Source organism: Mycobacterium sp. AT1 (assembly GCF_002043095.1).
In the GTDB taxonomy this organism is placed as follows: Bacteria; Actinomycetota; Actinomycetes; order Mycobacteriales; family Mycobacteriaceae; genus Mycobacterium.
In genome coordinates this window covers 1-115,343 of the sequence record NZ_MVOC01000016.1, presented here as the reverse complement: position 1 = coordinate 115,343, position 115,343 = coordinate 1, and the positions used below count along the sequence as shown (strand labels likewise).

Here is a 115,343-nt window from a genome sequence, read left to right as displayed (position 1 = left end):
GGGCGAGGTGCTCTCGGTCGCGTTCGCCGGCGAGGGCCAGCACCAGGACACCGGGGCCAAGATGCTGCACCTGGCGCCCAACACGTCGAGCAACATCGTCTCCAAGTCCGTCGCCCGCGGCGGTGGCCGGGCGTCCTACCGCGGCCTCGTCCAGATCAACAAGGGCGCACACGGTTCCAGGTCCAGCGTGAAGTGTGATGCGCTGCTGGTGGATTCGATCAGTCGCAGCGACACCTACCCCTACGTCGACATCCGCGAGGACGACGTGACGATGGGGCACGAGGCCACGGTCTCCAAGGTCAGCGCCGATCAGCTCTTCTACCTGATGAGCCGCGGCATGACCGAGGACGAGGCCATGGCCATGGTGGTGCGCGGCTTCGTCGAGCCCATCGCCAAGGAGCTTCCGATGGAATACGCGTTGGAGCTCAACCGGCTCATCGAGCTCCAGATGGAAGGGGCCGTCGGATGACCTCGAACTTGACCGAAGCTGCCGAGGGCATCAAGAACGGCGGGTCGACACTGGCCGCCGCCAACAAGGGCGAGCAGTTCAGCTCGTTCGACGTCGACGCCTTCGAGGTGCCCGGCGGCCGTGACGAGCTGTGGCGGTTCACGCCGCTCAAGCGACTGCGCGGCCTGCATGACGGATCGGCCCCCGCGACCGGACACGCGGTCGTCGAGGTCGGCGAGCGCGCCGGCGTGACGGTCGAGACCGTCACGCGTGACGACGACCGCCTCGGGCAGGGCGGGGTCCCCGCCGACCGCGTTGCGGCACAGGCATTCTCGTCGTTCGAGACGGCCACCATCGTGACCGTCGCACGCGAGGCCGAGGTGGCCGAGCCCGTCGAGATCACCGTCACCGGACCCGGCGAGGGCGTCACCGCCTACGGCCACCTGCAGATCCGCGTCGAAGAGTTGGCCAGGGCCACGTTCGTCGTCGACCTGCGCGGCAGCGGAACGTACGCCGACAACGTCGAGATCGTCGTCGGCGACGCCGCGGGCGTCAACGTCATCTGGATCGCCGACTGGGCCGACGACATGGTGCACGTCAGCGCGCACCATGCCCGTCTCGGCAAGGACTCGACGTTGACCCACGTCGCCGTCACCCTGGGAGGCGACGTCGTGCGGACCTCGGCCACGGTGCGCTACGCAGGACCCGGCGGAGACGCCCAGCTGCTCGGCACCTACTTCGCCGACGACGGCCAGCACTTCGAGTCGCGGCTGCTCGTCGACCACGCCCAGCCCAACTGCAAGTCCGACGTGCTCTACAAGGGTGCGCTGCAAGGCGATCCGGACTCCGACCGGCCCGACGCCCACACCGTCTGGATCGGCGACGTGCTGATCCGCGCGGAGGCCACCGGCACGGACACCTACGAGGCGAACCGCAACCTGGTGCTCACCGACGGCGCGCGCGCCGACTCGGTGCCCAACCTGGAGATCGAGACCGGCGAGATCGTCGGCGCCGGACATGCCAGTGCCACCGGACGTTTCGACGACGAGCAGTTGTTCTACCTACGTGCCCGCGGCATCCCGGAAGACCAGGCCCGCCGCCTGGTCGTGCGCGGCTTCTTCGGCGAGATCATCGCCAAGATCGCCGTGCCCGCGGTCCGCGAGCGACTCACCGAAGCCATTGAACGAGAACTAGCCATCACGGAAGCAAGAGACAGCTGATATGACCACACTTGAAGTCAAGGACCTGCACGCCTCCGTCGTCTCCGCCGAAGGCGGCGCCGACGTGGAAATCCTCAAGGGCGTCAACCTCACCGTGAAGTCGGGGGAGACCCATGCGGTGATGGGCCCCAACGGTTCTGGCAAGTCGACGCTGTCCTACGCGATCGCCGGCCACCCCAAGTACACCGTCACCTCCGGGTCGATCACCCTCGACGGGCAAGACGTCCTCGAGATGAGCGTCGACGAGCGCGCCAGGGCCGGGCTGTTCCTTGCCATGCAGTACCCGATCGAGGTACCCGGCGTCTCCATGTCGAACTTCCTGCGCACCGCGGCGACCGCCGTGCGCGGCGAAGCGCCCAAGCTGCGGCACTGGGTCAAGGAAGTCAAGACGGCCATGACCGATCTCGACATCGACCCGGCGTTCAGCGAGCGCAGCGTCAACGAAGGCTTCTCCGGCGGCGAGAAGAAGCGCCACGAGATTCTGCAGCTTGGTCTGCTCAAGCCAAAGATCGCGATCCTCGACGAGACCGACTCGGGTCTCGACGTCGACGCGCTGCGCGTGGTCAGCGAAGGCGTCAACCGGTACGCCGAGGCGGAGAACGCAGGCGTGCTGCTCATCACCCACTACACCCGCATCCTTCGCTACATCCAGCCGCAGTTCGTGCACGTCTTCTTCGACGGTCGGATCATCGAGTCCGGCGGCCCCGAGCTGGCCGACGAGCTCGAAGCCAACGGCTACGAGCGCTTCACCCAGGCGGTCGAGGCCTGAGATGACGGCTGCGTCGACGACGCTTGACCTGCTGCGCATTCGGGAGGACTTCCCGATCCTGAGTCGGGTGATGCGAGGCGGTAAGCAGCTGGCGTACCTGGATTCCGGGGCGACGTCGCAGAAGCCGCTCCAGGTTCTCGATGCGGAGCGGCAGTTCCTGACCACCTCCAACGGCGCAGTGCACCGCGGTGCGCACCAGCTGATGGAGGAGTCCACCGACGCCTACGAGCAGGGCCGCGAGGACATCGCGGCGTTCGTCGGCGCCGACTCCGATGAGCTCGTCTTCACCAAGAACGCCACCGAGGCGCTCAACCTCGTCTCCTACGCATTGGGCGACGACCGCTTCGGGCATTCCGTCGGGCCCGGTGACGTCATCGTCACCACCGAACTGGAACATCACGCCAACCTCATTCCGTGGCAGGAACTGGCCCGCCGTACCGGGGCAACCCTGCGGTGGTACGGGGTCACCGCAGACGGCAAGATCGACCTCGACTCGCTGCAACTCGACGAGCGCGTGAAGGTCGTCGCCTTCAGCCATCATTCGAACGTCACCGGTGCCATCGCGCCGGTCGGTGAGCTGGTGTCGCGGGCGAAGGCCGTCGGAGCGTTGACGGTCCTGGACGCCTGCCAGTCGGTGCCGCACGAGCCGGTCGACCTTCACGGCCTCGACGTCGACTACGCCGCCTTCTCCGGGCACAAGATGCTGGGGCCGACGGGAATCGGCGTGCTGTACGGCCGCCGTGAACTGCTCGCGGCCATGCCGCCCTTCCTCACCGGCGGCTCGATGATCGAGACCGTGACGATGGCGGAGACCACCTACGCGCCTGCGCCGCAGCGGTTCGAGGCGGGCACTCCGATGACCTCACAGGTCGTCGGATTGGCCGCCGCCGCACGCTATCTGAGTGCGATCGGGATGGACGTGGTTGCCGTTCACGAACGCGAACTGGTCGCCGTCGCCATCCAGGGGCTCTCGGACATTCCAGGTGTCCGCATCATCGGGCCGACGCGGATGGCTCATCGCGGATCGCCGGTGAGCTTCGTCGTCGACGGGGTCCACGCCCACGACGTCGGACAGGTTCTCGACGACGAGGGCGTCGCCGTCCGCGTCGGGCACCACTGCGCGTGGCCGCTGCACAAGCACTTCGGCATCGCAGCCACTGCCCGGGCGTCGTTCGCGGTGTACAACACGCTCGACGAAGTGGACCGGCTGGTCGCCGGCGTCCAGCGGGCCGTCGAGTTCTTCGGGCGGGAGTAGAGCGTCCGTGCGAATGGAACAGATGTACCAGGAAGTGATCCTGGACCACTACAAGCACCCGCACCATCGCGGGCTGCGCGAGCCCTTTGCGGCCGAAGTGCATCACGTCAACCCGACCTGTGGTGACGAGGTGACGCTGCGCGTGACGCTGTCCGAGGACGGCGACACCGTCACCGACATCTCCTACGACGGGCAGGGCTGTTCGATCAGTCAGGCTGCGACGTCGGTGCTGACCGACCAGGTGATCGGCCAAAGCGTCGGTGCCGCGATGAAGACCGTTGCCGCGTTCACCGAGATGATCTCCTCACGGGGCAACGTCGACGGGGACGAGGACGTCATCGGCGACGGCATCGCCTTCGCAGGTGTGGCTAAGTACCCGGCGCGGGTGAAGTGCGCGCTGCTGGGCTGGATGGCCTTCAAGGCTGCTCTGGCGGAGGCCAGGCCGTTGGACGACGATGACGCGTTGGCGCAAGCCAGCAACGATGTGGAGGAACACAGATGAGTGACACCGCTTCCGACGAAGTGCTCGCCGACCTCGAAGAAGCCATGCGTGACGTCGTCGACCCCGAATTGGGCATCAACGTCGTCGACCTCGGTCTGGTCTACGGACTGAACATCGAAGAGGGCGACGCCGGCTCGAAGGTCGCCATGATCGACATGACGCTGACGTCGGCCGCGTGCCCGTTGACCGACGTCATCGAGGACCAGTCGCGCAGTGCGTTGGTCGGCTCGGGACTCGTCAACGAGATCAAGATCAACTGGGTGTGGAATCCGCCGTGGGGCCCCGACAAGATCACCGACGACGGGCGCGAGCAGCTCAGGGCGCTCGGCTTCACGGTCTGACGCCGTGCGAGAGGACCGGTACGTCACCACGCGTCGCCAACTCCGCGGCATTGCCGAGAGCTTCATCGCCGGACCTCAGTACCGGTCGGCCGAGACCGTTCGGCTGGCAGTCAGGCCCGATGGCTTCACCGGTGTGTCGATACCCGTCGCCGTACACGGCACCGAACTCGTCTGGGGTGACGCGGGTGCGCCGCTGACCGGGACGGTTGGCGCGCTCGCCGCCGCGACCGGTCTGGACGTCGGGCCTCCCGACGGCGTCTACGAGATCGTCGAGCCGCTGACCGCGGACACCGTCCTCGACGTGGACGCCGACGCCGCCGAACTGGTCCACCGCAGTCTCTACGCCGGCGGGTTCGCCCTGAAGAGCGCTTTGCCGGAACAACATCCGGTGTTGTGGCCCGAGCACTTCGACGTCGCCGTCACCCAGGACGAGGTGAACTACGGCGTCTCGCCCGGTGACGACTTCCACCCGCTGCCGTATGCCTACGTCGGCCCGTGGACCTCGCGCATCGGGGACTTCTGGAACGCGCCGTTCGGGGCCTTCCAGTCACTGGACCCGTCGCACGACGTCGACCAGCTCGCCGCCGACGTCACGGACTTCTTCGAACGTGGCCGCTCCGAACTGTGATCCTCGTCCACGCGGAATCGCCACGCGACGGACGACGTTGCACCCCGTCATGAGCCTCGAAGGCGTGACAGAACTGTTCCAACCGCTGACCGTGCGGTCGATGACGATCCCCAATCGGTTCGCCATGGCCCCCATGACGCGGCAGGCGTCCCCGGGCGGGGTGCCTGGACCCGACGTCGCGGCCTACTACGGCCGCCGGGCTGCGGGCGGCGTCGGGCTGATCATCACCGAGGGCGTCCGACTGCCGGACCCCACTGCGGGCTTTCCCGAGTCGGTGCCGACGCTGGCCGGTGACGACGCCCTCGTGGGCTGGCGCAGAGTCACCGACACCGTCCACGGCCATGGAGCGGTGATCGCCGCGCAGCTGTGGCACCAGGGCGCCGAACGCGGTACGTCCGACGGCGTCGAGCCCGTGAGTCCCTCCGGGGTGGACGGGACGGGGCAGCCGAAGGGCCGCGCGCTGACACTCGACGAACTTCCCGGCGTCGCGGCGCAGTTCGCGCTGGCGGCCCGCAACGCCCAAGAGGCCGGTTTCGACGCCGTCGAGATCCACGGCGCGCACGGCTACCTGCTCGACGCGTTCCTGTGGGAGAAGACGAACCTTCGGACCGACGAGTACGGCGGCTCGCTGGCGGCCAGAACGCGGTTCCCCGCCGAGGTGGTGGCCGCGGTCCGGGCCGCCGTCGGACCGGACTTCCCGATCGTCTACCGGTTCTCGCAGTGGAAGGCCGCCGACTACGACGCGACCGTCGCCGCCGATCCCACCGAGCTGCAGGAACTGCTGGCGCCGTTGCTCGACGCCGGAGTCGACGTGTTCCATCCGTCCACCCGACGCCACTACGCGCCCGCCTTCCCCGACGCGGATCCGGTTCTGAGCCTGGCCGGCTGGACCAAGAAGGTGACCGGAGCGCCGGTGATAGCCGTCGGCTCGGTCGGCCTTGACACGGCGTTCCGCGACGAAGGGCCGCGCACCGAGATCGCGCCGGCGCCAGCGGACCAGGTCGTCGCCCAGTTCGAGGCGGGGGAGTTCGACGTCGTCGCGATAGGTCGCGCCCTGCTGGCCGATCCGGCGTGGGTGAACAGGCTGCGCGACGACACCTTGGACGGGTTCAATGGGTATCAACCGGAGTCCGCGCTGAGCACGTTGCATTGACGCCGTTCCGTCCACCGCGTGGTGGAACAAGCAGCTAGAACCCGACGTTAGGAGAAACGTGAGCACGCAAGACATCACCACAGAGCAATTCAACGGGACCATCACCGACAACGAGATCGTGCTCGTCGACTTCTGGGCGGAGTGGTGCGGGCCGTGTCGGGCCTTCGCCCCGACGTACGCCGCGTCGTCCGACAAGCACCCCGACGTCGTACACGCCAAGGTCGACACCGAGGCGGAGCAGGGATTGGCCGCCGCCGCGGAGATCCAGGCGATTCCGACGTTGATGGCGTTCAAGAAGGGCCACATGGTCTTTCGGCATTCCGGGATGCTGCCTGCCAAGGACCTCGAAGAGGTCATCGGGCAGATCAAGGCGCTCGACGTCGACGCCGCCCTCGCCGAGCAGGCCAAGACCGACGAGGCATAGCGGTCGCACGCGATAGCGTGCACCCGTGACCGAACGCGACGACACCCTGGTTCTCGTCGACCGACCACGCCCGCAGGTGGCGCTGGTGACGTTGAACCGGCCCGAACGCATGAACTCGATGGCGTTCGACGTCATGGTCCCGTTGAAGGCTGCCCTCGACGAGCTGACCACCGACAACGAGGTCAGGGCCGTGGTGCTGACCGGTGCCGGCCGCGGGTTCTCCTCGGGCGCCGACCATAAGTCAGCGGGATCGGTGCCCCACGTCGACGGTCTGACCCGCCCCACGTTCGCGTTGCGCTCGATGGAAGTGCTCGACGACGTGATCCTCGCCATACGGAAGCTGCACCAGCCGGTCATCGCGGCCGTCAACGGTGCCGCCATCGGCGGCGGGCTGTGCCTGGCCCTGGCGTGTGACATCAGGGTCGCAGGGCACGGCGCCTACTTCCGGGCGGCGGGCATCAACAACGGGCTCACCGCGAGCGAGCTGGGGCTTTCGTACTTGCTGCCCAAGGCAATTGGGACGTCGCGGGCGTTCGAGGCCATGCTCACCGGGCGTGACATCGACTCCGCGGAGGCCGACCGAATCGGCCTGGTCTCGCGCTCGGTCCCCGACGACGAGCTCCTCGAGACGTGCTTCGACATGGCCGAGCGCATCGCGGCGTTCTCGCGGCCGGGAATCGAGTTGACCAAGCGCACGCTCTGGAGTGGACTGGAAGCCGGTAGCCTAGAGGGTCACATGCAGGCCGAAGGTTTGGGTCAACTGTACGTGCGCCTGCTCACCGCCAATTTCGAGGAAGCGGTCGCTGCGCGCGCCCAGAAGCGGCCAGCCGTATTTACCGACGACAAGTAGAACAATGAGGAGTACAGCGTGATCACCGCAACGGACCTCGAGGTCCGCGCTGGCGCGCGTACGCTGCTGGCCATCGAGGGCTCCGCGCTGCGCATCCAGCCGGGGGACCGGATCGGCCTCGTCGGCCGCAACGGCGCAGGCAAGACCACCACCATGCGCATCCTCGCCGGCGAAGGCGAGCCCTACGCGGGCAGCATCGAGCGAACCGGTGAGATCGGTTACCTGCCACAGGATCCCAGAGAGGGAGACCTGGACATGTTGGCCCGCGACCGGGTCCTCTCGGCTCGCGGCCTCGACACGCTGCTGTCCGATCTGGAGAAGCAGCAGGCGATCATGGCCGAGGTCGCCGACGACGCCGCCATGGACAAGGCGGTACGCAAGTACGGCGAGCTCGAGGAGCGGTTCGCCGCCCTCGGCGGATACGCCGCGGAGAGCGAAGCGGGCCGCATCTGCGCAAGCCTCGGTTTGCCCGAGCGCATTCTCACCCAGCCGCTGCGGACGCTGTCCGGCGGCCAGCGTCGCCGCGTCGAGCTGTCGCGCATCCTGTTCGCCGCTTCCGACACCGGCTCCGGGTCGGACACGACGCTGCTCCTCGACGAGCCCACCAACCACCTCGACGCCGACTCGATCGGCTGGTTGCGTTCGTTCCTGCAGAACCACACCGGCGGCCTCGTCGTGATCAGCCACGACGTCGACCTGCTGGCCGACGTCGTCAACCGCGTCTGGTTCCTCGATGCCGTCCGCGGCGAAGCCGACGTCTACAACATGGGCTGGCAGAAGTACCTCGACGCCAGGTCCACCGACGAGCAGCGCCGCCGCCGGGAACGCGCCAACGCCGAGAAGAAGGCCTCCGCACTGCGCACCCAGGCCGCGAAGATGGGCGCCAAGGCGACCAAGGCCGTTGCCGCGCAGAACATGCTGCGCCGGGCCGAGCGCATGATCGCCGAGCTCGACGACGAGCGGGTCGCCGACAAGGTGGCCAAGATCAGATTTCCCACCCCCGCCGTCTGCGGGCGCACCCCGTTGGTTGGCAAGGGTCTCACCAAGACCTACGGGTCACTGGAGATCTTCACCGGCGTAGACCTGGCGATCGACAAGGGGTCGCGCGTCGTCGTCCTCGGGCTCAACGGCGCAGGCAAGACGACGCTGCTGCGGATCCTGGCGGGAACCGAGGCGGCCGACGCGGGTGCCATCGAGCCGGGCCATGGCTTGAAGCTGGGGTACTTCGCGCAGGAACACGACACGATCGACGGTCTCGCCTCGGTGTGGGACAACATCCGCCATGCCGCGCCGGACACCGGCGACCAGGAGCTGCGCAGCCTGTTGGGTGCGTTCATGTTCAACGGGCCTCAGCTCGAACAGCAGGCGGGCACGCTGTCCGGAGGTGAGAAGACCCGACTGGCTCTGGCGGGTCTGGTGGCCTCGACCGCCAACGTGCTGTTGCTCGACGAGCCCACCAACAACCTCGATCCCGCCTCTCGCGAGCAGGTACTCGACGCGTTGCGCAGTTATCAGGGCGCCGTGGTGCTGGTTACCCACGATCCGGGGGCCGCCGAGGCACTCGATCCGCAGCGCGTGGTGTTGCTCCCCGACGGCACCGAGGACTACTGGTCCGACGACTACCGCGACCTGATCGAACTTGCCTGACGCTGCACCTGATTGAGATCTGCCTCCCTGGGTATCTGTCTGTCACAGCGAGATGGGGAGATGCAGATGAGAGAAGTGGACAGGTCCAGGGACGAGTTGCTCGACGAGCTGCGTAGCGCCTATGAGAAGGGTGCGAGCATCCGCACCTTGGTGGCCACTACGGGGAAGTCGTACGGGTCGATTCACAGCATGTTGCGCGAGTCCGGGACCACCATGCGTAGTCGAGGCGGACCGAACCACACACGCCGACAGCACTAGTCACTGCTGGCGCACGGAGGCCTCGACGAGGTCCAACACGGCGCCGAGCTTCTCTGGATCGTCGCCGGTGGCAAGCCTGGCGACGAGTCCGTCGAGGACGAGGTCCAGGTAGGTGTGCAGGACCTCGCTTGGCACGTCACCGCGCAGGCGGCCGGCCTGCTTCTGCTGACGCAGGCGTTCGGTGGTGGCGGCGGTGAGCTCCGCCGACCGTTCCGCCCACCCCTGGTGAAACGCGGGATCGTTCCGGAGTTTCCGTGCGATCTCGAGCCGGGTTGCCAGCCAGTCGAACTGTTCGGGCGCGGCCAGCAAGTCGCGCATCACCTGAATGAGCCCCTCGCGGGAGGCGACCTCGGCCATGCGTTCGGCGTCTTCTCGGGCCAGCTCGAAGAACAGCGTGTCCTTGTCGCGGAAGTGATGAAAGATTGCGCCGCGCGACAGCCCGATGGTCTGCTCGAGCCGCCGCACGGTCGCACTCTCGTATCCGTATTGTGCAAAACACCTGCGGGCGCCGTCGAGGATTTGGCGACGGCGCGCCGCAAGGTGGTCTTCGGTCACCCGTGGCAACGGACGGCCCTCTTCTCTTTGGGTATCCCGAAGACCGAAACCGCTAGGCCTTGAGCATGTTTCGCAGGACGAACTGCAGGATGCCGCCGTTGCGGTAGTAGTCCGCTTCACCGGGGGTGTCGATGCGGACCACGGCGTCGAACTCCACCTTCGAGCCGTCCTGCTTGGTCGCGGTGACGTGCATGGTCTTCGGTGTCTTGCCCTCGTTGAGGTCGGTGACGCCCGAGATGTCGAACACCTCGGTGCCGTCGAGCTTCAACGACGCCGCGGACTCCCCGGCGGGGAACTGCAGCGGCACGACGCCCATGCCGATCAGGTTGGAGCGGTGAATGCGCTCGAACGATTCGGTGATGACGGCCCGCACGCCCAGCAGGCTGGTGCCCTTGGCCGCCCAGTCACGCGACGATCCCGATCCGTACTCCTTGCCGCCAAGCACGACCAGGGGAGTGCCCTGGGCCGCGTAGTTCTGCGCCGCGTCGTAGATGAACGCCTGCGGTGCGTCATCCTTGGTGAAGTCGCGGGTGTAGCCGCCGGAGACGTCGTCGAGGAGCTGGTTCTTCAGGCGGATGTTCGCGAACGTGCCGCGAATCATCACCTCGTGGTTGCCGCGCCGTGAACCGTAGGAGTTGTAGTCCTTCTTGTCGACGCCGTGCTCGTCGAGGTACTGCGCGGCCGGTGTGCCTGCCTTGATGTTGCCTGCCGGCGAGATGTGGTCGGTGGTGACCGAATCGCCAAGCAGGGCAAGGACTCTGGCGCCGGTGATGTCGGTGACCGGCTCCGGATCGGCGGGCATGCCGTCGAAGTACGGGGGCTTGCGAACGTACGTCGAGTTCGGATCCCAGTCGAAGGTCTTGCCCTCGGGGGTGGGCAGGTTGCGCCAGCGCTCGTCGCCCTTGAAGACGTCGGCGTAGCTGTCGGTGAACATCTTTCGGTCGATCGAGCTGGCGATGACGTCGGAGATCTCCTGCGACGACGGCCAGATGTCCTTGAGGAACACGTCGTTGCCGTCGTTGTCCTTGCCGAGCGGCTCGGTCTCGAAGTCGAAGTCCATGGTGCCAGCCAGCGCGTAGGCGATGACCAGCGGCGGGGACGCCAGGTAGTTCATCTTGACGTCGGGGGAGATGCGGCCCTCGAAGTTCCGGTTACCGGAGAGCACCGCGGTCACCGACAGGTCGTTGTCGTTGATGGCCTTGGAGATGGCGTCCGGGAGCGGTCCGGTGTTGCCGATGCACGTGGTGCAGCCGTAGCCGACCAGGAAGAAGCCCAGCTTCTCCAGGTAGGGCCACACACCCGCGCGGTCGTAGTAGTCGCTCACCACCTGAGAACCGGGTGCCATGGAGGTCTTCACCCACGGCTTGCTGGTCAGGCCCTTCTCGACGGCGTTGCGGGCCAGCAGTGCCGCACCGAGCATCACCGACGGGTTGGAGGTGTTGGTGCACGACGTGATCGCCGCGACGACGACGGCGCCGTGGTCGAGCACGAACTCGCCGTCGTCGGACTTCACCGTAACGGGCTTGGACGGCCGGCCCTCCGAGCCGTTGGCGGCCGAGTGTCGGACGTCGACCGCGTCGTCGTCGGCGAAGGACAGCGACACCGAATCGCTGGCCGGGAAGGACTCGTCGACTGCCTCGTCCAGCTTGGTGCACTCCGCCGGGTGGTTCTCCTCGACGTAGTTGTGGATGTCCTTGCGGAACGCGATCTTGGACTCCGACAGCAGGATTCGGTCCTGGGGGCGCTTTGGGCCGGCAATCGACGGCACCACGTCGCCGAGGTCGAGCTCCAGGTACTCGGAGAACACCGGCTCCTTGGCCGGGTCGTGCCACATGCCCTGCGCCTTGGCGTAGGCCTCGACGAGCGCGAGCTGCTCGTCGGTGCGGCCGGTCAGGCGCAGGTAGTCGACGGTGACCTCGTCGATGGGGAAGATGGCGGCGGTGGAGCCGAACTCTGGGCTCATGTTGCCGAGGGTGGCGCGGTTGGCCAGCGGAACCTCGGCGACGCCCGCGCCGTAGAACTCGACGAACTTGCCGACGACGCCGTGCTTGCGCAGCATGTCGGTGACGGTGAGCACCACGTCGGTGGCGGTCACGCCGGGCTTGATCTCGCCGGTCAGCTTGAAGCCGACGACGCGGGGGATCAGCATCGACACGGGCTGACCGAGCATCGCGGCCTCGGCCTCGATGCCGCCGACGCCCCAGCCGAGCACCCCGAGTCCGTTGACCATCGTGGTGTGGCTGTCGGTGCCCACACAGGTGTCGGGATAGGCCACCCCGTCGCGCACCATCACGGTGCGGGCGAGGTACTCGATGTTGACCTGGTGGACGATGCCGGTGCCGGGGGGAACCACGCTGAAGTCGTCGAAGGCGCCCTGGCCCCAGCGCAAGAACTGGTACCGCTCACCGTTGCGGGAGTATTCGATTTCGACGTTGCGCTCGAATGCGTCGCGCTTGCCGAAGACGTCGACGATGACGGAGTGGTCGATGACCATCTCGGCGGGTGCCAGCGGGTTGACCTTGTTCGGGTCGCCGCCGAGGTTGCCGACTGCCTCACGCATGGTGGCGAGGTCGACGATGCAGGGCACACCGGTGAAGTCCTGCATGATGACCCGCGCCGGGGTGAACTGAATCTCGACGCTCGGGTCGGCCGTCGGGTCCCACTTGGAGATGGCCTCGATGTGGTCCTTGGTGATGTTCGCGCCGTCTTCGGTGCGCAGCAGGTTCTCCGCGAGCACCTTCAGGCTGTAGGGAAGTTTCTCGGTTCCCGGCACCGCGTCAAGGCGGTAAATCTCGTAGGCTTCGTCCCCGACTTTCAACGTGTCGTGGGCTCCGAACGAATTAACGCTGGTCACATCAACTCCCGCTTCGATCTTCGCCGCGACGGGCTGTGTCGCGGCGGTAACGCGTCTAACAGTACGCTTGTCCTGTAAGGATTCTCAAGGCGGGTACCAGTCTTGTCCCCATCCGGCCGTGGTGCCAGCCGATCACCCGGTGTTGGCGGTACCGTCTGGCACGTGACGACTCCGCAGGTGCCGCTGTTCATCCCCTCGCAGGTGTGCGCGACCGTCGGCAAGGATCCCGGCGCGACCCCGCCAGACGTGTGCATGGGGCTCGTTCAGGAGGACCTGCGCGACGACGGGGTGAGCGCTCCCGACGTGCCCGGCAACGCCGGCCTGCCCCAGGTGGTGGCCGACGCCAAGGCCAAGGGCATCGATCTCAAGATCGTCGTGCTCGACCAGAACCCGGCAATCGACACCCCGCTGCGCGACATCGCCACCGAGGTTGGCCGGGATTACCCCGGTTCCACGGTCCTGGTTCTGAGCCCGTCGTTCGCCGGTACGTACAGCCCGACGTTCGACCGCTCGACGCTGGAAGCCGGTCAGGACATCGCAAAGGTGAGTGGTACGCCGGTATTGGCGTCACAGAATTTCGTGACCGAATTGACGACGCCCCATTTCCCGTGGACGCCCTTTACGGTCGTGCTCGTTCTCGGCGTTGCGGTCGCCGCCGTGGCTACACGATTGCTGCAGGTCCGGGCCAGAAAAGCGGGCACCGAGAAATCGCCCGCCGAGGCCGCTCGGTAAGTCGTCCGTCGGCCATTCTTTTATCGAACATCACCATTCGATAACAACGTTTCAATTACAAACATGTAATTTCTTCCTGGCGTTTCCTTGGCGCATCTCGTGACGTACGGTGCAGAAGGCACCTGCTGTTGCAGCTGTGATCCATGTGACTCCTGCGACGTAAGAGCCCGATGGATGTGCCCTCACATTCGCGTTGAGCCCTAGGAGACCGGAGTCCAATGAGACGCAGCTTTCGCGCCTCCGTTGCGGGGTCGCTTACATGCGGTGTACTCGTCGCGTCGGCGTTCACCAACGGCGTCGGCTTCGGCATCGGAACTGCCGTCGCAGAGCCCGTCACCCCCCAGGGGATCGCCGGCTTGGTGGCCGCCGTCGCCAACGCCGACCAAAAACTCCAAGACCTCGGCGCCAACATCCAGGCCGAGCAGGAGGGTGTCAACAAGGCCATCGTCGCCGTCCAGACCGCGCGGGACGGCGCCGTCGCCGCCCAGGGCGAGGTCGACGCCAGCCAGGCCGCGCTCAAGGATGCCACCGCGGCCATCACGTCCGCACAGGACCGCTTCGACACCTTCGCCGCGTCGGCATACGTCAACGGGCCGTCGGCCTCGTACGTCACCGCCAAGGACCCCGCGGACGTCCTCGCCACCGCGGCCACCGGCGAGACCCTCAACGTCAGCACCCAGCAGGCCATCGCAGACCTCCAACGCGCCCGCACCGAGCAGGTCAACAAGGACTCCGCGGCCCGCCTCGCCAAGCAGAAGGCCGACCAGGCCGTCGTCGACGCGCAGTCCAGTCAGGACGCGGCCGTCGCCTCCCTGACGCAGGCGCAGCAGACGTTCAAGGATCAGCAGGCGCAACTCGACCAGCTCACAGCCGAGCGGTCTGCGGCCCAGGCGAAGCTCGCCGCGGCCCGCCCGGCCGCGGCGCCGGTGGTCACCGTGGCCGCCAAGACCGTGCCGGGAGCGGCGCCTGCCGCCGCGGCCAACCCGTCCACCGACTGGGACCGCGACCCCGCCGCCGCGGCGCCGGGCAACTCGAAGTGGGACGTCGCATGGGATCCCACGTTGCCCGCGATCCCCAGTGCATTCGTCAGCGGCGACCCGATCGCGATCCTCAACAGCGTGCTCGGAATGGCCACCACCTCCGCGCAGGCCACCCAGCAGATGGGACGCGGGTTCCTGCAGAAGCTCGGAATCCTGCCAACGCCATCGGGTTTCACCAACGGTGCGATCCCACGCGTCTACGGCAGGCAGGCCTCGGAGTACGTCATCAAGCGGGCGGGCTCGCAGATGGGCGTGCCGTACTCGTGGGGCGGCGGAAACGCCGTCGGACCCAGCCGGGGCATCGACTCGGGCGCGGGCACCACGGGCTTCGACTGCTCCGGTCTGATCCTGTACGCATTCGCCGGCGTCGGCATCAAGCTGCCGCACTACTCGGGCGCCCAGTACGACATGGGCCGCAAGATCCCGACGTCTCAGGCCCGCCGCGGCGACGTCATCTTCTACGGCCCCGGCGGCAGCCAGCACGTCGCCCTCTTCCTCGGCAACGGCCAGATGCTCGAGGCGCCGTACACCGGGTCCACCGTGAAGGTGTCGCCCGTCCGGACCAGCGGCATGACGCCCTACGTCATCCGCTACATCGAATACTGATGGTGGTTGTCTTGCCCTTGTCGTTTCTTCGTCGTGTCCTGATGCTGGTGGCGATCCTCGCCGCGGCCGTCGCCTTCGGAACCGTCGCCCCTGCCGGTGCCGACCCAGGTGATCCTGGTTGGGATCCGACCCTGCCGCAGCGGCCCAGCTCCGGCGCTCCCGGTGACCCCGTCGCGATCGCCAACGCGTCGTTCCAGGCGAGCGCCATCGCGCTGCAGACCACCAAGAGCCTCGGTCAGCAGTTCCTCTCGAGCATTGGACTCGGCGGCGCTCCCACCGCCGCCACCGGTGGTCGGGTCCGCGGACCCGAGGCAATCGAATACGTGATCCGACGTGCCGGCTCCCAAATGGGCGTGCCGTACTCGTGGGGTGGCGGCGCACTCAACGGACCCAGTGAAGGCGTCGACTACGACACGGGCAAGGTCGGCTTCGACTGTTCCGGGCTGACCAGATACGCGTTCGCCGGTGTCGGCGTGCCGATTCCGAAGTACTCCGGCGACCAGTACAACTCCGGCCGTCCGATCGCGCCGTCCCAGGCCAAGCGCGGCGACCTCATCTTCTACGGCCCCGGCGGCAGCCAGCACGTCGCAATCTTCCTCGGCGGCGGGCGCATGCTCGAAGCCTCGGGAAGTGCCGAAAAGGTCACCGTGAGCCCGGTGCGCACCGCAGGGATGTCGCCGCACCTGGTGCGGTTCATCGAGTCCTGATCGAGACCGCCCCGCGGCAGGGCACGTCGACGGAATCCGAACTGCCTGGAATAGTTGACTCCAGAGCGTCCGCCGAGTGGTTTGGCGCCACTTGACCAAGCAAGACCAGCGGTCTACATCGAACGCCGGACCAGAACACGTGGGAGGAACTGAATGACGTCACCGAGTGGGCCGCCGCAGGGCGCCGGAGGTTTCCCCGGGCAGGCCCCGACGCAGGGCTTCCCGCCTGGCGGTGCCCAGCAGGCACCGGCCACCAACGGCGGCCTGCAGAGCGAGGTGCACACCCTGGAACGGGCGATCTTCGAGGTCAAGCGAATCATCGTCGGTCAGGATCAACTCGTCGAGCGCATGCTCGTCGGACTCCTCGCCAAGGGACACGTCCTCCTCGAAGGCGTTCCCGGAGTCGCAAAGACCCTCGCGGTGGAGACCTTCGCCAAGGTCGTCGGCGGCACGTTCGCCCGCATTCAGTTCACGCCCGACCTGGTGCCCACCGACATCGTCGGTACCCGCATCTACCGGATGGGCAAGGAAGAGTTCGACATCGAACTCGGCCCCGCCATGGTCAACTTCCTGCTCGCCGACGAGATCAACCGCGCACCTGCCAAGGTGCAGTCGGCACTGCTGGAGATCATGGCCGAGCGCAAGATCTCCCTCGGCGGCAAGACCTTCGCACTGCCAAGCCCGTTCCTCGTCATGGCCACGCAGAATCCCATCGAGCAGGAAGGCGTCTACTCCCTTCCCGAAGCGCAGCGCGACCGCTTCCTGTTCAAGCTGAACGTCGACTACCCGTCGCCAGAAGAAGAGCGCGAGATCATCTACCGCATGGGCGTCACCCCGCCGACGCCCAAGCAGATCCTCAACACCGGAGACCTGCTGCGTCTGCAGGGCGTCGCGGCGTCGGTCTTCGTCCACCACGCCCTCGTCGACTACGTGGTCCGCATCGTGACCGCCACGCGCGAGCCCGAGAAGTTCGGCATGCCCGACGCCAAGGCGTGGATCGCCTACGGTGCGTCGCCGCGCGCCTCGCTCGGCATCATCGCCGCGTCGCGGGCACTTGCCTTGGTTCGCGGCCGCGACTACGTCATCCCGCAGGACGTCGTGGAGGTCATCCCGGACGTGCTGCGGCACCGCCTCGTCTTGACCTACGACGCGCTCGCCGACGAGGTCTCCGCCGAGACGGTCATCAACCGCATCATGCAGACCGTTGCGCTGCCTCAGGTGAACGCCATTCCGCAGCAAGGACATTCGGTCGCGCCGGCCATGCCCACCCCGGCAGCGGCCGGCGGTCGGTGACCCAACCGTCAGGCCGCGTGGATCTGCCGTCGCTGCAGCGCGGGCAAATTCGGGATCCCGAGCTCTCGGCCGCCCTACGCAAGCTCGAGCTGACGGTCCGCCGAAAGCTCGACGGCGTGCTGCACGGCGACCATCAGGGCCTGGTACCAGGTCCCGGCTCAGAGCCGGGGGATTCCCGCGTCTACCAACCCGGTGACGACGTGCGCCGGATGGACTGGTCGGTGACGGCCCGCACCACGACGCCGCACGTGCGGCAGATGATCGCCGACCGGGAGCTGGAGACCTGGCTCGTCGTCGACGTGTCGGCGAGCCTGGACTTCGGCACCGCCGGTTGCGAGAAGCGCGATCTGGCGGTGGCCGCCGCGGCGGCCATCGCGTTCCTCAACAGTGGTGGCGGCAACCGCCTCGGCGCCGTGATCACCAACGGTCAGACCACCAAGCGGGTGCCCGCACTCAGCGGCCGGATCCACGAGCACGAACTGCTGCGTGCGATCGCCACCATGCCGCAGGCGCCGCTCGGCGTTCGCGGCGACCTCTCGGCCGCGATCGACGCGTTGCGGCGGCCCGAGCGGCGACGCGGCATGGCGGTCATCATCAGTGACTTCCTCGGCCCGATCAACTGGATGCGACCGCTGCGGGCCATCGCTGGGCGCCACGAGGTTCTCGGCGTCGAGGTCATCGATCCACGCGACGTGGAGCTGCCCGACGTCGGCGACGTCATCCTGCAGGACACCGAATCCGGCGTCACGCGGGAGTTCACCATCGACGCCCAACTGCGTGCCGACTTCGCCAAGGCCTCGGCGGAACACCGCGCGGACGTGGCCAGGACGCTGCGGCGTTGTGACGCGCCGCTGCTCACCCTTCGCACCGATCGGGACTGGATCGCCGACGTGGTGAGGTTCGTGGCGAACCGGCGCCGCGGCGCCGCCGCAGGCCGATGAGCGCCTATGACTGAAATGACAACTAGCACATGACATTACCGTTCTTCGGCCCGATGAGCCTTTCGGGATTCAAGAGCCTGTGGTTCTTCCTGTTCCTCCTGGTCGTACTCGGCCTGGTGGCGCTGTACGTCGTCGTCCAATCCGCACGGCAGAAGCGGATGCTGCGCTTCGCCAACATGGAGCTGTTGGAGAGCGTCGCGCCCAAGCGCCCCGCCCGCTGGCGGCACCTTTCTGCGGTGCTGATGGTGCTGTCGTTGGTGCTGTTCACCGTCGCGATGGCCGGGCCCACCAACGACGTTCGGATTCCCCGCAACCGGGCCGTGGTGATGCTGGTGATCGACGTGTCGCAGTCGATGCGCGCCACGGACGTCGCACCAAGTCGGTTGGCTGCCGCGCAGGAGGCAGCCAAGCAGTTCGCCGACCAGCTGACGCCGGGCATCAACCTCGGGCTGATCGCCTACGCGGGCACCGCGACGGTGCTGGTGTCGCCGACGACCAATCGGGACCCCACCAAGGCGGCCATCGACAAGCTGCAGCTCGCCGATCGCACCGCGACCGGTGAGGGCATCTTCACCGCGCTGCAGGCGATCGCCACCGTCGGCGCCGTCATCGGCGGCGGTGACGAGCCGCCGCCGGCGCGCATCGTGTTGATGTCCGACGGCAAGGAGACGGTGCCGTCGAATCCGGACAATCCCAAGGGCGCGTACACCGCGGCCCGCACCGCCGACGACCAGGGCGTGCCGATTTCCACGGTGTCCTTCGGTACGAAGTACGGCTACGTCGAGATCCAGGACCAACGCCAGCCCGTGCCAGTCGACGACGAGATGTTGCGCAAGATCGCCGATCTGTCTGGCGGAAACGCCTATACGGCGTCGAGCCTGGAACAGCTCAAGGCGGTGTTCACCTCACTGCAGGACCAGATCGGCTACGAGACCGTCAAGGGCGACGCGAGCGTTGGCTGGCTGCGGCTCGGTTCGCTGGTGCTCGCGCTGGCTGCGTTGGCCGCGTTGCTGATCAACCGTCGTCTGCCGGGGTGAGGTCCTCGGCCGATTTCGGCCATCGCCAGGTGAGGCGATAGGTTGACGTACATGCCTGAGTTCGTTTCCCGCTCCGTCCTGGTCACCGGCGGTAACCGAGGCATCGGTCTCGCGATCGCCCAGAGGCTGGCCGCCGACGGACACAAGGTCGCCGTGACGCACCGCGGATCCGGTGCCCCCGAGGGGTTGTTCGGCGTCGAGTGCGACGTGACCGACAACGCCGCCGTCGACCGCGCCTTCACCGAGGTCGAGGAGCACCAGGGGCCCGTCGAGGTACTGGTGTCAAATGCCGGCATCTCGAAGGACGCCTTCCTGATGCGGATGACCGAGGAACGCTTCCAGGAAGTCATCAACGCGAATCTCACCGGGGCCTTCCGGGTGACTCAGCGGGCATCGCGCAGCATGCAGCGCAAGCGTTTTGGCCGCATCATCTACATCGGCTCGGTGTCGGGCATGTGGGGGATCGGCAACCAGGCCAACTACGCGGCAGCCAAGGCTGGCCTGATTGGCATGGCTCGCTCGATTTCCCGCGAGCTGGCCAAGGCCGGCGTCACCGCCAACGTGGTGGCCCCCGGCTACATCGACACCGAGATGACGCGTGCGCTCGACGAGCGCATCCAGGCCGGTGCACTGGACTTCATCCCCGCCAAGCGCGTCGGCACCGCCGAGGACGTCGCAGGCGCGGTCAGCTTCCTGGCCTCCGAGGACGCCCGTTACATCGCAGGCGCCGTCATCCCGGTCGACGGCGGCATGGGCATGGGCCACTAATTTTCGTCGACGTCGTTGAACAGTAAGGACTTTCACATGGCAGGGTTTCTCGAAGGCAAGCGCATCCTCGTCACGGGGATCATCACCGACTCGTCGATCGCGTTCCACATCGCAAAGGTCGCGCAGGAAGCCGGTGCCGAGCTGGTGCTGACGGGCTTCGACAGGATGAAGCTGATCCAGCGCATCGCCGACCGGTTGCCCAACCCGGCACCGCTTCTGGAGCTGGACGTGCAGAACTCCGAGCACCTCGCAAGCTTGGGGGAGCGTGTCACCGAGGTCATCGGCGAGGGCAACAAGCTCGACGGTGTCGTGCACTCGATCGGCTTCATGCCTCAGACCGGAATGGGCGTCAACCCCTTCTTCGACGCGCCCTACGAGGACGTCGCCAAGGGCATTCACATCTCCGCCTACTCCTATGCCGCACTTGCCAAGGCGTTGCTGCCGATCATGAACCCGGGCGGCGGCATCGTCGGCATGGACTTCGATCCGACCCGCGCGATGCCGGCGTACAACTGGATGACGGTCGCCAAGAGCGCGCTGGAGTCAGTCAACCGCTTCGTGGCGCGCGAGGCCGGCCAATACGGCGTCCGCTCCAATCTCGTTGCGGCCGGGCCGATTCGGACCCTGGCGATGAGCGCCATCGTGGGCGGCGCGCTCGGCGAGTCGGCCGGTGACCAGATCAAGCTGCTCGAAGAGGGCTGGGATCAGCGTGCGCCGCTTGGCTGGAACATGAAGGATCCGACGCCGGTCGCAAAGACGGTGTGCGCGTTGATGTCCGATTGGCTGCCCGCCACCACCGGCACGATCGTCTACGCCGACGGCGGCGCCAGCACCCAGTTGCTCTGATGAACTTCGACGCCCTGCTGCTGTTGTCCTTCGGTGGTCCCGAAGGGCCCGAGCAGGTACGTCCGTTCCTGGAGAACGTCACCCGGGGCCGCAACATCCCGCCAGCCCGCTTGGACGCGGTCGCCGAGCACTATCTGCACTTCGGTGGCGTCTCACCGATCAACGGCATCAACCGGGCGCTGATCGAACAGATCGAGCGGGAGTTGGCCGACCGCGACCAAAGGATGCCGGTGTACTTCGGCAACCGCAACTGGAACCCGTTCGTCGAGGACACCGTCGCCGCGATGCGCGACGACGGCATACGTCGAGCCGCGGTGTTCACCACCTCGGCGTGGGGCGGGTACTCGGGGTGCACCCAGTACCAAGAGGACATCTTCCGGGCCAGGGCCGCGGTCGGGTCCGACGCACCCGAGCTGGTCAAGCTCCGGCAGTACTTCGACCATCCGTTGCTGATCGACATGTTCGCCGACGGGATCGCCGACGCCGTCGCCACCCTGCCCGAGGAGCTCCGCGCCGACGCGCGCCTGGTCTTCACCGCGCACTCGATTCCGTTGCGCGCCGCGTCGCGGTGCGGCCAGGACCTCTACGCCAGGCAGGTCGCGCATTCCGCCAGCCTGGTCGCCGCCGCCGCGGGATACGCCGACTACGACCAGGTGTGGCAGTCGCGATCCGGTCCGCCGCAGGTGCCGTGGCTGGAGCCCGACATCGGCGATCAGCTCACCGCGTTGGAAGAGGCAGGCACCCGCGCGGTCGTCGTTTGTCCCATCGGATTCGTCGCCGACCACATCGAGGTGGTCTGGGATCTCGACAACGAGCTCAAGGAGCAGGCGGACGCGGCGGGGATCGCCTTGGCCAGGGCCACCACGCCGAATGCGCAGCCGCGCTACGCCCGGCTCGTCCTCGACCTCGTCGACGAAGTGCTCACCGGCCGCGAACCGGCCAGGGTCGGCGGAGGAAGCGTGCCCGGATACGGGGCCAGCGTCAACGGGTCGCTGTGTACGCCCGTCTGCTCTAGCGACGCCAGGCCGACTGCAGAATCGCGCTGACCGCGGCCATCCGCGCCGACCGCACCACGCCGACCAGGGGACGAAGCGCGTCGTTGGCGATCTGCATCTCCGACGACGACTGAAGTCCGATCGGCATCAGTCCTGAGCTGACGGTGATGATGGCGTCGACGTGAGCGGCGTTCTCCAGCACGCGAAGCGCCCGCTCCGGGGCGTGGTCGGGTGCGCGATGCAGCCGGGCCGACTCGAGCACCTGCTCGACGAGCCCGCGCGGGTCGGCGACGTCGGCGGAGGTCATCCCGGCCCGCAGCGTCACCAGTGCGTCGGCGGCCGACCGCACGGCGGAACGCAGTTCGTATTCTTCGTGACCGAGGTCGAGGTGTTCGCGTAGCGGCACCTCCGGCATCGAGTACACCGTCCAGGCCAGTGCGATCGGTTCGGGGTAGTGGTCGGTGGACTCGTCGTCGGTGTGGTCGAAGTCGGGATCGTCCTCGTCGTAGGCGAACTCGGGCACCAGACCGACCGCGGTGGCCGTCCCGTGGGACACGATGAGCGCCTCGCCCGCCGAGATGGCGTCGACGGTGAACTGGGTGCCGGCCGGGAGTCCACGGACGTCGCCGGGGACCGGCAGTGCGACGGCCATCGCGGGTTCACCGGTGGGCGGGCCGGCAGCCGTGCGCAGCGTTTGCAGCAGGGAGACGGCGCCGGCATCGGTGAGGTCGGGCCATGGCAACCCGGTGCGATCGGCCGCGGCCGAATCGTACGCGGTCGCGGAATGCCTTGGCGCCCATAGTGACAACGCGTCCAAGACGTCGTCGGGCGCGGCGACGCCGGCAAGCCAGGCGTTGGCCCACACCGCGAGAGAAACACTGGGGCACCACATGATCCAGGGAGTGTAGTCGTCGACGGCTTCGCGAGTGAGATTGCCAGTAGGCTGTGAACATGGGCGCGTTGATCTGGCTGGTCGCGGCGCTGGCGCTCGCCGGTGCGGAGGCGCTGACCGGTGATCTGTTCTTGCTGATGCTCAGTGGCGGAGCGTTGTCGGCCGCGGGCGCCAGCGCGGTGTTCGGCGGGCCGGTCTGGGTCGACGGCGTGGTGTTCGCGGCCGTGTCGATCTTGCTCTTGGTCGCGGTCCGGCCGGCGTTGCGACGTCGGTTCGCCGCCGGAACCGGGCTCCCCGAGCCGATGAAGGCGCTCGAAGGCAAGGGTGCGCTGGTGCTCGACAGGGTCGGGCGCCACGAGGGCCAGGTGAAGCTCGACGGGCAGGTCTGGACGGCTCGGCCGCTCAACGACGACGAAGTGTACGAACCGGGTGACCACGTGACGGTGGTGCGCATCGACGGTGCGACCGCAGTCGTCTTCAGGGGCATCTGAACCTAGGGAGGAACGGCAAATGGATGGTGCTTTCTTCGGGCTGATCGTGGCTGCGGTGCTGGTGATCTTCGCGATCATCGTCGTGGCGAAGTCGGTGAAGGTGATCCCGCAGGCCGAGGCCGCCGTGATCGAACGCCTTGGCCGCTACAGCAAGACCGTCTCCGGTCAGCTGACGTTGTTGCTGCCCTTCGTCGACAAGATCCGCGCCAGGGTCGACCTCCGGGAGCGGGTGGTGTCGTTCCCGCCGCAGCCCGTGATCACCGAGGACAACCTGACGGTCAACATCGACACCGTCGTCTACTTTCAGGTCACCGAGCCCCGGGCCGCCGTCTACGCAATCAGCAACTACATCGTCGGCGTCGAGCAGTTGACGACCACCACACTGCGCAACGTCGTCGGCGGCATGACCCTCGAGCAGGCCCTGACCTCACGCGACCAGATCAACGGCCAGCTCCGCGGAGTGCTCGACGAGGCCACCGGCCGCTGGGGTCTGCGCGTGGCCCGTGTCGAGCTCCGCAGCATCGACCCGCCGCCGTCGATCCAGGACTCGATGGAGAAGCAGATGCGCGCCGACCGCGAGAAGCGCGCGATGATCCTGACCGCCGAGGGCAACCGGGAAGCGTCGATCAAGCAGGCGGAGGGGCAAAAGCAGGCGCAGATCCTCTCCGCGGAGGGCGCCAAGCAGGCCGCGATCCTCGCGGCAGAGGCCGACCGGCAGTCCCGGATGCTGCGCGCTCAGGGTGAGCGCGCGGCGTCGTATCTCAAGGCCCAGGGTGAGGCGAAGGCGATCGAGAAGACCTTCGCCGCGATCAAGGCCGGGCGGCCAACCCCGGAGATGTTGGCCTACCAGTACCTGCAGACCCTGCCGGAGATGGCCAAGGGCGAGGCCAACAAGGTGTGGCTGGTTCCCAGCGACTTCGGTTCGGCGCTCGAGGGCTTCACCAAGATGCTGGGCGCCCCTGGCGCGGACGGCGTCTTCCGCTACACGCCGTCTCCGGTGGAGGAGAACCTGCCCAAGCCGGAGGACGACTCCGACGAGGTGGCCGGCTGGTTCGACACGAAGACCGATCCGGAGATCGCCCAGGCCGTCGCGCAGGCGGTGGCCGAGGCACGAACCCCCGTGGCCGGGGCACTCCCGCAGTACGCACCGCTGTCGCAGCAGGCCCAACCGCCGGCCAACGACTACTCGCAACCGCCTGCGTCACGTCACGGGAACCGGGACCTCGAGTGACCGCGCTGACGTCGCCGAAGACCTACGCGGTGCTCGCAGCGATGCAAGCCGGCGACGCCGTGGCATGCGCCCTGATGGTTCCACCGATCAAGAAGGCCTTCGACGACGTCGGGCTCGCCGAGGAACTGCGGCCGGTGATTCCCGTGGTCAAGGCCGCGTCGGCCGTCGGGCTGCTGTCGGTGTACCGGTTTCCGCGGCTGGCTCGGCTGACCACGTTCATGTTGACCGTGTACTTCGTGCTGGCGGTGGCGTTCCACGTGAAGGCGAAGGACTGGAGTCCCGGGCTGGTCGCGGCGACGACGTTCCTCGGTTTGTTTGGCGCGATGACCGTCAGGGGGCCGCAGTCCCAGCGCTAGCCATTGGGTCGGCCTGCCGGTTCTGGCGACGGTGGCTACGGATCTCGTAGACCAACCCGGCCACGCCGAGGCTGGCGGTGGCAAGCGAGATGAGGAAGAGCAGCGGGCTGACGTTGCCCGTGAGCGCGTCGCCAAGGATCACGATCGCCGCCGTACCTGGCAGCAGGCCGACGAAGGACGCGATCGCGAATGGCACGGGCCGGACGGCAGACGCGCCGGCCGCGTAGTTCAGTACCGAGAACGGCACCGCGGGGATCATGCGCATCGACAGCACGGTCGGCCACCCGCGCTGCCGCAGCCGCGCGTCGACCATCTCCACCCGCGGATGCGACACCAACCGGTTGAGCTGGAGTCCGGCGGCTCGGACGAGGAACAGTGCGATGACGGCGCTGATCGTGGATGCCACGACGGCCAGTGACACGCCGAGCAGCGGGCCGAACAGCAAGCCCGCCGACAGCGTGAAGGCGGTGCGCGGGAACGGGAAGATCGTGACGACCACGTGGGCGAGGAAGAACACCAGCGGGAACCAGGGACCGGCGGAGGTGGCCCAGTCACGCATCTGTACCGCGGTGGGCAACGGCACCAGATAGGCCACTGCGACGAGAATCACAACGGTCGCCACGGTGGCCACCAACTTGCGGCGGGGAACCTGGGCCGCGGTCGACGCGATTGCGCCCCGCACCGCGCCCAACGTGCTGACTATCCCCTTCACGTCTACCGAGACTACGGGTCGGCGGACAGTCTCACGAGTCGGCGCGGCCGAGCTACCCGTCAGTAGCCTCGAGGCTGCCGGTTCGCGGCGTGACAGTGATCATTTAGCCTGTTGGACAGTTGTCAAGTCACACGCTGCATCAAGGTCGATGACAGGGGAGTCAACAGTGTCCGAACAGGTGTCCAGTTCGATCAGCATGGCTGAGTCGGGCCGTGACCAATGGCGCGCTGCCGTCGCGGGAGTTCTTGCCAAGAGCAGCCGGAAGGATCCCGCCGACCTGGGCGCCGAACCGGAACGACTCCTGGATTCGCCGACGTACGAGGGCTTCCCCATCCGCCCGCTCTACACCGTCCTCGACGAGCACCCCGAGCCGTCGTTGCCAGGTCGGTGGCCGTACGTGCGCGGCGGCGACGCGCTGCGCGACGTCAAGTCGGGATGGAAGGTCGCCGAGTCGTTCCCGCTGGCCGGGCAGAAGGCGGTCTCGGATGGCAACGACGCGGTGCTCAGCGCACTCACCGACGGGGTGAGCGCGCTGGTGCTGCGGGTCGGGAGTGCGTCAGGCGGTGTCCCGGTGACCGAGCTCGACCGAATGCTCGAGGGGGTGTTCCTCGAACTGGTTCCGGTGATCCTGGAATCCGGCGCGGACTACGCCGCCGCCGCCGACGCTGTTCTGGCACTGGTGTCCAACTTCGACGACGACAAGCGCCGGAGCCTGTCGGTCGACCTCGGCGGCGATCCGTTGACCTCGGCACTCGGGGACCGCAGCGCCCCGACCGTCGACGAGCTCGTCACGACGGCCGCAAAGCTGACCGGCTTCGCCGGCGGGGTGCGGGCCGTGACCGTCGACGGGGCGGCCCTGCACGATCTCGGCGCCAGCGCCTCTTGGGAGCTCGCCGGCGCCGTCGCGGCAGGGGTCGCGTACCTGCGATTGCTGTGCGACGGCGGCATCGCGGCACCGGATGCGCTCGCGCAAATCTCGTTTCGCTACGGCGCCGACGACGACCAGTTCATGACGATCGCCAAGATGCGGGCGGCCCGCCAACTCTGGGCGAGGGTCGCCGAGGTCGTCGGCCATCCCGAGGCGGGCGCGGCGACGATCCACGCGGTCACCTCGCGGGCCATGATGGCGCAGCGCGACCCCTGGGTGAACATGCTGCGCACCACGCTCGGCGCCTTCGGCGCTGGGGTGGGCGGCGCGGACACCGTCCAGGTGTACGAGTTCGACAGCTCGATCCCGGACGGATTGCCGGGCGTGGCAAGGACTTTCGCGCGCCGGATGGCGCGCAACACCCAACTCCTGCTGTTGGAGGAGTCGCATCTCGGGCGCGTACTCGACCCGGCGGGCGGCTCCTGGTTCGTCGAGGACCTGACGCGCCGGCTCACCGAGGAAGCCTGGCGACACTTCCAGGACGTCGAGGCCAGAGGCGGATTCGTCGAGGCCCGCGACCACGTCGCCGCCCAGATCGCCGAGGTGCGCGCCACGCGGAGTGACGACGTCGCGCACCGGCGCACCGCGCTCACCGGGGTCAACGAATACCCCAATCTCACCGAAGCGCCACTCGCACCATCGGATTCGACCTCGTCGGTGGCCCGGTACGCGGCCGGTTTCGAAGCCCTTCGCGACCGCTCGGACGCCTACCTGGCCGCCAGTGGGGCCAGGCCGAAGGCCCTGCTGCTGCCGGTCGGACCACTCGCCGAACACAACGTCCGCACCTCGTTCGCCGCCAACCTGCTGGCATCCGGGGGAGTCGAAACCGTCAACCCCGGGACCGTCAGCGCGGCCGGTGTCGGCCAGGCCGTGACCGACGCCGGAAACCCGGCCGCCGTCGTGATCTGCGGAACCGACGCACGCTATGCGGACGAGGCCTCCGAGGTGGTGCGCGCCGCGCGCGAGGCGGGCGTCTCCCACGTCTACCTGGCCGGGCCCGCCAAGGCCGTCTCGGAGGCGGCCGACAAACCCGACGAGTACCTCACCGCCAAGATCGACGCGATCAACGCGCTGTCGACGCTGCTCACCCGATTGGGGGCCTGACATGACGGCTTTGGAGCCAAGGATCGTCAACTTCGCCGACGTCCCGCTGTACGGCGACGACGCGCCGGCCACCGCGACGCCGACGGACGTCGACGAGCTGGTGGCCGCCGCGGCCACCGCGCACGGCTACACCGCCGACCAACTCGACTGGCCGACGCCGGAGGGCGTCGACGTCAAGCCGGTCTACGTCGCCGCCGATCGGGACGCGGTCGTCGAGGCCGGGTATCCACTCGAAAGCTTCCCCGGCGCACCGCCATTCGTACGTGGCCCGTACCCGACGATGTACGTCAACCAGCCCTGGACCATCCGGCAGTACGCCGGATTCTCCACTGCCGCAGAGTCGAACGCGTTCTACCGCCGTAACCTCGCCGCCGGTCAGAAGGGTCTGTCGGTGGCATTCGACCTGGCGACCCACCGCGGCTACGACTCCGATCATCCCCGGGTGGCAGGCGACGTCGGCATGGCCGGAGTGGCCATCGACTCCATCCTCGACATGCGGCAGCTCTTCGACGGCATCGACCTGTCGACCGTCTCGGTGTCGATGACGATGAACGGCGCCGTGCTGCCGATTCTGGCGCTGTACGTGGCGGCCGCCGAGGAGCAGGGCGTGCCGCCGGAGAAGTTGGCGGGGACCATTCAGAACGACATCCTCAAGGAGTTCATGGTCCGTAACACCTACATCTATCCGCCCAAGGCGTCGATGCGGATCATCTCCGACATCTTCGGATACACCAGCGTCAAGATGCCGAAGTACAACTCGATCTCGATCTCGGGCTATCACATTCAGGAGGCCGGAGCGACGGCCGACCTCGAGCTGGCCTACACCCTCGCCGACGGCGTCGAGTACATCAAGGCGGGGTTGGACGCCGGTCTCGACATCGACAAGTTCGCGCCGCGGCTGTCCTTCTTCTGGGGCATCGGGATGAACTTCTTCATGGAGGTGGCGAAGCTCCGCGCCGGTCGGCTGCTGTGGAGTGAACTCGTCGCCCAGTTCGACCCCAAGAACGACAAGTCGCTGTCATTGCGAACCCATTCGCAGACCTCCGGGTGGTCGCTGACGGCTCAGGACCCGTTCAACAACGTCGCCCGCACCTGCATCGAGGCGATGGCCGCCACCCAGGGACACACCCAGTCGCTGCACACCAACGCTCTCGACGAGGCGCTGGCGCTGCCCACCGACTTCTCGGCGCGAATCGCCCGCAACACGCAGCTGCTGCTGCAACAGGAGTCCGGCACGACAAGGCCGATCGACCCGTGGGGCGGCTCGTACTACGTGGAGTGGCTGACCCATCAGCTGGCCGAGAAGGCCCGTGCCCACATCGCCGAGGTCGCCGAGCACGGGGGCATGGCCCAGGCGATCGGCGAGGGAATCCCGAAGCTTCGCATCGAGGAGGCGGCCGCACGCACGCAGGCCCGCATCGACTCCGGGGCCCAGACGGTCATCGGCATCAACAAGTACCAGGTGGACTCCGATCAGGAGGTCGAGGTCCTCAAGGTCGAGAACAGCCGGGTGCGCGCCGAGCAGATCGCCAAACTGGAACAGCTGCGCAGCGAGCGTGACGAAGCGGCCACCCAGGCCGCATTGGCCGAGTTGACCCGCGCCGCAGAGGCTTCCGGTACCACCGACGGTCTCGCTGACAACCTGATGGCGTTGGCGATCGCGGCCGCGCGGGCCATGGCCACCGTCGGGGAGATCTCCGACGCGTTGGAGAAGGTCTACGGTCGTCATCAGGCAGAGATTCGCACCATCGCCGGTGTCTACCGTGACGAGGTGGGGAAGGGCCAGAACGTGCGAAACGTGGCAGCGGCAACGGAATTGGTCGAGAAGTTCGCCGAGGCCGACGGCCGTCGACCGCGCATTCTGGTCGCCAAGATGGGGCAGGACGGGCACGACCGCGGCCAGAAGGTGATCGCGACGGCGTTCGCCGACATCGGCTTCGACGTCGACGTCGGCTCGTTGTTCTCCACTCCCGACGAGGTCGCCCGTCAGGCGGTCGACAACGACGTGCACGTCGTGGGGGTGTCCTCGCTGGCAGCAGGCCATCTCACGTTGGTTCCGGCGCTGCGCGACGCGCTTGCCGCAGCAGGTAGGCCCGACATCATGGTCGTGGTCGGCGGGGTTATTCCACCCGGCGACTTCGACGAGCTGTACGCCGCAGGCGCCACCGCCATCTTCCCGCCGGGCACCGTCATCGCCGACGCCGCGATCGGACTGTTGGAGAAGCTGGCCGAGCGACTGGGATACGACCTCCCCTAAATGGACCCGTCGGAGCTAGCTTCAGCCATTCGCGGCGGGGATCGATCCGCGCTGCCGCGGGCGATCACGCTCGTCGAGTCGACAAGGGTCGACCACCGCGAGAACGCCCAACGGCTGCTGATGGAACTGATGCCCGACGCCGGGAAGGCCGTGCACGTCGGCATCACGGGCGTACCGGGGGTGGGGAAGTCGACCATCATCGAGGCGCTCGGCATGTCGTTGATCGAGCAGGGCCACCGGGTGGCGGTCCTGGCCGTCGACCCGTCGTCGACGAGGACCGGCGGGTCGATCCTCGGCGACAAGACGCGGATGGCCCGGCTCGCCGTCCATCCCGACGCCTACATCCGGCCGTCGCCGACCTCGGGGACCCTCGGCGGCGTCGCGAAGGCCACCAGGGAGACGATCGTGCTGCTGGAGGCGGCCGGGTACGACGTCGTCTTGGTCGAGACGGTAGGCGTCGGCCAGTCGGAGGTGACGGTCGCCAACATGGTCGACACCTTCGTCTTTCTGACGCTGGCGCGCACCGGCGACCAGCTACAGGGCATCAAGAAGGGCGTGCTGGAACTCGCCGACGTGGTCGTGGTCAACAAGGCCGACGGCCGACACGCCACCGAGGCCAAGGCCGCAGCCAGGGAGCTCAGCGGAGCCATCCGACTGCTGTATCCGCGCGAGACTCTGTGGCGACCACCGGTGCTCACGGCAAGCGCGCTCGAGGGCACCGGCCTGGCTGAGCTCTGGGCGACCGTGCTCGAGCACCGCCGGGTACTGACCGAGGCGGGGGAGTTCGACGCCCGCCGAAGTCGCCAGCAGGTCGAGTGGATGTGGTCGATGGTCCGCGACGCGGTGCTGGACAAGGTGTCCTCCAATGCGGGGGTCAAGGCCATCCGCGCCGACGTCGAGCAACGGGTCCGAGACGGCCTCCTGACCCCGGCATTGGCTGCCCAGGAGATCCTGAAGCTCGTCTACTGACCGCAGGTGGAGCAAGACTGCGCGAATCGGCAACGGATCGGTAAACCTGCCGCGGAGTTTGCCGAGTTACCGGTAATTTCGTTCATTGTGATTCAGGCCATAGGCGGCCAGCGCAGCGCGGCGCTTCCGCACAACGTCCTTGGTGAGGCGGACCCCAGTTTTGCCTGCGCAGTACGAGCCTTCGCTCAGCTGTTCCCGGGCAAACGGTTCGGCGGTGGTGCGCTGTGCGTCTATCTCGACGGCCAACCCGTCGTCGACGTGTGGACCGGATGGGCCGACCGGCGGGGCACCAGGCCGTGGACCGCCGACACCGGGGCGATGGTGTTCTCGGCGACGAAGGGCATGGCCTCTACGGTCATCCACCGGCTCGCCGACCGCGGTCTCGTCGACTACGACGCCCCCGTCGCGGACTACTGGACCGCCTTCGGTGCCAAGGGCAAGGGCGGGGTCACGGTGCGCGAGTTGATGCGGCATCGGGCCGGGTTGTCGCAGCTCAACGGGGCTAGCGGGGTTGACCTGATGGATCACCTGCTGATGGAGGAGCGGATGGCCGCGGCGCCCATGGGGTGGCTGAAGGGCAAGCCGTCGTATCACGCGTTGACCTATGGCTGGTTGTTGTCGGGTTTGGCCCGCGCGGTCACCGGCCGCGGGATGCGGGAGCTGTTCCGGTCGGAGCTCGCCGGGCCGCTGGACGTCGACGGCATTCATCTCGGCAGGCCGCCGGCCGATGCGCCGACCCAACCAGCTCGAATCATCGGACCGCAGAGCACGTTTCAGAATCCGGTCGTCAACCTGCTGATGCCACGCCTCGCCGCGCTGCCGTTCTCCGGAGGGCTGGGGTCGATGTACTTCCCTGGGATGAAGTCGACTGTGCAGGGCGACATGTCGTTGCTCGACGCAGAGTTGCCAGCAGCAAACGGCGTGGCGACCGCCAGGGCGCTGGCACGGATGTACGGGGCCATCGCGCACGGTGGCCAAATCGACGGTGCCCGGTTCCTTTCGGCCGAGCTGGTGGCCAAGCTCAGCGGCCCGCCGAGCTTGCATCTCGACGGCGGGCTCATCATGCCGCTGTCGTTTCACCTCGGGTATCACGGCCTTCCGCTGGGTGGCATCCTGCCTGGATTCGGCCACGTCGGCTTGGGTGGGTCGCTGGGCTGGGCCGACCCGCGCAGCGGCCTGGCCTTTGGTTTCGTGCACAATCGGCTGCTGACCCCGCTGGTCGTGAGCGACCAGGCGGGGTTCGTGGCCACCGCCGCTTTGATACGTCGAGGTGTTTTCCTGGCTCGCAAGGACGGGTTCAACGCCGTCGCGAAGCTTGGCGCTTCATTCTCCGGGCTCTCCACGGCGGTGTAACTCCGTCGGGGCGTGTATTTGTTCACTAATTTTCGCCCAGCCCGCGAGTGGGCCCAACGCGCTGACAATGCCCGTTGTCTGGCCGATCACGTTGTAGGACAGCCCATTTCGCTAGAACGGGCTCTCGCAGCGCTGGAAAACGACCCGTTTTCGAGGTATACGTTCGGTAATGTTGCCAAAGTGACAGTAGGTGCCCTTGTCGTTATCGGAGTAGATGTTGCCAGTGTTTCGTCGATACGTCGGCTGATGCCTCCCGATACGTCGCACGGGCCGTCCGCAATGGTGTTCCAACCCTGCGTCGACGCGTCAGATAATCATGCATACGCTGCGTCGACGCCAAGATCAAAGGCGGTCTCCCGGCGCTGGGAATACTCGCGGCGCAATTTTGACAACATGCATGGTCGAATATGGCGCACGATCTTGAAGTGTTTGCCAGAAATTCACTCAGCGAAACGGTGCTACCCGTCTTGGGGCATCGCTGAAAACGAACGTTGGCGTCAATATTCGACGTTTCCGCAGCGTATGCGCCTAAACGAGGTTGTTGGGACGAATAGGTAGCTGTCGGTGTAGTGTCCCGACCGAAGAATGTTGAAGTGGAAAGGGAGGTAACGGATTTGCCGAATTTTTCGTACTAATGGTTCGTACTTAAAGTTCGGTTTGCTGGTCCGGAACTCCTTACCAATACTCAACTCCAGGCGCATGGAAAGGACACACAGCTGATTCATAGCGCCGGAGGACCGACGTCTTCGTGCAGCACAACCGGGTCGGGAGCCTTGGTTCGTTCGTTTGAGAGGGTGAAGTAAGTGGCAGAGACACCGGTCTCCCCAATCGCCGTGATCGGCATGGGGTGCCGACTTCCCGGCGGCATCGACTCGCCAGCGGGTCTGTGGGCCGCGTTGTTGCGCGGCGTCAACGCGGTGACGACGGTTCCGCTGGATCGCTGGGACGCCGAGGAGTACTTCGACCCGGAGCCCGGTGTGCCAGGACGGTCCGTCTCCAAGTGGGGCGCGTTCATCGACGACGTCGCCGGATTCGACGCCGACTTCTTCAACATCAGCGAGCGCGAAGCGATCGCGATCGACCCCCAGCAGCGCCTCCTCCTCGAGACCGCCTGGGAAGCCGTGGAACACGCAGGCATCGACCCCGCGACCATCGCGAGCTCGCTGACCGGCGTCTTCATGGGGATGACCCACCAGGACTATCAGCTGCTCGCCGCCGACGCCAACGCCGTCGAAGGTCCGTACGGATTCACCGGAAGCAACTTCAGCTTGGCCTCGGGGCGCATCGCCTATCACCTCGGCGTGCACGGTCCCGCGTTCACGGTCGACTCCGCCTGCTCGTCGAGCTTGCTCGCCGTGCACATGGCGTGCCGCAGCCTGGACGACCGCGAGAGCGACATGGCCCTGGCCGGCGGCGTTTCCATCATGCTGGAACCCCGCAAGATGTCCTCCGGCTCGGCGCAGGGCATGTTGTCCGCGACCGGCACCTGCCACGCCTTCGACGTGCACGCCGACGGCTTCGTCTCCGGCGAGGCGACCGCGGTGCTCATGCTCAAGCGCCTCGACGACGCGCTCGCCGACGGTGACAACGTGTTGGCGGTCATCCGCGGGACCGCGGCCAACCAGGACGGTCACACCGTCAACATCGCCACCCCGTCGCGGGCCGCACAGACCAAGGTCTACGAGGCAGCCCTGGCGGCCGGTCACGTCGATCCCGCCACCATCGGCATGGTCGAGGCTCACGGCACCGGAACGCCAGTCGGCGACCCGATCGAATTCGCCAGCCTGGCGGCCGTCTACGGCAAGTCCGGGCCGGTTGCGCTCGGATCGGTGAAGACCAACTTCGGGCACGGCCAGTCCGCGTCGGGCGCGGTCGGGCTGATGAAGGCGATTCTGTCGCTGCAGCACGGCGTGGTGCCGAAGAACCTGCACTTCACCGCGATGCCGGACGAGATCGCCAGCATCGAGTCCAATCTCTTCATTCCGACCGAGGAAACCCCGTGGCCGGTCGAGGGCGACCACCCGCGGCGCGCCGCCGTGTCGTCCTACGGTCTGTCCGGAACGAACGTGCACGCCGTCCTCGAGCAGGCACCCGCCGCCCAGACCACCCGCACCGTCGACTCGACGACGACACCCGAGCTGGCCGGACCCAAGCTGTTCCCGCTGTCCGCCACGACGCCCGAGGAGCTGCGGCGCACGGCAGGCAGGCTCGCCGACTGGATCGAGAGCCAGACCGACGAGGATTCCGAGACGGACCTGTCCGACCTCGCGTACACGCTCGCTCGTCGACGCGCTCATCGACCCGTCCGCACCGTCGTCCTCGCGAACGACCAGGCCGAGCTCGTCGCCGAGCTCCGCCGCGTCGCCGACGGTGACGACCCGTACGAAGCCGCGGTCGGCAAGGGCGATCGCGGCCCGGTCTGGGTGTTCTCCGGGCAGGGGTCGCAGTGGGCCGGGATGGGTGCGGGCCTGCTCGCGTCCGAACCCGTGTTCGCCAAGACCGTCGCGGAGATCGAACCGCTCATCGCGGGGGAGTCGGGTTTCTCCGTCACCGAAGCCATGACCTCGGCCGACGTCGTGACCGGCATCGACAAGGTGCAGCCGACGGTGTTCGCCGTCCAGGTCGCGCTGGCCGCCACGATGAAGGCGCACGGCGTCATGCCGGGCGCGGTGATCGGCCACTCCATGGGTGAGGTCGCCGCCGCCGTCGTCTCCGAAGCGCTCTCGCTGGAGGACGGCGTCAAGGTCATCTGCCGTCGATCCCAACTCATGGCCACCATCGCGGGTTCCGGCGCAATGGCGTCGGTGGAACTGCCCGCCCAGCAGGTGCTCTCCGAGCTCGCCGCCCGCGGCGTCAACGACGTCGTCCTCTCGGTCGTCGCCTCGCCGCAGTCCGCGGTCGTCGGCGGCGCCAAGGAATCGGTTCGCAAGCTGGCCGCCGAATGGGAAGCGCGCGGCATCATGGCCCGCGAGGTCGCCGTCGACGTCGCGTCGCACTCCCCGCAGGTCGACCCCGTTCTCGACGACCTGACCGAGGCGTTGCAGGACATCACGCCGAACGAGCCGACGGTGCCGTACTACTCGTCGACGCTGTACGACCCCCGCGACCCCGCCGACTTCGACGCGTACTACTGGGCGGACAACCTGCGGCACGCGGTCCGCTTCGCCGCCGCCGTACAGGCCGCCCTCGAAGACGGTTACCGCGTGTTCGGCGAACTCTCGCCGCACCCGCTGCTCACCTACGCGGTGGACCAGAACGCACGCAGCCTCGACGTCCGCCTCGCCGCCCTTGCCAGCATCCGCCGCGAGCAGGAGCTGCCCCATGGCCTCCGCGGGTTCGTGGCCGCCCTGCACGGTGCAGGCGCCGCGGTCGACTTCGCCGCCCTGTGGCCGGTCGGCGCGCTCGTCGACGCGCCGCTTCCGACGTTCAACCACCCACGTCTGATGCTCACCAGGGACGGACAGGAACAGGGCACGTCGACCCTCGCCGTCCATCCGCTGCTCGGCGCGCACGTCCGGCTGCCAGAAGAGCCGGAGCGCCACGTGTGGCAGTCCGACGTGGGCACCGACGCGCAGCCGTGGCTGGCCGACCATCAGGTGCACGGCGTCGCGGCGCTGCCGGGCACCGCCTACTGCGAGATGGCGATCGCCGCGGCCCGCACCGTCCTCGGTGAGGCATCGGAGGCCCGCGACCTCGTGTTCGAGGACTTGCTGCTGCTCGAGGGGCACACGCCGATCTCGGCCGTGGCGTCACTCACCTCGGACGGCGTCACCGACTTCCAGGTGACGACCCGGCTCGAGGGTCAGGAGGTCCGACGGGCCTCCGCGGTGCTCCAGACGGTCGACGAGGCACCCGAAAAGGCCGCTTACGACGTGGCCGCGCTGCTCGCCGAGCACCCCGTGGACCTGACCGGTGCCGAGATGCGCGACTGGTACGACGCCAGGGGCATCCAGTACGGACCTGCGTTCAGCGGTCTGACGGCGGCTCACACGACCCAGGGTCCCGGCGGTTCGGTGCTTGCCGAGGTCGCGCTGCCCGGCTCCATCCGGTCACAGCAGGGCGCGTACGGGATCCATCCCGCACTGCTGGACGTCTGCTTCCAGGCCGTCGGCGCTCACCCCGATCTCCACACCGACCACACCGGCACGCTGATGCTGCCGTTGGGCGTGCGGCGACTGCGGGCCCACGCGTCGACGCGCAACGCCCATTACTGCTACGTGCAGTTGGTGAACGCCAGTGCCGGGTCGGTCGAGGTCGACGTGGAGGTTCTCGACGAGCACGGCGCCGTCCTGCTGACCGTGGGAGGCCTTCGCCTCGGCACGGGTGTCTCGGAGCAGGGGCTGCGCGACAAGCGGCTCAACGAGCGGCTGTTGACCATCGACTGGCGGCGCCAGGAAGCGCCGGCCACCGACGTGGTCGGACACGGGCACTGGCTGCTGATCAGCACCTCGGACGAGTCCGACATGCTCGCGCACCAGCTGGCCGACGTGCTGAAGGCTGGCGAAGCCGACGTGACCGCGATGACGTGGAGTGCCGACGGCGATCACGCCGCCAACGCCGAGCTACTGCGCCGGACCCTCGTCGCCCGCCCCAGTGCGGGCGTCGTGGTGGTGCAGGATCCGCGCTCGGCCGACGCCGACCTGGTCGCCGACGGAGCCGACCACGTACGTCACCTCGTGCGCATCGCCAAGGTGCTTCCGGACGTCGCAGGTGAGCCGCCGCGGCTGTTCGTCGTCACCAGGGGTGCGCAGACCGTGCTCCCCGGCGACCTCCCGAACCTCGCCCAGGGTGGCTTGCGTGGCCTCGTCAGGGTCATCGGGATGGAGCATCCACGGATGCGGCCCACCCAGATCGACGTCGACGACACCACCGACGTCAGGCTGGTCGGTGCCGAGCTTCTCTCGCTGTCCGACGAGGACGAGACGGCGTGGCGCGACGGCCACTACTACACGGCCCGGCTCAACGTGACGCCGCTGCAGCCCGAAGAGCGCCACAGCACCGTGGTGCACCCCGACCGCGACGGAATGCGACTGCAGATCCGCACGCCGGGAGACCTGCAGTCGGCCGAACTGGTCAGCTACGAACGGACGGCACCGGGACCCGGCCAGATCGAAGTGGCTGTCTCGGCGTCGAACCTGAACTTCGCCGACGTCCTGGTCGCCTACGGTCGCTACCCGTCCTTCGAGGGACGCATGCCCCAACTGGGTGCGGACTTCGCCGGCGTGGTCACCGCCGTCGGTGCCGGGGTGACCGACCACGAGATCGGTGACCGCGTCGCGGGCATCTCGGCCACCGGTGCGTGGTGCACGTTCGTCACCTGCGATGCGAACCTCGCGGTGCGCATCCCCGGCGAACTGCCGGACGCCACGGCCGCCGCCGTTCCGAGCGCTCATGCCACCGCGTGGTACTCGCTGCACAACCTGGCCAGGATCAGCTCCGGCGACAAGGTGCTGATCCACTCCGCCACCGGTGGAGTTGGTCAGGCCGCGGTGGCGATCGCCCAGGCCGCCGGTGCGGAGATCTACGCGACTGCCGGCAGCCCGGAGCGTCGAAAGATGCTCAACGACATGGGTGTTGCGCACGTCTACGACTCGCGCAGCACCAAGTTCGCCGACGAGATCCGCCGCGACACCGACGGCTACGGAGTCGATGTCGTCCTGAACTCGTTGCCGGGTGCCGCGCAGCGGGCTGGCCTCGAGCTGCTGACCTTCGGTGGCCGCTTCGTCGAGATCGGCAAGCGAGACATCTACGGCGACACCAAGATGGGGCTGTTCCCGTTCCGCAGGAACCTGTCCTTCTACGCCGTCGACCTCGCGCTGCTGACCCTCGTCGCGCCGGACACGCTGCGCGGCCTCCTCGAGGTCGTCTACCAGCAGATCGCCGACGGGACGCTGCCACCGCCGCAGACCACGCATTACCCACTGGCAAACGGCGCCAACGCAATTCGTGCGATGGGCGCTGCCGAACACACCGGCAAGCTGGTGCTCGACGTTCCGCGCACCGGTCAGTTCGCCGCCGTGGTTCCCGCCGAGCGGGCGCCGGCGTTCCGTGCCGACGGCGCGTACGTCGTCACCGGTGGACTTGGTGGTCTCGGACTGTTCCTGGCCGAGAAGATGGCGGCGTCCGGTTGCGGGCGCATCATCCTCAACGGCCGGTCGGCGCCGAAGCCGGAGACGCTGCGCGTCATCGAGCGGCTCCGTCAGTCGGGAACCGAGGTCGAGGTCGAACTCGGTGACGTGTCCGATGCGACGACGGCCGCCCGCATGGTCGCCGCGGCGACTGCCACCGGGATTCCGTTGCGCGGTGTGCTCCATGCGGCGGCGGTCATCGAGGACGCCACGCTCGGGAACATCACCGACGAACTGATCGACCGGGACTGGGCGCCGAAGGCGTTGGGCGCGTGGCGCCTTCACGAAGCCACCGCAACCTCTCCGCTGGACTGGTTCTGCTGCTTCTCGTCGGCTGCCGCCATGGTTGGCTCGCCGGGGCAGGGTGCCTACGCGGCCGCGAACAGCTGGCTCGACTCCTTCGCGCGGTGGCGCCGCGCCCAGGACCTGCCTGCCCAGGTGGTGGCGTGGGGTGCGTGGGCCCAGATCGGTGCCGGCCAGGCCATGGCCGACAACGACGGCATGGCCATCGCCCCAGAAGACGGTGCGTACGCCTTCGACACGCTGATGCGTCACACCCGGGTGTACAGCGGGTACGCCCCGGTCGCGGGTGCCGCCTGGCTGACCGCGTTCGCGCAGACCAGCCCGTTCGCCGAGGCGTTCGCCTCGATGGGACAGGATCGTTCGGGGTCGAGCGAATTCCTCGAGGAGCTACGCCTGTTGCCGCGCGAGGAGTGGGCTGCCCGCGTGCGACGCTTGATTTCCGAGGAGATGAGCCTCATCCTTAGACGTTCGGTCGACGCTGACCGACCGTTGTCGGAGTACGGTCTCGACTCCCTCGGCACGCTGGAGTTGCGGACCCGGTTGGAGTCCGAGACCGGCGTGCGGATCGGCTCGACCGACGTCACCACGGTGCGCGGGCTTGCCGAACGGCTCAGCGAATTGATCGCGATCGACCTCGACGTCGACTCCGCCGTGCCTGCGGTGTCACCATGACCATCGAATCAGCGCCGACGACGTCGCTCACCGAAGTTTCAGGACCAGGGGAGAGATAGATGGTTGCGATCAAGGCGATCCACGACTGGATCGGGGCATCCGGTGACGTGGTGTCGTGGCACCCCTCGCCCGCGAGTCGGGCCAAGGTGCTCAAGGCGCCGGTGAGTGCCGTGCCGCCGAGTTATCAGCAGGCTCAGCACATCCGGGGCTATCTGGATCACATCTCCAAGGGCACCGACATGGCGCGGCTCAACATTCCCGCGTGGGACATGCAGGGCCAGTGTGACCTTCGGGCGATGTCGCACGTCATCAACGCCTACCTGCGCCGCCACGACACGTACCACAGCTGGTTCGAGGTCGCCGACGGTGGCGACATCGTGCGGCACACCGTCGACAACCCGCGCGACGTCAACTTCGTGCCGACCAAGTACGGCGAGATGACGGCGACCGAGTGGCGCGAGCACGTGCTCGCCACACCCAATCCGCTTCAGTGGGACTGCTTCTCGTTCGGCATCATCCAGCGCGCCGATCACTTCACCTTCTACATCAGCATCGACCACGTGCACACCGACGCGATGTTCATGGGCTTGGTGCTGGTGGAAATTCACATGATGTATGCCGCCCTGGTCAGCGGTGCCGGCCCGATTCCCCTGCCAACGGCGGGCAGCTACGACGAGTACTGCGTCCGGCAGAAGCAGCTGTTGTCCAACCTCACGCTGGAGTCACCCGAGGTACGGGAGTGGATCCGCTTCGCCGAGTGCAACGACGGCACGCTTCCGCACTTCCCATTCCCGCTCGGCGATCCGCCGTGGTCCAAGACCGGGGATCTGCTGACGGTGCGGTTGCTGGACAAGCAGCAGTCGGAACGGTTCGAGGCGGCCTGCATCGCGGCGGGCGCCCGTTTCATCGGAGGCGTATTCGCCTGCGCCGCAATGGCGCAGGAAGCGCTCACGGGCTCTACGGACTATCACGTGATCACGCCGATCACGACGCGGTCGACTCCCGAGGAATTCCAGACCACGGGTTGGTTCACGGGCGTGGTTCCCGTCTCGGTGACCGTCGACCCGAAGAACTTCGGAGACACTGCACGGGCGGCGCAACGCTCGTTCGACAGTCGGATGCCGTTGGGGCCCATCCCGTTCGACCGCGTGCTCGAACTGGCCGACGGAGAACTGGGATTGCGCCCGCCGGTTCCCGGCGTGCCGATGGTCTCGTTCCTCGACGCCGGCCTTCCGCCGCTGTCGGCGAGCATCATCGCCGAATGGGAGCGGATGAACGGCAGGGTCTTCAGCGACGCGCGCTCCGCCTATCAGATCGGGTTGTGGGTCAACCGTGGCGAGCGGGAGACCTCGGTCACCGTGGCGTTCCCCGACAATCCGATTGCCCGGGAATCCATCGAGCGCTACCTGGCGGCCATGACCGCGGTTTACCTCGGCGTTGCCGACGGAGCCGTGGTGGCGCCTGCCCGCGCCCACGTGCGGCACGGGGAGGCAGTGCGCCGCAACAGCGTTCGCGACCGCGAGCCACTGTTGCCGATGGCCAAGGGCTGACCCACGGTGTCGCCGGAGATTGAAGCGGAGACTCGGCCACCCGCCGAGTCCCTGCTCGACTACGTCGACCAGGCGTTGTTCCTCGGCCTGCGCGCCACGGGACAGTCCGCGGCCATGCAGATGGTGTGGGTCTACGACGACGCACCGGACTGGGACGAGCTGCGACGGTTCCACCAGGACTTCGGATTTGGCTTGGCGGGCAGGCTGATCGAGCCGTCGGTGCTGCCGTTCGGCCGGCACCGATGGGTATCCGCACTTGGTCCCGCCGCCCCCCTCGACGTGGCGACGACACCTCGACCGCGTGCCGAGCTCAGCGACTGGATCGACGAGCGGGCTCAACTGCCCATCGACCCGGAGCACGGCCCCGCGTGGCACATGGCCGTGCAGCCGCTCGACGACGGGGCGACGGCGGTCACCCTCGTCGGATCCCACTGCATCGGCGACGGTGGGGCGGCCTTCTTGTCGGTGTTCGAGGCGGTGATGGGAGCTCGGCGCGATCTGGGCTACCCGCTGCCAAAGTCCCGAACCCGGCGCGAGGCCCTTGCCGCCGACGCCCGTCAGACGCTGCGTGACCTGCCGGAGGTGGGTCGAACACTCGTCGCGGCCGGGAAGTTCCTCAAGGCGAAGCGGCTCGGCGCGTCGGCGTCGGCCGCGCCGAGCCCGAAGAAGCCAGTCGTCGCCCGTCCCGACGAGGTGGTGATCGTGCCGGCCATCTCGGCGTTCGTCGACTTGGCGCAGTGGGACGCGCGCGCCGAAGCGCTTGGCGGAAACGGGCATTCGCTGCAGGCAGGTCTTGCGGCGCGGCTGGCCGTGCACCAGGGCCGAGCGCTCGCCGCCGACGGAACGGTGGGGCTGATCGTCCCGATCAACGACCGCACGTTGGAGGACACCAGGGCCAACGCGGTCAAGCTGGCCTACGTCCGCGTCGACCCGACCCACGTCGCGAAGGACCTGACCGACACCCGCACGGCGGTGCGGGAGGCGCTCAAGGTGATGCGGGAGAAGCCGGACGAGGCACTGGCCCTTCTGCCGCTGAACCCGTTCGTCCCCAAGGTGGCCGTCCGGCACACCGCAGACCTGGCCTTCGGCTTCACCGATCAACCGGTGTCGAGCTCCAACATCGGCGATCTTCCCGTCCAGGTCGCCAGCCCCGGCGGCGCGCCTGCCCAACAGGTGATGCTGCGGGGCATCGACCAGCACATCACCCGCGGGGTGCTCGAAGAGCGCAGCGGCTTGTTGACGGTGGTGTCCGGACGGTTGGACGGCAAGGTGACGATCACCGTCGTCGGCTACCAGCCGGGCGTCGAGAACACCAAGCAGGCGCTGCGAGACCGATTGTCGGCCGTCCTCGAGGAGTTCGAACTCACCGCGGTGATCGTGTGACCGACCGGTTGGCCTACATCGACCAGGCGACGTTCCTGTCGATGCAGGCGAACGACAACCGTTCACAGTTGGTCCAGTACGTCTGGGTGTACACCCATCCCGTCGACGAGGAACGGTTGCGGCGCTTTCATCGCAACGTCGGGTTCGGGTTTGCCGGACGGTTGATCGAGCCGTCGATCCTGCCCTTCGGCAGGCATCGCTGGGTCACCGCGACCGGACCCGCCGCCCCCCTCGACGTCGACGACGCGAGGCCGCCGGGGGAGCTGGGAACCTGGCTCGACGAACGGTCCCAGCGGCGCGTCGACCCGGTCCGCGGGCCGGGGTGGCATCTCGGGGTGCTCCCGATGACCGACGGCACGACGGCGGTCACGCTGGTGGCGTCACACTGCCTGATGGATCACGGCGCGGCGGTGAGCACGATGACCGACGCGATCGACGACACCCCTCGCGACTTCGGCTACGGCGAGCCGCGAGCGCGGACCCGGCGAGCGGCGCTGGCCTCCGATCTTCGGCAGGTGGCACGCGATCTCCCCGAACTCGGCCGCACCGTCGTCACCGCGGCGAAGTACGCCTACCGCAGCCGCAAGGAGATCTCCGCGTCCCGGCCACCGGCGGCGCTGGGTGGTCCCGACGGGCCGCTGGTGCTGCCCGCGGTGTCGGCCGTCGTGGACCTGGGGGATTGGGACGCCCGTGCCAGTGACTTGGGCGGCACGGCGTATTCGCTTCTCGCCGGTTTCGCCGCCGTGCTCGGCGAGCGGATGGGCCGGGCCAGACCGGCCGACGGCGCCCTCACCCTGATGATCGCGTTGAGCGATCGGGACGGGCGCGACGACCGGCGCGGCAACGCCATGCAGATAGCCTCGGCGACGGTCGACCCCAACTCGGCGACCACGAACCTGACGGCAGCCAGAGCGGCCGTGCGAGAAGCACTCGCGGCGCTGCGCGACGGGCACGACGACAAGCACGCGCTCCTTCCGATCACGCCGTTCGTGCCGATTCGCGCCGTCCGGCGCACCGCCGACGTCATCTTCGGCGACCTCCCGGTGTCCTGCTCGAACCTCGGGGACGTGCCAGCTGCGCTGTCCCGCGTCGACGGCACCGAGGCCGAGTACATGCTGTTCCGGCCAGTCGACCAGGGCGTGACACGTGCCGCCCTCGAGCGCGCAGGAGGTCAGCTCGTGGTGGCTGCCGGACGGATTGCCGGCCACGTCTCGGTCACCGTCGTCGGTTACGAAGTGGGAGCCGAGAACACCCGAGATTGGCTTGCCGACAAGACGGTTCGCACACTGAGCGACTTCGGGCTCAAGGGCACCCTCATCTAGGGCGGCCCGCGTCAGCCGCCGCCTCCAGCAGGTCGGCCGCCCTTGCCGCCGCATGTGTCGGCGACGTCATCCGCGTCGCCGCCTCGCGGGCACGCTCTTGGTATTCGGGCGTCAGAGCCGTCCGCAGCGACTTGGTCAGGGAGCGGGCGTCGGTGCTCGAGAAGCGCCGGGCCACACCCACTTTCAGGCGGTTCACCTTGCCCGCCCAGACCGGCTGATCGGCCGACACCCAGAGCACGACGGTCGGCACACCCGAACGCACGCTGGCTGCCACAGTGCCCGCGCCGCCATGGTGAACGACGGCCCGGCAGGCCGGGAACACCTTCGAGTGGTTGACCGCGCCGACGAGTCGTACGTGGGCGTCGACCTGGGTGCCTGCCACGTCCCACACACCCGTGCTGATCACTGCCCGCTCGCCGAGTTCGGCGCACACGGCGGCGATCATCTCGATGGCGGCGCCGGGATCCTCGACCGGCATGCTGCCGAAGCCGAAGTAGATCGGTGGCGTGCCGTCGGCCATCCAGGCGAGCAGTTCCTCGTCGCCAGGGGTTGGTAGTTCGAGAGACAGCGATCCCACCAACGGACGGACCCCGTGCCACTCCTCGGCCAGGCCGGGGAAGAACACCTCGTCGTAGGCCTGGATCTCCAGGGCACCGCCCTCGACGATGCGTCGAATTGCACGCACCCTCGCCCGCGGTAGACCCAGCGCGTCGCGCTGGGCGTTCTCGGCCTGGCTCAGCACCTTCCAGTGCGCCCACTCGACGGTCGACCAACCGGTGTGCAACACCGGCCGGGGTAGCGGAACGGGCAGCACCTGGGCGTTCTCGCGGCACGGGAAGTAATGCAGCGCGGCCAGGGGGAGGTGTGCCGCCTCCGCGACGTTGGCCGCGACTTCCTGGTAGGTCGTGCCGGTCAGGATCAAATCAGCGCCGTCTGCGAGCGTCGACAGCGTGGTGCTCATCTCGGCCCAGCCCTCGGTGACGTAGTCGCGGCTGCGTCGCAGCACCGTCATCGGGTTCTGCAGTTTCCACCAGTCCTTGAAGATGTCCGCCTCGAGCTGCTTTTGCGAATCGACGCCGTAGGTGGCGGCCGGTCCCAGTCCGACACCGTCGACGAACCGGACCAGGTTCGGAGGCACTGCCAGCCGTACGCGATGGCCGCGGCGGGTTAGCTCGAGGGCCAGGGCCGCACACGGTTCCACGTCGCCGCGCGTGCCGTGCACGGCGATCGCAAACGTCTTCGGCGTTGCGACCTCAGACATGAGTCGAATTCATCCAAAGGTACGAATTTCCGCTGCTTCCAAGGGCTGCTTTGTATTCAGGCACGAGCACACATGATTACAGCACGTCGGCCACTCCTGCGTTGCTGCCAGTCGCGCTCGGTAGCAACCTAACCGACGTCGGGTGGTTGCTGGTCGGTGTAACCTCACATGGTGTTCAGCCGCGCCGATATCCGTGGCGCCTCTGTTCATGGGGCGTTCGAATCGTTAGGTCGATTCGTCGTTCGGCGACCCGTGATGATCCTTGGTTCGTGGCTCGTCCTCCTTGCGGCGTTGTTCATTCTGATCGATCCGCTGTTCACGGTGGCGCAGAAGAAGCCACCGGATCTGCTGCCGAAGGATTCGCCGATCCTGGCGTCCACGGAGCTCATGAAGAGCGCCTTCAAGCAGGCTGACGGCGGAAACGTCGCCGTCGTCGTGCTGTCGAGCGACCACGAGCTCGGCAAGCCGGAAGAGGACGTCTACCGGCGGGTGGTCAGCCGGCTCAAGGAAGACACGGAGAACGTGAAGTCCACTCAGGACTTCGTGACGATCCCCGAGCTTCGCGAAGCGATGACCAGCAAGGACAAGCAGGCCTGGACCCTGCCGGTCAGCATTGCCGGCAACATGGGAACGGCCAAGGGGCAAGCGGCCTACGGCAAAGCGCTCAAGGCGGTGAACGAGGCCGCGGAGGGCTCGAATCTCAAGGTGAACGTCGTAGGTGCGTCGGCGACGTTTGCCGACCTCAACGAGATCGGCCTCAAAGACCAGACCATCATCGAGATATCCACCGTGGTCACGATCTTCACCATCTTGGTGATCGTGTATCGCAACCTGGTCGCGATGCTCATGCCGTTGATCACCATCGGCGTGTCGATGGGTGTCGCGCAGCAGGTGGTGGCCGGCCTCGGCGAAGTGGGTTTGCCGCTTGGTCCGCAGACCATCGTCTTGATGACCGGCATGATGATGGGCGCCGGCGTCGACTATGCGGTGTTCCTGTTCAGCCGATATCAGGAGTGCATTCGAGCTGGAATGGGCTCCGACGAAGCCGTGGTGGCCTCGATCGCCACGATCGGCGAAGTCGTCGCGGGCTCCGCGGCAACCGTCGCGCTGACCTTCATGGGACTGTCCTTTGCCACCCTTGGCGTGTTCCTGACCGTTGGCCCGTCGCTGTCGGTGACGATCTTGATTGCGGTGCTCGGCGCGCTGACGATCCTTCCTTCGCTCATGGTGCTGGCGGGACGGCGCGGCTGGATAAAGCCCCGGAAGGACATCACCGGGCGCTTCTGGCGGCGTACGGCGGTTCACATCGTCCGCAAGCCAAGGATCCACCTGGTGGCCAGCCTGGTGGTGCTGCTCGCCCTCGCGGCCTGCACGTCGCTGGTCAAGTACAACTACGACGACCGCAGGAACCTGCCGGACGACGCCCCGAGCAACCTCGGGTACGACGCGTTGACCAAGCACTTCCCGGTCAGCGCCACCATGCAGCAGTTCATCATGGTGCACGACCCGGACGTCGACCTTCGCTCGCCGAAGTCGCTGGCCGATCTCGAGCAGATGGCGCAGCGCATCAGCCAGGTGCCCGGCATCGACCTGGTGCGGGGCATCACCAGACCCACTGGCGAGATGCTCAACGAGGCCAAGTCGACCTACCAGGCAGGCGAGGTCGGCAGCAAACTCGCCGACGCGTCGGGGCTCATCGCGACCAACGACCAGAACCTCAATCTGCTGGCCGGCGGCGCGCATCAGCTGGCCGACGTGAACAACCAGATCCGTCTCCAGATACTCGGCTCGATGGGGTCGATTCGCGAGGTGTTCCAAGGGCTGCTCGAGATCAAGAAGGCCATGGGTGACGACGTCACCTTCGACGACCTTGAAAAGAAGGCCGCCATCCTCGCCAACATGAACACCGTCGGTGACTCCCTCGGTCAGAGCCTGGACACGGTCACCAACGCCTACGACTCGTCACGGTCGATGCTCGTCGTGCTGAACAGCAGCATGGCGTGCAACATCGACCCGGCCTGCGTGTCGTCGCGCGCGGAACTGCAGCGCAGGGTGGACGGCTACAACGCCGGCGACATCGCCTATCTGAAGGCACTCAGCGCCGGATTGAAGGAAACCAAGGGCACCGACCGGCTCGACGACACCATCCGCAAGGTCGGCACCAACCTGGAGCGCGCCTTCAACGGCCTGCAGCAGCTTGGCATCGAGGACGAGAGCGATCTGGACCGCAAGCTCGGCGAACTTCGCCAGGGCGCGAACAAGCTCGCCGACTCCAGCAAACAGCTTGCGGACGGCGTCCAGCTGCTGGTCGACCAAACCAGGAAGATCGGCGGCGGCCTCGACCAGGCGTCGGGCTTCCTGCTGGCGATGAAACGCGATGCGTCGGATCCTGCGATGTCGGGCTTCTACATTCCGCCGCAGATCTTGACTCAGGCCGAGTTCAAGAAGGCCGCCCAGCTATTCGTCTCCCAGGACGGTCACACCGTCAGATACCTGGTGCAGACGGCGCTCAATCCGTTTGGCGTCGAGGCCATGGACCAGGTCGACGACATCCTCACCGCAGCCAACAGCGCGCGTCCCAACACGAGCCTCGAAAACGCCAAGATCGACATGGTCGGCTTCTCGGCACTCAACAACGACATCCGCAACCACTACAACTCCGACCTGAACTACATCGTCATCATGACGCTGGTCGTCGTGTTCCTGATCCTGGCACTCATCCTGCGGGCGATCGTGGCACCCCTGTACCTGGTGGCGTCGGTGGTGCTGTCGTTCCTCTCCGCCATGGGCATCGGCGTGGTGTTCTTCCAGTTCATCCTGGGTCAGGACATCTACTGGAGCGTCTCCGGAATGGCGTTCCTGGTGTTGGTCGCGGTCGGGGCCGATTACAACTTGCTGCTCATTTCCCGCATCCGCGACGAGGCCAAACTCGGAGTGCCCTCAGCGGTGATCAGGACAGTCGGGGCCACGGGCGGCGTCATCACCTCGGCGGGGTTGATCTTCGCCGCGTCGATGCTCGCGCTCACGGTGAGCAGCCTCGCCACGGTCGTCCAGTTGGGCTTCGTGATCGGCGTCGGCCTTCTGCTGGACACGTTCATCGTGCGCACGATCACCGTGCCCGCCATGGCCGTGTTGGTCGGCGACAAGAACTGGTGGCCATCCAAGACTCCGCGTCAACTGCTCGAAGCGATACGGCGCAGCGCCGCCCAGCAGTCTGCCGCCGCCGCCGCGGACCAGCAATGGCTCGACGAGCACGGTGACGACGACACCGGCCCTGTCACGGTGGCCCGCAACAGCGACGACGACGATGACGATGACCTAGCCGACGAGACCGACCAATACTCCGTCGCCGTTCATGCTGCGGGCGCGGTCACCCACGCCTGGGACCGTCGAGACTGAGTTCGTTCGCGGGTTCAACGGATCGTGGTCGCGCCCAGACAGTTAGCCCGCTCGGCTGCCGCGGCCCTCTCCGCCCGTGCGGCCAAACAGCGTGTTCGCAATCGTCTCGGTGGCGGCCTGCCACGAACCGTGGTCAACGGCCCAAGCGCGGATGGCGACTCGGTCGACGAGCGACGACTCGTCGCGCGCTCTGCACAGCGCGCGTGCCAAACCGTCCACGCTGGTGTCGGCGGGAAAGAGCCGGTGCCCACCGGCAAGGTCGGCGAGGTGGTTCACCGAAGGCCCCATGATCGGGCAGCCCATGCTCAAGCTGAGCAGGGCGCTGCCCGAGGTGAAGAATGCCCGGTGGGCAATGGTCGTGACGTCGGCGGCCGCGAAGTACGTCGGTACCCGCGAGTCCGGAATCTTGCGCGCGTGGAGCACGATGCGCGGATCAGCTGCGGCCATCTCGAGGGTTCGCTGCACTCCACCGGCCGGAGCCCCCGCGATCACCAGGCGGTCATCGTCTCTGGCACACCGGCGGAACGCTTCGATGAGCGTGTCGATGCCCTTGTAGGGTCGAATGAGGCCGAAGGCCAGTGCAACGAAGCCGTCCGCCGGAAGGCCGAGCTCCTCGCGTGCCACCCGTTGGGAAGGGGGCGGCGGGTAGGCATCCACGTAGTTGGGGTGGTGCACGACGGTGCTCGGACCGTAATACCCGAATTCCCTGGCCAATTCTGCCCGCGCGCCTTCGAAGTGGACGAAGACGTGGTCGACCACGTCGAGGAGATTGCTGCGAGCGAGGTGTCCTAGGTCGGGGTGTGGATCGTCGTGTGGCAGCAGATTGTGGGCTGTCCACGCGATCCGCACATCCCTACGCTTGAGGGCTCGCAATTGGGCGTCGACAGATCTGGCGCCGAGCTGGTATCTCCAGCGCGCAGCGTACGTATGCGTCTCACCGGGCCAGTGCACGTGCAACCAATCGCCAGCGCGTAGCCGCATCGCCGCGGTGAGCAACAGCCAAGCCGAACCGGAGCGCAAACCGTCCCGATTCAGACCTTCGACCAAGTTGGGGAGATACGGGTTGTCGTACCACCGCGGCCACGCCACAACCCGCATGTCACGAGTCGTCATGACGACGACACGTTGACCATCCGCGCAATCATGTTTTCTCCCAACCAATGTCGAGTCTAGCGAGACTCGAATGTTCGTCCAGGCTAACAAGCGGTCGCGGTGCTGACCTAGCGACGAGGGGACCTCTCAGGCAACCTCAAGGTGGCCATTCACCGCCATGGCCACCCCGTCCGCGGAAGGTTGCTGGCGCTGAAGCCTTCGGCGATCGCGTCGCCCCGGCCGAGCAAAGCCAACGCCGAATATCGACCGCGCACGATGCCCTCTAAGATCGTTCAGTGGACCGTCGTGGACATGACGTTTCTCGAAGGCCAACCGAACCGGCAGAGGCGCGTCGACTGGCCAGTCGACGACCGCTGGACGGCCGCGTACCAGCGGGTGGCGATGTGGCGAAACACGCACGGCATGAAACGATCGTCGAAGACCACCTGACCGCAACATACCTCTACACGTGGAGTGCAGTGAGATGAAGCTGAGCGTTATCGGAACGGGTTATCTCGGGGCGGTTCATGCGGTCTGCATGGCTCATCTGGGCCACGAAGTCGTCGCATACGACACCGACGCGTCCAAGATCGCGCTGCTCTCAGCCGGCTCCTCACCCTTCTACGAGCCCGGGTTCGACGAATTGCTGGGCGCCGTGCTCGCCACGGGACGGTTGCGGTTCACCCAGTCCGCTGATGAAGCGGTCTCGGGCGCGTCGGTTCACTTCGTCTGTGTCGGCACGCCACAATTGGCGGGTTCGGACGCCGCCGACGTCCGATACGTGGACAGCGCGTTCAAGGCGGTCGTCGCCAGCGCAGATTGCGACGGCTTGATCGTGGGGAAGTCCACCGTCCCCGTCGGCACGGCCCAGCGGCTGGCCGCGGAGTTGGCGGAGGCTTCGCCACCGCATGCTCTCGAAATCGCGTGGAACCCAGAGTTTCTGCGCGAGGGAAAGGCCATCGAAGACACGCTACGTCCGGATCGTCTGGTGTTCGGTGTGACGTCGGAGCACGCCGAGAAGACGCTGCGCCAGGTCTACGGCTCCCTGATAGATGCCGGGACGCCACACCTGACGTCGGACCTGGCGACGTCGGAGTTGGTGAAGGTGGCCGCAAATGCGTTCTTGGCGACCAAGATTTCGTTCATCAACGCGATGGCCGAAGTGTGCGACGTCGTCGACGCCGACGTGGTTCTGCTCAGTCGGGCACTGGGATACGACGACCGCATCGGCTCGCGATTCTTGAACGCAGGCTTGGGTTTCGGCGGTGGATGCTTGCCCAAGGACATCAGAGCCTTCAGTGCACGCGCTGGCGAGCTGGGAGCCTCCGACGCGTTGCGCTTCCTGCACGAGGTCGACAAGATCAACGTGAGGCAGCGGGAAAAGGCCGTCGCGGCCGCGCGTTCGATCGTCGGCGGGGACTTCCTGGGCAAGAGCATCGCCGTCTTGGGTGCAGCGTTCAAGCCAAACAGCGACGACGTCCGCGACTCACCCGCCTTGAACGTAGCTGCCGCAATGCATTTGATGGGTGCCGACGTGCGCGTACACGACCCCAAGGCGATCGCCAACGCGAGAAGGCGATTTCCGACGCTGAGCTACTTCGACACCGCGGAGGACGCGTGCCGAAATGCAGACCTCACCGTGTTGGCCACCGAGTGGGACGAGTACTGCAGTATCGAACCCGCGTCGTTCCGTTCGGTCGTGAGGGTGCCACGGCTACTCGACACCCGAAACGTCCTCGACCGCCGGTATTGGTCTGATGCCGGCTGGCAGCTCTTCGGCCTCGGCCGAGGCGGACCGACCGCTTAGGCTCAGTCGCTACGAAGGAGATTGCTTGTGGGAGACCAGTCCATCGAGGTCATCATCCCGGTTCGCGACATGGCAGATCACTTGCCGAGGCTGCTCCAACCCCTTCTGGATCAACTCGCCGACGGCGACCGCGTGACCGTGGTCAACGATGCGTCCACCGACGAGACTGAAGCGGTGGCACGTTCGCTGGGCGCCCACGTGGTCACGGTGACCGAGAGCCGGGGGCCCTACTTCGCCCGTCAGCTCGCTGCGAGTAACTCCACCGCCGACGTCCTGTTGTTCGTCGACGGTCGTTGCCGGCCCTTGCCAGGTCTGCTCGACGCCCACCGTCAGCTGCAGCGACAACCCGGTGTCGCGTTGTCCTGCACCAACGTTCGGACACTTCCCGGGCCCACCGTTGCCGCCCGCTTGGCGGCCCGCATGCAGCCTTTCATGCTTCCTCGCGGAGGCGGGGCGATGAAGGCGACCATCGGCATGGTGCCGCCCCAGCCTGACTACTATCCCACCGCCAATCTCGGCATCGACCGGATCGCGTTCGCCAAGGTGGGAGGCTTCAGGGCCATGCGTGGGGGTGGTGACACCGACATCTGCTGGCGCATCCAGAATCAATCGCTTGGCACGATAGCCGCCGACACCAGGGTCCTGATGGAGTGGGAGCCGAGAACGACGGTCGGGGATCTGATCAGCCAGTGGAAGCGCTACGGGCACAGCAACGCATACATGCGATGGGTACACCGCAACGGCGCTGCGGATCACGTCGAGGACGCGGGGCGACGCTACTCGCCAGCCGAGGCGTGGCAGACGCTTCGTACCGAATTGCGCCGTCCGCCAGGGGAACTCGCTGCGACCGCTTTGGTCGGCATCGCCTTTCAGTACGGCTACTTCTCTGCGACCCTGAAGCGATCGAAGTTCGAGATGCCAGTCAGCTTCGACGTCGTTCCCGACGTTGGTTCGACGACCTGACCCCGGTTGGGGGTCAGCCGTCGACCTTTCCGCCTTCGACGGCACCCCGGTAGCTGCGCACGGCTAGGGGAACCACCAGTGCTCCGATCACCGCGGCCCACACCAGAGTGAGAAGGATCGACAGCCCCGCGGAGCCGCCCGAGGACAGGGCTCGCATCGCCGCCGCGGCCGGCGCAAGCGGTTGGTAGTCGGCGATTGGCCGCAGCAGCGCGGGAATCTTGTCGGACGGGGCGAGGGTCGCGAACGCCAAGCCCGTGCACACCGTATTGGTCCACATCAAGATGATTCGGCCCTGCGGGCGCAACGCCAGCGTGATCACGATCGTCGCGAACACGACGACGACGACCACGGGCATCAGCAGGTAGACGAGAAACCCCAACCAGCCGCCGGTGAAGCGGAATCCCATCGCGTACCCGATTGCCACGACGATCGCAGATGCGACGAAGGTGCGCACTGCCTCCGCGAGGAGCGCGCCGGTCAACGGAGCGGTTCGTCGAACCGGCATCATCCACATCCGGGTCAGCAGACCACTGTCCCGGTCGTACGGGACGGCGAGGCCAGCACCGATGGCACCCGACATCGCGCCGGCCAACGTGCACACCGGGATCAGCAGGTCCAGTCCGCTGTTGCCGGTGAGCCGCGTCATCGACTTGCCGACCAGGAGGCCGTAGATGACGAGAAGTCCCGTGGGAAACAGCAGGGCCTGCAGTGGGACGATCGGATACCGGCGCCATTGGACGAAGAGTCGGCCGGCGAAGATCCAACTCTCGGCAAGCAGAGAACGCGAGCTCGCCGAAACCGTAGTCACGATCTCCGCCCCTGAATTCGCACGGCGAGGATGCCGAAGACCACGAGCATTCCGATGCACCACGCCAAGCTGGTGACGACGTTGCCGGTCTCGATCTGGCCCACGGTGAACCCCCGGAGGGTCTCGATGATCTGGGACACCGGTTGATACGTGACAAAGGGGTGCAGCCACTCGGGGAACGCGTCGACCGGTGCGAGTCCGGTCGACAACATCACCAGCAGCACCTGCGGAACGAGCAGCAGTTGGCTGGCCACCTCGGTCCGTCCGGCCTTGTTGCCGGTCGCGTCTGCGCCGAGCGACAAGGCAAGGGTCAACGTGAGCGCCATCAGCACGAACGCCGAGGCGTAGCCGAATCCGCTCGTGATGCGGAACCCGAACAAGTAGGCGGCGAAGAACGACGCCGTCAACGCGAGTCCACCACGGATGAGGCAGTAGGCCATTCGGGCCATCAGCGGCGTGTAGGGCGAGATCGGCAACGTGCGCATTCGAGAGCTGATTCCGCTGATCTTGTCCCAGGCCGCGCGATCGGTAGTGGTCAGAGCACCGAACAGCATCGCTTGGACGACCATCGCCGGCAGTACGTATTGGGGGTAGCTCATTCGACCCGTCGCGATGACGTCACGTAGCAGAAACGTCAGGCCGACCAGGCCGAGAATCGGTACTACTACGGCGAATACGAGGTCGAGCCGCCCGCGTCGCAGGGTGCGGGCGGTAAGGAGGGCAAAGGCGGTCATCAGGACTGAACCGGGTTGGTCAGGTGCAGGAACACTTCGTCGAGAGACGGGCGGCGCAGCGAGATGTCGAGAAGCTCGACGTCGAGTTCGTCCATCCTGCGGAACACCTCGGACAACGTCGCCACACCGCGAGGCGCGGGCACCGAAACCGAACTGGTGTCGGCGTCGACCTCGACCTCTTCGAAGTCGGCCAGCGCCAAGGTGATACGCGGCAGATCCTCGGGGTTGAGCACCGTCATCTGGCAGTAGCTGCTGCCCGTCTGTCTCTTGAGTTCGTCGGACGTTCCGCTCGCCACGATCTGTCCATGGTTGAGGATGACGATGGAGTCGCTGAGAATGTCTGCTTCTTCGAGATACTGGGTCGTCAACAGCACGGTGATGTCTTGGGCCGCCATCGATGCAACCAGGTTCCAGACGTCGCGCCGGCTTCGGGGATCGAGCCCCGTCGTCGGCTCGTCGAGGAAGAGCACCTTCGGGGGCACCACCAGGGACACGGCGATGTCGATTCGCCGGCGCATACCGCCGGAATAGCCGCTCACCTGCCGATCCGCGGCGTGAGCCATGTCGAACTGCTGGATGAGTTCCTCGGCGCGGGACCGCGCCTCGCTCCGACGCAACCCGCGCAGTCTGCCGAAGAAGACCAGGTTCTCTCGGCCGGTGAGGCGCAGGTCGAGTGCCGCGTCCTGCCCGGTCACACCGATGTTCTGTCGCACCCGGACGGGGTCGGTGGCCACGTCGTAGCCGGCGACCAAAGCCGTTCCGGAGGAGGGTTTCAACAGCGTGGAGAGAATGTTGACGGTCGTGGTCTTGCCTGCGCCGTTGTGTCCGAGCAACGCACACACTGCTCCGGTGGGAACGGAGAAGCTCACGTCGGTCAGGGCGGGAACACCCTTGCCGAATGTCTTTGCGAGGTTGACGACTTCGATCACGGGTTCACGCCATGAAGAGATTCGACCGACTTCGAGCCATTGCCAGGAGTCATTGCGTGCGTCCGTTCACTCGATTCTTGCGGGTCGTCGGTACGGGGCAGTTCAACGATTGCGGTACGCCCTTCCTAGCGCCAGCCCACGTGCCGGCGCGTAGGGGAAGTCAACCCGAAGGCGTGAGTCGTCACGAGTCCAGTCGGACGAAACGGCCCTGGCGGTACAGGTCGACGCACGCCTGCCTGCGGATCTTGCCGCTCGTGGTGATGGGGATGGCTCCGCGCGAGACGAAGACGAGGTCGGCGGCGCTGATCCCGTGTGCCTGCGAGATCGCCGACGTCACATCGCTCTTGACGGCCGCGAGCCGCTCCTGGGTTTCCTCGGGAGTCGCGCGTTCCTTCATCTCGACGATCGCCACCAGCTTCTCGGTGGCCTCGTCTTCCACCGAGATGGCGGCGACACGGCCGTTGGAGACCGCGGTGACGGTCGCCTCGATGTCGTCTGGGTAGTGGTTGCGTCCGCGGACGATCAGCAGATCCTTGATGCGACCGACGATGAAGAGCTCGTCTTCGTCGACGAACCCCAAATCGCCTGTCCGCAGCCATGTTTCGGTCGGGATGTCATCGGTCGGGTTCTCGATCACGCCGCGGAAGGTGCTCTCGGTCTCGTCGGCCTTGTTCCAGTACCCGGCACACACGTTGTCGCCGTGCACCCAGATCTCGCCGACGGTGCCCGCAGGCGCCTCGTGTCGGGTCTCCGGGTCGACGATCCGAACGAGAGGAGACTCGGGCGTGCCGTAGCTGATCAGAGACGTTCCGGTGGTCGTCCGCTTGGCCGTGCCCGCGGTGAGCTTCTCGGTGTCGAACGTGACGATGGCGGGCGGTTGACCCGGCTCGCGGGTCGCGACGAACAGGGTTGCCTCGGCGAGTCCGAAGGAGGGCCGGATGACCTTGCCGGGGAAGTTGAACTTGGCCAGTCGAGACGTGAAGCGCTTGACCGAAACGGGTTGAACGCGTTCGGCGCCGCAGATGATCGCCAGGACGTTGCCCAGGTCGAGCCCGGCCAGGTCTTCGTCGGTGGTGCGGGCGGCGGCGAGGTCGAGTGCGAAGTTGGGCGTCGCCGTCAGCGCGTGAGTCCTGATGGCCAGCTGTTGCACCCACCGTGCGGGGCGCTGCAGGAACGCGATCGGGCTCATGATGACGGAATGCCAGCCGCCGAGGATGGGAGCGCAGATGCCGAGGATGAGGCCCATGTCGTGATAGAAGGGCAGCCAGGAGACCACGGTGGTGTCCTGCGGGCCGACCTTGCCGTACTCGCTGAGCAGGGCGCCGACCTGCTGCTCGAAGTTCGACAGCAAGTTGCGCTGCGAGACCATCACGCCGGCAGGCGTCCTCGTCGACCCGGAGGTGTACTGAAGGTAGGCCGTCTCCGGCGGCGTCTCACGTCGTGACGTCGACCGGCGCCGGACGCTCAGGTCCAGCCGGTCGACCTCGAGAACCACCGGTGCTGCGTCGCCATTTTGCGACGTGGCGTACGGAGCAACCGCCGCGGCGGTGCTCGCCGTGGTGAGGATCACCGTCGGCCGGGCGTCTGCCATGACCGCCGCGACGCGGTCGTCGTGGGCGCCCACCGCGGGGGTGGACAGCGGTACCGCGATGACGTTCGCTTCGAACGACGCCAAGAATCCGAGGATGTAGGACATGTTCTGCGGTGCCAGGATGACGACCCGGTCACCGATCTGCGCGTGCTCGCGGATCTCCGCGGCCAGCGCGACGACTTGCTGCTGAAGCTGAGCCCACGTCAGCGTCTCCTCGACGCCTTCCCACTCCACGTCGTAGTCGATGTAGGTGAACGCGGGATCATTCGGCTGCAGGCTCGCCCGCTCGCGGAGAATCGCGGGAATCGACGAGTCCAGCATGGGCGGCCCTTTCTGCAGCGCAAACGATGCGTGTGGGTCGAGCTTAGGGAACGCGACCACGCAATGCGCAATGTAGCGAGTGTGACTATGGCACAGCCGGTTAGGTGCCTCGACCGCGCTGAAGAAACTGACGCTTCGGCAAACATTGTCGCAAACCAATTGGTGTTCACCAAAATTGAATACCTTTTGCCCGAAACGGCGTCTGCGGGGCATTCCGCGACGCCGTGAGCTCGTGCTCGGTCGAACGCCCGCCGATGGGAATTCCGCTACTGACGGGTTGGCCGGCGTCGACGCAATCACCCAGCTACCGTCCGAGGCGGACGTTCATGCCCGGCACGGCCTTTGCCGTCGCATCGTTGCCGCCTCGCCGCGGTCGAGCGTCATCGCGACGATCGCACTGTCCGGCCAGACGCCGTCCAACGTTGCGCGGCGCAGCCTTTCGCGCAGCGGCAGGGCGTGGTCGACGTTCTTCACGCCGCGGTTCGACGAGGGCGTGTTCCACCGGCTCGAGGAGATTCGCGCAGTGCCAGATCGAACCGGTTAGCGGCTCGCCCCGCTGAACCACTTGGCCTTGACGCGCCATGAATGCGCGGACGTCAGCGCGAACCCCGCACCGCACATGCAGGCGAAGAACCACACCAGGTTGCCGTTCTCGATCGGCTGCAGCGAGGGCACGAAAACCGTGACGATGCGGACGGCGCAGGCCACGATGCCGCAGAGCGAGGCGGCCAGGTACACGTTCGCGACCGTGCGCGACCGCGGATCCTTGCGCAGGATCAGCAGCGCCCGCGATCCGTATCCCAACAAATAGATCAGCGTGCCGCAGAGCAAGACCCAGTAGGCGCCGAGCCAGAAGTCAGTGTGGAGTTCGAAGAAGTCCGGCGCGTAGATCTTCGCGCCGTTGCCGAGGGAGAACGCGGCCAACAGCAGCGGAATGCACAGGGTCGCGGGACGCTCGACGTACTGCTTGAAGGTGACCTGCATGGCGTGGTCGTCCTGCAGCCTGCCCAGCGCGTTGTACACGATCGCCGACGCGGCCACGACGTACATGTCGTGGCCGATGTAGTCCTCGAGATTCCACAGGCCGGTCAGCGAGTGCAGCCAATGGCCCACCGTCTCCGACGCCAGCGGCGACATCAGTAACACCGTGGCGCCCTGAAGCGCGATGTTGAGAGTCGCCGCAACCTCCCAGCGACACGACCACGTGACCCGGCGAATCCACAAACTCCACGCCACACACAGCAGTGTGATGGTGATGAGGACTGCCAATCCCATGAAGTGTCGCTTTCAAACTCAAGTTGCCGGTGGCAAATGCTACGTCTTATAACGGGGGAGCGTCGGGTCGCGGCGCGAGGTCGCGAAGCTTGGGCCGACGGACCGTTCGCCTTTCGGTCGTCGATTCGGCGATCGTGGCCACCGAGAGTGGGGCCGACTCGACGTAATTCCAGACTTCTTCACGAGTCATCAGCCCGAAACGAACCTGCAGGTCGGGATAGCTGAGGTTGAAGCGATCCGCCACCAAACGCATCTCTTCGGCGTTGGGATAATCGGCTTCCTTGATCCGCCGGTAATAGGTGCTGCTCGACGTACCGAGCGCGTCGTAAATTGCCCTCGCGTCGACGTCTCCGTCAAGCAAGTAGTCAAGCAGGGTCTTTAGCTGCCGGCCGTTCTCATCAGTCCGTGGCACGGCCATAGCGTAACCGGTGTCACCCTTATTGGGCAGGGCCCGCCGCAAACCGGATAACGGTCTCGTTATTGACATGGCCGTCACAGTTCTGGCAGATGTGTCCCATTTCTGGGACATCCGTGTAACGTTTCTCACATGACGCGCGCAAACCTGCAGCTGACCGATTACGACACCGAGGGCCGCCCTCGCGTCGAAGACCTGGAGCTGGTCTCCGCGCCGCTGTCGGCAGTGTTGACCATGGAGCTGGACGGGGCCGCCGGTGTCCTGGAACTGACCACGGACGAGATCCTCCTCGCCGCGCTCGGGCGCGCGATCGAACGGACCATCGGCACCGGTGTCGTCAGCGTCGACGTGCCCTGCTACGGCACCAGCGTGCGACCCGTCGAACTGTCGTGTACGTCGTCCGCGCAATTGGACGCCGACGAGATGCTTGCCGGCGTGCACCACGAGCTCGACGCGGTAGCCGTACACCGGATCGTGCACGGCGTGCCGGACGACCCAAGGGCCGAAGCCGTCTCCGCCGTGTTGTTCGCCACGGGGGAGGACGCCGCCGAGCGGACGCACCTCGGCCACGTCCTCGAGCTTCGCGCCTACCGCCGTGGTGACGTCATCGCCTTGGACTGGTGGTTCGACGCCCGTAGCTTCGAGGCGTACACCGTCGCCGAGCTGGCCGACCAGTTCCCGCTTGCGATGATCGAGCTGACCTCGGAAGCCACGCCGCCGGTTCACGCCAACCACGAACTGGCGCTCGCCCACTAGCGGTCACTAGGATCTGCGCAGAGGCGTTGATCCGGCCATCACCGGGGAGCCTTCGGAAGAACGGCGTCCGGATCCCGGGAGCTCAGTAGAACCGAACGGGTGGGCCCGTCATCGCCCACATTCGAGCGGCGCACCTCGTGTGCGCAAGCGGGGTGGTACCGCGGTGTTCGCGCACGAGCGCGACGTCGTCCCCGTGCCTTGTCGAACATGGGCACAGGAGACGAACACGGTGACGGCCTATCCGAGACCGGCGAGCGGATCGCCGAGCTTCCCCGACCTCGAGCTCGAAGTGCTCGACTACTGGGACGCCGACGGGACCTTCCGCGCCAGCATCGACCGTCGTGACGGCGCACGGGAATACGTCTTCTACGACGGTCCTCCCTTTGCGAACGGACTGCCGCACTACGGCCACCTGCTGACGGGATACGTCAAGGACATCGTCCCCCGCTATCAGACGATGCGCGGCTACAAGGTCGAGCGCCGATTCGGCTGGGACACCCACGGCCTGCCAGCGGAACTCGAGGCTCAGCGTCAGCTCGGCATCACCGAGAAGGCGCAGATCGAGGAACTCGGGATCGCCGCCTTCAACGACGCCTGCCGCGCGTCGGTGATGAAGTACTCGGGGGAGTGGCGGGCATACGTGACCCGGCAGGCCCGCTGGGTCGACTTCGACAACGACTACAAGACGCTGGATCTCGGCTACATGGAGTCGGTTCTCTGGGCCTTCAAGCAGCTGTGGGACAAGGGGTTGGCCTACGAGGGCAACCGGGTCCTGCCGTACTGCTGGAACGACGAGACGCCCCTGTCCAGCCACGAGCTGCGGATGGACGACGACGTCTACCAGAACCGGCAGGATCCCGCGTTGACGGTGGGGTTCCGAGTGACCGACGGTCCACTGGCCGGGGCGCATCTCCTGGTGTGGACGACGACGCCGTGGACGTTGCCGTCCAACCAGGCCGTCGCCGTCAACCCCGACGTCACCTACGTCCAGGTGGAAGGCGTCGACGACAGGCGCTACGTCCTCGCCGAGGGGCGGGTGGCGTCCTACGCGCGCGAGTTGGGCGAGGAACCCACCGTCGTGAGTTCGCACTCCGGTCGGGACTTGCTCGGCGTGGGCTACCTTCCGCCGTTTCCGTATTTCATGGACTCTCCCAACGCCTTTCGCGTGCTGCCCGGCGCCTTCGTCACCGTCGACGACGGCACCGGCATCGTGCACATGGCCCCGGCATACGGCGAGGACGACAAGGCCACCGCGGACGCGGCGGACATCGTCGCCGTCACACCGGTGGACTCCAAGGGCCGGTTCGACGCAACGGTGCCCGACTACGCCGGCCAGCACGTCTTCGACGCCAATCCGCAGATCATCCGCGACCTCAAGAACGGAACGGGCGCTGCGGTCGTCAACGGAGCGGTCCTCCTGCGACACGAAACCTACGACCACTCCTACCCGCACTGCTGGCGGTGCCGAAACCCGCTGATCTACCGGGCGGTGTCGTCGTGGTTCATCAAGGTCACCGACTTCCGTGACCGGATGGTCGAGTTGAACCAGCAGATCACCTGGTACCCAGAGCACGTCAAGGACGGTCAGTTCGGCAAGTGGCTGTCCAACGCCCGCGACTGGTCGGTCTCGCGGAACCGCTACTGGGGCAGTCCAATTCCGGTATGGAAGTCCGACGATCCGGCCTATCCGAGGATCGACGTCTACGGCAGCCTCGACGAGTTGGAACGCGACTTCGGGGTGCGTCCGACCGATCTGCACCGGCCCTACGTCGACGAGTTGACCCGACCCAACCCCGACGACCCGACCGGCGCGTCCACCATGCGCCGCATCGAGGACGTGTTCGACGTCTGGTTCGACTCGGGCTCGATGCCGTATGCCCAGGTGCACTACCCGTTCGAGAACCAGAAGTGGTTCGACGGCGTCAGCGGTGGCGCGGATGCTCACAATCCCGCCGACTTCATCGTCGAGTACATCGGTCAGACCCGGGGTTGGTTCTACCTGCTGCACGTGCTGTCGACCGCGCTCTTCGACCGGCCGGCCTTCCTGAACTGCGTCTCCCACGGCATCGTGCTTGGCAGCGACGGTCAGAAGATGAGCAAGTCGCTGCGCAACTACCCCGACGTCACCGAGGTGTTCGACAGGGATGGCTCGGATGCGATGCGATGGTTCCTGATGGCCTCGCCGATCCTTCGGGGTGGCAATCTGGTCGTCACCGAGCAGGGTATCCGTGAGGGCGTCCGGCAGGTGTTGCTGCCGCTGTGGAATGCCTACTCGTTCCTGGCGCTCTACGCCCCGAAGAAGGGCACGTGGCGGACGGACTCGACCAACGTGCTGGACCGGTACATCCTGGCCAAGCTCGCCGTGTTGCGTGAAGACCTCACCGCGTCGCTGGACGTGTGCGACATCTCGGTGGCGTGCGAGCAGCTACGGCAGTTCACCGAGGCGCTCACCAATTGGTATGTGCGACGGTCACGTTCGCGATTCTGGGACGAGGACGCCGACGCGATCGACACCCTGCACACGGTCATCGAGGTGACTGCCCGGCTTGCCGCACCGCTGCTGCCGTTGATCACCGAGGTGATCTGGCGTGGCGTGACCGACGGTCGATCGGTGCATCTGACCGATTGGCCGGAAGCCGACGAGGTTCCGGCCGATCCTGCGCTGGTGGCCGCCATGGACCAGGTGCGCGACGTGTGTTCGGTCGCGTCGTCGGTGCGCAAGGCCAAGAAGCTTCGCGTTCGGTTGCCGTTGCCGAAACTGACTGTGGCCGTGCAGGATCCGGATTCGCTGCGCCCCTTCGCCGACCTCATCGCCGACGAGCTCAACGTGAAGGCCGTCGAGCTGACCGACGACATCGACGCCTACGGTCGCTTCGAGGTGGCGGTCAACGCCAAGGTCGCCGGACCACGGTTGGGCAAGGACGTACAGGCGGCCATCAAGGCCGTCAAGGCGGGCGAGGGCGTCGTCAACCCGGACGGCACCCTCACCGCCGGTCCGGCCACGCTGCAACCCGCCGAGTACACCTCCAAACTGGTGGCCGCGGAGCCGGAGTGGACCGCCGCGCTGCCCGATGGCGCGGGGCTGGTGGTCGTCGACGGCACCCTCACGCCCGAGCTGGAGGCGGAGGGTTGGGCCAAGGACCGCGTCCGTGAACTCCAGGATCTGCGCAAGTCCTCGGGACTGGACGTGTCCGACCGGATCACGGTGACGATGTCGGTGCCACCGGAGCGGCATGACTGGGCGACGACTCACGCGGACCTGATCGCGGGTGAGATTCTGGCCACGACCTTCACGTTCGGCGAGCCGTCCGACGGAACGGAGATCGGCGACGGGGTCAGGGTCGCGATCGCCAAGGCGTGAGGCTCAGCCCTCGGGTACGTCCCGTGCCACGCGGGCGACCTCGTCGCCGAACGCCACCGTGTCGCCCTGGCGCAACTGACGACCCCGCCGGATCTCGACGGCGTCGTTGACGCGCACCAGACCGTCGGCGATCACCCCCTTGGCGTCGGCACCGCTGTCGATCATTCCCGCGTACTTGAGGAATTGGCCGAGGCGGATGGAGTCCGATGAGATCGGTACGTCCCTAGCAGGCTGCGCCATACCGGTCAGGCTATTCGACGGTGCCGACGAGCCCCATGTCGGTCAACGCCTGCGCGAACGCCTCGCGCAACGCCGCCCGCGTGTTGGTGCCCCCGGCGACCCAGCTGCCGACGGTGACGGATACGTGGCGATCGGTGCGACCGGATCCCACGAACAGCAGGCCGCCCATGCGGTCGAGAACCGTCGTGGTGATCTTCGGTTCCAGCATCCGGAGCGTCAGGTAGTCGGCCTCGGTCCCGTCGGGACGGCTGGTCTCAGGCGGCAGCACGCCAAGGTTTGAGCACCCGATGGGGTTGCCAACCTGCTGCACCAAGCCCTCGAGACGGCGGACGAGGAAGGCGGGGGTCAGCGGCACCAACGCCAGCGGCCCGAGAAGTTCGTTGGGCGTGTCGGCGAGAGCCGTGAGAGCCGTCTTGAGGTCGCTGCGGACCTGACCCAGGTCGGTGGTGACCGTGCTGGGGTCGACGGTCACCGTGGTCGCGGTGAGGGCGTTCGCCCTGGTGTCGCCCGGAGTGCGTTCGCTGACCGGCAGCGACACCCGCACCATCCCGTCGGCGTCGACGCGTCCAAGGATCTGGCCGAGCCGTGCGCTCAGGCCCACGAAGAGTGAATTGCTGCTGCCGCCAAGCTCTTGCGCGCGCCGATCCCACTGCTCGACGTCGAAGAAGACCACCGAGTTGGGCACCACGACCTCACCGGAATCCGCACCGGCGCCCCGAACCGCGCGCGGCTTGCCTCCCGACTTGACCGACGTCGAGAGCCCTTCGCTCTCCTTCCTGGCCACCCGCGCGGCCGCGACGACGGCCTTCGCCATCTCAGGCACGTCCCGCAACGCTCGCCTGCCGTCCTCGCGCACCGCCTGCCGACGCGTTCGGTACCCCGGCGGTGGGTAGCCGAGATCGCGGCGGACGCCACCCACGGCGTCGACCGTGGCGTCGATGATGGCCTTCGCGTCGCCCACCGAGTGCGACACGATCAGCGTGACTGCGGTGCCCCCGCCGGTCAGGGGTTGGACCCCGAGATGCCACGACGGCCCGTGCTGGGGGTCAACGGGTAGGCGCAGCCGTTCGTCGGCCCACTCCCACACCTCGGCTCTTGGGCGGTCCTCGGCGGCGATTTCGATGGTGGCCGGACCGGGCGCCGCGACCCATCTGTCCCGACCGAACGGCAGCGCGGATCGCTCGATGCGTCTACCCAGCAAGCCGAATCCGAGGTTCGCGTGGAATTTGCGCAGCCCGTCCAGGTCGACCGCCCGGTCGTAGATCCAGGTGAACTGGATCAAGGGGCCGCGGCCGAGCGCCCTCAACGCGAGGAAGGAACCCTGGTCGATGTAGGCGAGCGTATTGTCCACTGCCACATGCTAAGCGCCGGTCAGCGCTGCTCGGACAGCCAGGCGTCGGTGACGGCTACGACGTCGACGATCCCGTTGGCAAGTTGGCCGGCGACGAACGTGGCGATCGTGCCACCGATCAGTGGCACGTTGACCTTCACCGTGGCGGTTCCGGTGAGGTGGGTGCCCGGTCCGTCGGGTGTCAGCTCCACCGCGCCGCGTCCGGACAACGGTGTCCGCGGGGCGTCGACGGTGATGTCGCCGCGGACCGTGCCACCGTCGACCGGATACCACTGTTCGCGCTGCACGATCTCGAGGGAGGCCAGGCGCAATCGCCGAATGGGATCAGGGAGCTGGTCGCCGCCGAAGCGCATCGTCATGGCGACACGGGTACGCCCAGAGGCGTCGGTGCTCAAGGAGTCCAGCGTCGGGGATCCGCCCTCGAACGCACCGAGGCGGGCAGCCCAGTACTCCGGGTCCTCAAACGCACACTTGATGCGCTGTAGCGGGTGCGGAGACTCCGCGGTCAGTGGCAACGAACGCTGCACGCTGAAATTCCGAGCTCAGCGTTGCGCGCGGGGCGGCAACCGATCAGATGAACGGGATGCCCGGCGTCAGATCCGGCATCTTGAGCTTTGGTGCCGACGGGAGTTTGGGGCTGGGCAGAGAAATGTTGGGGAGCTTCGGCTGCAAGTTCAGGCTGAAGTCGGGGACGAGGCCCAGCCCAACGCTCGGGAGCACCACGTCGGGCAGGTTCACCGTGCCCAGCGACGGGATTCCGCCAGACAGCCCGCCCAAGCTGCCGCCACCGCCGCCGCCGAGCGAGGGTGGGGCCGGCAACGCCGCCAGCTGCTTGCTGATACCGGCAACCAAGTCGACGCACTGGTGGTTCTCTTCGTCGACGATGGTGCCGTCAGGGCAATTCAGACCCTTGGCCGGTGCGGGGCACGCCTCGTCGCCGGCGGCGCATTCGTCAGCATTGCTGATCGCAGGAACGACCACGGTCCCGTAGAGCAGGGGGCCCATGGCGAGAGCCGAGCCGGACGCGAGGGTCACGAGAACCCGCTTCAATCGGACGGTCATGTAATTCCTTGACTGAAATAGACGCAATGAACGAATTCGGATTGAGTGTAGACAATTGTTTGGCCGCTGCCCACTGCTGAGCGAATTCCGGCAAACGGAATGATTGCGCAAAACTCTCGTGGGCTGGTCAGGTGCGAGCCTCGACTCGTCGTACGTCGGGGTCGCGCCCTAGCATCGCCTTCATGGAGGGGCGTTGGGTCCTGCACTTCGACATGGATGCGTTCTTCGCCTCGGTCGAGCAGTTGACGCGACCGACCCTGCGTGGCCGCCCCGTCCTGGTCGGCGGGCTCGGCGGCAGGGGCGTCGTCGCGGGGGCCAGCTACGAGTCCCGCGTCTTCGGTGCCAAGTCCGCGATGCCGATGCATCAGGCCCGCCGAATGGTCGGGCCGGCGGCAGTGGTGTTACCACCGCGCGGCGTGGTCTACGGGGTGGCCAGCGGCAAGGTCCTCGACACCGTCCGCGCCATGGTCCCGATCCTCGAACAGTTGTCGTTCGACGAGGCGTTCGGCGAGCCGACCGAGCTGGTGGGCGCCGACGCCGCCGACGTCCACCGATTCTGCGAGGAACTGCGGGCCCGCGTGCGCGCCGAGACGGGTCTGGTCGCCTCCGTCGGCGCCGGCTCCGGCAAGCAGCTCGCAAAGATCGCGTCCGGGCTGGCCAAGCCCGACGGCATCCGCGTCGTCCGGCGCGACGAGGAACGCGTCCTGCTTGCGGGGCTTCCGGTCCGCCGGTTGTGGGGGATCGGGCCCGTTGCCGAGGAACGGCTGCACCGCCTCGGCATCGACACCGTCGGCGCCTTGGCGGCACTGAGCGCCTCCGAGGTGGCCGACGTCCTCGGTGGCACCGTCGGACCTGCCCTGCACCTGCTGGCGAGGGGCGTCGACGACCGACCGGTGGCAGAACGCTTGGGAGCCAAGCAAATCAGTGCGGAGTCGACCTTCGCGGTTGATCTGAACACGTTGGCGCAACTGCGTGAGGCGACGGGCCCGATCGGCGAGCACGCCCACGAACGCCTGGTGCGCGACGGTCGGGGTGCGCGCACCGTCACCGTCAAGCTCAAGAAGTCCGACATGAGCACGCTGACGCGCTCCGCGACCCTGCCGTACGCCACCGCCGATTCGGCGACGTTGATCGGCACCGCGCGCAGGCTGCTGCTCGACCCGGTGGAGATCGGTCCCGTGCGGCTACTCGGGGTGGGGTTCTCGGGGCTGTCCGACGTCCTGCAGGAATCGTTGTTCCCCGACCTCGACCAGACCCTCGAGGCGTCTGACAGTCACCTCGCCGGACCGGTCCCCGTCGCTCCCGACGAGCCCGTGACGGCGTGGCGCATCGGCGACGACGTCACGCACTCCACGTATGGACACGGCTGGGTGCAGGGCGCCGGGCATGGCGTGATGACGGTGCGCTTCGAGACCCGCGCCACCGGGCCTGGACAGGCCCACACGCTGCCCCACGGCAGCCCCGACGTCACGCGGGCCAACCCGGTGGACAGCCTCGACTGGCCGGAGTACGTCGCCGCGATGGTCCAGTCCGACTGACCTGGACGCCGCTACCGCACGCTCGCCGGTCGAACGTCTGGCACGTCACCCCACCTGGCGAAGACGTCGCCGACCGGTTCGCGTGCGGCCAGCGCGGCCATCAGGAGCACGCGGGACTGGGGCGGCGGCAGCGTCGACGCGACGACGGCGCCCGCCTCGACCAGCAACCGGCCCGGTCCGTACCCGACGGTCACGCGCGCTCCTGGAACCCTGGTGGAGATGACGACCGCGACGCCAGCCGCGCAGGCCCGCCGCACCCCGTCGATCACCGCGGCGCCGGCGTTTCCCGACCCGAGCGATTCGAGCACGACGCCCTTGGCGCCTGCGGCCACACACGCGTCGACTGCCACCGCGTCGCCGCCCGCGTAGGTGGCGACGACGTCGACTCGAGGCGCCCGGCTTGCTGACAACTCGCCGATCGACGCCCGTCGCCTGGCGCGCGGGGCCACGTCGACTCCGACGAAGCCGGCACCGGTCTTGGTGAGCCCCAACGGTTGCCAGATCGTCCCGGCCAGCGTCACGACGACGCCGATGCCCCTGGCGTGCGCGTTGCCGGCCAGTGTCACGGCGTCGTGCAGGTTGGCCGGCCCGTCGGCGTCCACGGCGTCGGCACTTCGCATGGCGCCGGTCAGCACCACGGGCATGTCGCCGTCGTAGGTCAGCTCCAGCCAGAGTGCGGTTTCCTCCATCGTGTCGGTGCCGTGGGTGATCACCACGCCGTCGGCACCGCCCTGGGCCGCAGAGGCCACCGCCGCGCTCATCCGATCCCAGTCGGACGGCATCAGCTGGGAGCTGTCCAACGCCATCAGGTCGACGACCTCGACGTCGACGTCGGTCCGCAGTCCCGCCGTCAGGTCGTCACCGGTCTGGGTGGGGCGCGCAACGCCGTCGGCGCCGGTGCTGGTGGCGATGGTGCCGCCGGTGGTGATCACGACGACCCGGCTCATCCGGTGACGACCCACGGGCCCGCTTGGTTCATGCGGCGATTGTTCCCCATGGAACCTTTGGGATGATGGGCGCGTGACTGACGAATCAACGGGATCGACGGAGTCCGCGACCGCGGGCGACGAAACCGACCCACCGCCGCAGCGGCGTCGACTGCGCCTGCTGCTCTCGGTCGCGGCGGTCGTGTTGCTCGTCGACGTGGTGACGAAGGTGTTGGCGGTGAAATTGCTGACGCCGCAGCAGCCGGTGTCCATCATCGGCGACACGGTCACCTGGACGCTGGTGCGCAACTCCGGCGCCGCGTTCTCGATGGGAACCAGCTACACCTGGGTGCTGACGCTGGTGGCGATCGGTGTGGTCATCGGCATCATCTGGATGGGCCGCCGGCTGGTGTCGCCGTGGTGGGCGCTGGGCCTCGGGATGATTCTCGGCGGTGCGCTCGGGAACCTGGTCGACCGGTTCTTCCGGTCTCCTGGCCCGCTGCGCGGTCACGTCGTGGACTTCCTGTCGATCGGATGGTGGCCGGTGTTCAACGTCGCGGACCCCGCGGTGGTGGGTGGCGCGATCCTCTTGGTGGCGCTGTCGTTGTTCGGCTTCGACTTCGACACCGAGGGGAGGCGCCAGCCCGAGGCGCCTGAGAAGACCACCGCCGGTCAGGCTGCCGAAGCCGATACCGAGCGGGACTGATGACGACCCGGTCCATGCCGGTACCGGAGGGTCTGGCGGGGATGCGAGTCGACGCCGGACTGGCGCGGCTTCTTGGCCTGTCGAGAACGGCGGCGGCGACGCTGGCCGAAGACGGCGGCGTCGACCTCGACGGAGCCTCGGTCGGCAAGTCCGACCGCCTCGTCGCGGGCGCCTGGCTCGAGGTGCGTCTCCCGGAACCCGCTGCGCCACTGGACAATCCGCCGGTCGACATCGAGGGCATGGACATTCTCTACGCCGACGACGACATCGTCGCGGTCGACAAACCGGCTGGGGTTGCCGCGCACGCGTCGGTCGGGTGGACGGGCCCTACGGTGTTGGGCGGGCTGGCCGCGGCGGGCTTCCGGATCACGACCTCGGGTGTTCCGGAGCGCAAGGGCATCGTGCAGCGTCTCGACGTCGGGACCTCGGGGGTGATGGTGGTGGCGATCTCCGAGCACGCGTACACGGTGTTGAAGCGCGCGTTCAAGGAGCGGACCGTCGAGAAGCGATACAGCGCACTGGTCCAAGGGCATCCCGATCCGTCCAGCGGAACCATCGACGCTCCCATCGGCAGGCATCGGAGCAACGACTGGAAGTTCGCGGTCAGCGAGGGCGGCAGGAACAGCGTCACCCACTACGACACGGTGGAGGCGTTCGCGGCCGCAAGTCTGCTCGACGTGCACTTGGAGACCGGCCGCACTCACCAGATCCGGGTCCACTTCTCGGCGCTGCACCATCCGTGCTGCGGCGACATGACCTACGGCGCCGACCCGACCCTGGCGAAGCGACTCGGCTTGGAACGCCAGTGGTTGCACGCCAGGCAGCTGGCGTTCGCCCATCCCGCCGACGGCCGCCGCGTCGAGATCACCAGCCCGTATCCGGCCGACCTGCAACACGCCCTCGACGTACTGCGGCACCACGACTCGTGACCGATCCGCCGGCCGATGAATCGCGCCGGCGCAGCGGCTTGATCGCGGGCGTCGGCGCCTACACCTGGTGGGGACTGTGCCCTGGCTTCTTTCCGTTGCTGCTGCCTGCCGGTTCACTCGAGGTGCTGGCACACCGGATCGTGTGGAGCGCGGTGTGCCTGTGCGTGGTCCTCGCGGTGGCCCGCCGGTTCGGTGACCTGCGCCGCCTCAGCGGTCGCACCTGGCTGCTGCTGCTGGTGGCGTCGGCGTTGATCTCGGTCAACTGGGGGATCTACATCTGGGCCGCGACGAACGGCCACGTCGTCGACGCCGCCCTCGGGTACTTCGTGGCCCCCCTTGTCACGGTGGCACTGGGCGTGCTGGTGTTTCGCGAGCGCGTCGGGCGGTGGCAACTCGTCGCCCTCGGACTGGCCGTCGTCGCGGTGGTGGTGTTGACCACGGAGGTGGGGGAGCCGCCGTACGTCGCGGTTGGGCTTGCCACCTCGTTCGGGCTGTACGGCCTGGTGAAGAAGGTGGTGGTGGCCGACCCGCGGGTCAGCGTCGCCGTCGAGACCTTGCTCGCGTTGCCGTTGGCGGGCGGTTACCTCGTCGCGTTGCAATTCATGGGCCAGGGCCACTTCGTCGGGTACGGAGCGGGCCACGCCGTGCTGTTGCTGCTGGCCGGTCCGGTGACCGCGGTGCCGCTGCTGCTCTTCGCGGCCGGAGCGCAACGCCTGCCGATGGTGACGATGGGGCTGTTGTTCTATTTGAATCCGGCGCTGCAGATGGCGTGGGGTGTCCTCGTCGCCCACGAACCGATGCCGGTGGGTCGGTGGATCGGGTTCGGGTTGATTTGGATCGCGCTCGCGGTGCTGACCGCGGGATCACTGCGCCGAAAGAAGCCGACGATTACGACGGCGGGGTTGCCTGGCGAACCCTCTTGATCCAGACGCTCAGCGTCAGCGTGCCGCCCACGCCGCGAAAAGTTTGCCAAATGTGGACAGTTGACCAGGTGGCAGCAATGCAATACGGTTTGCCCACATGGCGCAGGGTGACGATCGGCCGGTCGTAGCCACCCGTCGGCGCGGACGCCCCGTCAACTCGGACTCGGTGGAGACCCGCAACAGAATTCTTCGGGCGGCCAGGCAGGTCGTCAACGAGCGCGGATACCAGGCGGCCACATTCCAGGCCATTGCGGTGGCCGCCGGACTGAGCCGTCCGACGCTGCACTACTACTTCGCCTCCCGCGAGGAGATCTACCAGAGCCTGGTGGTCGAGGCCGGAGCGGTCGTCGCCGAGCTGATCGACACCGCGCAGCGGCCAGCCACCCTGGCCGCCCAGTTCGCGGCCCTCGTCGAGGCCGTCCGCCAGGCCGACAGCCGCGACCGTTCTCAGGTCGCGTTCATCGTCAGCGCCCGCTTGGAGTGCACCAGGAATCCGGAACTGCGCGCCTATGCGAGCACCTGGCTACACGACTGCCTGGTGACGCTGGTCACTGCCGCCCGGGCCCGCGGGGAACTGTCCGAGGGCACTGAGGTCGCGCCGGTGGCCGACATGCTGCAGGCGCTGGTGTTGGGTGTCGTCTTCTACGCGGGTTTCGTCGACGACGCCGAGAACATGTCCCTCATCACGGCTCAACTGGACCGGATGGTGTCGCGCGGACTGTGCCCCAAGGGCCAAAATTGGCCGACTCGCGGCGACACGATGGCCGACACGCCGAGCGCCGTCGGAGGGCAGCAATAGACTGGCCGCCCTATGAGCAAGTCGTTCGTGCACCTGCACAATCACACCGAATATTCGATGCTCGACGGTGCCGCGAAGGTCAAGCCCATGTTCGCCGAGGCGAAGCGGCTCGAGATGCCCGCGATGGGCATGACCGACCACGGAAACATGTTCGGCGCCAGCGAGTTCTACAACGCGGCAACGGATGCCGGCATCAAGCCGATCATCGGGGTCGAGGCCTACATCGCCCCGGCGTCGCGATTCGACACCAAGCGCGTGCTGTGGGGTGATCCCAGCCAAAAGTCCGACGACGTCTCCGGTAGTGGCGCGTACACGCACATGACCATGGTTGCGGAGAACGCCACTGGCCTGCGCAACCTGTTCAAGCTGTCATCGCTGGCCTCGTTCGAGGGCCAGCTCGGCAAGTGGTCGCGGATGGATGCCGAGATCATCGCCGAACACGCCGAGGGAATCATCGCCACCACGGGCTGCCCGTCGGGTGAGGTGCAGACCCGGTTGCGGCTGGGCCACGTCGACGAAGCCGTCGCCGCCGCGGCGAAGTGGCGCGAGATATTCGGCCCCGAGAACTTCTTCCTCGAGCTGATGGACCACGGCCTCGACATCGAGCGTCGGGTCCGCGAGGGTCTGCTCGAGGTGGGGCGCAAGCTCAACATTCCGCCGCTGGCCACCAACGACTGCCACTACGTCACCCAAGACGCCTCCCGCAACCATGAAGCGCTGCTGTGCATACAGACCGGCAAGACGCTGTCGGATCCGACGCGCTTCAAGTTCGACGGTGACGGCTACTACCTCAAGTCCGCCGCGGAGATGCGCGCCCTGTGGGACGACCAGGTTCCCGGGGCGTGCGACTCGACGCTGCTGATCGCCGAGCGGGTCATGCCCTACGACGACGTCTGGGCGCCCAAGGACCGGATGCCGATCTTCCCGGTCCCCGAGGGACACGACCAGGCGTCGTGGTTGACGCACGAGGTCACCGCCGGACTGGTGCGCCGATTCAAGGGCGCGCCCGTCCCGCAGGAGTACACCGACCGGGCCATGTTCGAGATCAAGGTCATCTGCGACAAGGGCTTCCCGTCGTACTTCCTGATCGTCGCCGACCTGATCAACTACGCGAAGTCCGTCGACATCCGGGTCGGCCCCGGTCGCGGTTCGGCGGCCGGATCGCTGGTCGCCTACGCCATGGGCATCACCAACATCGACCCGATCCCGCACGGCCTGCTGTTCGAGCGGTTCCTCAACCCCGAGCGTCCGTCGGCACCCGACATCGACATCGACTTCGACGACCGCCGCCGCGGCGAGATGCTGCGCTATGCGGCCAACAGGTGGGGCAGCGACCGGGTGGCCCAGGTCATCACGTTCGGCACCATCAAGACCAAGGCGGCGCTGAAGGATTCGGCGCGTGTCAACTACGGCCAGCCGGGCTTCGCCATCGCCGACCGGATCACCAAGGCCCTGCCGCCGCCGATCATGGCAAAGGACATCCCGCTCTCGGGCATCACCGACCCGGCCCACGAGCGGTACAAGGAAGCCGCCGAGGTTCGGGCTCTGCTCGACACCGATCCGGACGTGCGGGCGATCTACGAGACGGCCCGTGGCCTCGAGGGCCTGGTCCGCAACGCAGGCGTCCACGCGTGCGCGGTGATCATGAGCTCCGAGCCGCTGATCGACGCGATCCCGCTGTGGCGGCGGCCGCAGGACGGCGCGGTGATCAGCGGCTGGGACTACCCGTCGTGCGAGGCCATCGGCCTGCTGAAGATGGACTTCCTCGGCCTGCGCAACTTGACGATCATCGGTGACTGCATCGACAACATCAAGGCCAACCGCGGGATGGACCTCGATCTCGAAGCACTCGAACTCGACGATCCGAAGGCCTATGAGCTGTTGGGTCGCGGTGACACGCTTGGCGTCTTCCAGCTCGACGGTGGCCCGATGCGAGACCTGTTGCGCCGCATGCAGCCCACCGAGTTCAACGACATCGTCGCGGTGCTCGCGCTGTACCGCCCCGGTCCGATGGGCATGAACGCCCACAACGACTACGCCGACCGCAAGAACGGCCGTCAGGCGATCAAGCCGATCCACCCGGAGCTGGAGGAACCCCTCAAGGAAATCCTCTCCGAGACCTACGGTCTGATCGTCTACCAAGAGCAGATCATGTTCATCGCCCAGAAGGTCGCCGGCTACTCGATGGGCAAGGCCGACGCGCTGCGCAAGGCCATGGGCAAGAAGAAGCTCGAGGTGCTCGAGGCGGAGTACAAGGGCTTCCGCGAGGGCATGACGGCCAACGGTTTCTCCGAGGCCGCGGTGAAGGCGTTGTGGGACACCATCCTTCCGTTCGCCGGGTACGCGTTCAACAAGTCGCACGCCGCAGGCTACGGCCTGGTGTCGTACTGGACGGCGTACCTCAAGGCCAACTTCGAAGCCGAGTACATGGCCGGCCTGTTGACCTCGGTCGGTGACGACAAGGACAAGGCCGCGGTCTACCTGGCCGACTGCCGCAGGCTTGGCATCACCGTGCTGCCACCGGACGTCAACGAGTCGGTGGTCAACTTCGCGTCGGTGGGAACCGACATTCGGTTCGGCCTCGGCGCGGTCCGCAACGTCGGCGCGAACGTCGTGGCGTCCCTGATCAACACGCGCAACGAGAAGGGCAAGTACACCGACTTCTCCGATTACCTGAACAAGATCGACGTCACCGCCTGCAACAAGAAGGTGACGGAATCGCTGGTCAAGGCGGGTGCCTTCGACTCGCTCGGACATCCCCGCAAGGGTCTGTTCCTGATCCACACCGACGCCGTCGACTCGGTGCTCGGCACCAAGAAGGCCGAGGCGATGGGCCAGTTCGACTTGTTTGGTGGCGGCGACGCCGCGGACTCCGGGGCCTCGGTGTTCGCCATCAAGGTGCCCGATGAGGAGTGGGAGGACAAGCACAAGCTGGCGCTCGAGCGAGAGATGCTCGGGTTGTACGTGTCCGGCCACCCCCTCAACGGCGTCGCCCATCTTCTGTCGGCGCAGGTCGACACGCACATCCCGGCGATCCTCAACGGTGACGTCGCCAACGATTCGCAGGTCCGCGTCGGCGGCATCCTGGCGTCGGTGAACCGTCGGGTCAACAAGAACGGGATGCCTTGGGCGTCAGCGCAGTTGGAGGACCTCACCGGCGGCATCGAGGTGATGTTCTTCCCGCACACGTATTCGACGTTCGGGGCCGACATCGCCGACGACACCGTGGTGATCGTCAGCGGCAAGGTGAACTCCCGTGACGACCGGCTGTCGCTGATCGCCAACGACCTGGTGGTCCCGGACTTCACCAGCGCTCAGGCCGACCGCCCGGTGGCGGTCAGCCTGCCGACCCGGCAGTGCACGGTCGAGAAGGTGGGCGCCCTCAAGCAGGTGTTGGCCAATCACCCCGGCACGTCGCAGGTGCGGTTGCGGTTGATCAGCGGCGACCGCATCACCACGCTCGAACTGGATCAGGCACTGCGGGTGACACCGTCGTCGGCGTTGATGGGTGACCTCAAGGCACTGTTGGGACCGGGCTGCCTCGGCGGCTAACCCAACACGTTCACGGCGCGGGCGATGACGAGTGCGATGGTCGTCGTCGACACCAGTGCCTGCACGGTCATCAAGGCCTTGGCCCAGCGCGCCAGGGGCATCGTGTCGGTGGGGGAGAACGCCACCACGTTGGTGAAGCTGACGTAGAGGTAGTCGACGAACGTGGGGCGCCAATCCGGTTTCGCCTTGCTCGGATCCGTCATCTGGGGGAACAGGAAGTCGGGATACGGCTTCTCGCCGGAACGCCGCGCGAACGGACCGCCACGGTCCAGTTCCCAAAACCAGATGCCGAACGCGATGACGTTGGTGACGAAGATCGCCGCGCCCCCGCCGAGCAGGACGGCCGCGTTGTTGCTGACCTCGCGGCTGAGGATCCGCTTGGCCAGGACGACGGCCGACGCCGTGTTGTCGACGGTGATCGCGCCGGTCAGGATCAGGCTGGCCCATCGGCCGATCGTGGTGGGCCGCGAGATGCGCACCGGGTTGACGACCAGCATCACCAACAGCAGAAGCAGTTCCATCCCGATCAGCGGCCAGCGGGGCAACACGGTGTACTGCAACGGAATCGCGTGTTGGATCACGATCACCGACAGGATCGCGATCAGCACCGGCCAGCGGTTCTCGGGGTCGCCGGGACGAAGCCACGACGGGACGCGGTGCTCGGCGCCGGAGGCGAGACGTTCGGCTCGGCTGACGAAGGCCGCGACTTCCTTGGGCGGCTCGTAGGCATCTTGCTCGTCGGGACCCATCAGGACAGTGTCTCCGTCACCATGGAGGAATGACCGACGACACGACCAACACGTCTCGACACGTCAGCCAGTGGGTCGACGCGGGTTCCGACGAGGTCTACGCCTACGCCGCCGACCCCGACAACCTCCCGCGCTGGGCGGCGGGCCTGGCCGATCCGAAGCTGGCGGGCGTCGAGGTGCAGTTCGCCGAGCGCAACGAGTTCGGGGTGCTGGATCACGTGGTGACGTTGCCGTCCGGGGAGCGCTTCTTCAACCCGATGCGGGTGATCCCGGCGGGGATCGGCGAGCGGGGATGCGAGGTGGTGTTCTCGTTGCGTCGGCTGGCGGGTGTCACCGACGCGGAGTTCGACGCCGACGCGACCGCGGTGGCGGCCGACCTGGCGACGCTACGTGCACTGGTCGAGCGAGCGGGCTAGGCGTCCGACGAGCGGAAGAGGGCTTGGCCGACCCAGATGGCAACCGCGGCGGCGGCGCCGCTCAGGACGGCGGGAGCGGCGCTCGCCGTCAGCACGCCGACCGCGAGGAACACCAGGGCACCGACCGCGAGGGCCAGCACTTTGTACGCAGGCCACGGCACACCGGCAATGCGAACTTCCGTAGGCGTGGTCATTCCTCCACGATAGCTCGTAACTTAGATTTCGGGTAGCCGAAACCTTGATTCGGGCGTGTCGGTGTTCAAACCCGTTTTCGCTGCCCGGCGGGCTAGTGGCACCATTGATCGGTGTCCGCCGAACTGAGTCAGACTTCTCGCCGTCCCGCGCCGCTCGGCGCCTCGGACATCGACGAGGCCGCTGACCGAATTTCGGCGCTCATCAGTCTCACCCCGCTGCAATTCAGCGACCGGCTGTCCGCGATCACGGGCCTGCAGGTGTACCTCAAGCGCGAGGATCTGCAGGCAGTCCGCAGCTACAAGCTGCGCGGTGCCTTCAACTTGCTGATGCAGTTGACCCCCGCCGAGCTTGCGGCCGGCGTGGTCTGCGCGTCCGCAGGCAACCACGCCCAAGGCTTCGCGCTCGCCTGCCGGTCGATGGGCGTCCACGGTCGGGTGTACGTGCCCGCCAAGACGCCGAAGCAGAAGCGCGACCGCATCCGGTATCACGGCGGCGAGTTCATCGAGCTGATCGTCGGCGGCGCCACGTTCGACATCGCCCTCGCCGCGGCGCTCGCCGACGTCGAGCGGACTGGGGCCACCATCGTTCCTCCGTATGACGACCTCCGCACCATGGCGGGCCAGGGCACGATCGCCGTCGAAATCCTTCAACAGCTCGAGGCGGAACCCGACCTCGTCATCGTTCCGGTCGGTGGCGGCGGGTGCATCGGCGGAATCACCACCTATCTCGCCGAGCGCACCGCCAAGACCTCGGTGCTCGGAGTGGAGCCGGCGGGCGCCGCGGCGATGGTCGCGGCCCTGGCCACCGGTGAGCCCGTGACCCTGGAGCACGTCGACCAGTTCGTCGACGGCGCCGCGGTCGCCCGCGCCGGTGCGCTGCCTTACGCAGTGCTCTCCGCCGCAGGCGACATGGTGTCGATCACCGCCGTCGACGAGGGTGCCGTCTGTACCGCGATGCTCGACCTGTACCAAAACGAGGGCATCATCGCCGAGCCCGCGGGCGCCCTGTCGGTGGCGGCGCTGATGGAGGCCTGCACCGAGGGCACCGTCGAACCGGGTTCGACGGTGGTGTGCCTGATCTCCGGCGGCAACAACGACGTGTCCCGGTACAACGAGGTGCTCGAGCGATCCCTGGTGCACCTCGGGCTCAAGCACTACTTCCTGGTGGACTTCCCGCAGGAGCCCGGCGCGCTGCGCCGCTTCCTCGACGAAGTGCTCGGCCCCGGCGACGACGTGACGCTGTTCGAATACGTCAAGCGCAACAACCGCGAGACCGGTGCAGCCCTCGTCGGCGTCGAACTCAGTTCGGCGGCGGACTTCGACGGTCTGATGGAGCGGATGCGCCGGTCCGACATGCACGTCGAGGCGCTGGAACCCGGGTCGCCGGCGTACCGCTACCTGACCTGACGGGCCGGCTGCACCGCGACGAGGCGTTCGTCGTTGGCCATGAAGACGGGCTCGATGGGCACGCCGAACTCGGCCGCGGCGCGGGTCAGCAGTGTCGACCACTGCTTGTCGTCGGCCGTTGGGCCGCCGCGTCCGGGGCGGGTCAGCAAGAAGGCGACCGCGAGCTGATCCTCGGCCACGATGCCGTGCAGTGCCGTCATCAGGTCCCGCACCAGCCCGGGGCTTGCCCTCTTGGCGACCGGAACTTCGCTGAGCGCCTTGATGATTCGCCGGTCTGGCCCGACGAAGACGAAGCGTAGGAGCCGTTCGCCGAAGCCCAGCGGCTCCACGAGGGCTCGCCAGCGCTGCCGAAGGTCTGCTGGCGAGCCGATGGGATCGGTGGCCGTCTCGACGGGCGGGGTCGGGAGGAACTCGTAAATCGTCATTCCCGCATGGTCGACGATTCCCGGCGACGGTGACGAAGTCATCCACAGCCGCCGACGCTGTGGACTACTGCTTGACGGTCCGCAGGATCGTGAACGACTGTCCCGGCAGCTCGGTCCCGTCTCCGACGGTCGGGTCGGCCGAGGTCAACACGACCTCACCGGCGACGGGCACGGTGGCCGTCTCCTCGCCCAGATTGCACACGAGGGTGAGCGCGCCTCGGTGCAGCGCGATCCACCGCTGCTCTTCGTCGTAGTCGACGCTCATGTGGTCCAGCCATGGGTCGGCGAGGTCGGGCTCGTCGTGGCGCAGGGCGATCAGTGCCCGGTACAGCTCGAGGAGTCGCGCGTGGTCACCGGAGTCGAGCTCGTCCCACTTCAGCTTGGACCGTGAGAACGTCTCGGTGTCCTGCGGATCGGGGATCTCGTCGGCATCCCACCCGTGCGCGGCGAACTCCGCCTTGCGGCCCTCCGCGGTGGCCCGCGCCAACTCCGGCTCGGGGTGCGAGGTGAAGAACTGGAACGGGCTCGACGACGCCCACTCCTCGCCCATGAACAGCATCGCGGTGTAGGGCGAGGCCAGGACGAGGGCGGCCTTGACGGCGAGCTGTCCGAACGTCAGGTTCTGCGACGGCCGGTCACCGACCGCGCGGTTGCCCACCTGGTCGTGGTCGGAGGTGTAGGCCAGCAGCCGGGTGGCGGGGATGGTCGCGGTGTCCAGCGGGCGGCCGTGGCGCCGGTGCCGGAACGACGAGTACGTGCCTGCGTGGAAGTAGCCGTGCTTCAGGGTGTTCGCCAGCGACTCCAGGGAGCCGAAGTCGGAGTAGTACCCCTGCCGCTCGCCCGAGACCGCGGTGTGGATGGCGTGGTGGATGTCGTCGTCCCACTGCGCCGTCATGCCGTACCCGCCGCGGTCGCGCGGGGTGATGAGCCGTGGGTCGTTGAGGTCGCTCTCGGCGATCAACGACAGCGGGCGCCCCAATTGCTCGGCGAGGGAATCGGTTTCGGTCGACAATTCCTCGAGAATGTGAATCGCAGTGTGGTCGGCCAACGCGTGCACCGCGTCGAGCCGCAGACCGTCGGCGTGGAAGTCCCTCATCCAGCGCAGGGCGCAGTCGAGAATGTAGCGGCGCACCTCGTCCGCGCCGGCCTCGCAGACGTTGACGCCCTGACCCCAGCCGGTGTTCGCTTCGGTCAGGTAGGGCCCGTACTTGGGGAGGTAGTTGCCGGACGGCCCAAGGTGGTTGAAGACCGCGTCGACCAGGATGCCGAGACCGCGGGCGTGGCAGGCGTCGACGAGTCGCACCAAACCGTCTGGGCCACCGTAACTTTCCTGGACGCTATACCACAGCACGCCGTCGTAACCCCAGCCGCGCGTGCCGCTGAAGGAATTCACGGGCATGAGCTCGACGAAGTCCACGCCGAGGTCGACGAGGTAGTCCAGCTTCTCGATGGTCGAGTCGAAGGTGCCGTCGGGGGTGAACGTGCCGACGTGCAGTTCGTAGATGACGGCACCCTCGACGGACTTGCCCGACCAACCGGAGTCGGTCCACGCCACCGTCGTCGGGTTCCACAGCTGGGACCGCTCGTGCACGCCGTCGGGCTGCCGTGGGGATCTCGGGTCCGGCAAGACGGTCTCGTCGTCGTCGAGGACGAAGCCGTACCTGGCGTCGACGTGCGCGTCGACCGTCGCGCGCCACCACCCGTCCTCGGAGCGCGTCATCGGGTGCAGGGTGCCGTCGACGTCGAGGCGGACCAGTTCGGGCAATGGTGCCCAAACCGCGAATTCGTGATCAGGCACGGGTGCGCTCCAACAGTGTCGCGGGGAGGTCGGTGAACAGTTCGGTCGCGCTGGCTCGACCGCTGAAGGAGCGGCCGGTGAGGCGGTCGACCCAGTGACCGTCGGGTAGCGGCAACGACGTGTCGCCCCAACCGGTTTCGGCCAGGCCGACGGTCCACCGCTGGACGGCGACGAGCACGTCGTCACCGCGGAGGAAGGAGATCAGGTGCTGCGCGGCCGCACCCTCGGCGAGCACCGGCTGGTAGCCCCCGGACAGGTAGGACACCGGGCGGTCGGCGCGCGAATGCAGGGCGGCGGTGACGATGCGGAGCTTCTGGTCACTCGCCTCGACCAACGCCTGGCGGCGTGCCGCGTAGTCCACCGCGCGCCGGTTGTCTGGGTCGACGAGGCTGTCGTCCCACAGCTCGGTGCCCTGATACACGTCGGGGATGCCGGGCACGGTCAGCGACAGCAGCTTCTGGACTTGCGAGTCGCTTTGGGCGTGGGCGTCCAATCGCGCGACCAGACTGGCCATCTCGACGCCAACGGGGCCGTCGACCACCTGGTCCAGCCAGGTGTGCACGGCGGTCTCGAACGCTTCGTTCGGCTCGTTCCAGGTGGTGTGCAGCGCCGCCTCCCTGATCGCCTTCTCCGCATAGGCATGCAGTCGGGATCTCAGGTCGTCGGTCACCGGGCCGTCCACCGGCCACGTGCCGAACGCGATCTGCAGCAGGAAGCGTCCGGTGTCGGAGTCCGGCGGGGGAGCGGCGAGCACCCACTTGGCGACCAGTTCGGTCCACAGTGAATCCACTTGCGACAGCACGCCGATGCGGGCGCGGACGTCCTCGCTGCGCTTGGTGTCGTGGGTCGACAGCGTCACCATCGCCGACGGCCAATACAGGGCCCGCAGTGCGGTCGCGTGGTGGAATTCCGCCGCGCTGACGCCGAACCGCTCGGGTTCGCCGCCGACTTCGTTGAGGGAGATCAGCCGGGCGTCACGATAGAAGAGGCAGTCCTCGACCGACTTCGCGGTGACGGCACCGCACAGCTGCTGAATCCTGGTGGCCGGCTCCAGGTGCTCGAGCGCCGCGGCGACCAGCATCAGCGGTTCGCCCAAAGTCGGTTCGGCGGCGGCGGTTTCGGCAAGGGCGGTCGGCATGACCGCCGTCAGCCCGCGGTAGTCGGACCGGTAGACGCCGACGTGGGAGAGCAACGCGGCGACTGCCTCGGGAATCCGGGGGTGGTCGGCGCCGACCGCGGCGACGATCGCGCGGTGCACCCGCGCCAGTTCGCTGGCCAGGGTGCCGGTGGCGGTGTCGACCTTGAGCCCGCGGATCACCGGCTCCAAGGGTTCGGCGTCGGGGGCGCCGGACGGGTCGACGAGCAGTCCGCCGATCTCGCGCAGCGCGTCGTAGCCGGTGGTACCCGCTACCGGCAGCGTCGGCTCGAGCGCTTCGTCGGGGGCCAGGATCTTCTCTATGACGATCCAGGCATCGGGGCCGGTGAGTTCCCGCAGCCATTCGAGATAGCCTGCGGGGTCGGACAACCCGTCGGGATGGTCGATGCGCAGACCGTCGACTAGGCCTTCGGTGAACCACCGCTTGACCTCGACGTGGGTGGCGTCGAAGACCGCCTTGTCTTCCTGCCGCAGCGCGGCCAGGGAGGTGATGGAGAAGAACCGCCGGTAGCCGCAGACGTTGTGCTTCCAGCCGATCAGCTTGTAGTGCTGGCGCTCGTACACCTCGGCCGGCGCGCCATCGCCGGTGCCAGGGGCGACGGGCCAGGTCCGGTCGCCGAGCCGCAGTACGTCGCCGTCCACGGCGAGGCCGTCGAGGTCGCCGTCGTCGCCCAGCACCGGAAGGACGATCTTGCCTGCCGGGTCCAACGTCCAGTCGACGTCGAAGTACGAGGCGTACGCGGAGTCACGGCCGTTGGTGAGCATGTCCCACCACCAGGCGTTTTGGGTGGGGTCGTCGACGCCGACGTGGTTGGGCACGATGTCCACGACGAGGCCCATCCCGCGGGCGTGCACCGCCTCCGACAGCTTCGCCAGTCCCTCGGCGCCGCCAAGTTCCTCGGAGACCGTCGTGGGGTCGGTGACGTCGTAGCCATGGGTGGATCCCACGCTGGGGGTCAGGATCGGTGACAGGTAGAGGTGTGAAACCCCAAGGTCCTGAAGGTAATCCAGCTGCTGGAGGGCGTCGGCGAAGGTGAACGCCTCGCCGCTGGCGGCTCCGCGCATCTGCAGGCGGTAGGTGGAGAGAAGGGTCATGGTGGTCACGCCGTCTTTCGTAGCGCGATGATGGACCTGGCCGCGACGGTGAAGGTTTCGCCGGCCTTCACCACGAGGTCGCTGCTCCCGGTCGGTGTCGCCGAATCCACTTCCGCGGTCCACTCGGCGGCGTAGTCGCCTTCTGCGGCGACGAATTCCACGGGATCTTCGTGCGCGTTGAAGCACAGCAGGAAGGAGTCGTCGACCACCCGCTCTCCGCGGGCGTTGGGCGCGGGTATCGCGTCGCCGTTGAGGAAGACCGCCACGCACTGGAAGCCGGAGTTCCAGTCCTGCGGCGTCATGGGTACGCCGCCCGCGGTCAACCAGGCAATGTCGCGGATCTCTTCGTCACCGCTGCGAATCAGCTTGCCGTCGAAGAACCGTCGGCGCCGAAACACAGGGTGGTTCTTGCGCAGGGTGGTCACGGTGCGCGCGAAGGTCATCAGGTCGGCGTTGGTCTCGCACAACGACCAGTCCATCCAGGCGATCTCGGAGTCCTGGCAGTACACGTTGTTGTTGCCGCGCTGCGTGCGCCCGATCTCGTCGCCGTGACTGATCATCGGAGTGCCCTGGCTGACCATCAGCGTGGCGAGGACGTTGCGCATCTGCTTGCCGCGCAATTCCAGAATCGCCGGGTCGTCGGTGGGGCCTTCGACGCCGCAGTTCCACGACCGGTTGTGGCTCTCGCCGTCGCGGTTGTCCTCGCCGTTGGCTTCGTTGTGCTTCTCGTCGTACGACACCAGGTCCGCCAGCGTGAAGCCGTCGTGAGCGGTGACGAAGTTGATGCTCGCGCTCGGGCGCCGGCCGGTGGCCTCGTAGAGGTCCGACGAGCCGGTGAGTCGCGAGGCGAATTCGTTGAGGGTTGCGGGTTCTCCCCGCCAATAGTCACGCACAGTGTCGCGGTATTGCCCGTTCCACTCCGTCCACAAACCAGGGAAGTTCCCGACCTGGTATCCGCCCTCGCCGATGTCCCACGGTTCGGCGATGAGCTTGACCTGACTGATGACCGGATCCTGCTGCACCAGGTCGAAGAACGCCGAAAGGCGGTCGACGTCGTAGAACTCCCTGGCCAGGGTGGATGCCAGGTCGAACCGGAAGCCGTCGACGTGCATGTCGATCACCCAGTACCGCAGCGAGTCCATGATGAGTTGCAGCGAGTGGGGGTGGCGGACGTTGAGGCTGTTGCCCGTGCCGGTGAAGTCCTTGTAGTGCTTGAGGTCACCGTCGAGCAGCCGGTAGTAGCCGGCGTTGTCGATGCCCCGGAAGTTGATCGTCGGTCCCAGGTGGTTGCCCTCGGCGGTGTGGTTGTAGACCACGTCGAGGATCACCTCGATGCCCGCCGCGTGGAAGGACCGCACCATGTTCTTGAATTCGGCGACGGCTCCGCCGGCGGTCTGGTTGGACGCGTACTGGTGGTGCGGCGCGAAGAATCCAAAGGTGTTGTAGCCCCAGTAGTTTCGCAGGCCGAGCTCGATCAACCGGTGGTCGTGCATGAACTGGTGTACCGGCATCAGTTCGATTGCCGTCACGTTTAGCGACTTGAGGTGTTCGATGATCACGGGGTGGCTCAGCCCCGCGTAGGTGCCGCGCTGATCCTCCGGGATTCCCGGGTGGGTCTGGGTCATCCCCTTCACGTGCGCCTCGTAGATCACCGTTTCGTGGTACGGGGTGCCGGGTGAGCGATCCGACCCCCAGTTGAAGAACGGGTTGATGACGACGCTGGTCATGGTGTGGCCCAGCGAGTCGACCCGCGGCGGGGTCCCGCCGATGGCGAGGTCGTCGGCTTCCAGGTCGTAGGAGAACAACGCCTGGGTGAAGTCGAAGTCGCCGTGGAAGGACTTGCCGTACGGGTCGAGGAGCAGCTTCGAGGAGTCGCAGCGTTGCCCGGCAGCGGGATCCCACGGACCGTGCACGCGGAAGCCGTACCGCTGGCCGGGGGTGACGGCGGGCAGGTAGGCGTGCCATACGTAGCCGTCGACCTCGTCGAGGTTGATTCGCTCCTCGCTACCGTCCTTGCCGATCAGGCACAGCTCGACCTTCTCGGCGACTTCGGAGAACAGCGAGAAGTTGGTGCCCGCACCGTCATAGGTTGCGCCGAGGGGGTACGCGGCACCCGGCCACACTGCGGAGACCACCGGTCACCACCAGCCGGTGGCGATGGCGATCTGACGTCCCAGTTCTGCGGTCATGGTGCGCATGTACGTGGCGGAGATGTGATGAGAATCGTGGTATATCAACACGTTTCCCTCCACCGCTCGGCAGTAGTCCTGGCGACACACCGCATTGCTCATGTCGAGCGGCTTGAGCATAGGGAACCGCGCGAGGTAGTCGAGAGTGGGGTTGTGGTCGGACAGTACCTCGGAGCGTTTGATGCCGCAGGAGATGGCGTCGCCGCCGTCGGCCAGACAGTCGGCGGGGAAGAACGGCTTGCCGTCCTTGACCAGCCACGGGGTGTCTCGCATCGCCAGGATGGGAATGCGGGCGTCGGAGAGTTCCTGCCAGATGCCGAGGTAGAAGCTCGGCATGACGTCGCCGTCCTTGATGTTCCACGGCCGGGTCGACGTGGTGAAGACGTAGTCGGGGTGGTCGGAGATCAGCTTTGGCATCACCTTCTCGTTCCACTCGCGACAGTTCGGGTAGGCCCGGTTGTCACCCATCACGAGTGGGTTCTCCTCGGTGGTCAACGGGCAGCCCATCTTGAGGTAGGTCACGACCTTGAAGTGATGCATGCGGCCCAGCAGGTCCAACGCGGTGATCCAGTGCTCGGCGTGTGACCCGCCCGCGACGGCGATGGTCCTCGTCGCGGATTGGTCGCCGTAAGTGCAGTTGATGACGTCGATGTTGGCGAAGTCACTGATGCAGCCCTGCGTGGTGGAGATCGGCAGGTCGTCCTTGGCTTCGAGGACGGTGGGCCGCATCGGCAACTTCGGCACCCTGGCGTTGTTGATCAGCGCCCGCGCACCCGGGTAGTCCCGCGACGAGAGTCCCGACAACTCCTTGCCGTTGGCGCGCTGGATGGTCATGTGCTCGCGCCAGGTGAACGACGTGGCGGTCAACGCGACGCCGAGCAGCGTGACGATCGAACCGAGCACGATCGTGGGGCGCCTCAGCCTGGTGCGCAGCGGAATGACGGTGACCTGCTTCGGTTGGGTGGCGGTGGCCGCCCCCCGCAGTCGCAGAGGCTCTTCGACGTACTTCGTCGTCAGCCAGGCCAGCACGCCCGAGACCAGCAGGACGATCGCGCCGTCGAGGAAGTCGGCGCGGGTGTCGCCCGAATAGGCCAGCCAGAAGATCAGCAGCGGCCAGTGCCACAGGTACAGGGAGTAGGCCATCGAGCCGAGCGAGACCAACGGCTTGGTCGCGAGCAGCCGGCTGACGGCGGGCAACCGACCGCCGACCGATGAGAGGTGCGGGTCGGCCATCCGGTTGGCGCCGCTGAGGATGAACAGGATGGTCGCGCCGACGGGCACCAGCGCCCACGGCCCAGGGAACTCCTTGACGCCGTCGATCAGCGCGCCGCACGACAGGATTGCCGCCAGCGCGACGACGGCGATCGTCGAGCGCAGCCACATCGGCCACTTCACGTACGGCACCAGCGCCCCGACCAGTGCGCCCAGCAGCAGTTCCCAACCTCTGGCGAAGCTGTCGTAGTACGCCCTGGACTGATCGGCGTCGTGCGCGATGACCGCGTAGACGAACGACGCGATCGTCAGCGCGGCGAGTACGACGATGAGCGCAGTCCTGGTGTGGGAGCGCAGGACTCGGCGGAAGGCGACGGCGAAGCCGAACACCAGCGCAAGGAACGCGATGTAGAACTGGCCCTGGACCGACATCGACCAGATGTGCTGAAGCGGGCTGACGGCCTCGCCCGCGCGCAGGTAGTTCGACGCCGTGTTGGCCAGCTCCCAGTTCTGGTAGTAGCCGAGGCTGGCGAGGCTTTGATCGGCGAAGGTCTCCCAGCGCGTCTCCGGCTGGATGAGGATCGTCAGCACGGCCGAGGCGGCGAGGACCACCACCAGTGCGGGCAGCAGGCGACGGATCAGCCGTTTGACCTCGGGGACGGGCGACAGCGACGAGCCGGGGGTCAGCGCGGTGCGCAGCAGGCGACCGCCGAAGAAGAACCCGGACAGCGCCAGGAACACGTCGACGCCGCCCGAGACCCTGCCGAACCAGATGTGGAAGACCGCGACGAGCGCGATCGCGACGCCCCGCAGCCCGTCGAGGTCGTGCCGGTAGAAGCCGGACGCCCTGCTGCCCATGACGGCGCGCTGGGCTGAGCCGGATTCGGTGTCAGGCGCCGCCCGGGCTGGAGAGAGGGTCAACATGGTCGTCGGACAATCTACCCAACGCGCGGCGATACGGCCGTTTTGTCAGGACCGCTCGTCCTGGGGGATGGTGGTTCCATGCCGCCGCTGACGCCTGCCGAGATCAGTGCGGTCGACGCCGCGCACGTGTGGCATCCGTACAGCAGGATCGCGGCCGACGCGACCCCGCCCGTGGTGGCCGTCGCGGCCAAGGGCACGTCGATCACCGTCGTCGACGACGGACGGCGCGTCGACCTGATCGACGCGATGAGCTCGTGGTGGACGGCGATCCACGGACACGGTCATCCCGTGCTCGACGAGGCGATCACCCGCCAGCTGGCGACGATGAACCACGTGATGTTCGGCGGTTTGACCCACGAACCCGCGGCCCGCCTCGCCCAGTTGCTGGTCGAGATCACCCCCGAGGGTCTGGACACCGTGTTCTTCAGTGATTCCGGGTCGGTGGCCGTCGAGGTGGCGGCCAAGATGGCCCTGCAGTTCCAGCGCAGCCGAGGCAAGCCGGGCAAGCATCGGCTGATGACGTGGCGTGGCGGATATCACGGCGACACGTTCACGCCGATGAGCGTGTGCGATCCCGACGGCGGCATGCACTCCATCTGGTCCGACGTGTTGGTGTCGCAGATCTTCGCGCCGCAGGTGCCAGGAGAGTACGACCCTGCCTACGGCGCAGCGTTCGAGGAGTTGCTCGCCGCCCGTGCCGACGAGGTGGCGGCGGTCATCGTCGAACCGGTGGTGCAGGGCGCGGGTGGGATGCGGTTTCACGATCCTCGCCATCTGAGTGATCTGCGGGCCGCCTGCACCCGGCACGACGTGCTGCTGATCTTCGACGAGATCGCGACCGGTTTCGGTCGGACTGGCGAATTGTTCGCCGCCGATCATGCGGGCGTCCTACCGGACGTGATGTGCGTCGGGAAGGCGTTGACCGGGGGATACCTGACGCTGGCTGCGACGCTGTGCACCGGTGAGGTCGCCGCGACGATCAGCAACGGCGAGCCGGGCGCGTTGATGCACGGACCGACGTTCATGGCGAACGCCCTGGCGTGTGCGGTGTCGGTGGCGTCGGTGGAGCTGCTTCTCGGCCAGGACTGGCGAGCCCGAGTCGGCGAGATCGAGGCAGGGCTGCAGTCCGGGCTGGCCCCCGCGCGGGAGCTCGCCGGGGTGGCCGACGTGCGGGTGCTCGGCGCGATCGGTGTGGTCGAGATGCGGCAGCCGGTCGACATGGCGGTGGCCACCGCGGCTGCCATGGCGCACGGCGTGTGGCTGCGCCCGTTCCGCAATCTGGTGTACGCGATGCCGCCGTACGTGTGCACGCCCGACGAGGTGGCGACGATCTGCTCGGCGATGGTTGGTGTGGCGCGTGCGCTAACCTGAACGGCGTTCAGGTGGCTGTGTCGGTTCGGAAGGGTCCAGGCGTGACGCGTGCAATGATCTCCCCGCTGGCCTGGCTCGACGACGTCGAGCAGCAGCGCCGCGCGGCCGGTCTGCGCCGGTCGCTGCGCGTGCGGCAGGCCGAGGACGCCGGTCTCGACTTGGCCTCCAACGACTACCTCGGGTTGTCGCACCATCCTCGCGTCGTCGCCGGTGGCGTCCGAGCGCTGCAGACCTGGGGCGCGGGCTCGACGGGCTCGCGCTTGGTGACCGGCAACACCGCGCTGCACGAACGGTTCGAGACCGCGTTGGCCGAGTTCGTCGGCGCCGAGTCCGCCTTGGTCTTCTCCTCCGGCTACACCGCCAACCTCGGGGCCGTGGTGTCGCTGTCCGGGCCCGGCTCCGTGGTGGTGTCCGACGCCCTGACCCATGCCTCGCTCGTCGACGCCTGCCGGTTGTCGAGGGCACGGGTCGTGGTCACGCCGCACCGTGACGTCGACGCCGTCGACGCCGCTCTTCGGGACAGGGCCGAGGAACGCGCCGTCGTGGTCACCGACTCGGTGTTCAGTGCCGACGGCGTGCTGGCGCCGCTGCGGGACCTGCACGACGTGTGCCGCCGCAACGGCGCGCTGCTGATCGTCGACGAGGCCCATGGGCTCGGGGTGCGCGGCGACGGTGGACGCGGCCTGGTCGCCGAGGTGGGGCTGGCAGGAGCGCCCGACGTGGTCGTGACGACGACGCTGTCGAAGGCGCTCGGCAGCCAGGGTGGGGTCGTGCTGGGTCCGGCCGCGGTTCGCGCCCATCTGGTGGACGCCGCGCGCCCGTTCATCTTCGACACCGGCATCGCGCCCGCTGCGGTCGGAGCGGCGCTGGCCGCTCTCGAAGTGTTGGTCGACGAACCGTGGCGGGCCGGCGCCGTGCTTGGCCATGCCGCCACGCTGGCCGCGGCCTGCGGCGTGACCGACATCCCGGAGTCGGCGGTCGTGTCGGTCGTCCTCGGTGAGCCGGAGGTGGCGCTGGCCGCCGCCACGGCGTGTCTGGACCGTGGGCTGCGGGTCGGCTGCTTCCGTCCGCCGTCGGTGCCGGTAGGTACGTCGCGGCTGCGGCTGACGGCGCGGGCGTCGCTGACCTCCGACGAGATCGAGCTTGCGTGTCGCGTGCTGGTCGACGTGCTGGCCGCGGTCCGCGGATGAGCACGCTCATCGTGACCGGCACCGACACCGGTGTCGGCAAGACCGTCGTGACGGCGGCGCTGGCGTGCCACGCCCGACTGGCCGGCATGGACGTCGCGGTGTGCAAGCCCGTCCAGACCGGGGTCGCCGACGGAGACGACGATCTCAGGGAGGTGGGCCTGCTCTCCGGCGTCGACGTCCTCGTCCCCGGCTGGCGATACCCCGAGCCGCTGGCCCCGGTTGCCGCGGCGGAGCGGGCGGGGTTGCCGCTGCCGACGAGGGCCGAGTTGGTCGGTCTCGTCGAGGGCGTCGTCCGGCCCGGCCGGTTGGTCGTCGTCGAGGGTGCGGGTGGCCTCCTGGTCGAACTCGGTGCCGACGGGGTGACGCTTCGGGACCTGGCGACCGACCTCGACGCGGCGGTGCTCGTGGTGGCACGCCCGGGGCTTGGGACGCTCAACCATGCCGCACTGACCGTGGAAGCCCTTGCGGCAGCGCGTATTCCATGTGCCGGCCTGGTCGTCGGCGCCTGGCCGTCCGAGCCCGGCGTCGCCGAGGCCTCCAACCGCGTCGCCCTCGGCCACATCGCCGAGGTCCGCGCGGCGCTGCCGAGTGGAGCGGGCGCGCTGGCGCCGCAGGCCTTCGCCGAGCTCAGCGCGGGCGCGTTCACGACCGAGTGGGTGCGGAGCCTCTAGGACATGGCCCATTCCGTCGAGTTGCTGTTCGACTCCGACGCCGAGCACGCCATCCGACGACAGTGGGCCGCTCTCGTCGAGGCAGGGCTGCCCAGCCAGGCACACCACCGGTCGCCGACCAATCGGCCGCACGTGACGCTGACCGTTGCCGAGCGGATCGACGCGGGCGTCGACGTGGCCCTGCGGGAACTGGCCGGGCGGCTTCCGTTGCCCTGCCGGATCGGCGCCCCCGTGGTGTTCGGGCGGAAGACCCTGGTCCTGGCGCGGCTGATCGTGCCGGACGCCGGGTTGCTTCGCGTGCACGAGTCGGTCGACGCGATCTGCGGTCCGCACATGCCGTCTGGCCCGTTTCCGCATGCGCGTCCCGGGCAGTGGACGCCGCACGTGACGTTGGCCCGCCGGTTGGCGCCCGCCGATCTCGGGGCGGCGCTGGACGCCGTCTACGCGGAGGCGGCCGACGGCACGTTCGCCGGGTTACGGCGCTGGGACGGCGACGCCAGGGTCGACACCCTGATCACCTGAGCCCGACGCGTGCGCGGCTATCCCGTCTACCAGAAGACGAAGCCCAAAGGCGAAGCGCCCGTTGGGATCCGTCGCCATCACCGACTGGGTCTCGGGCAGCGCGCCCGCGGCGTCCCACTGCAGCCGGGACTGCTCGTCGGCGGTGAAGCCGAGTACGTAGTAGAGCACCGATCTGGCTGCCAGGTCGGCGTGCGACGAATCGATACCCGCCTCGGCCGCGGCGGTCGTGAGCCGGTCGAGGAGCTCGGTCATCAGCTCGGACTTGCCTGCGGCGAAACTGGCCGACACCAACTCGGCTCCGTCGGTGGTCGACAGCAGCGCGTTGCGCAGGCCCGTGCAGATGAGGTGCACCCGTTGGACCCACGGACCGTCTTGGGCCGTCGCCGTCGAGGCTAGGATCCGGTCGGCCACCGCGCCAAGCAGTGCCTGCTTGTCGGCGAAGTGCCAGTAGAGCGCGCCGGGGGTGAGGCCGAGTTCGCGCGCCAGCCGCCGCATCGTGAGGTCGGCGATTCCGTAGTCGTCGAGGAGCTGAGCAGCCTTGTCGACCACATCTGAACGGGCGTGGCGTCGGACCTGTTGCACCCCTGTAGCCTAAACACCGTTCAAGTTCATGGTGCAGGAGGAGTACGTAGTGACGCAGGCAGCTTCAGAGGTAGGCGCGGACGTGTTGAGTCTGGCTCGAGAGCAAGTGCTCGAACGCGGCGAGGGCCTCACCCAGGAGCAGGTGCTTGCGGTGCTTCAGCTGTCCGACGACCGGCTCGAGGACCTGCTCGCGCTGGCTCACGACGTGCGGATGAAGTGGTGCGGACCCGACGTCGAGGTCGAGGGCATCATCAGCCTCAAGACCGGCGGTTGCCCCGAGGATTGCCACTTCTGTTCGCAGTCGGGGCTGTTCGCCTCGCCCGTGCGCAGCGCGTGGCTCGACATTCCCAGCCTGGTCGAGGCGGCCAAGCAGACCGCCAAGTCCGGAGCCACCGAGTTCTGCATCGTCGCCGCCGTCCGCGGACCCGACGAGCGCCTGCTGGCCCAGGTCGCCGCGGGCATCGAAGCCATTCGCAACGAGGTCGACATCCAGATCGCGTGCTCGCTGGGCATGCTGACCCAGGAGCAGGTCGACCAGCTCGCCGCGATGGGCGTGCACCGCTACAACCACAATCTGGAGACGGCGCGGTCCTACTTCACCAACGTCGTCACCACCCACACGTGGGAGGAGCGCTGGGGCACCCTCGAGATGGTGCGCGCGGCCGGCATGGAGGTCTGCTGCGGCGGCATCCTCGGCATGGGTGAGTCGTTGGAGCAGCGGGCGGAGTTCGCCGCCAACCTCGCCGAGCTCAACCCGCACGAGGTCCCGCTGAACTTCTTGAACCCGCGTCCCGGCACCCCGTTCGGCGATCTCGAGGTGCTTCCGGCCTCCGACGCACTGCGGGCCGTCGCCGCCTTCCGGCTGGCGATGCCTCGCACGATGCTGCGCTTCGCAGGCGGCCGCGAGATCACCCTCGGCGACCTCGGCGCCAAGCAGGGCATCCTCGGTGGCATCAACGCCGTCATCGTCGGCAACTACCTGACCACCCTTGGCCGTCCCGCGGAGTCCGATCTCGAGTTGCTCAACGATCTGCAGATGCCGATCAAGGCACTCAACGCGACGCTGTAGACCGGCGAGCCAGCGATGCCAACCAAGTTCAACGTCTACACCGGCGAGCCAGAGGGTGGCAGCACGCCAGCGGCCGCCCAACTCGGCCTCGAACCGCCAAGATTCTGTTCCGACTGTGGCCGGCGAATGATCGTCCAAGTGCGCCCCGACGGGTGGTCGGCGAAGTGCTCACGGCACGGCGAGCTGGACTCCAAGGACCTGGAGACGCAGCGGTGACCGCGAACACGATTGCGCCACCTCGTCTTTCGCATCTGCAGGCTGCGATCCGGGTAGTGCTTGCCCTCGTCGGCGTCGGCGTCGTCATCGGGGTGGCGTGGGCGTTTCTGGCGCCGCCGATCAACCTGGTGATCGCCTTGACGAAGGCCGGCGACCGGGTGCGGGGTTACGTCGGCGACGAGTCCGACCTGCTGTTCCTCGGTGCCTTCGTCATGACCGGGTTGCTGTTCGTGATGGCCGTGACGGCCGCGGTCGCGGCGTGGCAGTGGCGGCCGCATCGTGGACCCGTGATGGTCGGCGCGCTGTCGATCGGTTCACTCGCGGCGGCGGGTGCTGCGGCCGGTGTCGGGGCGGTGGTGGCCCGTTGGCGCCATGGTGTGGTCGACGTGGCGACGGCGCCGGTCACTCCCGAGCATCGCGTCTTCTACGTGCACGAAGCCCCCGCGGTGTTCTTCGGCCACGGCCCGTTTCAGATCGCGGCGTCGCTCGTCATCCCTGCGGGGGTGGCCGCACTGGTCTACGCGATCTGTGCGCTGTCGACCAAACGGGACGATCTGGGTGGGTGGCCGCCCGTCGAGGTGGCGTACCTGGTCAGTCCGGCTACTGGTCCAGCTCAGACAGCGGAAGCCGATCCACCTTCCGACCCGTGGCCACCTTTGCCGAAATGAGCCCGAGCCGGAGCATTCCCCGGTAGGTGGACGGGTTCAGCATCGTCGGCCACTTGGTCCTGGCCCGCTGGCTGCTCGGCGGCCGTCCGGCGAACCGGTCCCGCAACCAGCGCAGCGTCATCGGAGCCGACAGCGGATGCAGCAGCATGTGCTCGCTAAACATGTCGCGGTGGTAGGTGACGTCGGCGCCGCCCGTGCTGTAGGTCTCGGTCAGCTCGTCGATGTCGGCGACGGACACGATGCGGTCGTGGACGGCCTGCACGACGAGCACGGGGAAGCCCGGCGCCGCGGTGCCGAGCTTGATGCTGTCGAAGACGTGCTGCACCTCCGGGCTGCGAAGGATGTTCTCCAGCGGCTCGTCGACCATGTTGCCCATGTCCTTGCCGATCAGCTTGATGACGGCCTTGGCGGTCGTCATCTGCTGGATGTCGGTCAGCATGGTCTTGCCCTCGACCGTGACGTGCTGTTTGATCACGCGGTCCAGGTCGGGGTAGACGTGTGAGAGGGCGGCGACCACCATCGCGGGTAGCCCGGAGTAGAAGCTGCCGTTGAGCCGACGGAAGGTGTGGCCGAGGTCGCCGACCGGCGAGCCGAGGACTGCGCCGACCACGTTGAGTTCGGGCGCGTAGCTGGCGTGCACCTCGGTGGCCCAGGCGGTGGCCAGTCCGCCGCCGGAATAGCCCCACAGCCCCATGGGAGCCTCGGGGGACAGGTTGAGGGCTTCGGTGTTCAGCGCGGCCCGCAGACCGTCCAGCACGTGGTAGCCGGGTTCATAGGGGGCGCCCCAGATTCCCAGTGGCCCCTCGTGGTCGGGGATCGACACCGCCCATCCCTCGGCGAGGGCGGCGGAGACCAGCAGGAACTCGACTTGGGCGAGGGCTCCGGTGGCCTTCGCGCCGCGCCGCAGAGCGTAGGACGGGAAACAGCTGCTAGCCACGGCGTCGATGGCGCATTGGTAGGACAGGATCGGTCCCTTGCTGCCAGCGGGCCGGTCGGCGGGCACCACGACCGTCGTCGCGACAGCCTGCGGGAGACCGTTGAGGTCCGTCGAGCGGTAGAGCAGCTGGGTGGCGACGAGTTTCTGGGGGATCAGGCCGAGAAAGGCCAGCTCGACGTCGCGGGACCGCAGCACGGTGCCCGCCTTGGCGTGCTCGAATCCAGCAGGTGGGAGGTAGAACTGGTCGGCTTCGGGACGCAGCGGCCTTGTCTTGCGACGTAGCTCTTCATGAGTCGGTCGCCCGATCCATTCGGCACCGGTCGAGACGGCAGCACTGCCAAAGTCCATCCGGCCATTGTGGGTCACGTGGTCGTCAAAGCCAATTAAGGCGTGTTTGCCATGTCGTCGTCATCAGGTCGGGGGACGCAGGGCGGCGAACTCGTCGGTGACGCGGTATTGCGCTTCGGTGAAGCGGTACATGGCGGCGGGCCGGCCGCCACTTCGGCCTGATTTTGCGGTGGTGCCGGTCGGGACGATGACGCCGCGCCGCGCGAGGACACGTTGCAGGTTGGTGGCGTCGACCTGGTAGCCGAGCGCGGCGTCGTAGACGTCCTTCAAGGTTGAGAGCGCGAATTCCCTTGGTGCCAAGGCAAATCCGATGTTGGTGTAGGACAGCTTGGCGATCAGTCTGGCGTGGGCGTGGGTGATCATCGGGCGGTGGTCGAACGCCATCGGCGGCAGCGCGTTCACCGGGTGCCACCGGGTGTCGGGCGGCAGTTCGGGGGTCGCGGGGGAGGGCACCAAGCCGAGGAACGTCGAAGCGATGGTGCGCGGCCCTGGCACCCTGTCCGGGTCGGAGAACACCGCGAGTTGTTCGAGGTGGGTCAGTTCGCGCAGGTCGACCTTCTCGGCGAGTTGACGGCGAACCGAACTCGTCATGTCTTCGTCGTGCCGGAGGCCGCCGCCGGGAAGGGACCATGCGCCGCGCTCGGGTTCCATGGCCCGCTCCCATAGCAACACGCTGAGCTGTGGGTTTCGAGTTGCGAGCCGTCGAACTTGAAACACGACGGCCAGCACCTCGTGCGCAGTGCTAATATTGGGCATGTTTTCGATCATAAGTCGAAAACCCCGTCAGGATCAAAGGAGCGGCCATGGCGGTACTGGATCTCACCGAGCAGATCACGAACGGTCCCGCCGGCTACGGCGGCGTCGTCGCCGACGAGGCCTGGGCGGCCGAGGTGCGACGCCTCGCCGACCTGCGCGGCGCAACCCTTCTCGCGCACAACTATCAGTTGCCCGCCATCCAGGACGTGGCCGACCACGTCGGGGACTCGCTGGCGCTGTCCAGGATCGCCGCCGAGGCGGCCGAGGACACCATCGTGTTTTGCGGCGTGCACTTCATGGCCGAGACCGCCAAGATCCTCAGTCCCGAGAAGACGGTGCTGATCCCGGATCAGCGGGCCGGTTGCTCGTTGGCCGACTCGATCACCGCCGACGACCTTCGGGCCTGGAAGGACGAGTTCCCCGACGCGGTGGTGGTCTCCTACGTCAACACCACCGCAGCCGTGAAGGCGCTAACCGACATCTGCTGCACGTCGTCCAACGCGGTCGAGGTGGTGGCCTCCATCCCCGAGGACCGCGAGGTGCTCTTCTGCCCCGACCAGTTCCTCGGCGCACACGTCCGTCGGGTCACCGGCCGCAAGAATCTGCACGTCTGGGCCGGTGAGTGCCACGTGCACGCCGGCATCAACGGCGACGAACTCGCCGCCCAGGCCAAGGCCCACCCGGACGCCGAACTGTACGTCCACCCCGAGTGCGGCTGCGCCACCTCGGCGCTGTACCTGGCCGGAGAAGGCGCCGTCCCCGACGACCGCGTGAAGATCCTGTCAACGGGAGGCATGCTCGACGCCGCGCGCAAGACCAGCGCCCGCCAGGTCCTGGTGGCAACCGAGATCGGCATGTTGCACCAATTGCGCCGTGCCGCACCAGAAGTCGACTTCCAGGCCGTCAACGACCGGGCGTCCTGCACGTACATGAAGATGATCACCCCCGCCGCGTTGCTACGGTGCCTGGTGGAGGGTGCCGACGAGGTGCACGTCGACCCAGAGGTGGCCGCCGCGGGTCGCCTCAGCGTGCAGCGCATGATCGAGATCGGGCAGCCCGGCGGCGGAGAATGACGGGCTGCGGCGGTTCCGGTCTGTGGCAGCAGCGGGCCGACGTCGTCGTCGTCGGGACCGGTGTCGCCGGACTGGCCGCGGCCCTGGCGGCGCACCGTAGGGGCAGCCGGGTCGTGGTGCTCAGCAAGGCATCTCGCGCCGAGGGTGCGACCGCGACGTTCTACGCCCAGGGCGGCATCGCCGTCGTCGTGCCGCGCACCGACGACAGCGTCGAGGCACACGTCGCCGACACCATCGCCGCGGGCGGAGGCCTGTGCGACCCAGAGGCGGTCACGTCCGTCGTGGCCGACGGTTACCCCGCGGTGGCGGAACTCGTCGACTTCGGTGCACGGTTCGACGAGTCGGCGCCGGGCCGGTGGTCGTTGACCCGGGAAGGCGGACACTCCCGTCGCCGCATCGTCCACGCCGGCGGGGACGCGACCGGGGCAGAGGTCCAACGCGCCCTCGACCACGCCGCCAACACCCTCGACGTCCGGCTGAATCACGTTGCGCTGCAGATCGTTCGCGACGGCGACGCCGTCACCGGGGTGCTCGTCCGCAGTGACGACGGCCTCGGTGTGATCCATGCCCCCTCGGTCATCCTCGCCACCGGTGGCCTCGGCCACCTGTACTCGGCGACGACCAATCCGGAGGGGTCGACGGGCGACGGCATCGCCCTTGCATTGTGGGCCGGACTTCCCGTCGGCGACGTCGAATTCATCCAGTTCCACCCGACCATGCTGTTCACCGGGAACGCGGGCGGTCGGCGGCCGCTGATCACCGAGGCCCTTCGCGGTGAAGGCGCGGTGCTCGTCGACGCCCGCGGCGATTCGGTGACGGCGGGCGTCCACCCGATGGGCGACCTCGCGCCGCGCGACGTGGTGGCCGCGGCAGTCGACGAACGCCTCTCCCTGACCGGTGACCCCTGCGTCTACCTCGACGCGCGCGCCGTCCCCGACTTCGCCCGCAGATTCCCCACCGTCAACGCCGCCTGCCTCGCCGTCGGCGTCGACGCCACCTCGGCGTTGATCCCGGTGGTACCCGGTGCGCACTACAGCTGCGGAGGCGTCGTCACCGACGTGTACGGGCGCACCGAATTGGCGGGACTCTTCGCCGCCGGTGAGGTGGCCCGCACCGGGATGCACGGCGCGAACCGGTTGGCCTCGAACAGCCTCCTCGAAGGTCTCGTCGTCGGCCGTCGGGCCGGCGCGGCAGCCGCCGACCACGCCGCGGACGCGGGGTCGCCGCGCGCCGAAGTCGAACCCGTCGCCAGGGTGGCGTCGCACCGCGCGGAGCTGCAACGCGCCATGACGCGCAACGCCTCGGTCGTGCGTGACGCCGAGGGCTTGAGCCTGGTCGCCGAGCTGATCGACGCGGCCCAACCTCGAAACATGGACTCCCGCAACGCCTTCGAGGACGCCGCACTGACCGCCACCGCGTCGGTGGTCGTGGCGGCCGCGCTGGCTCGTCGCGAGTCGCGGGGATGCCACCACCGCGCCGACCATCCCGACACCGACCCGGCGCGTGCGGTGAGCGCCAACGTCCGACTCGACGCCGAGGTGTGCTGCTGATGAATCCCAGCTCAACGAATCTGACGGACGACGAACGCGCCGAGGCACGGGCGGCCGTCGAACGCGGCCTCGCCGAGGACCTCCGCTACGGGCCGGACGTGACGTCGCTGGCGACCGTCGCCGCCGACGCCACGACGAAGGCCGCCATGGTGAGCAGGCAGAGCGGAGTCGCCGCTGGCGTCGACGTCGCACTGCTGGTCCTCGATCAGGTGATCGGCCAGGGGGAGTACGGGGTGCTGTCCCGCGTCGCCGACGGAACGCGTCTGGAACCCGGCGACGCCATGCTGGTGCTGGAGGCGCCGACGCGGGGTCTGCTCACCGCGGAACGCACGATGCTCAACCTGGTGTGCCACCTGTCCGGCATCGCCAGCACCACCGCGGCGTGGGTCGAGGCCGTCGAGGGCACCGGCGCCAAGATTCGCGACACCCGCAAGACGCTTCCCGGACTCCGCGTACTCCAGAAGTACGCGGTGCGGGTCGGCGGGGGCGTCAACCACCGGATGGGACTTGGGGATGCGGCGTTGATCAAGGACAACCACGTCGCCGCCGCGGGCTCGGTGGTGGCGGCGCTACATGCCGTCCGCGAGATGGCGCCCGACGTGCCGGTCGAGGTCGAGGTCGACTCGCTCGAACAGCTCGACCAGATCCTCGGCGAGGACCTCGGCGTCACGCCGCTGGTGCTGCTGGACAACTTCCCCGTCTGGATGACGCAGATGGCGGTTCAGCGGCGCGCGGCCTCTGCCCCGGGGGTTTTGCTGGAGTCGTCGGGCAATCTTTCGCTCGACAACGCCTCCGCCTATGCCGGCACCGGCGTCGACTTCCTCGCGGTCGGCGCGCTGACCCATTCGGTCCGGGTTCTCGACGTCGGCCTCGATCTGTAGCCAGCCAGCTAGGCTGCAGCCATGTCGACCAGCGAACAGCCTCCCACTCAGCGCGTCATCCCCATCGTCGCCTTGGTTCTGTCGGTGGTCGCGGTCGGCCTATCCGCGTGGGCGGTGTTGCGGCCCACGTCGAGTGGCCCCGCCGAGCCGACCTACACCGCCGCACAGCAGAACGACGCGAAGACCGCGATCTGCGCCGCAACCGATCTGGTGCGCAGGGGCGTCTCGCTCAACACCAACCTTCAGATCCCCGGCGGTGAAGCCGACGTCGCCGGGTCCCTTGCCGTCGCAGCCAACGCGCGGGTGTCGCTGTCGGACGGCGGCCAGTACCTGATCACCCGTCTGGACCCCGCGACGCCGACCGAGCTGGCCGGCGCCGTCAAGGAGTTTGCCAACACGCTTCTCGACATCGGCGCGGCCGCCACAGCGGGATCGCCGAACACCGATCCGGAGCAAGCGGCCCGGCTGCGCACCGCGGACACCCAGAACAACGCCGTCATCGAACGCTGCAAGTAGCTCGTCAGTCGGCGGTGCCCTTGCCGTCGGCGCCGTCGTCACCCTTGGCGGCCGATCCGGTCGTCGAGGTGGCGCTTCCACCTGCGCCGCCCTTGCCGCCCTTGCCTGCAGTGGTGTCGCCACCCCGTCCGCCGTCTCCTCCGCGTGCACCCGTGGTGCCCGTGGCGGTGCCGCCTGCTCCGCCGGTGCCGCCCGTTCCACTGCGTCCCGACGCACCGCCCGCGCCGCCGCTGCCGCCTGCGGCGAATCCGACGGCACTGTTGGCCTCGCCGCCACGGCCACCCGCGCCACCGTCGCCGGAGGTGAGCCCGCCCCGGCCACCTGCGCCGCCCGCGCCGCCACTCGCGGTGCCGCTGCCGCTGACGGTGCCGCTGCCGCTGTATGCCACTCCACCGTCGCCTCCGGCGCCGCCGGTTCCTGCGATCAGTCCGCCGTTGCCACCGTTTCCGCCTCGGCCGGCGTTGGCAGGTCCGATGGCGACGACGCTCAGCGATCCGGTGCCGCCCTTGCCGCCGTTGCCGAACAGGCCGGCGTTGCCGCCGTTGCCGCCGAAGCCGCCGCGGGCTCCACTCGCCCCGTCGCCACCGTTTCCGAGCAGCAGCCCGCCGTTGCCGCCGGCCTGTCCCGGCAGCAATCCGGGTCCTCCGTTGCCGACGAGAAGTCCGCCGTTCTGACCCGGCCCGCCGTTGGAGACGAAGACCGCGTAGACCGAGCCGACGAGGTCACCAAATGCCTGGTTCGGGACGGTCGGCTGGCCCGTCGCGCTCGGTGCCGCGCGCCCGACGTCGGCGGTCGCCGGGCCGACCAGGACGGTGGGGGCGAACTTGCCGGGTGCGGCGGGCGTGGTGTCGCGGCGGTGGAAGTCGGCCGCAGGGGGTTGGGTAGCCTGCGGCGGGGTCGTGGCGGCGGCGAGCAGCGCGGTGGGCTGCGGGGCCGGCTGAATACTTGCCAAAATTGACGGCGGCTGAAACAGCGGGGCTGCGACGGGTCGACTCGCTGCCGTCGTGACATGGGGTCCGTCGGACGGCGAAGTCCCCGTCGCCGCCGTTGCCGACGTGGTGGCGGCAAGCATTCCCGTCGCAATCACGGCCGTGAACAAGGACTTTCGCGGAGCAGTGGTCATCGCTGAAGATCTCCCGGATCGATTCTGGCCGTGGCGGCTAGATGCCTGTACCACGGGACGCGCGCTGGATAAACATACGTTTACCGACAGCGCTGCGCATTTGCCAGAAACAGACTACCGCGTCAGTTTCGGGTTGTCGTCACGCCGTCGCGGACCGACGCATCAGCGACAGCACCACGGCGGCCGTGGCGAACAACCCCGAGAAGACCCGGTTGAGAATGGTCTGCTGCCGAGGGGTGTGAAGCCACTCGACGAGCCGCACCGCGAGGCCCGTGTAGAGACCCATCACGACCAGGTCGACGGCCACCATCGTCACGCCGATCGCCAGATACTGCGGAAGCAGCGGCGCAGTCGGGACCACGAACTGCGGAAGGACCGCCAGGAAGAACACCAGACTCTTGGGGTTGGTGGCGTTGACCAGGAAGCCTCGCGTCAGCAGCCCGAGGCGGCCGCCGTCCACCGTCGTCTCGATCTTGGTGCGCAGGTCGGTCGTCACCGACCGCCACTGCCTTACCGCGAGATACCCGAGATAGAGCACGCCGATCCACTTGACCACGTTGAACGCGACGACCGAACTGGCCACCGCGGCGCCGAGGCCGATGGCGACCAGCGAGAGTTGAAGCATCAGACCGATCTCCATGCCGGCGATGCTCCAGTAGCCGCGCCGCACCCCGTGGGTCATGCCGGTGGCCATCGCCTGAATCGCACCCGCGCCGGGGGAGATCGCGATCAGGATTGCCGCGACGACGAACGCGAGCCACATGTCGAGTGCCATGTCGCGAAGTGTCGCAGGAGAGCCGTGGTCAGCTCAACGGAGTTTTACGCGATGTCGGCGACGAAGGTGCCCTGCCGGTTGGCAAGCATCTGCGGAATGCGCGGGAGCGTCGCGTCGACGGTGCCAACGGGAAGCAACCGCGGGTTCACCAGGTGCAGGTCCTTGCGGCCGACGTGGATGTCTGCCTCGCCCGCGGCGAGCACGTTCTTGACCCAGTTCGTCTTCCCGTGGACCAGCCCGATCGCCAGCACGTCGTCCTTGCGATAGGCCGTCACGATCGTCTCGTACTCCTTGCCAGAGGTACGGCCGCGATGCGCGATCACCGCGAATCCTGGCATCCGCTTCGACAGCGGTCGGAGCAGCGGGTTGACGTACTTGATCTGAAAGCGCTCGAGCCAAACGGGCATGATCATCGGCACGCCAGGGGCGTGGTTCGGGTGGTCTTCTCGCGAGGTGGACGGCGACATGGCGGCTCCCGGATTCTGATTTGTCTGCTCTGGGACAATAGACGGCGTGACCGACTCGTCCCTGCTGATGTCCCGCATCGACCTGCGTGGCGATCAGCTCTCCGCCGCCCGACTTCGCGCCGTGTTGCCACGGGGTGGCGTCGACGTCGACGCGGTGGTGCCGAAGGTGCGTCCCATCGTCGACGCGGTCGTCGACCGTGGCGCCGAGGCCGCCCTCGAATACGGCGAATCCTTCGACGGGGTTCGCCCCGAGACGGTCCGGGTGCCGTTGGCCGCACTCGACGCGGCGCTCGCCGAGCTCGACCCCGACATCCGTACCGCCCTCGAGGTCGCGATCGAGCGGACCAGAGCGGTGCACGCCGATCAGCGGCGCACCGACGGCACGACGACGCTTGCGCCGGGCGCCACGGTCACCGAGCGCTGGGTTCCCGTCGAGCGGGTCGGTCTCTACGTTCCGGGCGGCAACGCGGTCTATCCGTCGAGCGTCGTGATGAACGTCGTCCCCGCCCAGATCGCCGGGGTGGATTCCCTTGTCGTCGCGAGCCCGCCGCAGGCCGAATTCGACGGACTGCCGCATCCGACCATCCTCGCTGCCGCCCGCCTGCTCGGGGTCGACGAGGTGTGGGCCGTCGGCGGCGCGCAGGGCGTCGCACTGCTGGCCAACGGCGGCACGGACACCGACGGCGCCGAGCTGGCGCCGGTCGACATGATCACCGGCCCCGGCAACATCTACGTCACCGCCGCCAAGCGCATCTGCCGCTCGCAGGTCGGCATCGACTCCGAGGCGGGGCCGACGGAAATCGCGATCCTCGCCGACCACTCCGCCGATCCCGTGCACGTCGCCGCAGACTTGATCAGCCAAGCCGAACACGACGAGATGGCCGCCTCGGTACTGGTCACCACGAGCATCGAGTTGGCCGACGCCACCGACGCCGAACTCGCCAGGCAGCTGTCGACCACCGTGCACCGCGAGCGGGTCACCGCCGCCCTGACGGGGCGCCAGTCGGCCATCGTGCTGGTCGACGATCTGGAAGCGGGGCTGCGGACCGTCAACGCCTACGCCGCCGAGCACCTGGAGATTCAGACCGTCGATGCGTCGGCGGTCGCGGCCAAGGTGCGCTCGGCCGGCGCCGTCTTCGTCGGGCCGTGGTCGCCGGTGAGCCTCGGTGACTATTGCGCAGGCTCCAACCACGTGCTGCCCACCGCGGGATGCGCCCGGCACTCCAGTGGACTGTCGGTGCAGACGTTCCTGCGGGGCATCCACGTCGTCGACTACACGGAGGCGGCGCTGAAGGACGTGGCGGGTTACGTCGTCACCCTCGCCAACGCCGAAAACTTGCCTGCCCACGGCGAGGCCGTCCGGCGGAGGTTCGAGAAGTGACCAAGAAGATCAGCCTGGCCGACCTGCCGCTGCGGGACAACCTGCGCGGCAAGTCCCCGTATGGCGCGCCGCAGCTGTCGGTTCCGGTTCTGCTCAACACCAACGAGAATCCGCATCCGCCGACCCAGGCACTCGTCGACGACGTCGCGGCCTCGGTGCGCGACGCCGCGGCCGAACTGCACCGCTACCCCGACCGCGACGCGGTGGCGCTGCGATCCGATTTGGCCGAGTACCTGGTGGCCCAGACCGGTGTCGCGCTGTCGACCGACAATCTGTGGGCGGCCAACGGCTCCAACGAGATTCTGCAACAGCTGCTTCAGGCGTTCGGCGGTCCCGGCCGCACCGCACTCGGCTTCGTCCCGTCGTATTCGATGCACCCGATCATCTCCGACGGCACCCAGACCGATTGGTTGGAGGCACGTCGCTCCGCAGACTTCGGCCTCGACGTCGACGTGGCGGTCGCGGCGGTCGTCGAGCGGCGGCCCGACGTCGTCTTCCTCGCCAGTCCCAACAATCCGTCGGGCCAGAGCGTCACGCTCGAGGATCTGCGTCGTCTGCTTGAGGTGGCGTCGGGGGTCGTCATCGTCGACGAGGCGTATGGCGAGTTCTCGTCGCAGCCCAGCGCCGTCGAGTTGCTCGCGGAGTTCCCGGCAAAGCTGATCGTGACCCGCACGATGAGCAAGGCGTTCGCGTTCGCCGGGGGCCGCCTCGGGTACCTCGTCGCCGATCCCGCCGTGATCGACGCGCTGCTGCTGGTTCGGCTGCCCTATCACCTGTCCTCGATCACGCAGGCGGCCGCGCGCGCGGCGCTGCGGCACGCCGACGACACGCTCGGCAGCGTCGCACGGTTGATCGCCGAACGCGAGCGCGTCTCGGAAGCGTTGACCGGCATGGGGTTTCGGGTCATCCCCAGTGACGCCAACTTCATCCTGTTCGGCGACTTCGCCGACGCGCCGAGGGCGTGGCAACGGTACCTGGAGGCGGGGGTGCTCATCAGGGACGTCGGCATCCCCGGTTTCCTGCGCGCCACCACCGGTCTCGTCGACGAGAACGACGCCCTGCTCGACACCAGCCGCAGACTGGCCGAATCCGAACTGACCACATCCGTAGGAGCCTCATGACTCGCCGCGCCCGCGTGGAACGCAAGACCAAGGAATCCGACATCGTCGTCGAGCTGAACCTCGACGGCACCGGCATCGTCGACGTCGACACCGGGGTTCCGTTCTTCGACCACATGCTCACCTCGCTGGGCACCCACGCGAGCTTCGACCTGCTGGTGCACGCGACGGGTGACGTCGACATCGAAGCGCACCACACGGTGGAGGACTCGGCGATCGTGCTCGGCCAGGCCCTCGGCGAGGCGCTGGGCGACAAGAAGGGCATCCGCCGCTTCGGTGACGCCTTCATCCCGATGGACGAGACGTTGGCGCACGCGTCGGTCGACGTGTCGGGAAGGCCGTACTGCGTGCACACCGGCGAGCCGGATTACATGGTGCACAGCACGATTGCGGGTAGTTCGGTGCCGTACCACACCGTCATCAACACCCACGTCTTCGAGTCGCTGGCGATGAACGGCCGGATCGCGCTGCACGTCCGCACGCTGTACGGCAGGGATCCGCACCACATCACCGAAGCGCAGTACAAGGCTGTCGCCCGCGCGCTTCGGCAAGCCGTCGAGCCCGATCCCCGGGTGTCCGGCGTGCCGTCGACGAAGGGGAGTTTGTGACGACGAAAGTCGTTGTCCTCGACTATGGTTCGGGCAACCTCCGGTCGGCCCAGCGCGCCCTCGAACGGACCGGTGCCGAGGTCGAGGTGACGGCGGATCCGGCCGCGGCGGCTGCCGCCGACGGTTTGGTGGTCCCCGGTGTCGGCGCCTACGAGGCCTGCATGCGGGGTCTGCGCGAGGTCAACGGTGACGCGATCGTCGCCGATCGGTTGGCCAAGGGTCATCCGGTGCTCGGCATCTGCGTCGGCATGCAGATCCTCTTCAGCCGCGGTGTCGAGTTCGGCGTGGAGAGCGTCGGCTGCGGTCAGTGGCCCGGCTCGGTCACCCGACTGGACGCGCCGGTGGTCCCACACATGGGGTGGAACGTCGTCGACGCGGCGCCGGGCAGCACCCTCTTCAAGGGCGTGGACGCCGACACCCGGTTCTACTTCGTGCACTCATATGCCGCCCAACACTGGGAGGGCAACGAGAGCGCGTTGCTGACGTGGGCAACGCACCACGTACCCTTTCTGGCTGCAGTGGAGGACGGCGCGCTGTGCGCCACACAGTTTCATCCGGAGAAGAGTGGCGACGCGGGCGCGACGCTGCTCGCCAATTGGGTCGAGGGGCTCTCGTGAGTAATGCACCGCTGATACTTCTGCCGGCGGTCGACGTCGTCGACGGCAAGGCGGTTCGCCTGGTGCAGGGCGTGGCGGGGAGTGAGACCGACTACGGCTCCGCGCTCGACGCGGCGATGCAGTGGCAAACCGACGGCGCCGAGTGGATTCACCTCGTCGACCTCGACGCGGCGTTCGGCCGGGGTTCCAACCGCGAGCTGCTCGCGGAAGTCATCGCGAAGCTAGACGTCGCGGTCGAGCTCTCCGGTGGCATCAGGGACGACGATTCGTTGACCGCCGCGCTCGACGCCGGTTGTGCGCGAGTCAATCTCGGTACCGCCGCCCTGGAGAATCCGCAGTGGTGCGCGAAGGTGATGGCCGAGCATGGCGACAAGGTGGCCGTCGGCCTCGACGTCAAGCTCGAGAACGGGCAGTACCGGCTTCGTGGGCGCGGGTGGGAGACCGACGGTGGCGATCTGTGGCCGGTGCTCGAGCGGCTCGACGCCGAGGGCTGTTCGCGGTTCGTCGTCACCGACGTCACCAAGGACGGCACCCTCAACGGCCCGAATCTGGAGCTGTTGGCCGGGGTCGCCGAGCGCACCAATGCGCCCGTCATCGCCTCCGGTGGTGTGTCGAGTCTCGACGATTTGCGGGCCATCGCGACGTTGACCGGCGCGGGCGTCGAGGGCGCCATCGTCGGAAAGGCGCTCTACGCCGGGCGGTTCACGCTTCCCGAAGCGCTCGCCGCGGTGAGTCGGTAGCCCGGAATGGCGTTGGACGACACTGATCTGCGGAGGCTGGTCGCCGAGGCAAGCGTCATCCTCGACGCCGCCGCTCAGCCCTTCGTCGCCGGGCACCGCGCCCAGTCCGCCGTGCAGAAGAAGGGCAACGACTTCGCGACCGAGGTCGACCTCGCCATCGAGCGCCAGGTCGTCAAGGCGCTGGAGGAGGCTACCGGCATCGGCGTGCACGGTGAGGAGTTCGGCGGCGCACCGATCGACTCGCACCTGGTGTGGGTGCTCGATCCCATCGACGGAACGTTCAACTACGCGGCCGGCTTGCCGACGGCGGCCATCCTGCTCGGTCTGCTGCAGGACGGCGTGCCGGTCGCCGGGCTCACCTGGTTGCCGTTCAGCGACGTCCGCTACACGGCCGTAGTGGGAGAGCCCCTGTACGCCAACGGAATTGCCCAACCCGCTCTGAAGACCGCCGACTTGAGCGAGTCCATCGTCGGCGTTGGAACGTTCAACGTCGATTCGCGCGGCACCTTCCCTGGCCGTTATCGGGTGGCGGTCCTGGAGCAGTTGAGCCGCAGGTGTTCGCGCATCCGGATGCACGGGTCGACGGGAATCGACTTGGCATACACGGGGGCTGGTGTGCTGGGCGGTGCCATCAGCTTCGGTCACCACGTGTGGGACCACGCGGCGGGGGTGGCCCTGGTCCGTGCGGCCGGTGGCGTGGTCACCGATCTTGCCGGCGAGGACTGGACGCCGACGTCGCGTTCGGCGTTGGCCGGGGTGCCCAGCGTGCACGCGCAGATCTTGGAGATCGCGGCGGCGGTCGGTTCACCGGGGGAGTACTGAACATGGACGTCGCTGTCCGCGTCATCCCGTGCCTGGACGTCGACGCCGGTCGCGTCGTCAAGGGTGTCAACTTCGAAAACCTTAGGGATGCAGGTGATCCCGTCGAGCTCGCTGCGGTCTACGACGCCGAGGGCGCCGACGAGCTGACGTTCCTCGACGTCACGGCGTCGTCCGCCGGTCGCTCGACGATGCTCGACGTCGTGCGGCGAACGGCCGAGCAGGTGTTCATCCCGCTGACGGTGGGCGGCGGCGTGCGCTCCGTCGCCGACGTCGACGTGCTGCTGAGGGCCGGCGCGGACAAGGTGTCGGTCAACACCGCTGCCCTCGCGCGCCCCGAGTTGCTGGCCGAACTGTCCAGGCAGTTCGGGTCACAGTGCATCGTGCTCTCCGTCGACGCCCGCACCGTTCCGGAGGGGTCCGCGCCGACGCCGTCGGGCTGGGAGGTCACCACGCACGGGGGGCGACGCGGCACGGGCGTCGACGCCGTCGAGTGGGCGCGTCGCGGTGCCGAGCTCGGCGTCGGCGAGATCCTGCTCAACTCGATGGACGCCGACGGCACCAAGGCGGGGTTCGACCTTGCCATGCTGCGCGCGGTGCGCGCGGCGGTGACCGTTCCGGTGATCGCCAGCGGTGGCGCGGGCGCGGTGGACCACTTCGCACCGGCCGTGGCAGCCGGTGCCGATGCGGTGTTGGCGGCCACCATCTTTCACTTCAAGGAGCTGACCATCGGCCAGGTGAAGGCGGCGATGGCAGCGGAAGGGATCGTCGTGCGATGACTCTGGACCCCTCGATCGCCTCCCGACTCAAGCGCGACGCGAACGGCCTGTTCGCCGCGGTGGCCCAGCAGCGGGGCACCGGTGAGGTGCTGATGGTGGCGTGGATGGACGACGACGCGTTGGCCCACACCCTGGCAACCCGCAAGGCGACCTACTATTCGCGCTCCCGCGGCGAGCAGTGGGTCAAGGGCGAGACCTCCGGTCACACCCAATACGTCCACTCGGTGCGGCTCGACTGTGACGGCGACACCGTGCTGCTGGAGGTCGACCAGGTCGGCGCGGCGTGCCACACCGGCGAGCACACCTGTTTCGACGCCGACCAACTCCTGGCGCCGGAGAATTAGCCGCGGTCGTCGGGGCGGATCATGTGGAAGATGGCCTCGGGTGTGATCTCGGCGTAGGTGGTTGGTCCGCCGGCGCGCAGGATGGGACGTGCTGCCGCTGTGTCGTACACGCCGTCGACCAAAAGGTGCCTGTCGATGTGGACGGCGACGACCTGTCCGAGCACCAGCCAGGTGGGAACTGTCTCGTCGTCGAGATTGCGTAGCTGAATCAGCTGTGTCAGTTGGCATTCGAAGTTGACCGGGCTTTCCAGCACGCGAGGCGGCGTCACACTCGTCGATGGTACCGGCGTCAGACCGCTGTCCGCGAACTCGTCCGTAGACGTGGACTCCGAGGTCCGGTTCATCTGTTCGGCCAGTGCCGCGGTGGCGAGGTTCCAGACGAACTCACCGGTGGCGTCGACGTTGGTGACGGTGTCCTTCCACCCGATCGACGAGAACCCGATGATCGGTGGCCGGTAGCTGAACGCGTTGAAGAAGCTGTAGGGGGCGAGATTGGGCGCGCCGTCGGCACTTTGCGACGAGATCCACCCGATGGGCCGCGGCCCGATGATGGAGTTGAGGGGGTCGTGCGGCAGGCCCGTGCCGTCGGCGACCCGGTAGTAGTGAGCGTCGTGTCCGGCCACCGGGGGTCAGACCTCCATTCGGGTTGCCTTGGCCCGCGCGGACCACCGGCCGTCGTGGTAGCCGACCTGAACGGGATGCGAGAACGCCGCCGTGACGTTCTCGGTGGTGACCGTCTCCAGGGCCGTCCCGCTGGCCACGGTTCGGCCCTCGGCGATCAGCAGGGCATGCGTCGTCGTCGTGGGGAGCTCCTCGAGGTGATGGGTCACCAGGATTGACGCAACGTCGGGATGGGCTTGTCCCAGTGAGTCCACCGTTTCCAGCAGCTGCTCGCGCGCGGCGACGTCCAGACCGGTCGACGGTTCGTCGAGCAGCAGTAGGCGAGGGCCCGAGATCAACGCCCGCGCAATCAAAGTCCGCCCTCGCTCACCCTGGGAGAGGGTCGGCCAGGTGCTGTCGGCGATGCGGGTCAAACCGACCGTTTCGACCATCGCGTCGGCGCGCTCCAGTTCGTCGGCGGTGGGCGTCCAGCGCAGCGGCAGGTCGTTGGTTCCGGTGATCCCGGTCAGCACCACCTCGCGGACGGTTCGTGGGTGCTGCAGCCGGTGGCGCGGGTTGACGTGTCCGATGGAGCGTCGAAGCACGGCGAGATCGGTCCGTCCCATCTGCTCGCCGAGCACGCGGACGCTCCCGGAGCTGGGGAAGGTGATGGCGCCACAGAAGCCAAGCAGCGTGCTCTTGCCAGCGCCGTTCGGACCGAGCAGCGCCCAATGCTCGCCTTCGTCGACGGTCAGCGAGATGCCGTCGACGATTTGCTTTCCGTCGCGGCGGAAGGTCACATCGTCAAGTTGCAGAACGGGTTTCACCGGGAACGCAACACCTCGAGCGCCTTGTCCGCGTGGGTGTCCATGCTGACTTCGCTGGCGATCACCTCGAGGACCGTGCGGTCGGTGTCGATCACGAACGTGGTCCGCTTCACCGGCATCAACTTGCCGAGCAATCCTCGCTTCACGCCGAACTGCGTCGCCACGGCACCGTTGGAGTCCGACAGCAGCGGGTAGTCGAACTTCTGCTCTTGCGCGAACTTCGCCTGCTTGTCGACGCCGTCGGTGGAGATGCCGACGCGATTCGCGCCGACCGAGGCGAATTCCGACGCCAGGTCGCGGAAGTGGCACGCCTCCTTGGTGCAGCCCGGCGTCATCGCCGCGGGATAGAAGAACAGCACGATCGGACCGTCGGCCAACAGGCTGGTCAAACTGCGAACGGTGCCGGTCTGATCGGGGAGTTCGAACTCGGCAACCTCGTCACCACGCTTCATGGCCGCCTACGCTACGCCCGCGTCCTCGGAGCCGTCTGGGAGGATTGTCCCGTGCCCGCTCATGCCGACCTCGCCACGACCACCTCTCGCGAGGACTTCCGGGCGCTGGCCGCCGATCACCGCGTGGTCCCCGTGACCCGAAAGGTGCTGGCGGACAGCGAGACGCCGTTGTCCGCGTACCGCAAGCTCGCCGCCAACCGCCCCGGGACGTTCCTGCTGGAATCCGCCGAGAACGGCCGGTCCTGGTCGCGGTGGTCGTTCATCGGCGCTGGCGCCCCGTCCGCACTGACGGTGCGCGACGACCAGGCAGTGTGGCTCGGCGTAACCCCGCAGGACGCTCCGACCGGAGGTGACCCGCTCGAGGCGCTTCGCACCACCCTCGAGGTGCTCTCCACGGCGACGCTGCCGGGGCTCCCGCCGCTGTCCAGCGGACTCGTCGGGTTCTTCGCCTACGACATGGTGCGGCGGCTGGAGCGTCTGCCCGCACTCGCGGTCGACGACTTGGCCCTTCCAGACATGCTGCTGCTGTTGGCCACCGACATCGCCGCCGTCGACCATCACGAGGGCACCATCACACTGATTGCCAACGCGGTGAACTGGAACGGCACCGACGAGCGGGTCGACAGGGCCTATGACGACGCCGTGAACCGGCTCGACGTGATGACCGCCGCTCTCGGCGAAGCCTTGCCGTCGGCGGTGGCGACGTTCAGAAGGCCCGTGCCGCAGCACCGGGCGCAACGCACCGTCGAGGAGTACTCGGCCATCGTCGAGAAGCTCGTCGGCGAGATCGAGGCGGGTGAGGCCTTTCAGGTGGTGCCGTCTCAGCGCTTCGAGATGGACACCGCCGCCGATCCCATCGACGTGTACCGGATGCTGCGCGCGACCAACCCCAGCCCGTACATGTACCTGCTGAACGTCCCAAATGCCGCTGGTGAACTGGACTTTTCGATCGTCGGGTCCAGCCCGGAGGCGCTGGTCACCGTGAAGGACGGCAAGGCGACGACCCACCCGATCGCAGGCACCCGCTGGCGGGGCGACACCGAGGAGGAGGACGTCCTGCTCGAGAAGGAACTGCTGGCCGACGAGAAGGAGCGCGCCGAGCACCTGATGTTGGTGGATCTCGGCCGCAACGATCTGGGCCGGGTCTGCGTGCCCGGCACCGTCCGCGTCGAGGACTACAGCCACATCGAGCGGTACAGCCACGTGATGCACCTGGTGTCGACCGTGACGGGTCAACTCGCCGACGGCAAGACCGCGCTCGACGCCGTGACGGCCTGCTTCCCGGCTGGGACGCTGTCCGGCGCTCCGAAGGTGCGGGCCATGGAGCTCATCGAGGAAGTCGAGAAGACCCGCCGGGGTCTGTACGGCGGCGTCGTCGGATACCTGGACTTCGCAGGCAACGCCGACTTCGCGATCGCCATCAGGACGGCCCTGATGCGCAACGGCACGGCATACGTCCAGGCCGGGGGAGGCGTGGTTGCCGACTCGAACGGCCCATACGAGTTCAACGAGGCGGCCAGCAAGGCCCGTGCGGTGCTGAACGCGGTTGCCGCGGCGGAAACCCTCAAGACGCCATGACCCGCGTCGCCCAGCTTCTCCTGGTCATCTCGGCGTTGGCGCTGTGGGTGGCGTCGCGGATGTCGTGGGTCGACGTCACCTCGTTCGACGGACTCGGCCAGCCGAAGTCGACGACGCTGAACGGCGCGACGTGGTCGACGGCTCTGGTGCCGCTGGCCCTGGTCGCCCTCGCCGCGGCGGTGGCCACCCTGGCGGTGCGCGGGTGGGTGCTGCGGCTCGTCGGCGGTTTGGTCGCCGTCGCGACGGTCGGGATGGGTTACCTGGGCATCGGGTTGTGGGTGGTCCCCGATGTCGCGGTCCGGGCCGCCGAGCTGGCTGAAATCCCGATCACTGCGCTGATCGACACGCAACGCCACCATGCCGGCGCCGTCGTGACGCTGGTGGCTGCAGGGTGCGCGCTGGCCGGCGCCGTGCTGCTGGTGCGGTCGGCGGCGCAGGCCAAGGCGGGCGGCGCGAAGACTGGGAAGTACCTGGCACCGGCGGCCAAGCGCGAGGCCGCACGGCAGGAAACCCCTGAGGCCGAGATGTCGGAACGAATGATCTGGGATGCCCTCGACGAAGGTCGCGACCCGACGTGCAAGGACAACGAGGGGCGGTGACAGCCCGTGTGGCGCTGGCGACTACCCTTCGTGGAAGTGATTATTTGGGTACTTCCGGAGGGTGTGAAAGGGAGCGACGGCCTATGAGTACGGGGACCGTGCTGGACTCCATCATCGAGGGAGTTCGAGCCGACGCAGCCGCACGCGAGGCCGTCGTCAGCTTCGTCGAGGTCAAGCAAAAAGCCAAGGACGCGCGCCCGGCGCTAGACGTCATGGCGGCGTTGCGGGCCGACGGCATCGGCGTGATCGCCGAGGTCAAGCGGGCCAGCCCGTCACGCGGTGCGCTCGCGACGATCTCCGATCCGGCCGACTTGGCTCGTGCCTATCAAGATGGCGGCGCGAGGGTCATCAGCGTCCTGACCGAGGAGCGCCGGTTCCACGGCTCGCTCGACGATCTGGACGCCGTCCGGGCCGCCGTGACGATTCCGGTGCTGCGCAAGGACTTCATCGTCGGCCCGTACCAAATTCACGAGGCCCGTGCCCATGGTGCGGACATGCTGCTTCTGATCGTGGCCGCTCTGGAGCAGTCCGCCTTGGTGTCGATGATCGACCGGACCGAATCGCTTGGCATGACCGCCCTCGTCGAGGTTCACACCGAGGAAGAGGCCGACCGTGCACTGCAGGCCGGTGCCCGCGTCATCGGGGTCAACGCCCGCGATCTGAAGACTCTCGAGGTTGACCGGGACTGCTTTGCGCGCATTGCGCCAGGACTGCCGTCCAACGTCATCCGCATCGCCGAGTCCGGCGTTCGTGGCACCGCCGATCTCCTCGCGTACGCCGGTGCGGGAGCTGACGCCGTTCTCGTCGGTGAGGGACTGGTCACCAGTGGTGATCCCCGCACTGCCGTCGCCGACCTCGTCACCGCGGGCACGCATCCGTCCTGCCCCAAACCGTCGCGCTGAGACAGTGGGAGATCTCGTAGGCCCAGAGCTGCCGCGTTCCAGCGCAGCCGTTGCCGAACAATCGACGCACGATCCCGACGCCAAGGGCCACTTCGGCACCTACGGCGGACGGTTGGTCCCCGAAGCCCTCATGGCCGTCATCGAAGAGGTGACCGCGGCCTACGAGAAGGTCAGGACGGATCAGGCCTTCCTCGACGAACTCGACCGCTTGCAGCGCCACTACACCGGTCGCCCCTCACCGGTCTACGAGGCGAAGCGGCTCAGTGAGCACGCCGGCGGCGCTCGGATCTTCCTCAAGCGAGAAGACCTGAACCACACGGGTTCTCACAAGATCAACAACGCACTCGGGCAGGGACTGCTCGCCAAGCAGATGGGCAAGACCCGCATCATCGCCGAGACCGGCGCGGGCCAGCACGGCGTCGCGACCGCAACGGCGTGTGCGCTGCTCGGCCTGACCTGCGTGATTTACATGGGCTCGGTCGACGTCGCCCGCCAAGCGCTCAACGTCGCCAGGATGCGGCTGCTTGGCGCCGAGGTGGTGTCGGTTGAATCTGGCTCGAAGTCGTTGAAGGACGCCATCAACGAGACCTTCCGCGACTGGGTCGCGCACGCCGACGACACGTACTACAGCTTCGGCACGGCAGCCGGTCCGCATCCGTTCCCGACCATGGTGCGCGACTTTCAACGCGTGATCGGCCTGGAGGCGCGGGCGCAAATGTTGGATCAGGCGGGGCGCCTGCCCGACGCGGTCACGGCCTGCATCGGCGGCGGCTCGAACGCCATCGGGATCTTCCACGCCTTCATCGACGATCCCGACGTGCGACTGGTCGGATACGAGGCGGCCGGCGACGGCGTCGAGACCGGTCGGCACGCAGCCACCTTCACCGGCGGTTCACCGGGTGCCTTCCAGGGATCGTTCTCCTACCTGTTGCAGGACGAGGACGGTCAGACAATCGAATCGCATTCGATCTCAGCGGGTTTGGACTATCCCGGCGTCGGCCCCGAGCACGCCTATCTGAAGGACCTTGGGCGCGCGGTCTACCGCCCGATCACCGACACCCAGGCGATGGATGCGTTCGCGCTGCTGTGCCGCACGGAGGGCATCATCCCGGCCATCGAATCCGCTCATGCCATTGCGGGCACCCTCGAACTCGGCCGTGAGCTTGGGCCCGGCGGCATCATCCTGGTCAACCTGTCCGGCCGCGGTGACAAGGACGTGGCAACGGCAGCCAAGTGGTTCAGCCTCCTCGACGAGCAGGAGGCGGCGCTGTGACGGCCAAGGGCTTGTCCGACGTCTTCGCCACCTGCCGAGCCGAGAACCGGTCCGCGCTCATCGGCTACCTGCCCACGGGCTTTCCCGACGTCGCCACGTCGATTTCGGCGATGACGGCAATGGTCGAATCGGGTTGCGACATCATCGAAGTCGGTGTTGCCTACTCCGATCCCGGGATGGACGGACCCACCATCGCCGCCGCGACCGAGGTGGCGCTGCGCAACGGCGTGCGCGTGCGCGACGCCCTGGCCGCGGTCGAGGCGATCACCAACGCCGGTGGCAACGCCGTCGTCATGACGTACTGGAATCCCGTGCTGAAGTGGGGGGTTGAGGCGTTCGCCCGCGACCTCGCGTCGGCGGGTGGCCTCGGGCTGATCACGCCCGACCTCATTCCCGACGAGGCCGACGAATGGATTCAGGTGTCGGACCAACACGGCCTTGATCGCATCTTCCTCGTGGCGCCGTCGTCGACGCCGGAGCGTTTGGCTGCCACCACTTCGGTGTCACGCGGATTCGTCTACGCCGCGTCGACGATGGGCGTCACCGGCGCGCGCGACGCAGTGTCCGATGCCGCGCCCGAGCTGGTGCGGCGCGTCCGCGAAGTGTCCGACATCCCGGTCGGCGTCGGGCTCGGGGTGCGTTCGCGTGAGCAGGCCGCCGAGATCGCCGCCTATGCCGACGGCGTGATCGTGGGGTCTGCATTGGTGACGGCGCTGAACGACGGGCTTCCGGCGGTACGGGCGTTGACCGAAGAACTCGCCGAGGGTGTGCGACAGAGGATTGCAGTGTGACGACGACCGTTTTGGCCTTCATTCCCAGTCCGTCGCAGGGGGTGTGGCACCTCTTCGGTGTGCTCCCCATTCGGGCGTATGCCCTGTGCATCATCACCGGCATCGTCGCGGCGCTCGTCATCGGCGACCGCCGGTGGGAGGCCCGTGGTGGTGAACGCGGAGTCATCTACGACATCGCGTTGTGGGCGGTGCCCTTCGGCCTGATCGGTGGCCGGATGTACCACGTGATGACCGACTGGCCGAAGTACTTCGGTGCCGATGGCGCGGGATTTGTTGCGGCACTGCGAATTTGGGATGGCGGCCTCGGAATCTGGGGCGCGGTGGCGCTCGGCGGTGTCGGTGCGTGGATTGCCTGCCGACGGCGGGGGATTCCCTTGCCGGCCTTCGCCGACGCGGTCGCGCCGGGCATCATCCTGGCGCAGGCCATCGGCCGGCTTGGCAACTACTTCAACCAAGAGTTGTACGGTCGGGAAACGGATCTGCCGTGGGGTCTGACGATCTACGACCGGCTGGATCCGTCCGGTGTGATCAGCCCGCATTCGCTTGACGGTGTGTCGACCGGCCAGGTGTACGCCGTCGTCCATCCGACTTTTCTGTACGAACTGCTGTGGAACCTGCTGGTGTTCGCGGTGCTGCTGTGGGCGGATCGCAGATTCAAACTGGGTCACGGTCGACTGTTCGCGCTGTACGTCGCGGGTTACTGCGTCGGCCGATTCTGGGTCGAGCTGATGCGCAGCGACACGGCGTCGCTCATCGCGGGCATCAGGGTGAACACCTTTACCTCGACGTTCGTGTTCATCGGTGCGGTCGTCTACATCATGGTCGCGGCCAAGGGCCGGGAAGATCCGGCGCTGCTGAGAGGCAAGGACGCCGATCACTCGCTGGTCGACGAGGTCGGCGAGGAATTGGTCGCCGTTGCCGCCACGTCGGGTGTCGTCGCTGCGGCCAAGGTTGCGGGTGACGAGGACAAGGCCGAGATCGCGGGTGGCGCGGACACGGACACGGAGTCGGAGGCCGCCGCTGGCACCGATACCGCCGAAGCCACCGCGGAGTCGTCGCCAAGTGCGTTCACCGGTGGAGCGGACACGGATTCGGAGGCCGCCGCTGAGGCGGAGGATCTGACAGAGCAGGTGGAGACGGCGTCGTCTGAGGACATTGCCGAAGCCGAGGCGTTCGCTGAGGCGGGCGCGGAGGCCGACGAGCACCGCGAAGCCGGCTTGGGGTCGGTGGAGGGTGACGAGGCCGTCGAAGCCGAGCTCGGAGCGGTCGAAGCGCACGAGGCCGCCGTCGACGGAGCCGCAGAGGCCGAAGCATTGGCCGAGGAAGTAACGGCAGAGGCCACAACCGAGGACTCCATCGCCGCCCCCGAAGACGGTC

The 115,343-nt window shown here is 67.6% G+C and carries 105 protein-coding genes (1 of these 105 running past the window's edge); 72 read left to right on the top strand and 33 right to left on the bottom strand.

Features of this window, described 5'->3' with window-relative positions; all coding sequences use genetic code 11:
- The 12 genes from sufB to B1790_RS35255 all read left to right on the top strand — a co-directional run.
- Positions 1–469, top strand: partial view of a Fe-S cluster assembly protein SufB gene (gene sufB, locus B1790_RS09100; protein WP_056548125.1) — the 3' end only. The gene continues 965 nt to the left of window position 1, outside the view; the window shows 469 of its 1,434 coding nt (coding positions 966–1,434); its start codon lies beyond the left edge, outside the window; its stop codon occupies positions 467–469.
- Entirely contained in the window at positions 466–1,668 is a 1,203-nt protein-coding gene (gene sufD / locus B1790_RS09095) for a Fe-S cluster assembly protein SufD (protein WP_079922888.1), read from the top strand. The genes sufB and sufD overlap by 4 nt, the downstream gene beginning before the upstream one ends.
- A gap of 1 nt (position 1,669) precedes the next feature.
- Positions 1,670–2,437 (top strand): Fe-S cluster assembly ATPase SufC, encoded by a 768-nt coding sequence (sufC, locus tag B1790_RS09090; protein WP_079922887.1) that lies wholly within the window; start codon positions 1,670–1,672, stop codon positions 2,435–2,437.
- A gap of 1 nt (position 2,438) precedes the next feature.
- On the top strand, positions 2,439–3,692 hold the full coding sequence (locus B1790_RS09085) for a cysteine desulfurase (RefSeq protein ID WP_079922886.1): 1,254 nt from the start codon (positions 2,439–2,441) through the stop codon (positions 3,690–3,692).
- Between the two features lie 13 nt (positions 3,693–3,705).
- Positions 3,706–4,194, top strand: coding sequence for a Fe-S cluster assembly sulfur transfer protein SufU (gene sufU / locus B1790_RS09080; protein WP_233165026.1), 489 nt, complete (start codon positions 3,706–3,708; stop codon positions 4,192–4,194).
- Complete coding sequence (locus B1790_RS09075; RefSeq protein WP_079922884.1) at positions 4,191–4,535, top strand: metal-sulfur cluster assembly factor; 345 nt, start codon at positions 4,191–4,193, stop codon at positions 4,533–4,535. Before sufU ends, B1790_RS09075 begins: the two co-directional genes overlap by 4 nt.
- Before the next feature lie 4 nt (positions 4,536–4,539).
- Positions 4,540–5,163 (top strand): hypothetical protein, encoded by a 624-nt coding sequence (locus B1790_RS09070; protein ID WP_079922883.1) that lies wholly within the window; start codon positions 4,540–4,542, stop codon positions 5,161–5,163.
- A gap of 64 nt (positions 5,164–5,227) precedes the next feature.
- Positions 5,228–6,316, top strand: coding sequence for an NADH:flavin oxidoreductase (locus tag B1790_RS09065; protein WP_369832315.1), 1,089 nt, complete (start codon positions 5,228–5,230; stop codon positions 6,314–6,316).
- Between the two features lie 58 nt (positions 6,317–6,374).
- Entirely contained in the window at positions 6,375–6,740 is a 366-nt protein-coding gene (gene trxA, locus B1790_RS09060; RefSeq protein WP_079922881.1) for a thioredoxin, read from the top strand.
- 25 nt (positions 6,741–6,765) lie between these two features.
- On the top strand, positions 6,766–7,590 hold the full coding sequence (locus B1790_RS09055) for an enoyl-CoA hydratase (protein WP_079922880.1): 825 nt from the start codon (positions 6,766–6,768) through the stop codon (positions 7,588–7,590).
- Positions 7,591–7,608: 18 nt separating this feature from the next.
- A complete protein-coding gene (locus B1790_RS09050; protein ID WP_079922879.1) occupies positions 7,609–9,237 on the top strand; it encodes an ABC-F family ATP-binding cassette domain-containing protein in 1,629 nt (542 codons plus the stop codon).
- Between the two features lie 66 nt (positions 9,238–9,303).
- Entirely contained in the window at positions 9,304–9,495 is a 192-nt protein-coding gene (locus B1790_RS35255; protein ID WP_079922920.1) for a helix-turn-helix domain-containing protein, read from the top strand.
- Here the strand turns inward: B1790_RS35255 and B1790_RS09040 are convergent, their stop codons facing one another.
- Both B1790_RS09040 and acnA read right to left on the bottom strand, forming a co-directional pair.
- Complete coding sequence (locus tag B1790_RS09040; RefSeq protein ID WP_079922878.1) at positions 9,496–10,059, bottom strand: TetR/AcrR family transcriptional regulator; 564 nt, start codon at positions 10,057–10,059, stop codon at positions 9,496–9,498.
- 43 nt (positions 10,060–10,102) lie between these two features.
- The gene (acnA, locus tag B1790_RS09035; RefSeq protein WP_369832314.1) at positions 10,103–12,904 is read right to left on the bottom strand and encodes an aconitate hydratase AcnA; all 2,802 of its coding nucleotides are present in this window, start codon (positions 12,902–12,904) and stop codon (positions 10,103–10,105) included.
- 177 nt (positions 12,905–13,081) lie between these two features.
- Here acnA and B1790_RS09030 point away from each other — a divergent pair, with 177 nt between their 5' ends.
- From B1790_RS09030 to B1790_RS08990, 9 genes are all read left to right on the top strand, one after another.
- Positions 13,082–13,636: a DUF6676 family protein gene (locus B1790_RS09030; protein ID WP_233165025.1), complete on the top strand. Its 555-nt coding sequence runs from the start codon at positions 13,082–13,084 to the stop codon at positions 13,634–13,636.
- Positions 13,637–13,854: 218 nt separating this feature from the next.
- The gene (ripA, locus tag B1790_RS09025; protein ID WP_079922875.1) at positions 13,855–15,282 is read left to right on the top strand and encodes an NlpC/P60 family peptidoglycan endopeptidase RipA; all 1,428 of its coding nucleotides are present in this window, start codon (positions 13,855–13,857) and stop codon (positions 15,280–15,282) included.
- Positions 15,283–15,323: 41 nt separating this feature from the next.
- Positions 15,324–15,989 carry an NlpC/P60 family peptidoglycan endopeptidase RipB gene (gene ripB / locus B1790_RS09020; RefSeq protein WP_079922919.1) on the top strand — a complete coding sequence of 222 codons (666 nt, stop codon included), beginning with the start codon at positions 15,324–15,326 and terminating at the stop codon, positions 15,987–15,989.
- Between the two features lie 153 nt (positions 15,990–16,142).
- Complete coding sequence (locus tag B1790_RS09015) at positions 16,143–17,282, top strand: MoxR family ATPase (RefSeq protein WP_079922874.1); 1,140 nt, start codon at positions 16,143–16,145, stop codon at positions 17,280–17,282.
- Positions 17,279–18,223, top strand: coding sequence for a DUF58 domain-containing protein (locus B1790_RS09010; RefSeq protein WP_079922873.1), 945 nt, complete (start codon positions 17,279–17,281; stop codon positions 18,221–18,223). The genes B1790_RS09015 and B1790_RS09010 overlap by 4 nt, the downstream gene beginning before the upstream one ends.
- Before the next feature lie 29 nt (positions 18,224–18,252).
- Complete coding sequence (locus B1790_RS09005) at positions 18,253–19,260, top strand: VWA domain-containing protein (protein WP_079922872.1); 1,008 nt, start codon at positions 18,253–18,255, stop codon at positions 19,258–19,260.
- Positions 19,261–19,311: 51 nt separating this feature from the next.
- Complete coding sequence (gene fabG1 / locus B1790_RS09000) at positions 19,312–20,028, top strand: 3-oxoacyl-ACP reductase FabG1 (RefSeq protein ID WP_079922871.1); 717 nt, start codon at positions 19,312–19,314, stop codon at positions 20,026–20,028.
- Positions 20,029–20,064: 36 nt separating this feature from the next.
- The gene (inhA, locus tag B1790_RS08995) at positions 20,065–20,874 is read left to right on the top strand and encodes an NADH-dependent enoyl-ACP reductase InhA (RefSeq protein ID WP_079922870.1); all 810 of its coding nucleotides are present in this window, start codon (positions 20,065–20,067) and stop codon (positions 20,872–20,874) included.
- Positions 20,874–21,920, top strand: coding sequence for a ferrochelatase (locus tag B1790_RS08990; protein ID WP_079922869.1), 1,047 nt, complete (start codon positions 20,874–20,876; stop codon positions 21,918–21,920). Before inhA ends, B1790_RS08990 begins: the two co-directional genes overlap by 1 nt.
- Here B1790_RS08990 and B1790_RS08985 read toward each other — a convergent pair.
- The gene (locus tag B1790_RS08985; RefSeq protein WP_079922868.1) at positions 21,886–22,761 is read right to left on the bottom strand and encodes a hypothetical protein; all 876 of its coding nucleotides are present in this window, start codon (positions 22,759–22,761) and stop codon (positions 21,886–21,888) included. The genes B1790_RS08990 and B1790_RS08985 overlap by 35 nt on opposite strands.
- Before the next feature lie 59 nt (positions 22,762–22,820).
- Between B1790_RS08985 and B1790_RS08980 the strand changes: the two genes are divergently transcribed.
- Genes B1790_RS08980 through B1790_RS08970 form a run of 3 tightly spaced genes read left to right on the top strand, consistent with a single transcriptional unit; the run spans position 22,821 to position 24,839 of the window.
- Positions 22,821–23,252, top strand: coding sequence for an NfeD family protein (locus B1790_RS08980; protein WP_079922918.1), 432 nt, complete (start codon positions 22,821–22,823; stop codon positions 23,250–23,252).
- Between the two features lie 19 nt (positions 23,253–23,271).
- On the top strand, positions 23,272–24,483 hold the full coding sequence (locus B1790_RS08975; RefSeq protein WP_079922867.1) for an SPFH domain-containing protein: 1,212 nt from the start codon (positions 23,272–23,274) through the stop codon (positions 24,481–24,483).
- Entirely contained in the window at positions 24,480–24,839 is a 360-nt protein-coding gene (locus B1790_RS08970) for a DoxX family protein (RefSeq protein WP_079922866.1), read from the top strand. Before B1790_RS08975 ends, B1790_RS08970 begins: the two co-directional genes overlap by 4 nt.
- Here B1790_RS08970 and B1790_RS08965 read toward each other — a convergent pair.
- A complete protein-coding gene (locus B1790_RS08965; RefSeq protein ID WP_079922865.1) occupies positions 24,814–25,551 on the bottom strand; it encodes a TVP38/TMEM64 family protein in 738 nt (245 codons plus the stop codon). The two genes, B1790_RS08970 and B1790_RS08965, sit on opposite strands and share 26 nt — an antisense overlap.
- Before the next feature lie 196 nt (positions 25,552–25,747).
- Between B1790_RS08965 and mutA the strand changes: the two genes are divergently transcribed.
- From mutA to B1790_RS08925, 8 genes are all read left to right on the top strand, one after another.
- Positions 25,748–27,583: a methylmalonyl-CoA mutase small subunit gene (mutA, locus tag B1790_RS08960; protein WP_369832318.1), complete on the top strand. Its 1,836-nt coding sequence runs from the start codon at positions 25,748–25,750 to the stop codon at positions 27,581–27,583.
- 1 nt (position 27,584) lies between these two features.
- Positions 27,585–29,840, top strand: coding sequence for a methylmalonyl-CoA mutase (gene scpA / locus B1790_RS08955; RefSeq protein ID WP_079922863.1), 2,256 nt, complete (start codon positions 27,585–27,587; stop codon positions 29,838–29,840).
- A complete protein-coding gene (gene meaB / locus B1790_RS08950; protein ID WP_079922862.1) occupies positions 29,841–30,809 on the top strand; it encodes a methylmalonyl Co-A mutase-associated GTPase MeaB in 969 nt (322 codons plus the stop codon).
- A gap of 87 nt (positions 30,810–30,896) precedes the next feature.
- Positions 30,897–32,162: a serine hydrolase domain-containing protein gene (locus B1790_RS08945; RefSeq protein WP_079922861.1), complete on the top strand. Its 1,266-nt coding sequence runs from the start codon at positions 30,897–30,899 to the stop codon at positions 32,160–32,162.
- Positions 32,163–32,965: 803 nt separating this feature from the next.
- Positions 32,966–39,265, top strand: a complete 6,300-nt coding sequence (gene pks2, locus B1790_RS08940) for a type I polyketide synthase (RefSeq protein ID WP_079922860.1) — start codon at positions 32,966–32,968, stop codon at positions 39,263–39,265.
- Positions 39,266–39,324: 59 nt separating this feature from the next.
- Positions 39,325–40,815: a condensation domain-containing protein gene (locus B1790_RS08935; protein ID WP_079922859.1), complete on the top strand. Its 1,491-nt coding sequence runs from the start codon at positions 39,325–39,327 to the stop codon at positions 40,813–40,815.
- A gap of 6 nt (positions 40,816–40,821) precedes the next feature.
- A complete protein-coding gene (locus tag B1790_RS08930) occupies positions 40,822–42,198 on the top strand; it encodes a hypothetical protein (RefSeq protein ID WP_233165024.1) in 1,377 nt (458 codons plus the stop codon).
- A complete protein-coding gene (locus tag B1790_RS08925) occupies positions 42,195–43,520 on the top strand; it encodes a hypothetical protein (RefSeq protein ID WP_233165023.1) in 1,326 nt (441 codons plus the stop codon). Before B1790_RS08930 ends, B1790_RS08925 begins: the two co-directional genes overlap by 4 nt.
- Here the strand turns inward: B1790_RS08925 and B1790_RS08920 are convergent.
- A complete protein-coding gene (locus B1790_RS08920; protein WP_079922858.1) occupies positions 43,513–44,781 on the bottom strand; it encodes a glycosyltransferase in 1,269 nt (422 codons plus the stop codon). The genes B1790_RS08925 and B1790_RS08920 overlap by 8 nt on opposite strands.
- Before the next feature lie 255 nt (positions 44,782–45,036).
- On the opposite strand from B1790_RS08920, the gene B1790_RS08915 reads away from it, so the two are divergent.
- Positions 45,037–48,180 (top strand): RND family transporter, encoded by a 3,144-nt coding sequence (locus B1790_RS08915; RefSeq protein ID WP_233165022.1) that lies wholly within the window; start codon positions 45,037–45,039, stop codon positions 48,178–48,180.
- A gap of 42 nt (positions 48,181–48,222) precedes the next feature.
- On the opposite strand, the gene B1790_RS08910 is transcribed toward B1790_RS08915, so the two are convergent.
- Complete coding sequence (locus B1790_RS08910) at positions 48,223–49,293, bottom strand: glycosyltransferase (protein WP_079922856.1); 1,071 nt, start codon at positions 49,291–49,293, stop codon at positions 48,223–48,225.
- A gap of 141 nt (positions 49,294–49,434) precedes the next feature.
- Between B1790_RS08910 and B1790_RS34975 the strand changes: the two genes are divergently transcribed.
- The 3 genes from B1790_RS34975 to B1790_RS08895 are packed head-to-tail and all read left to right on the top strand — an operon-like array spanning position 49,435 to position 52,042.
- On the top strand, positions 49,435–49,722 hold the full coding sequence (locus B1790_RS34975) for a hypothetical protein (protein ID WP_079922855.1): 288 nt from the start codon (positions 49,435–49,437) through the stop codon (positions 49,720–49,722).
- A 34-nt stretch (positions 49,723–49,756) separates the two neighbouring features.
- A complete protein-coding gene (locus B1790_RS08900) occupies positions 49,757–51,079 on the top strand; it encodes a UDP-glucose/GDP-mannose dehydrogenase family protein (RefSeq protein WP_079922915.1) in 1,323 nt (440 codons plus the stop codon).
- 27 nt (positions 51,080–51,106) lie between these two features.
- The gene (locus B1790_RS08895) at positions 51,107–52,042 is read left to right on the top strand and encodes a glycosyltransferase family 2 protein (protein WP_079922854.1); all 936 of its coding nucleotides are present in this window, start codon (positions 51,107–51,109) and stop codon (positions 52,040–52,042) included.
- Between the two features lie 13 nt (positions 52,043–52,055).
- On the opposite strand, the gene B1790_RS08890 is transcribed toward B1790_RS08895, so the two are convergent.
- From B1790_RS08890 to B1790_RS08875, 4 genes are all read right to left on the bottom strand, one after another.
- Positions 52,056–52,850, bottom strand: coding sequence for an ABC transporter permease (locus B1790_RS08890; protein WP_079922853.1), 795 nt, complete (start codon positions 52,848–52,850; stop codon positions 52,056–52,058).
- Positions 52,847–53,584: an ABC transporter permease gene (locus tag B1790_RS08885; protein WP_079922852.1), complete on the bottom strand. Its 738-nt coding sequence runs from the start codon at positions 53,582–53,584 to the stop codon at positions 52,847–52,849. The genes B1790_RS08890 and B1790_RS08885 overlap by 4 nt, the downstream gene beginning before the upstream one ends.
- Positions 53,584–54,513, bottom strand: coding sequence for an ATP-binding cassette domain-containing protein (locus B1790_RS08880; RefSeq protein ID WP_079922851.1), 930 nt, complete (start codon positions 54,511–54,513; stop codon positions 53,584–53,586). Before B1790_RS08880 ends, B1790_RS08885 begins: the two co-directional genes overlap by 1 nt.
- 181 nt (positions 54,514–54,694) lie before the next feature.
- On the bottom strand, positions 54,695–56,425 hold the full coding sequence (locus tag B1790_RS08875) for an AMP-binding protein (RefSeq protein ID WP_079922850.1): 1,731 nt from the start codon (positions 56,423–56,425) through the stop codon (positions 54,695–54,697).
- 232 nt (positions 56,426–56,657) lie between these two features.
- Between B1790_RS08875 and B1790_RS08870 the strand changes: the two genes are divergently transcribed.
- Positions 56,658–56,969, top strand: a complete 312-nt coding sequence (locus B1790_RS08870) for a hypothetical protein (RefSeq protein WP_142271173.1) — start codon at positions 56,658–56,660, stop codon at positions 56,967–56,969.
- Here B1790_RS08870 and B1790_RS08865 read toward each other — a convergent pair.
- Both B1790_RS08865 and B1790_RS08860 read right to left on the bottom strand, forming a co-directional pair.
- Positions 56,966–57,700 carry a hypothetical protein gene (locus B1790_RS08865; protein WP_079922848.1) on the bottom strand — a complete coding sequence of 245 codons (735 nt, stop codon included), beginning with the start codon at positions 57,698–57,700 and terminating at the stop codon, positions 56,966–56,968. The two genes, B1790_RS08870 and B1790_RS08865, sit on opposite strands and share 4 nt — an antisense overlap.
- Positions 57,701–57,746: 46 nt before the next feature.
- Entirely contained in the window at positions 57,747–58,112 is a 366-nt protein-coding gene (locus B1790_RS08860; RefSeq protein WP_079922914.1) for a transcriptional regulator, read from the bottom strand.
- Positions 58,113–58,247: 135 nt separating this feature from the next.
- On the opposite strand from B1790_RS08860, the gene B1790_RS08855 reads away from it, so the two are divergent.
- Together B1790_RS08855 and ileS are read left to right on the top strand one after the other, a co-directional pair.
- A complete protein-coding gene (locus tag B1790_RS08855; protein ID WP_079922847.1) occupies positions 58,248–58,871 on the top strand; it encodes a hypothetical protein in 624 nt (207 codons plus the stop codon).
- 193 nt (positions 58,872–59,064) lie between these two features.
- Positions 59,065–62,232 carry an isoleucine--tRNA ligase gene (ileS, locus tag B1790_RS08850; RefSeq protein ID WP_369832317.1) on the top strand — a complete coding sequence of 1,056 codons (3,168 nt, stop codon included), beginning with the start codon at positions 59,065–59,067 and terminating at the stop codon, positions 62,230–62,232.
- 3 nt (positions 62,233–62,235) lie between these two features.
- Here the strand turns inward: ileS and B1790_RS08845 are convergent, their stop codons facing one another.
- Genes B1790_RS08845 through B1790_RS08830 form a run of 4 tightly spaced genes read right to left on the bottom strand, consistent with a single transcriptional unit; the run spans position 62,236 to position 64,885 of the window.
- Entirely contained in the window at positions 62,236–62,472 is a 237-nt protein-coding gene (locus B1790_RS08845; protein ID WP_079922846.1) for an RNA-binding S4 domain-containing protein, read from the bottom strand.
- Between the two features lie 10 nt (positions 62,473–62,482).
- Positions 62,483–63,823: a hypothetical protein gene (locus B1790_RS08840; protein ID WP_233165021.1), complete on the bottom strand. Its 1,341-nt coding sequence runs from the start codon at positions 63,821–63,823 to the stop codon at positions 62,483–62,485.
- Between the two features lie 20 nt (positions 63,824–63,843).
- Positions 63,844–64,350 (bottom strand): DUF2505 domain-containing protein, encoded by a 507-nt coding sequence (locus B1790_RS08835; RefSeq protein ID WP_079922844.1) that lies wholly within the window; start codon positions 64,348–64,350, stop codon positions 63,844–63,846.
- Positions 64,351–64,393: 43 nt separating this feature from the next.
- Positions 64,394–64,885: a hypothetical protein gene (locus B1790_RS08830; protein ID WP_079922843.1), complete on the bottom strand. Its 492-nt coding sequence runs from the start codon at positions 64,883–64,885 to the stop codon at positions 64,394–64,396.
- A gap of 182 nt (positions 64,886–65,067) precedes the next feature.
- Here B1790_RS08830 and B1790_RS08825 point away from each other — a divergent pair, with 182 nt between their 5' ends.
- On the top strand, positions 65,068–66,423 hold the full coding sequence (locus tag B1790_RS08825; RefSeq protein ID WP_079922842.1) for a DNA polymerase IV: 1,356 nt from the start codon (positions 65,068–65,070) through the stop codon (positions 66,421–66,423).
- A gap of 11 nt (positions 66,424–66,434) precedes the next feature.
- Here the strand turns inward: B1790_RS08825 and B1790_RS08820 are convergent, their stop codons facing one another.
- Entirely contained in the window at positions 66,435–67,370 is a 936-nt protein-coding gene (locus tag B1790_RS08820) for an asparaginase (protein WP_079922841.1), read from the bottom strand.
- Positions 67,371–67,443: 73 nt separating this feature from the next.
- Between B1790_RS08820 and lspA the strand changes: the two genes are divergently transcribed.
- From lspA to dnaE, 5 genes are all read left to right on the top strand, one after another.
- Positions 67,444–68,055, top strand: a complete 612-nt coding sequence (gene lspA / locus B1790_RS08815) for a signal peptidase II (protein WP_079922840.1) — start codon at positions 67,444–67,446, stop codon at positions 68,053–68,055.
- Positions 68,055–68,984 (top strand): RluA family pseudouridine synthase, encoded by a 930-nt coding sequence (locus B1790_RS08810; RefSeq protein ID WP_079922839.1) that lies wholly within the window; start codon positions 68,055–68,057, stop codon positions 68,982–68,984. Before lspA ends, B1790_RS08810 begins: the two co-directional genes overlap by 1 nt.
- 38 nt (positions 68,985–69,022) lie before the next feature.
- Positions 69,023–69,907 (top strand): EamA family transporter RarD, encoded by an 885-nt coding sequence (gene rarD, locus B1790_RS08805; protein ID WP_079922912.1) that lies wholly within the window; start codon positions 69,023–69,025, stop codon positions 69,905–69,907.
- Between the two features lie 97 nt (positions 69,908–70,004).
- Entirely contained in the window at positions 70,005–70,706 is a 702-nt protein-coding gene (locus B1790_RS08800) for a TetR/AcrR family transcriptional regulator (protein ID WP_079922838.1), read from the top strand.
- A 12-nt stretch (positions 70,707–70,718) separates the two neighbouring features.
- Entirely contained in the window at positions 70,719–74,258 is a 3,540-nt protein-coding gene (gene dnaE / locus B1790_RS08795; RefSeq protein WP_079922837.1) for a DNA polymerase III subunit alpha, read from the top strand.
- Here the strand turns inward: dnaE and B1790_RS08790 are convergent.
- A complete protein-coding gene (locus tag B1790_RS08790; protein WP_079922836.1) occupies positions 74,255–75,007 on the bottom strand; it encodes a hypothetical protein in 753 nt (250 codons plus the stop codon). The two genes, dnaE and B1790_RS08790, sit on opposite strands and share 4 nt — an antisense overlap.
- A 29-nt stretch (positions 75,008–75,036) precedes the next feature.
- Between B1790_RS08790 and B1790_RS08785 the strand changes: the two genes are divergently transcribed.
- Entirely contained in the window at positions 75,037–75,423 is a 387-nt protein-coding gene (locus B1790_RS08785) for a polyketide cyclase (RefSeq protein ID WP_079922835.1), read from the top strand.
- On the opposite strand, the gene B1790_RS08780 is transcribed toward B1790_RS08785, so the two are convergent.
- Positions 75,420–75,617: a hypothetical protein gene (locus tag B1790_RS08780; protein WP_079922834.1), complete on the bottom strand. Its 198-nt coding sequence runs from the start codon at positions 75,615–75,617 to the stop codon at positions 75,420–75,422. The genes B1790_RS08785 and B1790_RS08780 overlap by 4 nt on opposite strands.
- Positions 75,618–75,728: 111 nt before the next feature.
- On the opposite strand from B1790_RS08780, the gene ilvA reads away from it, so the two are divergent.
- Positions 75,729–77,024 carry a threonine ammonia-lyase IlvA gene (gene ilvA, locus B1790_RS08775; protein ID WP_079922833.1) on the top strand — a complete coding sequence of 432 codons (1,296 nt, stop codon included), beginning with the start codon at positions 75,729–75,731 and terminating at the stop codon, positions 77,022–77,024.
- On the opposite strand, the gene B1790_RS08770 is transcribed toward ilvA, so the two are convergent.
- The 5 genes from B1790_RS08770 to B1790_RS08750 all read right to left on the bottom strand — a co-directional run bounded on the left by B1790_RS08770 (position 77,012) and on the right by B1790_RS08750 (position 85,823).
- Complete coding sequence (locus B1790_RS08770; protein WP_079922832.1) at positions 77,012–77,449, bottom strand: hypothetical protein; 438 nt, start codon at positions 77,447–77,449, stop codon at positions 77,012–77,014. The genes ilvA and B1790_RS08770 overlap by 13 nt on opposite strands.
- 64 nt (positions 77,450–77,513) lie before the next feature.
- Entirely contained in the window at positions 77,514–79,247 is a 1,734-nt protein-coding gene (treZ, locus tag B1790_RS08765; RefSeq protein ID WP_079922831.1) for a malto-oligosyltrehalose trehalohydrolase, read from the bottom strand.
- The gene (gene treY, locus B1790_RS08760) at positions 79,240–81,498 is read right to left on the bottom strand and encodes a malto-oligosyltrehalose synthase (RefSeq protein ID WP_079922911.1); all 2,259 of its coding nucleotides are present in this window, start codon (positions 81,496–81,498) and stop codon (positions 79,240–79,242) included. The genes treZ and treY overlap by 8 nt, the downstream gene beginning before the upstream one ends.
- 5 nt (positions 81,499–81,503) lie before the next feature.
- A complete protein-coding gene (gene glgX, locus B1790_RS08755; protein WP_079922830.1) occupies positions 81,504–83,633 on the bottom strand; it encodes a glycogen debranching protein GlgX in 2,130 nt (709 codons plus the stop codon).
- 3 nt (positions 83,634–83,636) lie between these two features.
- Entirely contained in the window at positions 83,637–85,823 is a 2,187-nt protein-coding gene (locus B1790_RS08750; RefSeq protein ID WP_079922829.1) for an acyltransferase family protein, read from the bottom strand.
- Positions 85,824–85,901: 78 nt separating this feature from the next.
- Here B1790_RS08750 and B1790_RS08745 point away from each other — a divergent pair, with 78 nt between their 5' ends.
- From B1790_RS08745 to B1790_RS08730, 4 genes are read left to right on the top strand one after another with little or no spacing between them, the layout of a single operon-like run.
- The gene (locus B1790_RS08745; RefSeq protein ID WP_079922828.1) at positions 85,902–87,194 is read left to right on the top strand and encodes an adenosylmethionine--8-amino-7-oxononanoate transaminase; all 1,293 of its coding nucleotides are present in this window, start codon (positions 85,902–85,904) and stop codon (positions 87,192–87,194) included.
- A 53-nt stretch (positions 87,195–87,247) separates the two neighbouring features.
- Entirely contained in the window at positions 87,248–88,384 is a 1,137-nt protein-coding gene (locus B1790_RS08740; RefSeq protein ID WP_198951956.1) for an 8-amino-7-oxononanoate synthase, read from the top strand.
- Entirely contained in the window at positions 88,381–89,055 is a 675-nt protein-coding gene (gene bioD, locus B1790_RS08735) for a dethiobiotin synthase (protein ID WP_079922826.1), read from the top strand. Before B1790_RS08740 ends, bioD begins: the two co-directional genes overlap by 4 nt.
- Before the next feature lie 3 nt (positions 89,056–89,058).
- Positions 89,059–89,577: a 2'-5' RNA ligase family protein gene (locus B1790_RS08730; RefSeq protein ID WP_079922825.1), complete on the top strand. Its 519-nt coding sequence runs from the start codon at positions 89,059–89,061 to the stop codon at positions 89,575–89,577.
- On the opposite strand, the gene B1790_RS08725 is transcribed toward B1790_RS08730, so the two are convergent.
- Positions 89,530–90,159, bottom strand: a complete 630-nt coding sequence (locus B1790_RS08725) for a TetR family transcriptional regulator (protein ID WP_233165020.1) — start codon at positions 90,157–90,159, stop codon at positions 89,530–89,532. The two genes, B1790_RS08730 and B1790_RS08725, sit on opposite strands and share 48 nt — an antisense overlap.
- A 28-nt stretch (positions 90,160–90,187) precedes the next feature.
- On the opposite strand from B1790_RS08725, the gene bioB reads away from it, so the two are divergent.
- From bioB to B1790_RS08710, 3 genes are read left to right on the top strand one after another with little or no spacing between them, the layout of a single operon-like run.
- Positions 90,188–91,228: a biotin synthase BioB gene (gene bioB / locus B1790_RS08720; protein ID WP_079922824.1), complete on the top strand. Its 1,041-nt coding sequence runs from the start codon at positions 90,188–90,190 to the stop codon at positions 91,226–91,228.
- Between the two features lie 15 nt (positions 91,229–91,243).
- Complete coding sequence (locus B1790_RS08715) at positions 91,244–91,444, top strand: hypothetical protein (RefSeq protein WP_079922823.1); 201 nt, start codon at positions 91,244–91,246, stop codon at positions 91,442–91,444.
- On the top strand, positions 91,441–92,112 hold the full coding sequence (locus B1790_RS08710) for a DUF2567 domain-containing protein (RefSeq protein ID WP_142271170.1): 672 nt from the start codon (positions 91,441–91,443) through the stop codon (positions 92,110–92,112). Before B1790_RS08715 ends, B1790_RS08710 begins: the two co-directional genes overlap by 4 nt.
- On the opposite strand, the gene B1790_RS08705 is transcribed toward B1790_RS08710, so the two are convergent.
- Both B1790_RS08705 and B1790_RS08700 read right to left on the bottom strand, forming a co-directional pair.
- Complete coding sequence (locus B1790_RS08705) at positions 92,045–93,397, bottom strand: lipase family protein (protein WP_079922821.1); 1,353 nt, start codon at positions 93,395–93,397, stop codon at positions 92,045–92,047. The genes B1790_RS08710 and B1790_RS08705 overlap by 68 nt on opposite strands.
- Before the next feature lie 63 nt (positions 93,398–93,460).
- On the bottom strand, positions 93,461–94,153 hold the full coding sequence (locus B1790_RS08700; RefSeq protein WP_079922910.1) for an NUDIX domain-containing protein: 693 nt from the start codon (positions 94,151–94,153) through the stop codon (positions 93,461–93,463).
- 47 nt (positions 94,154–94,200) lie between these two features.
- Between B1790_RS08700 and nadA the strand changes: the two genes are divergently transcribed.
- From nadA to B1790_RS08680, 4 genes are read left to right on the top strand one after another with little or no spacing between them, the layout of a single operon-like run.
- Positions 94,201–95,226, top strand: a complete 1,026-nt coding sequence (gene nadA, locus B1790_RS08695; RefSeq protein ID WP_079922820.1) for a quinolinate synthase NadA — start codon at positions 94,201–94,203, stop codon at positions 95,224–95,226.
- A complete protein-coding gene (locus B1790_RS08690) occupies positions 95,223–96,776 on the top strand; it encodes an L-aspartate oxidase (RefSeq protein ID WP_079922819.1) in 1,554 nt (517 codons plus the stop codon). The genes nadA and B1790_RS08690 overlap by 4 nt, the downstream gene beginning before the upstream one ends.
- Entirely contained in the window at positions 96,776–97,657 is an 882-nt protein-coding gene (gene nadC / locus B1790_RS08685; protein WP_079922909.1) for a carboxylating nicotinate-nucleotide diphosphorylase, read from the top strand. Before B1790_RS08690 ends, nadC begins: the two co-directional genes overlap by 1 nt.
- A 21-nt stretch (positions 97,658–97,678) precedes the next feature.
- The gene (locus tag B1790_RS08680) at positions 97,679–98,173 is read left to right on the top strand and encodes a hypothetical protein (RefSeq protein WP_079922818.1); all 495 of its coding nucleotides are present in this window, start codon (positions 97,679–97,681) and stop codon (positions 98,171–98,173) included.
- 4 nt (positions 98,174–98,177) lie between these two features.
- Here the strand turns inward: B1790_RS08680 and B1790_RS35725 are convergent, their stop codons facing one another.
- From B1790_RS35725 to B1790_RS08665, 3 genes are all read right to left on the bottom strand, one after another.
- On the bottom strand, positions 98,178–99,296 hold the full coding sequence (locus tag B1790_RS35725) for a PE family protein (protein WP_158083797.1): 1,119 nt from the start codon (positions 99,294–99,296) through the stop codon (positions 98,178–98,180).
- A 139-nt stretch (positions 99,297–99,435) separates the two neighbouring features.
- Positions 99,436–100,071, bottom strand: a complete 636-nt coding sequence (locus B1790_RS08670) for a LysE family transporter (protein ID WP_079922817.1) — start codon at positions 100,069–100,071, stop codon at positions 99,436–99,438.
- Positions 100,072–100,115: 44 nt separating this feature from the next.
- Positions 100,116–100,538: a nitroreductase family deazaflavin-dependent oxidoreductase gene (locus B1790_RS08665; RefSeq protein WP_079922816.1), complete on the bottom strand. Its 423-nt coding sequence runs from the start codon at positions 100,536–100,538 to the stop codon at positions 100,116–100,118.
- 64 nt (positions 100,539–100,602) lie between these two features.
- On the opposite strand from B1790_RS08665, the gene hisD reads away from it, so the two are divergent.
- The 8 genes from hisD to hisI are packed head-to-tail and all read left to right on the top strand — an operon-like array spanning position 100,603 to position 106,944.
- The gene (hisD, locus tag B1790_RS35245; protein ID WP_233165028.1) at positions 100,603–101,919 is read left to right on the top strand and encodes a histidinol dehydrogenase; all 1,317 of its coding nucleotides are present in this window, start codon (positions 100,603–100,605) and stop codon (positions 101,917–101,919) included.
- Positions 101,916–103,040, top strand: coding sequence for a histidinol-phosphate transaminase (locus tag B1790_RS08655; RefSeq protein ID WP_142271164.1), 1,125 nt, complete (start codon positions 101,916–101,918; stop codon positions 103,038–103,040). Before hisD ends, B1790_RS08655 begins: the two co-directional genes overlap by 4 nt.
- Entirely contained in the window at positions 103,037–103,645 is a 609-nt protein-coding gene (hisB, locus tag B1790_RS08650) for an imidazoleglycerol-phosphate dehydratase HisB (RefSeq protein WP_079922813.1), read from the top strand. Before B1790_RS08655 ends, hisB begins: the two co-directional genes overlap by 4 nt.
- Entirely contained in the window at positions 103,642–104,262 is a 621-nt protein-coding gene (hisH, locus tag B1790_RS08645; RefSeq protein WP_079922812.1) for an imidazole glycerol phosphate synthase subunit HisH, read from the top strand. Before hisB ends, hisH begins: the two co-directional genes overlap by 4 nt.
- A complete protein-coding gene (gene priA, locus B1790_RS08640; RefSeq protein ID WP_079922811.1) occupies positions 104,259–105,002 on the top strand; it encodes a bifunctional 1-(5-phosphoribosyl)-5-((5-phosphoribosylamino)methylideneamino)imidazole-4-carboxamide isomerase/phosphoribosylanthranilate isomerase PriA in 744 nt (247 codons plus the stop codon). The genes hisH and priA overlap by 4 nt, the downstream gene beginning before the upstream one ends.
- A 6-nt stretch (positions 105,003–105,008) precedes the next feature.
- Positions 105,009–105,824: an inositol monophosphatase family protein gene (locus B1790_RS08635; protein WP_079922810.1), complete on the top strand. Its 816-nt coding sequence runs from the start codon at positions 105,009–105,011 to the stop codon at positions 105,822–105,824.
- Positions 105,825–105,826: 2 nt separating this feature from the next.
- A complete protein-coding gene (hisF, locus tag B1790_RS08630) occupies positions 105,827–106,600 on the top strand; it encodes an imidazole glycerol phosphate synthase subunit HisF (protein ID WP_079922809.1) in 774 nt (257 codons plus the stop codon).
- Entirely contained in the window at positions 106,597–106,944 is a 348-nt protein-coding gene (hisI, locus tag B1790_RS08625) for a phosphoribosyl-AMP cyclohydrolase (protein ID WP_079922808.1), read from the top strand. The genes hisF and hisI overlap by 4 nt, the downstream gene beginning before the upstream one ends.
- Here hisI and B1790_RS08620 read toward each other — a convergent pair.
- The 3 genes from B1790_RS08620 to B1790_RS08610 are packed head-to-tail and all read right to left on the bottom strand — an operon-like array spanning position 106,941 to position 108,823.
- A complete protein-coding gene (locus tag B1790_RS08620) occupies positions 106,941–107,567 on the bottom strand; it encodes a flavin reductase family protein (RefSeq protein ID WP_079922807.1) in 627 nt (208 codons plus the stop codon). The two genes, hisI and B1790_RS08620, sit on opposite strands and share 4 nt — an antisense overlap.
- A gap of 6 nt (positions 107,568–107,573) precedes the next feature.
- Positions 107,574–108,371 carry an ABC transporter ATP-binding protein gene (locus B1790_RS08615; RefSeq protein WP_079922806.1) on the bottom strand — a complete coding sequence of 266 codons (798 nt, stop codon included), beginning with the start codon at positions 108,369–108,371 and terminating at the stop codon, positions 107,574–107,576.
- Entirely contained in the window at positions 108,368–108,823 is a 456-nt protein-coding gene (locus tag B1790_RS08610) for a peroxiredoxin (RefSeq protein ID WP_079922805.1), read from the bottom strand. Before B1790_RS08610 ends, B1790_RS08615 begins: the two co-directional genes overlap by 4 nt.
- 51 nt (positions 108,824–108,874) lie before the next feature.
- Between B1790_RS08610 and B1790_RS08605 the strand changes: the two genes are divergently transcribed.
- The 6 genes from B1790_RS08605 to lgt all read left to right on the top strand — a co-directional run.
- Complete coding sequence (locus B1790_RS08605) at positions 108,875–110,401, top strand: anthranilate synthase component I (protein WP_079922804.1); 1,527 nt, start codon at positions 108,875–108,877, stop codon at positions 110,399–110,401.
- Entirely contained in the window at positions 110,398–111,000 is a 603-nt protein-coding gene (locus B1790_RS08600) for a TIGR02234 family membrane protein (protein ID WP_079922803.1), read from the top strand. Before B1790_RS08605 ends, B1790_RS08600 begins: the two co-directional genes overlap by 4 nt.
- Before the next feature lie 83 nt (positions 111,001–111,083).
- A complete protein-coding gene (gene trpC, locus B1790_RS08595) occupies positions 111,084–111,902 on the top strand; it encodes an indole-3-glycerol phosphate synthase TrpC (RefSeq protein ID WP_079922802.1) in 819 nt (272 codons plus the stop codon).
- 4 nt (positions 111,903–111,906) lie between these two features.
- Positions 111,907–113,175 (top strand): tryptophan synthase subunit beta, encoded by a 1,269-nt coding sequence (trpB, locus tag B1790_RS08590; RefSeq protein WP_079922801.1) that lies wholly within the window; start codon positions 111,907–111,909, stop codon positions 113,173–113,175.
- Entirely contained in the window at positions 113,172–113,966 is a 795-nt protein-coding gene (gene trpA, locus B1790_RS08585) for a tryptophan synthase subunit alpha (RefSeq protein WP_198951952.1), read from the top strand. The genes trpB and trpA overlap by 4 nt, the downstream gene beginning before the upstream one ends.
- The coding region (gene lgt / locus B1790_RS08580; RefSeq protein WP_142271162.1) for a prolipoprotein diacylglyceryl transferase at positions 113,963–115,343 on the top strand (1,381 nt) is incomplete at its 3' end. The genes trpA and lgt, both read left to right, overlap by 4 nt.

Excerpts from the sequence above, each read along its gene's own strand:
- sufD (WP_079922888.1), top strand. The coding sequence starts at position 466 with ATGACCTCGAACTTGACCGAAGCTGCCGAGGGCATCAAGAACGGCGGG.
- sufC (WP_079922887.1), top strand. The coding sequence starts at position 1,670 with ATGACCACACTTGAAGTCAAGGACCTGCACGCCTCCGTCGTCTCCGCC.
- B1790_RS09085 (WP_079922886.1), top strand. The coding sequence starts at position 2,439 with ATGACGGCTGCGTCGACGACGCTTGACCTGCTGCGCATTCGGGAGGAC.
- sufU (WP_233165026.1), top strand. The coding sequence starts at position 3,706 with ATGGAACAGATGTACCAGGAAGTGATCCTGGACCACTACAAGCACCCG.
- B1790_RS09075 (WP_079922884.1), top strand. The coding sequence starts at position 4,191 with ATGAGTGACACCGCTTCCGACGAAGTGCTCGCCGACCTCGAAGAAGCC.
- B1790_RS35255 (WP_079922920.1), top strand. The coding sequence starts at position 9,304 with ATGAGAGAAGTGGACAGGTCCAGGGACGAGTTGCTCGACGAGCTGCGT.
- ripA (WP_079922875.1), top strand. The coding sequence starts at position 13,855 with ATGAGACGCAGCTTTCGCGCCTCCGTTGCGGGGTCGCTTACATGCGGT.
- ripB (WP_079922919.1), top strand. The coding sequence starts at position 15,324 with ATGCTGGTGGCGATCCTCGCCGCGGCCGTCGCCTTCGGAACCGTCGCC.
- B1790_RS09015 (WP_079922874.1), top strand. The coding sequence starts at position 16,143 with ATGACGTCACCGAGTGGGCCGCCGCAGGGCGCCGGAGGTTTCCCCGGG.
- B1790_RS09005 (WP_079922872.1), top strand. The coding sequence starts at position 18,253 with ATGACATTACCGTTCTTCGGCCCGATGAGCCTTTCGGGATTCAAGAGC.
- fabG1 (WP_079922871.1), top strand. The coding sequence starts at position 19,312 with ATGCCTGAGTTCGTTTCCCGCTCCGTCCTGGTCACCGGCGGTAACCGA.
- inhA (WP_079922870.1), top strand. The coding sequence starts at position 20,065 with ATGGCAGGGTTTCTCGAAGGCAAGCGCATCCTCGTCACGGGGATCATC.
- B1790_RS08990 (WP_079922869.1), top strand. The coding sequence starts at position 20,874 with ATGAACTTCGACGCCCTGCTGCTGTTGTCCTTCGGTGGTCCCGAAGGG.
- B1790_RS08985 (WP_079922868.1), bottom strand. The coding sequence starts at position 22,761 with ATGTGGTGCCCCAGTGTTTCTCTCGCGGTGTGGGCCAACGCCTGGCTT.
- B1790_RS08980 (WP_079922918.1), top strand. The coding sequence starts at position 22,821 with ATGGGCGCGTTGATCTGGCTGGTCGCGGCGCTGGCGCTCGCCGGTGCG.
- B1790_RS08975 (WP_079922867.1), top strand. The coding sequence starts at position 23,272 with ATGGATGGTGCTTTCTTCGGGCTGATCGTGGCTGCGGTGCTGGTGATC.
- mutA (WP_369832318.1), top strand. The coding sequence starts at position 25,748 with ATGGCTGAGTCGGGCCGTGACCAATGGCGCGCTGCCGTCGCGGGAGTT.
- scpA (WP_079922863.1), top strand. The coding sequence starts at position 27,585 with ATGACGGCTTTGGAGCCAAGGATCGTCAACTTCGCCGACGTCCCGCTG.
- meaB (WP_079922862.1), top strand. The coding sequence starts at position 29,841 with ATGGACCCGTCGGAGCTAGCTTCAGCCATTCGCGGCGGGGATCGATCC.
- B1790_RS08935 (WP_079922859.1), top strand. The coding sequence starts at position 39,325 with ATGGTTGCGATCAAGGCGATCCACGACTGGATCGGGGCATCCGGTGAC.
- B1790_RS08920 (WP_079922858.1), bottom strand. The coding sequence starts at position 44,781 with ATGTCTGAGGTCGCAACGCCGAAGACGTTTGCGATCGCCGTGCACGGC.
- B1790_RS08915 (WP_233165022.1), top strand. The coding sequence starts at position 45,037 with ATGATCCTTGGTTCGTGGCTCGTCCTCCTTGCGGCGTTGTTCATTCTG.
- B1790_RS08910 (WP_079922856.1), bottom strand. The coding sequence starts at position 49,293 with ATGACGACTCGTGACATGCGGGTTGTGGCGTGGCCGCGGTGGTACGAC.
- B1790_RS08900 (WP_079922915.1), top strand. The coding sequence starts at position 49,757 with ATGAAGCTGAGCGTTATCGGAACGGGTTATCTCGGGGCGGTTCATGCG.
- B1790_RS08885 (WP_079922852.1), bottom strand. The coding sequence starts at position 53,584 with ATGACCGCCTTTGCCCTCCTTACCGCCCGCACCCTGCGACGCGGGCGG.
- B1790_RS08875 (WP_079922850.1), bottom strand. The coding sequence starts at position 56,425 with ATGCTGGACTCGTCGATTCCCGCGATTCTCCGCGAGCGGGCGAGCCTG.
- B1790_RS08865 (WP_079922848.1), bottom strand. The coding sequence starts at position 57,700 with ATGGGATTGGCAGTCCTCATCACCATCACACTGCTGTGTGTGGCGTGG.
- B1790_RS08855 (WP_079922847.1), top strand. The coding sequence starts at position 58,248 with ATGACGCGCGCAAACCTGCAGCTGACCGATTACGACACCGAGGGCCGC.
- B1790_RS08845 (WP_079922846.1), bottom strand. The coding sequence starts at position 62,472 with ATGGCGCAGCCTGCTAGGGACGTACCGATCTCATCGGACTCCATCCGC.
- B1790_RS08830 (WP_079922843.1), bottom strand. The coding sequence starts at position 64,885 with ATGACCGTCCGATTGAAGCGGGTTCTCGTGACCCTCGCGTCCGGCTCG.
- B1790_RS08825 (WP_079922842.1), top strand. The coding sequence starts at position 65,068 with ATGGAGGGGCGTTGGGTCCTGCACTTCGACATGGATGCGTTCTTCGCC.
- B1790_RS08820 (WP_079922841.1), bottom strand. The coding sequence starts at position 67,370 with ATGAGCCGGGTCGTCGTGATCACCACCGGCGGCACCATCGCCACCAGC.
- B1790_RS08810 (WP_079922839.1), top strand. The coding sequence starts at position 68,055 with ATGACGACCCGGTCCATGCCGGTACCGGAGGGTCTGGCGGGGATGCGA.
- B1790_RS08800 (WP_079922838.1), top strand. The coding sequence starts at position 70,005 with ATGGCGCAGGGTGACGATCGGCCGGTCGTAGCCACCCGTCGGCGCGGA.
- dnaE (WP_079922837.1), top strand. The coding sequence starts at position 70,719 with ATGAGCAAGTCGTTCGTGCACCTGCACAATCACACCGAATATTCGATG.
- B1790_RS08790 (WP_079922836.1), bottom strand. The coding sequence starts at position 75,007 with ATGGGTCCCGACGAGCAAGATGCCTACGAGCCGCCCAAGGAAGTCGCG.
- B1790_RS08785 (WP_079922835.1), top strand. The coding sequence starts at position 75,037 with ATGACCGACGACACGACCAACACGTCTCGACACGTCAGCCAGTGGGTC.
- B1790_RS08780 (WP_079922834.1), bottom strand. The coding sequence starts at position 75,617 with ATGACCACGCCTACGGAAGTTCGCATTGCCGGTGTGCCGTGGCCTGCG.
- B1790_RS08770 (WP_079922832.1), bottom strand. The coding sequence starts at position 77,449 with ATGACGATTTACGAGTTCCTCCCGACCCCGCCCGTCGAGACGGCCACC.
- treY (WP_079922911.1), bottom strand. The coding sequence starts at position 81,498 with ATGACCCTTCTCTCCACCTACCGCCTGCAGATGCGCGGAGCCGCCAGC.
- B1790_RS08750 (WP_079922829.1), bottom strand. The coding sequence starts at position 85,823 with ATGTTGACCCTCTCTCCAGCCCGGGCGGCGCCTGACACCGAATCCGGC.
- B1790_RS08745 (WP_079922828.1), top strand. The coding sequence starts at position 85,902 with ATGCCGCCGCTGACGCCTGCCGAGATCAGTGCGGTCGACGCCGCGCAC.
- B1790_RS08740 (WP_198951956.1), top strand. The coding sequence starts at position 87,248 with ATGATCTCCCCGCTGGCCTGGCTCGACGACGTCGAGCAGCAGCGCCGC.
- bioD (WP_079922826.1), top strand. The coding sequence starts at position 88,381 with ATGAGCACGCTCATCGTGACCGGCACCGACACCGGTGTCGGCAAGACC.
- B1790_RS08730 (WP_079922825.1), top strand. The coding sequence starts at position 89,059 with ATGGCCCATTCCGTCGAGTTGCTGTTCGACTCCGACGCCGAGCACGCC.
- bioB (WP_079922824.1), top strand. The coding sequence starts at position 90,188 with ATGGTGCAGGAGGAGTACGTAGTGACGCAGGCAGCTTCAGAGGTAGGC.
- B1790_RS08715 (WP_079922823.1), top strand. The coding sequence starts at position 91,244 with ATGCCAACCAAGTTCAACGTCTACACCGGCGAGCCAGAGGGTGGCAGC.
- B1790_RS08705 (WP_079922821.1), bottom strand. The coding sequence starts at position 93,397 with ATGGACTTTGGCAGTGCTGCCGTCTCGACCGGTGCCGAATGGATCGGG.
- B1790_RS08700 (WP_079922910.1), bottom strand. The coding sequence starts at position 94,153 with ATGCCCAATATTAGCACTGCGCACGAGGTGCTGGCCGTCGTGTTTCAA.
- nadA (WP_079922820.1), top strand. The coding sequence starts at position 94,201 with ATGGCGGTACTGGATCTCACCGAGCAGATCACGAACGGTCCCGCCGGC.
- B1790_RS08690 (WP_079922819.1), top strand. The coding sequence starts at position 95,223 with ATGACGGGCTGCGGCGGTTCCGGTCTGTGGCAGCAGCGGGCCGACGTC.
- nadC (WP_079922909.1), top strand. The coding sequence starts at position 96,776 with ATGAATCCCAGCTCAACGAATCTGACGGACGACGAACGCGCCGAGGCA.
- B1790_RS08680 (WP_079922818.1), top strand. The coding sequence starts at position 97,679 with ATGTCGACCAGCGAACAGCCTCCCACTCAGCGCGTCATCCCCATCGTC.
- B1790_RS35725 (WP_158083797.1), bottom strand. The coding sequence starts at position 99,296 with ATGACCACTGCTCCGCGAAAGTCCTTGTTCACGGCCGTGATTGCGACG.
- B1790_RS08670 (WP_079922817.1), bottom strand. The coding sequence starts at position 100,071 with ATGGCACTCGACATGTGGCTCGCGTTCGTCGTCGCGGCAATCCTGATC.
- B1790_RS08665 (WP_079922816.1), bottom strand. The coding sequence starts at position 100,538 with ATGTCGCCGTCCACCTCGCGAGAAGACCACCCGAACCACGCCCCTGGC.
- hisB (WP_079922813.1), top strand. The coding sequence starts at position 103,037 with ATGACTCGCCGCGCCCGCGTGGAACGCAAGACCAAGGAATCCGACATC.
- B1790_RS08635 (WP_079922810.1), top strand. The coding sequence starts at position 105,009 with ATGGCGTTGGACGACACTGATCTGCGGAGGCTGGTCGCCGAGGCAAGC.
- hisF (WP_079922809.1), top strand. The coding sequence starts at position 105,827 with ATGGACGTCGCTGTCCGCGTCATCCCGTGCCTGGACGTCGACGCCGGT.
- hisI (WP_079922808.1), top strand. The coding sequence starts at position 106,597 with ATGACTCTGGACCCCTCGATCGCCTCCCGACTCAAGCGCGACGCGAAC.
- B1790_RS08610 (WP_079922805.1), bottom strand. The coding sequence starts at position 108,823 with ATGAAGCGTGGTGACGAGGTTGCCGAGTTCGAACTCCCCGATCAGACC.
- B1790_RS08600 (WP_079922803.1), top strand. The coding sequence starts at position 110,398 with ATGACCCGCGTCGCCCAGCTTCTCCTGGTCATCTCGGCGTTGGCGCTG.
- trpC (WP_079922802.1), top strand. The coding sequence starts at position 111,084 with ATGAGTACGGGGACCGTGCTGGACTCCATCATCGAGGGAGTTCGAGCC.